The organism is Micromonospora sp. NPDC049203 (assembly GCF_043197215.1).
GTDB lineage: Bacteria > Actinomycetota > Actinomycetes > Mycobacteriales > Micromonosporaceae > Micromonospora.
Map to the genome: position 1 here is coordinate 1 of NZ_JBICSV010000008.1, position 113,773 is coordinate 113,773.

At 72.6% G+C, this 113,773-nt stretch carries 98 protein-coding genes (1 of these 98 cut by a window edge); 38 read left to right on the top strand and 60 right to left on the bottom strand.

The genetic code is table 11. From position 1 onward, the window contains the following. Window positions 1-170: 170 nt before the first annotated feature. Together ACGFIA_RS21340 and ACGFIA_RS21345 are read left to right on the top strand one after the other, a co-directional pair. Window positions 171-1,241 (top strand): LacI family DNA-binding transcriptional regulator, encoded by a 1,071-nt coding sequence (locus tag ACGFIA_RS21340; RefSeq protein ID WP_357386187.1) that lies wholly within the window; start codon window positions 171-173, stop codon window positions 1,239-1,241. Between the two features lie 41 nt (window positions 1,242-1,282). Continuing rightward, entirely contained in the window at window positions 1,283-2,926 is a 1,644-nt protein-coding gene (locus ACGFIA_RS21345) for a glycoside hydrolase family 13 protein (protein WP_357386368.1), read from the top strand. Between the two features lie 45 nt (window positions 2,927-2,971). Here ACGFIA_RS21345 and ACGFIA_RS21350 read toward each other — a convergent pair whose 3' ends face one another. The 3 genes from ACGFIA_RS21350 to xylA form a co-directional block, all read right to left on the bottom strand. Then, complete coding sequence (locus ACGFIA_RS21350; RefSeq protein WP_393261610.1) at window positions 2,972-4,405, bottom strand: MFS transporter; 1,434 nt, start codon at window positions 4,403-4,405, stop codon at window positions 2,972-2,974. Window positions 4,406-4,514: 109 nt separating this feature from the next. Then, on the bottom strand, window positions 4,515-5,951 hold the full coding sequence (gene xylB, locus ACGFIA_RS21355) for a xylulokinase (protein ID WP_393261613.1): 1,437 nt from the start codon (window positions 5,949-5,951) through the stop codon (window positions 4,515-4,517). Window positions 5,952-5,962: 11 nt separating this feature from the next. Next, complete coding sequence (gene xylA, locus ACGFIA_RS21360; protein WP_357473537.1) at window positions 5,963-7,150, bottom strand: xylose isomerase; 1,188 nt, start codon at window positions 7,148-7,150, stop codon at window positions 5,963-5,965. Between the two features lie 53 nt (window positions 7,151-7,203). Here xylA and ACGFIA_RS21365 point away from each other — a divergent pair, with 53 nt between their 5' ends. From ACGFIA_RS21365 to ACGFIA_RS21375, 3 genes are all read left to right on the top strand, one after another. Further along, window positions 7,204-8,463, top strand: a complete 1,260-nt coding sequence (locus ACGFIA_RS21365) for an ROK family protein (RefSeq protein ID WP_357473540.1) — start codon at window positions 7,204-7,206, stop codon at window positions 8,461-8,463. A 78-nt stretch (window positions 8,464-8,541) separates the two neighbouring features. Continuing rightward, a complete protein-coding gene (locus ACGFIA_RS21370) occupies window positions 8,542-10,263 on the top strand; it encodes a PP2C family protein-serine/threonine phosphatase (protein WP_357473543.1) in 1,722 nt (573 codons plus the stop codon). Continuing rightward, the gene (locus ACGFIA_RS21375; RefSeq protein WP_393261618.1) at window positions 10,260-11,267 is read left to right on the top strand and encodes a B12-binding domain-containing protein; all 1,008 of its coding nucleotides are present in this window, start codon (window positions 10,260-10,262) and stop codon (window positions 11,265-11,267) included. Before ACGFIA_RS21370 ends, ACGFIA_RS21375 begins: the two co-directional genes overlap by 4 nt. Before the next feature lies 1 nt (window position 11,268). On the opposite strand, the gene ACGFIA_RS21380 is transcribed toward ACGFIA_RS21375, so the two are convergent. Continuing rightward, on the bottom strand, window positions 11,269-11,784 hold the full coding sequence (locus ACGFIA_RS21380; protein WP_357473549.1) for a MarR family transcriptional regulator: 516 nt from the start codon (window positions 11,782-11,784) through the stop codon (window positions 11,269-11,271). Window positions 11,785-11,879: 95 nt separating this feature from the next. Here ACGFIA_RS21380 and ACGFIA_RS21385 point away from each other — a divergent pair, with 95 nt between their 5' ends. Beyond that, window positions 11,880-13,010, top strand: coding sequence for a PP2C family protein-serine/threonine phosphatase (locus ACGFIA_RS21385; protein WP_357473552.1), 1,131 nt, complete (start codon window positions 11,880-11,882; stop codon window positions 13,008-13,010). A gap of 9 nt (window positions 13,011-13,019) precedes the next feature. Here ACGFIA_RS21385 and ACGFIA_RS21390 read toward each other — a convergent pair whose 3' ends face one another. The 7 genes from ACGFIA_RS21390 to ACGFIA_RS21420 all read right to left on the bottom strand — a co-directional run bounded on the left by ACGFIA_RS21390 (window position 13,020) and on the right by ACGFIA_RS21420 (window position 21,519). Beyond that, window positions 13,020-14,501, bottom strand: coding sequence for a sugar transferase (locus ACGFIA_RS21390; RefSeq protein WP_357473555.1), 1,482 nt, complete (start codon window positions 14,499-14,501; stop codon window positions 13,020-13,022). 213 nt (window positions 14,502-14,714) lie between these two features. Further along, window positions 14,715-16,469 carry a VWA domain-containing protein gene (locus tag ACGFIA_RS21395; protein WP_357386168.1) on the bottom strand — a complete coding sequence of 585 codons (1,755 nt, stop codon included), beginning with the start codon at window positions 16,467-16,469 and terminating at the stop codon, window positions 14,715-14,717. 177 nt (window positions 16,470-16,646) lie between these two features. Further along, window positions 16,647-17,681: a lactonase family protein gene (locus ACGFIA_RS21400; protein WP_357473557.1), complete on the bottom strand. Its 1,035-nt coding sequence runs from the start codon at window positions 17,679-17,681 to the stop codon at window positions 16,647-16,649. A 105-nt stretch (window positions 17,682-17,786) separates the two neighbouring features. After that, complete coding sequence (locus tag ACGFIA_RS21405) at window positions 17,787-18,389, bottom strand: ATP/GTP-binding protein (RefSeq protein ID WP_357386164.1); 603 nt, start codon at window positions 18,387-18,389, stop codon at window positions 17,787-17,789. Then, complete coding sequence (locus tag ACGFIA_RS21410; protein ID WP_357386162.1) at window positions 18,370-18,759, bottom strand: DUF742 domain-containing protein; 390 nt, start codon at window positions 18,757-18,759, stop codon at window positions 18,370-18,372. The genes ACGFIA_RS21405 and ACGFIA_RS21410 overlap by 20 nt, the downstream gene beginning before the upstream one ends. Beyond that, window positions 18,749-19,171, bottom strand: coding sequence for a roadblock/LC7 domain-containing protein (locus tag ACGFIA_RS21415; RefSeq protein WP_354871081.1), 423 nt, complete (start codon window positions 19,169-19,171; stop codon window positions 18,749-18,751). The genes ACGFIA_RS21410 and ACGFIA_RS21415 overlap by 11 nt, the downstream gene beginning before the upstream one ends. Continuing rightward, on the bottom strand, window positions 19,171-21,519 hold the full coding sequence (locus tag ACGFIA_RS21420; RefSeq protein WP_357386158.1) for a nitrate- and nitrite sensing domain-containing protein: 2,349 nt from the start codon (window positions 21,517-21,519) through the stop codon (window positions 19,171-19,173). Before ACGFIA_RS21420 ends, ACGFIA_RS21415 begins: the two co-directional genes overlap by 1 nt. A gap of 305 nt (window positions 21,520-21,824) precedes the next feature. Here ACGFIA_RS21420 and ACGFIA_RS21425 point away from each other — a divergent pair, with 305 nt between their 5' ends. The 5 genes from ACGFIA_RS21425 to ACGFIA_RS21445 all read left to right on the top strand — a co-directional run bounded on the left by ACGFIA_RS21425 (window position 21,825) and on the right by ACGFIA_RS21445 (window position 26,138). Beyond that, window positions 21,825-22,430 carry a hypothetical protein gene (locus tag ACGFIA_RS21425; RefSeq protein WP_393261625.1) on the top strand — a complete coding sequence of 202 codons (606 nt, stop codon included), beginning with the start codon at window positions 21,825-21,827 and terminating at the stop codon, window positions 22,428-22,430. A 12-nt stretch (window positions 22,431-22,442) separates the two neighbouring features. Next, window positions 22,443-23,552, top strand: a complete 1,110-nt coding sequence (locus tag ACGFIA_RS21430; RefSeq protein ID WP_393261628.1) for a hypothetical protein — start codon at window positions 22,443-22,445, stop codon at window positions 23,550-23,552. 127 nt (window positions 23,553-23,679) lie between these two features. Beyond that, window positions 23,680-25,338 (top strand): sodium:solute symporter family protein, encoded by a 1,659-nt coding sequence (locus ACGFIA_RS21435; RefSeq protein ID WP_357386152.1) that lies wholly within the window; start codon window positions 23,680-23,682, stop codon window positions 25,336-25,338. A gap of 16 nt (window positions 25,339-25,354) precedes the next feature. Continuing rightward, the gene (locus ACGFIA_RS21440) at window positions 25,355-25,678 is read left to right on the top strand and encodes a hypothetical protein (protein ID WP_357386150.1); all 324 of its coding nucleotides are present in this window, start codon (window positions 25,355-25,357) and stop codon (window positions 25,676-25,678) included. Between the two features lie 76 nt (window positions 25,679-25,754). Next, complete coding sequence (locus tag ACGFIA_RS21445) at window positions 25,755-26,138, top strand: hypothetical protein (protein ID WP_357386148.1); 384 nt, start codon at window positions 25,755-25,757, stop codon at window positions 26,136-26,138. Window positions 26,139-26,245: 107 nt separating this feature from the next. Here the strand turns inward: ACGFIA_RS21445 and ACGFIA_RS21450 are convergent, their stop codons facing one another. After that, complete coding sequence (locus ACGFIA_RS21450; protein ID WP_357386146.1) at window positions 26,246-28,057, bottom strand: glycoside hydrolase family 6 protein; 1,812 nt, start codon at window positions 28,055-28,057, stop codon at window positions 26,246-26,248. Window positions 28,058-28,621: 564 nt separating this feature from the next. On the opposite strand from ACGFIA_RS21450, the gene ACGFIA_RS21455 reads away from it, so the two are divergent. Together ACGFIA_RS21455 and ACGFIA_RS21460 are read left to right on the top strand one after the other, a co-directional pair. Beyond that, window positions 28,622-29,842 (top strand): hypothetical protein, encoded by a 1,221-nt coding sequence (locus ACGFIA_RS21455; protein WP_393261633.1) that lies wholly within the window; start codon window positions 28,622-28,624, stop codon window positions 29,840-29,842. 79 nt (window positions 29,843-29,921) lie between these two features. Continuing rightward, window positions 29,922-30,740 (top strand): class F sortase, encoded by an 819-nt coding sequence (locus tag ACGFIA_RS21460; RefSeq protein ID WP_357390800.1) that lies wholly within the window; start codon window positions 29,922-29,924, stop codon window positions 30,738-30,740. 64 nt (window positions 30,741-30,804) lie between these two features. On the opposite strand, the gene ACGFIA_RS21465 is transcribed toward ACGFIA_RS21460, so the two are convergent. Beyond that, window positions 30,805-35,871: an NAD-glutamate dehydrogenase gene (locus tag ACGFIA_RS21465; RefSeq protein WP_393261636.1), complete on the bottom strand. Its 5,067-nt coding sequence runs from the start codon at window positions 35,869-35,871 to the stop codon at window positions 30,805-30,807. Window positions 35,872-36,159: 288 nt separating this feature from the next. Between ACGFIA_RS21465 and ACGFIA_RS21470 the strand changes: the two genes are divergently transcribed. Continuing rightward, on the top strand, window positions 36,160-38,124 hold the full coding sequence (locus ACGFIA_RS21470) for a penicillin-binding transpeptidase domain-containing protein (protein ID WP_393261639.1): 1,965 nt from the start codon (window positions 36,160-36,162) through the stop codon (window positions 38,122-38,124). Between the two features lie 61 nt (window positions 38,125-38,185). Beyond that, window positions 38,186-38,614: a hypothetical protein gene (locus ACGFIA_RS21475; protein WP_357390806.1), complete on the top strand. Its 429-nt coding sequence runs from the start codon at window positions 38,186-38,188 to the stop codon at window positions 38,612-38,614. An 87-nt stretch (window positions 38,615-38,701) separates the two neighbouring features. Here the strand turns inward: ACGFIA_RS21475 and ACGFIA_RS21480 are convergent, their stop codons facing one another. The 3 genes from ACGFIA_RS21480 to ACGFIA_RS21490 all read right to left on the bottom strand — a co-directional run bounded on the left by ACGFIA_RS21480 (window position 38,702) and on the right by ACGFIA_RS21490 (window position 42,781). Next, complete coding sequence (locus ACGFIA_RS21480; RefSeq protein ID WP_357390808.1) at window positions 38,702-39,937, bottom strand: arginase family protein; 1,236 nt, start codon at window positions 39,935-39,937, stop codon at window positions 38,702-38,704. Window positions 39,938-39,995: 58 nt separating this feature from the next. Next, window positions 39,996-40,913, bottom strand: a complete 918-nt coding sequence (locus tag ACGFIA_RS21485; RefSeq protein WP_357390810.1) for a tetratricopeptide repeat protein — start codon at window positions 40,911-40,913, stop codon at window positions 39,996-39,998. Between the two features lie 179 nt (window positions 40,914-41,092). Further along, the gene (locus ACGFIA_RS21490) at window positions 41,093-42,781 is read right to left on the bottom strand and encodes a methylmalonyl-CoA mutase family protein (RefSeq protein WP_357390812.1); all 1,689 of its coding nucleotides are present in this window, start codon (window positions 42,779-42,781) and stop codon (window positions 41,093-41,095) included. 317 nt (window positions 42,782-43,098) lie between these two features. Here ACGFIA_RS21490 and ACGFIA_RS21495 point away from each other — a divergent pair, with 317 nt between their 5' ends. Then, window positions 43,099-43,479, top strand: a complete 381-nt coding sequence (locus ACGFIA_RS21495; protein WP_357390814.1) for a hypothetical protein — start codon at window positions 43,099-43,101, stop codon at window positions 43,477-43,479. 4 nt (window positions 43,480-43,483) lie between these two features. Here ACGFIA_RS21495 and ACGFIA_RS21500 read toward each other — a convergent pair whose 3' ends face one another. Next, window positions 43,484-45,127, bottom strand: a complete 1,644-nt coding sequence (locus ACGFIA_RS21500; protein ID WP_357390816.1) for a PucR family transcriptional regulator ligand-binding domain-containing protein — start codon at window positions 45,125-45,127, stop codon at window positions 43,484-43,486. Between the two features lie 107 nt (window positions 45,128-45,234). On the opposite strand from ACGFIA_RS21500, the gene ACGFIA_RS21505 reads away from it, so the two are divergent. From ACGFIA_RS21505 to ACGFIA_RS21525, 5 genes are all read left to right on the top strand, one after another. Further along, window positions 45,235-46,767, top strand: a complete 1,533-nt coding sequence (locus tag ACGFIA_RS21505) for a CoA-acylating methylmalonate-semialdehyde dehydrogenase (protein ID WP_393261644.1) — start codon at window positions 45,235-45,237, stop codon at window positions 46,765-46,767. 21 nt (window positions 46,768-46,788) lie between these two features. Further along, complete coding sequence (locus tag ACGFIA_RS21510) at window positions 46,789-48,120, top strand: aspartate aminotransferase family protein (protein ID WP_357390818.1); 1,332 nt, start codon at window positions 46,789-46,791, stop codon at window positions 48,118-48,120. Window positions 48,121-48,234: 114 nt separating this feature from the next. Beyond that, window positions 48,235-49,365 carry a thiamine pyrophosphate-dependent enzyme gene (locus tag ACGFIA_RS21515; RefSeq protein ID WP_357480516.1) on the top strand — a complete coding sequence of 377 codons (1,131 nt, stop codon included), beginning with the start codon at window positions 48,235-48,237 and terminating at the stop codon, window positions 49,363-49,365. 27 nt (window positions 49,366-49,392) lie between these two features. After that, window positions 49,393-50,361, top strand: a complete 969-nt coding sequence (locus tag ACGFIA_RS21520; RefSeq protein ID WP_357473596.1) for an alpha-ketoacid dehydrogenase subunit beta — start codon at window positions 49,393-49,395, stop codon at window positions 50,359-50,361. A gap of 14 nt (window positions 50,362-50,375) precedes the next feature. Then, entirely contained in the window at window positions 50,376-51,659 is a 1,284-nt protein-coding gene (locus tag ACGFIA_RS21525) for a dihydrolipoamide acetyltransferase family protein (protein ID WP_357390824.1), read from the top strand. A 77-nt stretch (window positions 51,660-51,736) separates the two neighbouring features. On the opposite strand, the gene ACGFIA_RS21530 is transcribed toward ACGFIA_RS21525, so the two are convergent. From ACGFIA_RS21530 to ACGFIA_RS21565, 8 genes are read right to left on the bottom strand one after another with little or no spacing between them, the layout of a single operon-like run. Then, window positions 51,737-52,492: an SDR family oxidoreductase gene (locus ACGFIA_RS21530; RefSeq protein ID WP_357389359.1), complete on the bottom strand. Its 756-nt coding sequence runs from the start codon at window positions 52,490-52,492 to the stop codon at window positions 51,737-51,739. Continuing rightward, window positions 52,489-53,313 carry an ATP-binding cassette domain-containing protein gene (locus ACGFIA_RS21535; RefSeq protein ID WP_357389357.1) on the bottom strand — a complete coding sequence of 275 codons (825 nt, stop codon included), beginning with the start codon at window positions 53,311-53,313 and terminating at the stop codon, window positions 52,489-52,491. Before ACGFIA_RS21535 ends, ACGFIA_RS21530 begins: the two co-directional genes overlap by 4 nt. After that, the gene (locus tag ACGFIA_RS21540; protein ID WP_357389355.1) at window positions 53,310-54,296 is read right to left on the bottom strand and encodes an ABC transporter ATP-binding protein; all 987 of its coding nucleotides are present in this window, start codon (window positions 54,294-54,296) and stop codon (window positions 53,310-53,312) included. Before ACGFIA_RS21540 ends, ACGFIA_RS21535 begins: the two co-directional genes overlap by 4 nt. A gap of 5 nt (window positions 54,297-54,301) precedes the next feature. Beyond that, window positions 54,302-55,186 carry an ABC transporter permease gene (locus ACGFIA_RS21545; protein ID WP_357389353.1) on the bottom strand — a complete coding sequence of 295 codons (885 nt, stop codon included), beginning with the start codon at window positions 55,184-55,186 and terminating at the stop codon, window positions 54,302-54,304. After that, window positions 55,183-56,127: an ABC transporter permease gene (locus ACGFIA_RS21550; RefSeq protein WP_393261651.1), complete on the bottom strand. Its 945-nt coding sequence runs from the start codon at window positions 56,125-56,127 to the stop codon at window positions 55,183-55,185. The genes ACGFIA_RS21545 and ACGFIA_RS21550 overlap by 4 nt, the downstream gene beginning before the upstream one ends. Window positions 56,128-56,149: 22 nt before the next feature. Beyond that, on the bottom strand, window positions 56,150-57,592 hold the full coding sequence (locus tag ACGFIA_RS21555; RefSeq protein WP_357389349.1) for an aldehyde dehydrogenase family protein: 1,443 nt from the start codon (window positions 57,590-57,592) through the stop codon (window positions 56,150-56,152). Further along, window positions 57,589-58,833: a M20 family metallopeptidase gene (locus tag ACGFIA_RS21560; RefSeq protein WP_357389347.1), complete on the bottom strand. Its 1,245-nt coding sequence runs from the start codon at window positions 58,831-58,833 to the stop codon at window positions 57,589-57,591. The genes ACGFIA_RS21555 and ACGFIA_RS21560 overlap by 4 nt, the downstream gene beginning before the upstream one ends. 11 nt (window positions 58,834-58,844) lie before the next feature. Continuing rightward, window positions 58,845-60,371 carry a PLP-dependent aminotransferase family protein gene (locus ACGFIA_RS21565; protein WP_357389345.1) on the bottom strand — a complete coding sequence of 509 codons (1,527 nt, stop codon included), beginning with the start codon at window positions 60,369-60,371 and terminating at the stop codon, window positions 58,845-58,847. A 185-nt stretch (window positions 60,372-60,556) separates the two neighbouring features. On the opposite strand from ACGFIA_RS21565, the gene ACGFIA_RS21570 reads away from it, so the two are divergent. Both ACGFIA_RS21570 and ACGFIA_RS21575 read left to right on the top strand, forming a co-directional pair. Continuing rightward, the gene (locus tag ACGFIA_RS21570; protein ID WP_357473607.1) at window positions 60,557-61,645 is read left to right on the top strand and encodes a 3-isopropylmalate dehydrogenase; all 1,089 of its coding nucleotides are present in this window, start codon (window positions 60,557-60,559) and stop codon (window positions 61,643-61,645) included. Between the two features lie 405 nt (window positions 61,646-62,050). After that, window positions 62,051-63,571 carry an ABC transporter substrate-binding protein gene (locus ACGFIA_RS21575; RefSeq protein ID WP_357389341.1) on the top strand — a complete coding sequence of 507 codons (1,521 nt, stop codon included), beginning with the start codon at window positions 62,051-62,053 and terminating at the stop codon, window positions 63,569-63,571. A 940-nt stretch (window positions 63,572-64,511) separates the two neighbouring features. Here ACGFIA_RS21575 and ACGFIA_RS21580 read toward each other — a convergent pair. The 4 genes from ACGFIA_RS21580 to ACGFIA_RS21595 form a co-directional block, all read right to left on the bottom strand. After that, on the bottom strand, window positions 64,512-65,966 hold the full coding sequence (locus ACGFIA_RS21580; RefSeq protein ID WP_357389340.1) for a P1 family peptidase: 1,455 nt from the start codon (window positions 65,964-65,966) through the stop codon (window positions 64,512-64,514). A gap of 193 nt (window positions 65,967-66,159) precedes the next feature. After that, window positions 66,160-66,912: a FadR/GntR family transcriptional regulator gene (locus tag ACGFIA_RS21585; protein ID WP_357389338.1), complete on the bottom strand. Its 753-nt coding sequence runs from the start codon at window positions 66,910-66,912 to the stop codon at window positions 66,160-66,162. 117 nt (window positions 66,913-67,029) lie between these two features. Continuing rightward, window positions 67,030-67,281: a hypothetical protein gene (locus tag ACGFIA_RS21590; protein ID WP_357389336.1), complete on the bottom strand. Its 252-nt coding sequence runs from the start codon at window positions 67,279-67,281 to the stop codon at window positions 67,030-67,032. Window positions 67,282-67,286: 5 nt separating this feature from the next. Then, window positions 67,287-67,628 carry a DivIVA domain-containing protein gene (locus ACGFIA_RS21595; RefSeq protein WP_393261657.1) on the bottom strand — a complete coding sequence of 114 codons (342 nt, stop codon included), beginning with the start codon at window positions 67,626-67,628 and terminating at the stop codon, window positions 67,287-67,289. A 77-nt stretch (window positions 67,629-67,705) separates the two neighbouring features. On the opposite strand from ACGFIA_RS21595, the gene ACGFIA_RS21600 reads away from it, so the two are divergent. Then, complete coding sequence (locus ACGFIA_RS21600; RefSeq protein WP_030503874.1) at window positions 67,706-68,122, top strand: winged helix-turn-helix domain-containing protein; 417 nt, start codon at window positions 67,706-67,708, stop codon at window positions 68,120-68,122. A 15-nt stretch (window positions 68,123-68,137) separates the two neighbouring features. Here ACGFIA_RS21600 and ACGFIA_RS21605 read toward each other — a convergent pair whose 3' ends face one another. Then, window positions 68,138-68,542 (bottom strand): Asp23/Gls24 family envelope stress response protein, encoded by a 405-nt coding sequence (locus ACGFIA_RS21605; RefSeq protein WP_262014031.1) that lies wholly within the window; start codon window positions 68,540-68,542, stop codon window positions 68,138-68,140. Between the two features lie 92 nt (window positions 68,543-68,634). Further along, the gene (locus ACGFIA_RS21610) at window positions 68,635-70,773 is read right to left on the bottom strand and encodes an ABC transporter permease (RefSeq protein WP_357389332.1); all 2,139 of its coding nucleotides are present in this window, start codon (window positions 70,771-70,773) and stop codon (window positions 68,635-68,637) included. Between the two features lie 143 nt (window positions 70,774-70,916). Here ACGFIA_RS21610 and ACGFIA_RS21615 point away from each other — a divergent pair, with 143 nt between their 5' ends. Continuing rightward, window positions 70,917-71,561, top strand: a complete 645-nt coding sequence (locus tag ACGFIA_RS21615; RefSeq protein WP_357389330.1) for a helix-turn-helix domain-containing protein — start codon at window positions 70,917-70,919, stop codon at window positions 71,559-71,561. A gap of 38 nt (window positions 71,562-71,599) precedes the next feature. Here the strand turns inward: ACGFIA_RS21615 and meaB are convergent, their stop codons facing one another. Both meaB and ACGFIA_RS21625 read right to left on the bottom strand, forming a co-directional pair. Beyond that, window positions 71,600-72,601: a methylmalonyl Co-A mutase-associated GTPase MeaB gene (gene meaB / locus ACGFIA_RS21620; RefSeq protein ID WP_393261662.1), complete on the bottom strand. Its 1,002-nt coding sequence runs from the start codon at window positions 72,599-72,601 to the stop codon at window positions 71,600-71,602. Window positions 72,602-72,666: 65 nt separating this feature from the next. Then, window positions 72,667-73,860 carry an acetyl-CoA C-acetyltransferase gene (locus tag ACGFIA_RS21625; protein ID WP_393261665.1) on the bottom strand — a complete coding sequence of 398 codons (1,194 nt, stop codon included), beginning with the start codon at window positions 73,858-73,860 and terminating at the stop codon, window positions 72,667-72,669. Between the two features lie 62 nt (window positions 73,861-73,922). Between ACGFIA_RS21625 and mce the strand changes: the two genes are divergently transcribed. The 5 genes from mce (at window position 73,923) to ACGFIA_RS21650 (ending at window position 81,264) form a co-directional block, all read left to right on the top strand. Continuing rightward, window positions 73,923-74,387, top strand: a complete 465-nt coding sequence (gene mce / locus ACGFIA_RS21630) for a methylmalonyl-CoA epimerase (RefSeq protein WP_357473615.1) — start codon at window positions 73,923-73,925, stop codon at window positions 74,385-74,387. A 299-nt stretch (window positions 74,388-74,686) separates the two neighbouring features. Beyond that, window positions 74,687-76,042, top strand: coding sequence for a crotonyl-CoA carboxylase/reductase (gene ccrA, locus ACGFIA_RS21635; RefSeq protein WP_393261670.1), 1,356 nt, complete (start codon window positions 74,687-74,689; stop codon window positions 76,040-76,042). Window positions 76,043-76,305: 263 nt separating this feature from the next. Next, complete coding sequence (locus tag ACGFIA_RS21640) at window positions 76,306-77,556, top strand: DivIVA domain-containing protein (RefSeq protein ID WP_357389320.1); 1,251 nt, start codon at window positions 76,306-76,308, stop codon at window positions 77,554-77,556. A gap of 171 nt (window positions 77,557-77,727) precedes the next feature. Next, the gene (locus tag ACGFIA_RS21645; RefSeq protein WP_393261673.1) at window positions 77,728-79,803 is read left to right on the top strand and encodes a hypothetical protein; all 2,076 of its coding nucleotides are present in this window, start codon (window positions 77,728-77,730) and stop codon (window positions 79,801-79,803) included. 357 nt (window positions 79,804-80,160) lie between these two features. Then, entirely contained in the window at window positions 80,161-81,264 is a 1,104-nt protein-coding gene (locus ACGFIA_RS21650; RefSeq protein ID WP_393261875.1) for an AI-2E family transporter, read from the top strand. Between the two features lie 4 nt (window positions 81,265-81,268). Here ACGFIA_RS21650 and ACGFIA_RS21655 read toward each other — a convergent pair whose 3' ends face one another. The 7 genes from ACGFIA_RS21655 to ACGFIA_RS21685 all read right to left on the bottom strand — a co-directional run bounded on the left by ACGFIA_RS21655 (window position 81,269) and on the right by ACGFIA_RS21685 (window position 88,031). Then, complete coding sequence (locus tag ACGFIA_RS21655) at window positions 81,269-82,078, bottom strand: alpha/beta hydrolase (protein ID WP_357389317.1); 810 nt, start codon at window positions 82,076-82,078, stop codon at window positions 81,269-81,271. Window positions 82,079-82,145: 67 nt separating this feature from the next. After that, entirely contained in the window at window positions 82,146-82,478 is a 333-nt protein-coding gene (locus ACGFIA_RS21660; protein ID WP_120573406.1) for a hypothetical protein, read from the bottom strand. Window positions 82,479-82,539: 61 nt separating this feature from the next. Then, window positions 82,540-83,592, bottom strand: coding sequence for a hypothetical protein (locus ACGFIA_RS21665; protein ID WP_393261676.1), 1,053 nt, complete (start codon window positions 83,590-83,592; stop codon window positions 82,540-82,542). Next, on the bottom strand, window positions 83,589-84,083 hold the full coding sequence (locus tag ACGFIA_RS21670; RefSeq protein ID WP_393261679.1) for a SigE family RNA polymerase sigma factor: 495 nt from the start codon (window positions 84,081-84,083) through the stop codon (window positions 83,589-83,591). The genes ACGFIA_RS21665 and ACGFIA_RS21670 overlap by 4 nt, the downstream gene beginning before the upstream one ends. Before the next feature lie 41 nt (window positions 84,084-84,124). Further along, a complete protein-coding gene (locus tag ACGFIA_RS21675) occupies window positions 84,125-85,915 on the bottom strand; it encodes a 3-hydroxyacyl-CoA dehydrogenase family protein (RefSeq protein WP_393261682.1) in 1,791 nt (596 codons plus the stop codon). A 122-nt stretch (window positions 85,916-86,037) separates the two neighbouring features. After that, window positions 86,038-87,102 (bottom strand): alpha/beta fold hydrolase, encoded by a 1,065-nt coding sequence (locus tag ACGFIA_RS21680; protein ID WP_393261686.1) that lies wholly within the window; start codon window positions 87,100-87,102, stop codon window positions 86,038-86,040. A gap of 482 nt (window positions 87,103-87,584) precedes the next feature. Continuing rightward, complete coding sequence (locus ACGFIA_RS21685; protein ID WP_357389307.1) at window positions 87,585-88,031, bottom strand: FHA domain-containing protein; 447 nt, start codon at window positions 88,029-88,031, stop codon at window positions 87,585-87,587. 216 nt (window positions 88,032-88,247) lie between these two features. On the opposite strand from ACGFIA_RS21685, the gene ACGFIA_RS21690 reads away from it, so the two are divergent. Then, window positions 88,248-89,750 carry an aldehyde dehydrogenase family protein gene (locus ACGFIA_RS21690; protein WP_357473637.1) on the top strand — a complete coding sequence of 501 codons (1,503 nt, stop codon included), beginning with the start codon at window positions 88,248-88,250 and terminating at the stop codon, window positions 89,748-89,750. 9 nt (window positions 89,751-89,759) lie between these two features. On the opposite strand, the gene nucS is transcribed toward ACGFIA_RS21690, so the two are convergent. Then, window positions 89,760-90,419 (bottom strand): endonuclease NucS, encoded by a 660-nt coding sequence (nucS, locus tag ACGFIA_RS21695; RefSeq protein WP_030503891.1) that lies wholly within the window; start codon window positions 90,417-90,419, stop codon window positions 89,760-89,762. Between the two features lie 71 nt (window positions 90,420-90,490). On the opposite strand from nucS, the gene ACGFIA_RS21700 reads away from it, so the two are divergent. Beyond that, the gene (locus ACGFIA_RS21700; protein WP_357389303.1) at window positions 90,491-91,108 is read left to right on the top strand and encodes a DUF4126 domain-containing protein; all 618 of its coding nucleotides are present in this window, start codon (window positions 90,491-90,493) and stop codon (window positions 91,106-91,108) included. A gap of 60 nt (window positions 91,109-91,168) precedes the next feature. After that, window positions 91,169-91,465 carry a DUF1540 domain-containing protein gene (locus ACGFIA_RS21705; RefSeq protein ID WP_128137340.1) on the top strand — a complete coding sequence of 99 codons (297 nt, stop codon included), beginning with the start codon at window positions 91,169-91,171 and terminating at the stop codon, window positions 91,463-91,465. Between the two features lie 103 nt (window positions 91,466-91,568). Here ACGFIA_RS21705 and ACGFIA_RS21710 read toward each other — a convergent pair whose 3' ends face one another. The 4 genes from ACGFIA_RS21710 to ACGFIA_RS21725 form a co-directional block, all read right to left on the bottom strand. Further along, window positions 91,569-93,572, bottom strand: a complete 2,004-nt coding sequence (locus tag ACGFIA_RS21710; protein ID WP_357473641.1) for a protein meaA — start codon at window positions 93,570-93,572, stop codon at window positions 91,569-91,571. Between the two features lie 101 nt (window positions 93,573-93,673). Next, entirely contained in the window at window positions 93,674-95,827 is a 2,154-nt protein-coding gene (locus ACGFIA_RS21715; RefSeq protein ID WP_357481380.1) for an FtsX-like permease family protein, read from the bottom strand. Continuing rightward, window positions 95,824-96,504: an ABC transporter ATP-binding protein gene (locus tag ACGFIA_RS21720; RefSeq protein ID WP_357389296.1), complete on the bottom strand. Its 681-nt coding sequence runs from the start codon at window positions 96,502-96,504 to the stop codon at window positions 95,824-95,826. Before ACGFIA_RS21720 ends, ACGFIA_RS21715 begins: the two co-directional genes overlap by 4 nt. Next, entirely contained in the window at window positions 96,501-97,025 is a 525-nt protein-coding gene (locus ACGFIA_RS21725) for a PadR family transcriptional regulator (protein WP_357473647.1), read from the bottom strand. Before ACGFIA_RS21725 ends, ACGFIA_RS21720 begins: the two co-directional genes overlap by 4 nt. Window positions 97,026-97,111: 86 nt before the next feature. On the opposite strand from ACGFIA_RS21725, the gene ACGFIA_RS21730 reads away from it, so the two are divergent. From ACGFIA_RS21730 to ACGFIA_RS21740, 3 genes are all read left to right on the top strand, one after another. Beyond that, entirely contained in the window at window positions 97,112-97,960 is an 849-nt protein-coding gene (locus ACGFIA_RS21730) for an ABC transporter ATP-binding protein (RefSeq protein WP_393261693.1), read from the top strand. Beyond that, window positions 97,957-98,802 carry an ABC transporter permease gene (locus ACGFIA_RS21735; protein WP_357473653.1) on the top strand — a complete coding sequence of 282 codons (846 nt, stop codon included), beginning with the start codon at window positions 97,957-97,959 and terminating at the stop codon, window positions 98,800-98,802. The genes ACGFIA_RS21730 and ACGFIA_RS21735 overlap by 4 nt, the downstream gene beginning before the upstream one ends. A gap of 86 nt (window positions 98,803-98,888) precedes the next feature. Next, the gene (locus ACGFIA_RS21740; RefSeq protein ID WP_357389288.1) at window positions 98,889-99,698 is read left to right on the top strand and encodes an alpha/beta hydrolase-fold protein; all 810 of its coding nucleotides are present in this window, start codon (window positions 98,889-98,891) and stop codon (window positions 99,696-99,698) included. Window positions 99,699-99,755: 57 nt separating this feature from the next. On the opposite strand, the gene ACGFIA_RS21745 is transcribed toward ACGFIA_RS21740, so the two are convergent. Continuing rightward, on the bottom strand, window positions 99,756-100,604 hold the full coding sequence (locus ACGFIA_RS21745; protein WP_135241796.1) for a 3-hydroxyacyl-CoA dehydrogenase family protein: 849 nt from the start codon (window positions 100,602-100,604) through the stop codon (window positions 99,756-99,758). Window positions 100,605-100,673: 69 nt separating this feature from the next. Further along, the gene (gene murA, locus ACGFIA_RS21750) at window positions 100,674-102,101 is read right to left on the bottom strand and encodes a UDP-N-acetylglucosamine 1-carboxyvinyltransferase (protein ID WP_393261698.1); all 1,428 of its coding nucleotides are present in this window, start codon (window positions 102,099-102,101) and stop codon (window positions 100,674-100,676) included. On the opposite strand from murA, the gene ACGFIA_RS21755 reads away from it, so the two are divergent. Further along, window positions 102,100-102,672 (top strand): cob(I)yrinic acid a,c-diamide adenosyltransferase, encoded by a 573-nt coding sequence (locus ACGFIA_RS21755; RefSeq protein WP_013475364.1) that lies wholly within the window; start codon window positions 102,100-102,102, stop codon window positions 102,670-102,672. The two genes, murA and ACGFIA_RS21755, sit on opposite strands and share 2 nt — an antisense overlap. Continuing rightward, window positions 102,648-103,064, top strand: coding sequence for a VOC family protein (locus tag ACGFIA_RS21760; RefSeq protein ID WP_357389282.1), 417 nt, complete (start codon window positions 102,648-102,650; stop codon window positions 103,062-103,064). The genes ACGFIA_RS21755 and ACGFIA_RS21760 overlap by 25 nt, the downstream gene beginning before the upstream one ends. 50 nt (window positions 103,065-103,114) lie before the next feature. On the opposite strand, the gene ACGFIA_RS21765 is transcribed toward ACGFIA_RS21760, so the two are convergent. From ACGFIA_RS21765 to ACGFIA_RS21825, 13 genes are all read right to left on the bottom strand, one after another. Then, complete coding sequence (locus ACGFIA_RS21765) at window positions 103,115-103,693, bottom strand: hypothetical protein (RefSeq protein ID WP_393261701.1); 579 nt, start codon at window positions 103,691-103,693, stop codon at window positions 103,115-103,117. A 725-nt stretch (window positions 103,694-104,418) separates the two neighbouring features. Then, complete coding sequence (locus ACGFIA_RS21770; protein WP_357474677.1) at window positions 104,419-104,874, bottom strand: DUF2550 domain-containing protein; 456 nt, start codon at window positions 104,872-104,874, stop codon at window positions 104,419-104,421. Window positions 104,875-104,886: 12 nt separating this feature from the next. Then, window positions 104,887-105,165, bottom strand: a complete 279-nt coding sequence (locus ACGFIA_RS21775) for a F0F1 ATP synthase subunit epsilon (RefSeq protein ID WP_357383911.1) — start codon at window positions 105,163-105,165, stop codon at window positions 104,887-104,889. Window positions 105,166-105,274: 109 nt separating this feature from the next. Then, window positions 105,275-106,420, bottom strand: coding sequence for an LCP family protein (locus ACGFIA_RS21780; RefSeq protein ID WP_357383932.1), 1,146 nt, complete (start codon window positions 106,418-106,420; stop codon window positions 105,275-105,277). 215 nt (window positions 106,421-106,635) lie between these two features. Then, window positions 106,636-108,081, bottom strand: a complete 1,446-nt coding sequence (gene atpD / locus ACGFIA_RS21785; RefSeq protein ID WP_357474674.1) for a F0F1 ATP synthase subunit beta — start codon at window positions 108,079-108,081, stop codon at window positions 106,636-106,638. Further along, window positions 108,081-109,010 carry a F0F1 ATP synthase subunit gamma gene (locus ACGFIA_RS21790; protein WP_354871302.1) on the bottom strand — a complete coding sequence of 310 codons (930 nt, stop codon included), beginning with the start codon at window positions 109,008-109,010 and terminating at the stop codon, window positions 108,081-108,083. Before ACGFIA_RS21790 ends, atpD begins: the two co-directional genes overlap by 1 nt. Before the next feature lie 4 nt (window positions 109,011-109,014). Further along, a complete protein-coding gene (gene atpA / locus ACGFIA_RS21795; protein ID WP_357383906.1) occupies window positions 109,015-110,664 on the bottom strand; it encodes a F0F1 ATP synthase subunit alpha in 1,650 nt (549 codons plus the stop codon). An 86-nt stretch (window positions 110,665-110,750) separates the two neighbouring features. Further along, on the bottom strand, window positions 110,751-111,572 hold the full coding sequence (locus ACGFIA_RS21800; protein ID WP_357383904.1) for a F0F1 ATP synthase subunit delta: 822 nt from the start codon (window positions 111,570-111,572) through the stop codon (window positions 110,751-110,753). Next, entirely contained in the window at window positions 111,572-112,099 is a 528-nt protein-coding gene (locus ACGFIA_RS21805; protein ID WP_357383902.1) for a F0F1 ATP synthase subunit B, read from the bottom strand. Before ACGFIA_RS21805 ends, ACGFIA_RS21800 begins: the two co-directional genes overlap by 1 nt. 29 nt (window positions 112,100-112,128) lie before the next feature. After that, complete coding sequence (gene atpE / locus ACGFIA_RS21810) at window positions 112,129-112,353, bottom strand: ATP synthase F0 subunit C (RefSeq protein ID WP_018789141.1); 225 nt, start codon at window positions 112,351-112,353, stop codon at window positions 112,129-112,131. 93 nt (window positions 112,354-112,446) lie between these two features. Further along, window positions 112,447-113,226, bottom strand: a complete 780-nt coding sequence (gene atpB / locus ACGFIA_RS21815; RefSeq protein ID WP_043328655.1) for a F0F1 ATP synthase subunit A — start codon at window positions 113,224-113,226, stop codon at window positions 112,447-112,449. Between the two features lie 42 nt (window positions 113,227-113,268). Then, complete coding sequence (locus ACGFIA_RS21820) at window positions 113,269-113,490, bottom strand: hypothetical protein (RefSeq protein ID WP_269704359.1); 222 nt, start codon at window positions 113,488-113,490, stop codon at window positions 113,269-113,271. Window positions 113,491-113,649: 159 nt separating this feature from the next. Then, window positions 113,650-113,773, bottom strand: the 3' portion of a protein-coding gene (locus ACGFIA_RS21825) for a hypothetical protein (protein WP_357474669.1). 314 nt of this gene lie beyond the right edge of the window; only the last 124 of its 438 coding nucleotides appear in the window; its start codon lies off the right edge, out of view — the gene reads right to left on this strand; it ends in the stop codon at window positions 113,650-113,652.

Sequence of the window (113,773 nt, forward strand, 5' to 3'; positions counted from 1 at the left end):
CCCGCCCCCCCCCCCCCCCCCGCGCGCGCCCCCCCCCCGGCCGCGCCGCGCCCCCCCCGGGGCGGGGGCGGGGGGGGGGGGGCCCCCCCCCCCGCCCCGCCCGGCGCCCCCCCCCCCCCCCCCCCCCCCCCCCCCCCCCCCCGGGACCGGGTCAGTGCGGGGAGTCCAGGATGACCAGGATTGACGACGTCGCCCGACTGGCCGGGGTGTCCACGGCCACCGTCTCCCGGGCGCTGCGCGGCCTGCCGACGGTCTCGGCCGCGACCCGCCGCCGGGTGCTCGCCGCCGCCGAACAGCTCCAGTACGCGGTGTCGCCCAGCGCGAGCCGGCTGGCCGGTGGCCGGACCGGCACGGTGGCGGTGGTGGTGCCCCGGATCACCAGATGGTTCTTCGGCACCGTGGTCGAGGCGGTCGAGGAGTTCCTCCAGGACAGCGGCTACGACCTGCTGCTCTACAACCTCGGCGGCCGGGAACGGACCCGCCAGCGGGTGCTGCGCACGGCCAGCCTGCACAAACGCGTGGACGCGATCATCCTGGTCGCCACGCCGCTGCGGGCGGCCGACGTGCACACGCTGACGAAGCTGGGCCTGCCGGGCGTGACGATCAGCTCCGGCGGCCAGGTGCCCGGGTGGCCCTGTGTCCGGATCGACGACGTGGCCGCCGCCCGGACCGCCACCCGCCACCTGCTCGACCTCGGCCACACCAGGATCGCGCACATCTCCGGCGACCCGGACGACGAACTGGCCTTCACCACCCACCTGGACCGGCGGCGCGGCTACCAGGAGGCGCTGCGGGCCGCCGGGCTGCGACCCGACCCGAGCCTCGACGTCGAGTCCCGGTTCACCATCGACGGGGGCGCCCGGGCCACGGCGGAGCTGCTGGCCCGGGGCGAGCCGCCGACTGCCATCTTCGCCGCCTGCGACGAGATGGCGATGGGTGCGATCACCGCGCTGCGCGACGCCGGGCTTCGGGTGCCGCAGGACGTGAGCGTGATGGGCATCGACGACCACGACGTGGCCGGCGTGCTCGGCCTGAGCACCATCGCCCAGCCCGCCGCCGACCAGGGAGTGCTCGCCGCCCGCATCCTGCTCGACCCGCTGGGGGTGCGGGTCACCGAGCCGTACCCCGGCCTGGTGCCCACGCCGCGCGGCGCCGACACGGGCGACGGGACGCCGCCCCCGGTGATCCTGCCCACTCGCCTGGTGGTGCGCGAATCGACGGCGCCGCCCCGGGCACACTGAATAACTCGCTCGTCCCGCACCACCCAGACAGGAGTAAGGCGCTGAACACCGACGCGACGCAGCAGGCCCCGGGCACCGGCTGGTGGACCGAGGCGGTCATCTACCAGGTCTACCCGCGCTCGTTCGCCGACTCCGACGGCGACGGGATCGGCGACCTGCCGGGCATCACGTCCCGGCTCGACCACCTCGCCGAGCTGGGAGTCGACGCGGTCTGGCTGTCCCCGTTCTACCCGTCTCCGCAGGCCGACGCCGGGTACGACGTGTCCGACTACCGCGACGTCGACCCGCTGTTCGGCACGCTCGCCGACGCCGACAAGCTGATCGCCGAGGCGAAGTCCCGCGGGCTGCGGGTGATCGTCGACCTGGTGCCCAACCACACCTCCTCCGCGCACCGCTGGTTCACCGAGGCCGTCGCCGCCGCGCCGGGCAGCCCGGAACGGCAGCGCTACGTGATCCGCGACGGCAAGGGCCCGGACGGCGCCGAGCCGCCGAACGACTGGGTGAGCGTGTTCGGCGGCCCCGCCTGGACGCGGCTGCCCGACGGACAGTGGTACCTGCACCTGTTCGACGCGGGCCAGCCCGACCTCAACTGGGACAACCCGGAGGTGCGCGCCGAGTTCCTCGACGTGCTGCGCTTCTGGCTGGACCGGGGCGTGGACGGCTTCCGGGTGGACGTGGCGCACGGCCTGATCAAGCAGGCCGACCTGGCCGACTGGCAGGAGCCGCAGGAGATCCTCTCCGGCAGCGAGGTGGACAAGCCGCGCCCGCCCATGTGGGACCAGGACGGCGTGCACGAGATCTACCGGGAGTGGCGGCGGGTGCTCGACTCGTACCCCGGTGAGCGGATCCTCGTCGCCGAGGCGTGGGTGGAGCCGGCCGAGCGGCTGGCCCGGTACGTGCGCCCGGACGAGATGCACCAGGCGTTCAACTTCGAGTACCTGATGGCCGCCTGGACCGCACCGGCCCAGTACGCGGTGATCACCCGTTCGCTGGAGGCCACCGACTCGGTCGGCGCTCCCACCACCTGGGTGCTGTCCAACCACGACGTGGTCCGGCACGCCTCCCGGCTCGGCCTCGGCAGCGGCGGCGGCCGGGCCAACGGCGTCGGCGTGGACGACCCGCAGCCGGACGCCGCGCTGGGCCTGCGCCGGGCCCGCGCGGCCAGCCTGCTGATGCTCGCGCTGCCCGGTTCCGCCTACCTCTACCAGGGTGAGGAGCTGGGGCTGCCGGAGCACACCACGCTGCCCGACGAGGCCCGGCAGGACCCGACCTGGAAGCGCAGCGGGCACACCGAGCGCGGCCGGGACGGCTGCCGGGTGCCGATCCCGTGGGAGGCCGACGCCCCGTCGTACGGCTTCGGGCCGACCGACGCGAGCTGGCTGCCCCAGCCGCCCGTGTGGGCCGAGTACGCGCTGGACCGGCAGCGCGGCGTGCCCGGCTCGACGTACGAGCTGTACCGGACCGCGCTGCGGCTGCGCCGCGAGCACGCGCTGGCCCGGGGACCGCTGCGGTTCCTGTCCTCCGGCGACGAGGTGCTCACGTTCACGAACGGCGACGTCACTGTGCTCACCAACTTCGGCGCGGACGCGGCGCCGTTGCCGGCCGGCGCCGAGGTGCTGGTGTCGAGCGCGCCGCTGGACGGCGACGTGGTGCCGACCGACGTGACGGTCTGGTTCCGGGTGTAAGGAAGGGCCCCTTATTAACGCCTGCGGTAGAGGAAGGGCCCCTTGTTAACGAGGGGCCCTTCCTCCTTCCAAGCGTTCGGCGCGGGCGTGCAGCAGGTCGTGCACCTGCGCGATGTCCCGGGGCGAGGTACGCGCGGCCAGCCAGTACATGATCCCGGTCGGGATGAAGAAGAGCTGGAACGCGGCCAGCCCGACGGCGTAGTTCAGCGGCGGCGGGAAGGCCGCCCGCAGCCCGGCGAACGCCACCCCGACCAGCCCGTTGCCGGCCGCCCGGCCGACGCCGTTCACCAGGTTGCCCAGGCTGTAGACGGTGCCCCGGTGCTCGGGCGGGTTGACGTCGGCGATCAACGCGAACCAGTTCGGCGAGTTCGCCGACGTCAGCGCCAGCGCCACCACCGCGGTGAGCAGGCTCAGCCCCACCGACGGCTCGGTCAGCACGCTGGCGAGCACGGCCGTCACCACCGCGCCGGCACCGGCGCCGTCCGGCACGTCGATCCGGATCGGCACGAAGAACAGGACCAGGTAGAACGGCAGCGCCGCGAGGATGCCCACGGCCGCGACCATGGCCCGGCCACTGGGCGTACGCCGTTGCAGCGCGTCGCCCACCAGGCCACCCACGATGGACAGCACGCCGCCGAGCTGGAACAGGGTGGCGAAGACGCTGCCCACCACCACTGCCGTCGCGGGCGAGTAGCCCTGCGCCTCGGCCCGCTGGCTGAACAGCACCGGCAGCCAGACCAGCGAGCCGAACGCGGCCTGCGCGGTCAGCCCCTGCAGGATCAGCCAGCGGTTGGTCCGGCGGCCCAGGATCCGGGGCAGGTCGGCGCGGCTGATCCGGTAGTCGTACTCGTTCCCGGCGTCGATCGCCCCGGCCAGCTCCGGTTCGCTCTGCCCGCGCCGGATGTCGTAGGTGAACAGGTACGCCACCGTGGCGGCCAGGCCCACGCCGGTCAGCAGCAGGAACGGCCGCCGCCAGTCGGTCGCGCCGAGCAGGCCGCCGAGCAGCGTCCCGGCCAGCGTGCCGACGCCCTGAGACAGCCCCCAGAAACTCATCACCAGGCCGCGACGGCGCGGCGAGATCAGGTCGGTGACCACCGAGAAACCGACAGACCCCACCGCGCCCAGGCCGACAGCGCCGACGAACTGCGCGGCCAGGAATGTCGCGTACCCTCCGGCGAGCGCGCTGCCCCCGGTGCCGGCGGCCCAGAGCAGCGTGCCGACCATGAGCAGCGGCTTGCGGTTGGTGCGGTCGCCGACGTACGCCCAGCCCACCGCCGCCACCGCGCTGACCAGGAAGCTGACGGCGGTGACCAGGCCGAGCATCCGCTGGGGCACGTCGAGGGCGGTGGAGATCGGCCCGTACAGCGGGGGCACCAGGCCGATCGCCACGTTGTCCAGCGAGGCGAGCACCACGAAGACCACGACGCTGTAGAACCGGTGTGCCGTGTTCCCGCGCCGGGAGATCCTGGTGCCCTTCATGCAGGGCAGCCAATCAGGTGCGGGCCGGATCCGGGACACCGCCCCCGGCCGGCGCGCGTGTTAAGAAGGGGCCCCTCCTCTACCGCAGGCGTTAAGAAGGGGCCCTTCCTTACCCCCGGGCGTGGGCGTAGCGCTCGCGGATGGCGGGGACCGCCTCACCCGTGTACTCCTCGGTGTCGCCGATCGACCAGGCGGGCGGGGTGTCGCCACCCAGCGCCACCCAGGCGGCCTGCCGGGCCGCGCCGTCCGCCACGTACTCGCCCGGCGGCGGCACCACCACCGGGCGGCCGAAGACCTGCGGCGCGATCCGGCGTACCGCGGCGGACCGGGCGCCGCCGCCGACCAGGATGATCCGGTCGGCGCGGGCACCCTGCGCGATCAGCGCGTCCAGGCCGTCGGCCAGCCCGCAGAGCATGCCTTCGACCGCGGCCCGGGCCAGGTGCGCCGGGGTCGACGTGCGCAGCGTCAGGCCCTTCAGCTCGCCGGTGGCGTGCGGCCGGTCCGGCGTCCGCTCCCCCTCCAGGTACGGCACCAGCACCAGCCCGTCCGCGCCGGGCGGGGCGGACAGGGCCAGCTCGCCGAGCGTGTCGAGGTCGACGCCGAGCAGGGTCGCGGTGGCGTCCAGCACCCGGGCCGCGTTGAGCGTGCACACCAGCGGCAGGAACCGGCCGGTGGCGTCGGCGAACCCGGCCACCGCGCCGCTGGAGTCGGCGGCCGGGGTGTCGGCCACCGCGAAGACGGTGCCGGAGGTGCCGATCGAGACGACCACGTCGCCCGGTCCGGCGCCGGCGCCGAGCGCCGCGGCGGCGTTGTCCCCGGTGCCGGGGCCGAGGAGCACCGGGCCGCCGCCTCCGGACGGACCGGCCGCGCCGTCGCCGAGCACCGCCGGGTCCAGGTGCCCGGCCACCTCGGCCGGGCCGAGCACGACCGGCACCTCCGGGCGGCGGCCGAACGCCCGTTCCAGCAGGTCCAGCCGGTACTCGCCGGTGCGCGGCGACCAGTAGCCGGTGCCGCTGGCGTCGCCCCGGTCGGTGCGCAGCGCGTCCAGGCCCTGAGCGCCGGCGAGCCGCCAGGTGAGCCAGTCGTGCGGCAGGCAGACGGCGGCGACCCGGTCGGCGTTGTCCGGCTCGTGCCGGGCCAGCCAGCGCAGCTTCGTCGCGGTGAAGCTGGCCACCGGCACCGCGCCGGTCGCCTCGGCCCAGAACCGGCGGCCGGTCTCCCCGCCGCCGGCCTCCTCGACCAGGTCCCGGGCCGCGTCGGCGGACCGGGTGTCGTTCCACAGCAGCGCAGGTCGGACCACCTCACCGGAGGTGTCCAGGCAGACCATGCCGTGCTGCTGGCCGCCGACCGAGACGGCTGCCACGTCGGCCAGGCCGCCGGCCTCGGCCACCGCCGCCCGCAGGGCCTCCCACCAGGCGTACGGGTCGACCTCGGTGCCGGGCGGGTGCGGCGCGCGGCCCTGCCGGACCAGCGCGCCGGTCTCCGCGTCCCGGACGACCACCTTGCAGGACTGGGTCGACGAGTCGACCCCCGCGACGAGCGGCATGGCGGCCCGCCTCAGCGCGCGCCGAGCACGTGCTCGACGGCGAGCTGGTTGAGCCGGACGAAGCCGAAGCCCTTCGCCCCGGTGGCCTCCGGGTCGAACTCCTCGAACGCGGTCCGGTCGGCCAGCAGCTCGCGGTAGCCCTCGCCGGGGTTGAGCGTCGGGGTGGCCAGCTCGGCCACCCGGGCGGTGGCGAGCGCCTCGATCACCTCCGGGTCGGCGCGGAAGGCCGCGGCCCGCTCCTTGAGCAGCAGGTACGTGCGCATGTTCGCCTCGGCGGAGGCCCACACGCCGGTCATGTCCTCGGTGCGGGACGGCTTGTAGTCGAAGTGACGCGGGCCGTCGTAGGCCGGGCCGCCGTTCGGGCCGCCGTGCTCCAGCAGGTCGACCAGGGCGAACGCGTTGAGCAGGTCGCCGTGGCCGAAGACGAGGTCCTGGTCGTACTTGATGCCGCGCTGGCCGTTGAGGTCGATGTGGAACAGCTTGCCCTGCCAGAGCGCCTGGGCGATGCCGTGGGCGAAGTTCAGCCCGGCCATCTGCTCGTGGCCGACCTCCGGGTTGAGCCCGACCATCTCCGGGCGGGCCAGGGTGGAGATGAAGCCGAGCGCGTGGCCGACGGTGGGCAGCAGGATGTCGCCACGCGGCTCGTTCGGCTTGGGCTCCAGGGCGAAGCGCAGGTCGTAGCCGTTGTCGACGACGTACTCGCAGAGCAGGTCGACGGCCTCGCGGTAGCGGTCCAGCGCGGCCTGGACGTCCTTCGCGACGTCGTACTCGGCGCCCTCCCGGCCGCCCCACATGACGAAGGTCTTCGCGCCCATCTCGGCGGCCAGGTCGATGTTGCGCAGCACCTTGCGCAGCGCGTACCGGCGTACGTCGCGGTCGTTGCTGGTGAAGCCGCCGTCCTTGAACACCGGGTGGTTGAACAGGTTGGTGGTGACCATCGGCACGACCAGGCCGGTCTCGTCGAGCGCCTTGCGGAAGCGGCTCAGCCGGGCGTCGCGGGTGGCCGCGTCCGCGCCGAACGGGACCAGGTCGTCGTCGTGGAAGGTGATGCCGTACGCGCCCAGCTCGGCGAGCCGGTGCACCGCCTCGACGGCGTCCAGCTCGGGCCGGGTGGCGTCGCCGAACGGGTCACGGGCGGGCCAGCCCACCGTCCAGAGGCCGAAGGAGAACTTGTCCGCGGGGGTGGGGCGGGGTGCCATGGCAGACCTCCAGGTGGTGGCGTCTTCCGCGATTTGTTCAGCGGTTGAATTAAATGGCGGCGATGTGGCAGTGTCAAGAGGTGACAAGCACCAGCACCGCCGGGGCGGTCCGGCAGGGCAGCCTGCGCGAGTTGAACCTCGCGGTGGTGCTCCGGCGGATCGCCGCCGCCGATCGACCGCCCTCGCGCGCCGGGATCGCCGCCGACACCGGCCTGACCCGGGCGACCGTCTCCGCAGTCGTGGACGACCTCATCGCGGGCCGGCTGGTCGCCGAGGCGGAGCCGGAGCCGCGTACCGGGGCGGGCCGCCCGGCCCGGGGCCTGGTGCTCGCCTCCGACGGCCCGGCCGGGCTCGGCCTGGAGGTGAACGTCGACTACCTGGCGGCCTGCGTCGTCGACCTGACCGGCGCCGTCCGGCACCACCTGGTCCGCCGCGCCGACCTGCGCCCGGTCTCCCCCGCTGACGCGCTCGCCCGGCTCGCCGCGCTGGCCGCCGAGGCGCGCGCCGCCGCCGTACGCGACGGGTTGACCCTGGCCGGCGCGGCGCTCGCCGTGCCGGGCCTGGTGGGCGACGGCGGCCTGGTCCGGCTCGCGCCGAACCTGGGCTGGCGGGACGTGGACGTGCCGGCGCTGCTCGCCGGGCACCCGCTGGCCGAGCCGGTCGACGGCGTGCCGCCGCTGGTGGTCGACAACGAGGCCAACCTGGCGGCGCTCGGCGAGCTGTATGCCGGCCCGGCCGGCCCGCGCAGCTTCCTGCACGTCACCGGCGAGATCGGCATCGGCGCCGGCATCGTGCTCGACGGCTCGCTCTACCGGGGCGCACGCGGCTGGAGCGGAGAGATCGGTCACTTCCCGGTGCAGCCGCAGGGGCGCCCGTGCCGCTGCGGTGGCCAGGGTTGCCTGGAGCGGTACGCGGGCCAGGAGGCGATCCTGGCCGCCGCCGGGCTGCCCGGCGCGGAACTGCCTGCCGACACCGCCGCCGCCCGGCTCGCCGACCTGGCCGGGGCCGGCGACGCGGCCACGCTGACCGCCCTGACCGACGCCGGCGCCGCCCTCGGAATCGCGGTGGCGGGCGTGGTGAACCTGCTGGATCTGGACACCGTGGTGCTCGGGGGCGGATATGCCCGGCTCGCGCCCTGGCTGCGGCCGCCGGTGGAGGCGGAGGTCTCCCGGCGGGTGCTCACCGCCGCCTGGGCGCCGGTGACGGTACGCCCGGCCGTGCTCGGGGCGCAGTCGGCGGCGGTCGGCGGGGCCGGCTCGGTGGTGCGCCGGATCGTCGACCGGCCGGTGGGATGGCTGGCACGGGCCGCCTGACCTCGGATGATCCTGGACGGGCATTCCGTGCCCGCGCTCGGTACGCTTGCCGCCAGGCAACGTGTCCACGAGCGAGGGGTGCACCGACAGCATGCGCAGGGGTCGACCGACCGAAGCGCCCGGCCACCGGAGGTGACCGCCGCGCGCCGGGGCGGTGTCGCGGGGCCGGTCAGCGGCGGCGGACACACCCCGCGGAGACGGCCCCGGCGGCTTGCCGAGGCCGCGCTCCCGGCTGACGGCCGTCTGGCCCGGGAGCTGCTGGACGGGCTCGCCGAGGCGGTCGTGACTATCGACCACGCCGGCGTGGTCACGCTCGTCAACGCGATGGCCACCGACCTGCTCCCCGAGGTGACGCCCGGCGTCGACCTGGCCGCGTGCCGGGTGCCGGCCCTGGCCGACGCGGCGGTCGCCGGGTCGGACGCGTTCGAGACCGAACACCACGGCCGGCGGCTGCGCGGCCTGCGGCGCCCCCTGGCCGACGACCGCAACGCCTGGTACGTCCGCGACGTCACCGAGGAACACGCGCGCACCGACGCGCTGCTCGCCGAACGGTCCCGCACCGCGTTCCTCGCCGAGGCGGGCAGCCGGCTCGGGCTGTCCCTGCACCGGGAGCAGACGCTGCGTACCGCGGTGACGCTGCCGGTGCCCTACCTGGCCGACGCCGCCGTGGTGGTGCACCGCCCGCCGCCGCCCGCCGAGGACCAACCCCACTGGATCCGGTACGCCACCGGCGACCCCGGCCCGGTCACCGGCCTGGCCGGCTGGCCCACCGTGGAGTCCGTGCCCGGCCTGGTCGAGGCGCTCGAAGGCGACCTCACCGAACCGAGTCCCTGGCTGGACGCCGAACTGGCCGACCTGGCCGAGGTGCTGCCCGCCGGGTTCGGCCGCCCCGGCACCGTGCTGATCAGCCCGATGCCCAGCGCCGGTGGTCCGGCCGGCGCGCTGGTGCTGGCCCGCCGCCCGGAGCGGGCCGGTTTCGACAAGCGTGAGATCGCCCTGGCCCGGGAGTTCGCCGGCCGGGCCGGCGCCGCGCTGGCCGCCGCCGAGCTGTACGGCGAGCAGGCCCACCTGGCCCGGGTGCTGCAGAACAGCCTGCTCCCGCCGGAGCTGCCCCGCCTGCCCGGGATGACGCTCGCCGGTGGTTATCGCGCCGCCGGTGACAGCCTGCGCATCGGCGGCGACTTCTACGACCTGTTCCCCACCGGCGAGGGCGGCCTGTTCGCGCTCGGCGACGTCTGCGGCAAGGGCGTCGGCGCGGCGGTGCTGACCGGACGGGTGCGGCAGTCGTTGCAGACCCTGCGCCTGGTCGAGCAGCGCCCCCGGGAGCTGCTGGAGCTGCTCAACCGGGCGCTGCTGGACGCCCCCGACGCGGCCCGCCGGGCCCAGTTCACCACGCTCCTGCTCGGCGCGCTGCGCCGCGAACCCGACGGCGGGCTGCTGGTCCGGCTCGCAGGTGGCGGGCACCCCTCACCGCTCGTCGTCCGTGTCGGCGGCGAGGTCGAGACGGTCCGGGTGGGCGGCATGCCGGTGGGCGCGCTCACCGATGCCCGGTTCGCCGGCACCGAGGTACGGCTGGCGCCGGGCGACCTGCTGCTGGCGTACACCGACGGGGTGACCGAGGCCCGTGGCGGCCCGACCGAGCCGGCCATGTTCGGCGACGCCCGGTTGCGGCAGGCCCTCGCCACCGGTGCCGGGCTTCCGCCCGCCGCGCTCGTCGAGCGAGTGCTCCAGCTCGTCGACGAGTGGCTGGACGGGCAACCGCACGACGACATCGCCATGCTGGCCGTGGCGGCCGGGTGAGCGCCGAGCGCCGGATCGGGCCGGAGGCGCTCACCGCGTACCTCGATCATCTGGACGCCGCCGACCGGGCCGGTGCGGTGGCACTGGCGCGCGGCCTGCTGGCCGACGGCTTCTCGGTCGCGGACGTCCTGGTCGACCTGGTCGCGGTGGCGCAGCGGGAGATCGGCCGGCGCTGGCTGGCCGGGTCGTGGAGCGTCGCCCAGGAACACGCCGCCACCCACGTCAGCGAGCAGGTGGTGGACGCGGTGAGCGCGACGATCGGCGCACCGCGACGCGGGCACGTCGTGATGGCCTGCGTCGAGGGCGAGTGGCACGCGCTGGCCGCCCGCATCGTCGCCGAGGTGGTCCGGGCGGCTGGCTGGCGGGTGACGTTCCTCGGTGCCAGCGTGCCGGCCCGGCACCTGGTCACCTACCTGCACCAGACCGGCCCGGACGCGGTGCTGCTGAGCTGCGTGCAGCCGAACCGGCTGGTCCGGGCGGCACGGATGGTGGAGGCCAGCCGCGCGGCCGGGGTGCCGGTGCTCGCCGGTGGCCCCGGCTTCGGTCCGGAGGGCCGCTGGGCCACCACGATCGGCGCGGCGGCCTGGGGCGCCAGCGCGCGGGACGCGGTCACGCTGCTGGACCGGCCACGCTCGGCCGCGGACACCGGTGCGCCGCCGCCCCCGCCCGACGACTCGTACGTGGCGGTGCTGCACCGGCGGCGTAAGCTGGTCCGGCTCGCCCTGTCCACTGTGAACCCACCACAGGAGACCGCCGAGGACGTCGCCGCCGGCATCGCGCACCTGGTGGACGCGCTGATCGCGGCGGTACGGGTGGACGACGACCGGCTGCTGCGCGACTTCGTCGGGTGGCAGGAGGAGGCGCTCACGTCCCGGGGCGGCGGGGCGCTGCTGGACGAGGTGCTCGACACGCTGGAACGGGCGCTGACCGAGCATCCCCGGGTGGCGGCGCGGTTGCGGGCCGCCCGCGAGGGCACGCCGGGCGGTTCCGCCCGCGCCGGCTGAGTCAGGCGGTACGGGCGACGGGTGGCTCGCCGGACGGCCGGCCCGGGTCGCCGATCCGTTCCCCGGAGGGTTGCAGCATCGGCCAGCCGTCCGCCACCGTGGCCTCCCCGCGCCGGCCCACCTCGTCGAACTCGCGCATGCCGCGCACCAGCGCGAGCCGGCCCTCCGGGCTCATCCCCGCCAGGATCCGCTCCAGCCGGTGCCGCCGGTCGGCGCGCAGCTCGGCGAGGAGCCGGATGGCGGCGGGCGTGAGGTGCAGGGAGATCTCCCGCCGGTCGTAGCGGCCCGGCTCGCGTTCCAGCATCCCGGCCGCGACCAGCCGGTCGCACAGCCGGCTGGCGGAGGAGAGCAACATGTCGGTGAGCGTGGCGAGCCGGCGGAGGTTGATGCCGTCATACTGCTCGACGACCATGATCGCGCGTAGTTGGGCACTCGACAGCCGGCTGGTGGTGCGTTCCCGGGCCGCCTCCCAGACGGCGAGCAAGGTGCCTGCCGCCTCGTCCAGGGCGGCGGACATACTCGTTTCAGGTCCCCGGGGACCGCGCTCTTCGGTCATGGTGGGCCCGAGACTACTCCCCGGACCTGCCCGGCGACCTGTGCAAAGGAGCAAAGATGAGCGGAGCGGAGGGCCACGCGCGCCGGGCCCTGACCGAGGCACCGACGGATCTCATCGTGGACCGCCTCGCCGCCGAGCTGGCGCGTACGTACGGCGTCACCCGCACCGCGCTCTACCAAGTCGACTACCGGCTCGCCGAGCTGCTGCCGCTGGACGACGGACCGTCGCTCACCGGGCCGGGTCACCCGGCCTGGCGGGCCTTCGACCACCAGGAGCCGGTGTTCGCCGACGGCGTCGGCTGGTTCCCGGTGGGCATGCGCGGCGAACGCCGGGGCGTGCTCCAGGTGTCGCCGGTGCCCGCCGACCCGCACGCCCGCCGGGAGCTGGGCACCATCGCCACGGTGCTCGGCCACGAGCTGAGCGCGGTCATGGCGACGACCGACATCTACCGCACGGCCCGGCGCAGCCGGCGTCTGACACTGGCCGCCGAGATGCAGTGGGAGCTGCTGCCCGGGCGCAGCCGGATCCGGCCGTCGTTCAGCCTGGCCGGGCAGTTGGAGCCGGCGTACGCGGTGCGCGGGGACAGCTTCGACTGGTCCGACGACGGTCACCGGCTCTGGCTGGCGGTGCTGAACGGCTACGGCGAGGGGGTGGCCGCCGCACTGCTCGCCTCGCTGGCCACGTACGCGTTGCGCAACGCGCGCCGGGCCGGGCTGGACCTGGCCGACCAGGCCGCGCTGGCCGACCAGGCCATCTACGCCCAGCACCGGGGTGAACAGCACGTCTCCGTGCTCCTGGTGGAGCTGGACCTGGCCACCGGCGAGATGACTGTGGTCGACGCCGGTTCGCCCCGGCTGCTGCGCCTGCGGGGCGGCGAGGTGACCGAGCAGGAGCTGGACAACCAGTTCCCGCTCGGCATGTTCGAGGGCACCGACTACCGGCCGCAGCGCTTCCGGCTGGAGCGCGGCGACCGGCTCTTCGTGGTCAGTGACGGCGTCATCGACGCCACCACCGAGCAGGTGCGCTACGGCGAGGCGGCGCTGGACCGGTTCCTGCGCCGGACCGGGCCGATGGAGCCGCTGGACGCGGTCCGGTCGCTGATCGGCGACCTGCGGGCCTTCGTCGCCGGTGACCTGGTGGACGACGCGGTGGTGGTCTGCCTGGACTGGCTGGGGCCGCAGCCCTGACCGGCCCTCTCAGTACGCGCCGCGGCTGTTGAGCACCGCGCCGAACGTCTTCCAGAGGATGGTCAGGTCGGCGGCCAGCGACCAGTTCTCCACGTAGTACAGGTCGAGCCGGATGCCGTCCTCCCAGCTCAGGTCCGACCGGCCGCTGACCTGCCAGAGGCCGGTCATGCCGGGCTTGACCAGCAGCCGGCGTGCCACGTCACCGTCGTAGCGGGCCACCTCGGAGGGCAGCGGCGGGCGCGGACCGACAAGGCTCATCTGGCCGAGCAGCACGTTTGCGAGCTGGGGCAGCTCGTCCAGCGACCACTTGCGTAGCAGCCGGCCGACCCGGGTGACGCGCGGGTCGTCGCGCATCTTGAACATCAGGCCGTCGGTCTCGTTGCGCGCGGCCAGCTCGGCGAGCAGGGCGTCGGCGTTCACCACCATGGTGCGGAACTTGAAGACGCCGAACTCCTCGCCGCCCTGGCCGACGCGGGTCTGGCGGAACAGCACCGGGCCACGGCTGTCGATCTTGATGGCGAGCGCTATCACCACCAGCAGCGGCGCCAGGATGAGCAGGGCGATCAGCGAGATCGACCGGTCGACGAAGCCCTTGACGAGCTTGCGGGTGCCGCGGAACTCCGGCGCCTCGACGTGGATCAGCGGCAGGCCGGCGACCGGACGGGTGTGGATGCGGGGACCGGCCACGTCGGTGAGCGCCGGCGCCACCACCAGGTCGACGCCGGTGCCCTCCAGTTGCCAGCCCAGGCGGCGCAGCCGGGTCGCGGTCAGCTCGCCGGAGGCGGTGACCGCGACGGTGTCGGCGCCGATCGCGGTGGCCGCCTCCGGGATGCCCCGGAAGCTGCCGACCACCGGCACGTCGCCCAGCCGCTGCGGCACCGGGGCGAGCAGCGCGTCCGGGATGCACGCGCCGACCACCTGGTAGCCGGCGTACGGTTCCCGGCGCAGCGTGTGCACCAGCTCCAGCACGTGCGCGGTGTCGCCCACCACGAGCACCTTGCGGGACCAGCCGGCGCCCCGGTCGCGGGCCCGGTGCAGCCGCTTGCGGGCCGCGAACCGGGCCACCTCCAGGCCGACCGTGCCGACCGCGAAGGAGATGGCCAGGAAGCCCCGGGAGACGCCGACGTCGGCGATGTAGCCGGCGATGGCGATGCCGCCGGCGAGTCGCATGCTGGCCGCGCTGACCCGGCGGTACTCGTCGGCGCCGTAGCCGAGCACCTGGTCGTCGTAGCACCGCATCGCCTTGAGCGAGACGAGCCACACCAGCAGGAGCACCGGGGCGACCACCACGTACGGGATCTCGGACCCGGTCGGCTCCTCGTCGCCGAACCGGGCCAGGTAGCCCACCAGGATGGCCACGGCGAGCACGGCGGTGTCCAGCACCACCAGGACCCGGATGTAGGCCCGCTCCGCAGCCCGCGTCGTCTTGCCCGGGCGTTCACCACCGGGTCGCGACGACGTGGCAGGGGTCAACAGCGTCGCCGAGGTCACCGGCCCTCCCCACTTCGCTCAGGACCGCCTCGTCCCCGCCCGGCTCCGATGTGGAGCCCGCGCGGTCGAGGCACCCGGTCATCATGCCTGGACAATTATGGTTACCGATTGATTCGGACGCATTACCGTCAGTTCTCATCCCGGGTCTTGACCGGGAAGTCTTCCGCCGTACCGGAAATCCGGTACGGCGGAAGACTAGCGCTGAGCTTCAGGTCAGCGGGGGGCGGGCGGGCGGAGCGCGATCGCCCGGAGGAAGATCTCGCCGATCTTGCTGGGGTCGGTGGTGACGAAGGCGCCGCCGCCGGTGACCTTGGTGATCGACTCCAGCTCGGCCCGGTTCACCTCGGTGCCGATGCCGATGATGATGACCTGCACCGGCTGCTCGTCGTCCTGCAGCTTGGTCAACTGGTCCAGCAGCGCCTTCTGCGAGATGCCGTTGTCGTCCTCGTTCTTGCCGTCGGTGAACAGCACGATCGAGTTGACCTTGCCCGGCTCCCAGTCCTGCTGCACCTTCTTGTACGCCGCGAGCATGGTGTCGTACAGGCCGGTGTTGCCGTTGGAGGGCTTGATCGAGGCCAGGCCACGCTGCAACGCCCCCCGGTTGCTGGACAACGGCTTTATCCCGACCAGCTCGCTCCAGTCCTGCGAGCCCTCCAGGTTGGTGGAGAACGTCCAGAGGCCGATCGACCAGGAATCGTCGAACAAGCCGAGTCCCTGGCTCGCGGCGGCCACCGTGACCTGCTCCCGGCTGGCGCCGTTCGCGGTCGCGACCGGCTTCTTCATCGAACCGGAGACGTCGATGACGCAGAGCATCCGGCCCGACTGGGTGGCCACCGACCAGGTCGTGGTGGCGGTCGAGATGGCGCCGGGGTCGAGGTCGGCCGCGCCGCCCTGACCCGACGGCGGCACCTGGCGCGCGCCGCCGTTGGCCGGGCTCGGCGCGCCGGTCGGCGCCTGGAAACCCCGCCCCCAGTTGCCGTCCGGCGCGCGCAGCGCCTGGGAGGCCAGCCGGTCCTTGAACCCCGGGGTACGCAGCACCTCGAACAGCACCTTGGCGGCGGACGCCTTGGTCGGCTCGATGCCGGGCAGCACCGCGAACGGGTAGTCCAGCGAGATCGGCGGCGGCTCCAGGTACAGCGCGGCCAGCCGGATCGGCGGCTTGGTGCTGTTGTAGGCGATCACGTCCTCCTCGGACAACGCCGCCGCGCCGAGGGCGTTGGCGATCGCCGTCGGGTCCGACGAGCGCGGGAACCGTGCGAGGAGGTCCTGCCGCAGCGAGGAACGGTTGGTGGCCAGCGCCCGCAGCGCGCCGACCATCGCCTCCTGCGCCTTCGGCGAGCCGGACTCGCCGGTGGAGCTGGCCGCCGCGGTCAGCGACAGCAGACCGGACAGGCCGGCCGCGTCCTGGGTCGGCTCGACGATCCCGGCGCGCAGCGGCTTGCTGGCGGTGACCTGGGTCAGCAGGTCGGACCAGCGGAGCTGCTTGTCCGGCCACCCTATGCGCGAGGCCACCGGCTCGGGCAGCGCCACCACGACCGGGCTGCGCGCGATCGAGGCGCCGTTCATCGGCGCGAACGCGCTGGCCCCGCCACTCTTGAGCCGCACCAGCCAGGTCGAGGAGTCCGGCACCCAGACGTCAGGGGTGACGGCGGTGCCGCTGGCCTGCCCGACACCGGCGAGCGTGGCGCCGTGCTTGCTCGCCACGGCGGCGGCCACCTCGACCGACTCGGCGGAGGAGACGTTCACCGCGATGCAGGTGCCGCCCACCGCCGCGCCGTCGGAGACCCACTGGTCGGCGGCGGCACGCACCGCGGGGGCGATCTCCGGGGCGGTCGCCACCGACAGCTCGATCCGGCCCGAACAGTTCGGGCCGGCCAGCTGCTGGTAGCCGAACCAGGAGCCGGCTACGACGGCGACCAGGGCGGCCGCCACGGCGGCGGCACCTGCTCCGCGGAGGTGAGAACGCATGCGATGGCGGCCAGACACGGTGACCATCTTGCGTACCTCGTGGGGTTACCACCACAACCGTTCGGACGAAAGTTACGCAGCAGAAACAGTTGATCAGCTAACTCATACGGTAAGTTACTGGTCAGTTATTTAAGGTGAAGTCAGTCCACTTCGGACCACCTTTGCGTGACCGTCCGGTCACGGCAGGACGCATGTCGGGCTGGCCACCGGCACCGGCTCCCCCACCGGCTCGGGCACCCCGCCGTCCGGATCGACACGGAAGATCCTGATCATGTCGGCCCGCTCGTCGGCCACGTACAGGTGCTCCCCGGCGAACGCGAAGTGCCGGGGCCACTCGCCGCCGGTGTCCACCTCGGCCACCAGCTCCGGCGCGGCGCCGTCGAGCGCGAAGACCGCGACGGTGCCCACACCTCGGTTGCCCACGTAGAGGAAACGCCCGCCCGGCCCGACGGCCACCTCGGAGGGCTGCACGTGCCCGGTCCGGCCGCTGGCGTCGACCCGGGTGCGCTGCCGCGGCCCGTCCGGCGTCAGCTCGTACGCGGTGACAGTGGCGTCCAGCTCACCGACCAGCCAGCAGCGCCGCCCGTCCGGGTGCCGGGCCAGGTGCCGGGGCCCGGTGCCGGGCGCCGTCCGCACCCGGGGCTCCCGCTCGGCCAGCCGGCCGGTGGCGGCGTCGAGGTCGTACCGGTAGACGGAGTCGGTGCCCAGGTCGACGGCGAGCAGGCCGTCGCCGGCCGGGTCCGGCGAGACCATGTGGCAGTGCGCCTGCTCCTGCCGCTGCGGGTCGGCGCCGTGGCCGGAGTGCCGGACCAGATCGGTGCGCTCCCCGGGCACGCCGTCGGCGTCCAGGCCGAACACCGCGACGCTGCCGCCGCCGTAGTTCGCCACGAACAGGTGCCGCCCGTCCGGGGCGACCGCCAGGTGGCACGGCTCCGCGCCACCCGTCTCGCGTACGCCCAGCGGCGTGAGGTCGCCGTCCGGGGCCACCCGGAACGCGCTCACCAGCCCGTCCGGCAGCTCGTTGCACCCGTACAGCACCGGCAGCGCCGGATGCCGCACCAGGAACGACGGCGACGGGGTGACAGCCACGACACCCAGCGGGGTCAGTTCCCCGGTCGCCCGGTCCCGCCGGGCCGCCACGACGCCCTCGGCCCGCCCGCCCGTCTGCGCCGTGTAGCCGCCGATGTGGACGATCTCGTCCTGCCCGGTCACCGCTCCCACCTTCCGTCGGTCCTGTCTCCGCAGATCCAACCAGAGGCTTCCCGTTCCGGCGGCCGATCAGTCCCGTGACCGCCGGCGGGATTCGCGGCGGGCCGCTCAGCCCACCGGCACCGGCTCGCCGCGCTGCCGCGCCACGTGCTCGACGAGCGAGATCAGCACCAGCTTGCCGGACTGCCGGTCCCGGGCGTCGCAGAGCACCAGCGGGACGTCCGGGTCCAGGTCCAGGGCGTCGCGGACCGCCTCCAGCCCGAACCGGCGGGAACCCTCGAAGCAGTTGACGCCCACCACGAACGGGATGCCCCGCTGCTCGAAGTAGTCGATCGAGGGGAAGCAGTCGGCCAGCCGACGGGTGTCGGCGAGCACCACCGCGCCGAGCGCGCCGAACGCCAGCTCGTCCCAGAGGAACCAGAACCGGTCCTGCCCCGGGGTGCCGAACAGATAGACCTGGAGGTCGTCGTTGATGGTGATCCGGCCGAAGTCCATCGCCACGGTCGTGGTCGACTTCTGCTCGACCCCGGACACGTCGTCGGTGCCGAGCCCCGCCCCGGTCAGGACCTCCTCGGTCTGCAACGGCCGGACCTCACTCAACGCGCTCACCAGCGTCGTCTTACCGGCGCCGAAGCCACCGGCGATGAGGATCTTCAAAGCCAGCGGCACTCGCGGCGCCTCCGGCTCCCGGTCAAAGCGCACGGAGTCCACTGACCACCGCCTTGAGGATGTTGTCGTCGGGCAGGTACGCGGTGGCCGGTGGCCGGTGCACCGCGACGAGCCCCTGGGCGAGAAGGTCGCCGAGCAGCACCCGGACCACACCCACGGCGAGGTCCAGGTCGGCGGCGAGGTCGGCCACGGCCTTCGGCCGCCGGGCCAGCTCGGTCAGGCGGCGGTGCTCCGGCTGGAGACCGGGCCGCCCGGCCGGGTCCGCGCCGGGGGTGGCGAGCACGAACGCCAACAGGTCGAAGCCGTCGACCGGCGGGCGCACACGCCCCCCGGTGAGCGTGTACGGGCGCACCACCGGGCCGGCGTCGGAGTCCAGCCACTCGTGCTGCGGCCCGGGCGACTCAGCGCGCATCGGCCCGCTCCCCCGCCGCCCGGCTCGGCGCGGCCAGGTTCTCCCCGACCCGGATGACGAGCATCGCCATCTCGTACGCCACCAGGCCGATGTCGGCGTCGGCGTCGCTGGCCACCGCCAGGCAGGCACCCTGCCCGGCGGCGGTCACGAACAGGTAGGCCGACTCCATCTCCACCACTGTCTGACGGACCGCGCCGCCGCCCAGGTGCCGGGTGGCGCCCTTGGCCAGGCCGGAGAAGCCGGACGCCAGCGCGCACAGGTGTTCCGCGTCGGTGCGGTCCTGGTCGGTGGAGGCGCCGAGCAGGAGCCCGTCCGCCGAGAGCACCACCGCCTGGCGGGCGGCGGGGACACGCTCCACCAGGTCGTCGAGCAGCCAGTCGAGATCGGCGTTCTGCCGCGTCGTGTGCACCACTAGGCGTCCCTCTCAGTCGCGGTTCGTTGGTCCGGCGCCGGCGGGGCGGGCTCCACAGGCGGCCCCACGGTGGTGGACGGCGTACCGGTGTCGCGCGTCTCGGTGCTGGGGGTGGCCGGGCTGGTCCCGGCGCCGCGCGAGCCGTCCCGGCGTCCGCGCGCGGTGCCGGCCTGCAACGCGGACATGGCCCGGCGGGCCTCCTCCGGGGTGCGGTGGGCCGGGGTGTCGGCGACCGCGGCGCGGGGCCGCGCCGTCGCGCCGCGCCGCCGGATCCGGCGGGGCAGGCCGTCGTCGTCGGCGGGTGGCTCCACCGTCGAGGCGCGCGCCGACTGCAACGACACCACTGTGCTCTCCGACCGGTCCCGGCCGGAACGGCCCGGACGGCCCGGCCGGGGCACAGTGGTCAGCCGGGTCACCTTGGCCAGGCGCCGCCGTTCCGGCCCGGCGGAGGCGTCCGCGCCCACCGGCGGCTCGTCGGTGATCAGTGCCGACGGTACGAACACCGCGGCGACGATCCCGGCCGGGCGGGACGGCCGCAGCTCCACCCGTACGCCGTGCCTGGCGGCCAGGCGTGCCACCACGAACAGCCCCAGCCGGGCGCTGCCGGACGGGTCGAACTCCGGCGGCTCGGCCAGCTTGCGGTTGGCCTCGGCCAGGGCCGGGGCGGACATGCCCAGTCCCCGGTCGGTGATCTCGATGGTGTAGCCGCCCGGGACGCTCCGGCCGGTGACGTCCACCCGGGTGCCGGGCGGGGAGAACGCGGTGGCGTTCTCGATCAGCTCGGCGAGCAGGTGGATCACGTCGCCGACGGCCCGGCCCAGCACCCCGGCCGTCGCCACCTCACCCACGTCGACCCGGTCGTACGCCTCGACCTCGGAGATCGCGCCGCGCATCACGTCGACAGCGGCGACCGGCCGCCGCCAGCCTCGTCCGGGCGCGGCCCCGGCCAGGATGACCAGGTCCTCGGCGTGCCGCCGCAGCCGCGTCGCCAGGTGGTCGACCTGGAACAGCCCGGCCAGCTCGTCCGGGTCCTCGGTACGCCGTTCCAGCCGGTCCAGCAGCGCCAGCTGCCGGTGCACCAGTCCCTGGCTGCGCCGGGCGAGGTTGAGGATCACCTCGTTGAAGCCGCGGCGCAGCGTCACCTCGTCGACGGCGGCGCGGACAGCGGTCCGGCGCACCTCGTTGAACGCGCGTGCCACCTGGCCGATCTCGTCGCCGCCGTGGTCCAGCTCGGGCGCCTCCCGGGCCACGTCGACCTCCTCGCCCCGGCGCAGCCGCGCCACGACGTCGGGCAGCCGGCGTTCGGCCACCTCGGTCGCGGCGGCGCGTACGCCGGTCAGCCGCTGTGCCAGCGACCGGCCGACCCGCCACGCCACCAGCACGCACACCACGATCGCGATCAGGCCCAGCACCCCGGCGAGGGCGAGCTGGACGAGGATCCGGGTGGCCATCGGCACCGAGCGTTCGGCGAGCCCGTCCGCGCCACCCAGCTCGAAGTCGCGCAGGCTCTGCCACACCTCGGCGTGACTGGTGTCCCACGCCCGCATGTCGAACCGGGCGGGCAGCGCCGGCGAGCGGATCAGGCTGTCCTGGAGCGCGCGCAGCCTGCCGAACCCGGCGCCCTCGATCATCCGCTGGTACGCGGCCCGCTCCCCGGACGGCAGCTCGGCCACCGCGATCTCGGCCAGGAAGCGCTGGTTCTCGATCGTACGCACCAGTTGCTCGTGCTCGCCGTCGCCGTACCGTCCGGCGGTGACGGCGCCGGCCAGCAGCGCGTCGGCCTGTCCGAGCAGCTCCCGGGAACGGCCCAGCGAGGTGAGCGCCGTGGCCTCCCGGTTGAGCTGCGCGTCGGGCAGCGCCGCCATCGCGCCGAACGCCTGGAACGCCGAGCCGATCATCCCGCTGTAGAGGCCGACGGCGCCGGCCCGGTCCACCGTCCGGTCGTCGATGAACGAGCGCCCCGCGGGCAGCGCGTCGAGCGCCGAGACCAGGTGGTCGAGCCGGTTGTCGAGCTGGGCGTCGGCGACGTCGCGCAGGTCCTCGCCGTCGACCTTGCGGCGCAGCTCGACGATCGCGTCGTCGGTGCGTACCCGCTGTTCGACCAGCTCGGGGAGGGCGCTGTCACCGGCGAGCTGGACCACCGACAGCCGCCGTTCCCGTTGCAGCTCCGCCACCACGGTCTCGCCCGGACGGCCCAGGTCGTAGAGGAGGGTACGCGCGGAGAGCAGGTCGAGCGCGGGCCCGAAGGTGAGCGTGGTGGCGAAGATCCACAAGGCCAGCAGCCCGGTCACCGGGCCGATGACCAGCGCGGTCAGCTTGGCGCGGATCGGCCAGTCACGGGTGTTCAATCAGACCTCGCCCGGGAAGGTGTCGCTCGGTGGCGCCGGCAGCGGCCGTCACGTTCGCCGGCCACGACGCCGGGCCCCGGCCCGGACGCCTTGGGCAGGATACGTAATCCGGGGCGGATGCACTACCGGCCGTCTCGGCTCTCACTACGGTCCGAGACGGGCACGACGGGCGCAGTCGGACACCGGCCCGGCACCGGACGGGCGGTCGCGACACCGCACCTTTTTCCGGCCCGGGGCGGAAAGTGCCGCACAACGGGATTGGCGATCACCCGCACGAGGGAATACCAGCGTGCGAAGGAGGAGCCATGTCGTCCACCCAGGTAGTCGTCATAGTCATCGTCATCGCCGTCATCGCCGCGCTCGTCGCGGTCGCCGTGGTCGCCAGCCGCCGCCGGGCGCTCCGGGAGCGCTTCGGCCCCGAGTACGACCGGGCCGTCGCCGAGCAGGACAGCCGCAGCGCCGCCGAGCGCGAGCTGCGGGAACGGGAGCGCCGGCACGCCGAGCTGGAGCTGACCCCACTGAGCCCGGAGTCCCGGGCCCGTTACGCCGCTGCCTGGGAGGAACTCCAGGTGCGCTTCGTCGACTCCCCCGCGGAGACCGTCGGCGAGGCCGACGAGCTGGTCAGCCGTCTGATCGCCGAGCGCGGATACCCCACCGGGGACTTCTCGGACCAGATCGCCCACCTCTCCGTCGAGCACGCCCGCACCCTCACCCACTACCGCGACGCCCACGAGATCCGGCAGCGCAACGAGCGCGGTGAGGCAGGCACCGAGGACCTCCGGCAGGCGCTGGTGCACTACCGGGCCCTCTTCGCCGACCTGCTCGGCGAGGACCCGGTGCCCACCTCCACGCAGCAGCCGGAGCAGCGCCACCCCGACCACGACCACGACCACGACGTCCCGAGCCGCTGAGGAGGCCGCCCCATGCGCCAGGAGGAACAGCAGGTCACGCAGGACCACCCCGAGGCCGTCCGGTCCGCACCGGTGCCGGTCCCGCAGCCGGGCGAGCACGCCCACGCCGACGCCGACCGCCGCGACACCGACCGGGCCGACGTGCCCGAGGACGCGCTGGACGACCGGGGCACCTTCGACGACCCGGCGGTCGCCACCGAGCGGAGCGACACGGACGTCGACGAGCGGCACGACGCCGAGGTCGACGAGACCCGCGCCTACGACGCCGGGGAGCTGCGCGACGCGGCCGACCGGACCGACGACGGGCGCGCCCCGTACCACGACCCGGCGCCGCTGCCGACGGCGTTCGGCGCGGCGACCGTGGGCGACGCGGTCGCCGCCTCGGCCCTGGCCGGCGGTCGTCCGCAGGACGAGCGCGACGCGCGCGACGAGGACACGGCAGCACCGGGCGACGGCGCACCCGGTCAGACCGACCCGCTGGACGACGAGCGGGCCGACCCGACCGCCGGGGACCGCCTGCACGACCGCGACCGCTGGGACGCCGAGCACTCCGGCGCCACCGACCACGACGTGGACGGCGACGGCCGGGAGGACCGCACCGGGGACCACGCGGTCCGGGACGACCGCACGGTGGACGGCGTCGTCCGGGACGACGCGGTCGCCGACGGCGCGGTCGGGTACGGCAGCGCCGAGCCGGGCCTGGTCGACCCGGACGCCGAGCCCGTGCCCGCCGGATCCGGCGACGCCGACCGGCAGCACGACCGGGTGGACACCACCACCGCGGCAGCGGCCGGTGCCGCCGGCGCGGCCCTGGGCGGCGCGGAGCGGCCCACGCCCGGCGCGGTACCGGCCGACGCGGCGACGCTGTTCGCCCCGGAGGCCGCCCAGGGCTTCCGGGACCGCTGGCGCGACGTGCAACTGCGCTTCGTGGACGACCCGCGCGCGGCGGTCGGCGAGGCGGAGTCACTCGTCGAGGAGGCGATCGAGGCGCTCTCCACGGCCCTGCGTGAGCAGCGCACCCGGCTCGGCACCTGGCAGGAGTCCGGCTCGACGGACACCGAGCAGCTCCGGATGGCCGTGCGTGGCTACCGCGACTTCCTGGACCGCGTGCTGGGCCGCTGACCCATCACCGCGAAGCCCCGGCCGGTGACCCGGCCGGGGCTTCGCGCATGTCCGGACCGAACAGCGGGTATGAAACCTCGCAATCGGGGTACGTGCGGGCAGCGGTGCGCACGAGGGGAGCACGGGCATGGGCGGCGGCGGCCTGCGGTTGAACATGAACGCGCTGGACTATCTGATCCTGGCGCTCTATTTCGTCACGGTGCTCGGCGTCGGTTTCGCCGCCCGGCGCGCGATCCGCACCAGCGTGGACTTCTTCCTCTCCGGCCGCTCGCTGCCCGCCTGGGTCACCGGGCTGGCGTTCGTCTCGGCGAACCTGGGCGCGCTGGAGATCATCGGCATGGCCGCCAACGGCGCCCAGTACGGCATCATGACAGTGCACTACTACTGGATCGGCGCCGTGCCGGCGATGGTCTTCCTCGGCATCGTGATGATGCCGTTCTACTACGGCTCGAAGGTCCGCAGCGTCCCCGAGTACCTGCGGCTGCGCTTCAACCGCCCCACCCACCTGCTCAACGCGATCAGCTTCGCGGTCGCGCAGGTGCTCATCGCGGGCGTGAACCTCTACGCGCTGGCCCTGATCATGCAGGCGCTGCTCGGCTGGCCGCTCTGGTTCGCGATCATCGTCGGCGCGGTGATCGTGCTGGCGTACATCACCATCGGCGGGCTCTCCGGCGCGATCTACAACGAGGTGCTCCAGTTCTTCGTGATCGTCGCCGGCCTGGTGCCGATCACGGTGATCGGCCTGGTCAAGGTCGGCGGCGTCAGCGGCCTGATGGACGCGGTCCGCGACTCCCGGCTCGGCGAGGCCGGGCTGCACGCCTGGGAGGGCACCGGCAGCACCGCCAACCCGCTCGGCGCGCACTGGCTGGGCATCGTGTTCGGCCTCGGCTTCGTGCTCTCCTTCGGCTACTGGACCACCAACTTCGCCGAGGTGCAGCGCGCCCTGTCCGCCCGGAACATGAGCGCCGCCCGGCGTACGCCGATCATCGCCGCGTACCCGAAGCTGCTCATCCCGGCCGTCACCGTGATCCCCGGCCTGATCGCCCTGGTCACTGTCAAGGGGCTGGGTGCCGACGAGGGCGACCTGGTCTACAACAACGCGATCCCGCTGCTCATGCGCGACCTGCTGCCCAACGGCGTGCTCGGCATCGCGGTCACCGGCCTGGTCGCCTCGTTCATGGCCGGCATGGCCGCGAACGTCAGCGGGTTCAACACCGTCTTCACGTACGACATCTGGCAGGCGTACTTCCGGCGGGACGAGCCGGACGAGCACTACGTGAAGGTGGGCCGCCTCGCCACCGTCGGCGCGGTCGTGATCGGCATCGGCACCGCCTTCATCGCGGCCGGGTTCAGCAACATCATGAACTACATCCAGGCGCTGTTCTCGGTCTTCAACGCCCCGCTGTTCGGCACGTTCATCATCGGCATGTTCTGGCGGCGGATGACGCCGCTGGCCGGCTTCTGGTCGCTGCTGTCCGGCACCGTCGTCGCCACCGCCACGTACCTGCTCTACAAGGGCGGCGTGATCAGCTTCAACTCCGACCTGGAGGAGAGCTTCTGGGGCGCGGGCCTGGCCTTCGCCACCGTCGCGGTGGTGGCCGCGATCGTCACGCCGCTGACCCGGCCGAAGGCCGACCAGGAGCTGACCGGGCTCGTGTACGGCCTCAGCGACACCACGCTCGCCGACGACTCGCTGGCCGGCGACGCCGCCTGGTACCGCTCCCCGGTGCTGCTCGGCGTCGTCGCCGTGATCCTCGCCGCCCTGTTCTACATCCCGGTCTTCTAAGGAGGGGACGCACGCCATGGCAGACGACGCGGACCGCCACTACCAGGGCGGCGAGGCGCACGACCCGCTGGTCGACGAGACCGAGGACGCGCGGGAGGCGCGCTCGGCCGCGGCCCGGCTGTTCGACATCCGCCGCGTGATCGGCGGCCTGTTCGTGGTGTACGGGCTGATCGTCGGGCTGATGGGGCTGTTCGACACCTCCGCCGAGATCGAGAAGGCGCAGGGTCTACGGATCAACCTCTGGGCCGGCGCGGCGATGCTCGTGTTCGGCCTGCTGATGCTGCTGTGGCAGCGGCTGAGCCCCACCGAGACGCCGGAGCCGCACCGCGACGAGTCCTGACCCCCGCCGCCCGCATGGCGCGGCCCGCACCGGGTACGCCACGGGGATCAGGCGGAAGGGACAGGAGGGCAGCAGCATGACCGATCGTGACCGCGGTGGCGAGCGGCCGCTGGAGGAGACCCCCGAGGTGGCCGCGGCGGTGGACGACGACAGCACGGTGCCCCAGTTGCGCAGCGGCGGCACCGACCCGGACAACCCCGTGTTCACCGAGCCCGACGGCGCGGTACCCGACACCGGCTCGCCGAACCTCATCGGTGACCCGTACGCGGCCGGGACCGGCGCGACCGGCACCGGCACCGGCGCCGCCCCGGACGGCATCCGCACCGGCGCCGAACAGCCCTGGGATCCGGAGGACCTGGTGCGGGCCCGGGGTCAGGACGTGACGCCGGAGAACCTGGAGCGGGCCCGCCGCGACCTGGCCGAACTGGGCCGGGCGGCGATCGAGCGCACCGTGCCCTGACCCGGGACGGCCGAGGGCCCCTGGCCGACGTGGGCGTCGACCAGGGGCCCGGGGAACCCGCGCGGCGGTGCCTCACTCCCGCCGCCGCGGGTGGCCCTCACCGCGGCTCAGGAGAGCGGCGGGTACGCGTTCTGCATGAGCTGCTGGAACTGGGCCGCGAACCACGCGCCGGAGATCGGCGCGTCCGGCAGGGCGCCGGACATGTTGTTGCCGTTGCGGGCGTTACCGGTGTAGGTCGGGTCGCACATCCGGTCGAAGCCCTTGCCCTCGTTGTTCGGGATCTCCTTGCTGGAGCCGTCCGACTCACCCGGGGGCTTCACCCAGACGTAGGCGTCGATGCCGGGCTCCGGGTTGGCCTTCGGCCGCTCGCCGAGACCCGCGCCGGCCTGGTTGCACCAGTTGCCGGTGTGGAAGCGGCGGTCGACCCGGCCGCCGTCGACGTACGCGTCGATGCTGGTCGACGGGCCGGGGCCGGTCGGCCGGGCGGCGCCGCCCCAACCGTTGCGGGAGGTGTCGATCAGCATGCCGATGTTGCTGTCGAAGCCGACCGAGACCAGCTTCTGCCGGAACGCCTGGGCGAACGACAGCTCGTCGACGTACTGGTTCCAGTCGATCCACTTGGACTGCCGTACGGTCTGGCCGTTCACCGAGTCGGTGACCTTGACGTACGGCTCCTTCAGCGCGGAGTAGTTCGCCGTGTTGACGATGAAGCCCTGCACGTTGGCGACGGTGCTGCCGGACGCCACGGCGGCGGCCTTGAGCTGGTCGGCGACCGGGCCGAAGTTGCTGTCCCAGCCGATCCAGCCGTGGTGGGCGGCGTCGATGTAGTTGTAGACGTTGCCGATCGCGCCCAGCTTCGCCAGGGCGTAGCCGACACCGTTCACGTACGCGCCGTTGGCCTTGACCGTGTCACACATGACGGTGCCGCCCGCGTTGCCCGAGGTGTTGGTCACCAGGTTGGGCAGCGAGTCGATCTCGATGATGTTGACGATGCGCAGGTTCCGGTACTTCGCGTCGCTCTGGATCGCGGCGATCGGGTCGATGTACTCGGCCTTGTAGCGGGGCAGCTCGTCCGGGCCCAGCTCGCCGTTGGAGGCGAGCGCCGAGCAGTCACGGCCGGGCAGGTTGTAGATGACGAACTGGATGTAGCCGGCGCCCTGGGCGAGCGCGGCGTCCAGGTGCTGACGGACGCCCATCGCGCCGTTGGAGCTGCTGTCCGGCGTGCCGTTGATGGCGGCGATCCGGTCGAGCCAGACCGCGGTCGGGTTGTTCGACACCCGGCTGCCGCCGGAGACCGACTCGGCCTTGGCCTTCCACTCGGGGTTCACGTACCCCTTCACACCGGCGTACGGGTTGTCGACCCGCTGCCCGGGCGGCGGCGGGGTGGTCGTCGGCGGCGTCGAGGTCGGCGGGGTCGACGTCGGCGGCGTGCTCGTGGGCGGCGTGCTGGTCGGCGGCGTGCTCGTCGGCGGGGTGCTGGTGGACGGCGTGCCGCCGTTGCACACAGTGCCGTTGAGCGTGAACTGGGTCGGCTTGGGGTTGCTGCCGCTCCAGGAGCCGTTGAAGCCGATGGTGGTGCTGGCGCCGCTGGCGAGCGACCCGTTGTACGACTCGTTCTGCGCGGTGACGTTCTGCCCGCTCTGGGACCACCTCGCGGACCAGCCGTTCACCACCCGCTGCGAGCTGTTCGGGAAGGTGAAGCCGAGGTTCCACGAGCTGAGCGCGTCACCGATGTTCTTGATGGTCACGTTACCGGTGAATCCACCGGGCCAGTCGCTGGTCGTGTAGGTCACGCTGCACTGGGTGGCGGCCTGCGCCGCGGTGACCGGGAGGGTCACCAGTCCACCGGCTACCAGGACGCCGGCGCTGGTGAGCGCAAGCGTCCGGTTCCGGCCGGACAGCCTTCTCCACAGATTCATGCCACTGATCTCCTTGGGCGAGACCGGATCCGCGTACGGCCCGGCGCAAATGGCGGCTGCGGTCGCCCTGCGGGAACGACCGTGCGCGCCACGGGTTACTTCGGGGGACGCCCGACCCGGACGGGCGTTGGGGGTGGTGGTGCCGACCGGTCCGCAGGACCGGCCGATGGAGACGGACGTCGGCCGGTGGTGCCGGCTGCCCTCGACGTCTGAGCTCGCGGTGTGGCTCCCCGAACCGCGTGCAGCGATTCTTGCATGGGAGCGCTTCCATGGCAATGCCTCGATACGCCACCGCCCACCCTACCGCCGCCCGGGGCCACCCTCGGCCCGACGCCCGGCCCTCGTTCCGCCGCCACCACCGCAGCCCTGCGCCGGGCGGAACGCCATGGGTGCCAAACAGCCCGGAGACACCCATGGCGTTCCACTCGCGCGTACAGGTCGGGCAGCACGCGCACGGGACGCATCACTGGCAAATCCCTAAAAGCGAATCTTTCCCCGGATAAGTCGTGAAACGGTCTAACGTCAGCCTTAGCTCGACTGACGTCGGGCTCAGGACGAACAGGGATGGAGACGCTGGTCATGGCTAAGAAGATGCTCGGGAAGGTGATCGCGGGCGCCGCTCTCGGCGGAGCGGGCCTTCTCGCGTTCACCCCGGGAATGGCCTACGCGGGCGGACATGACGAAGGCAAGGTCATCGCCAAGCCGCACGTGGTGAAGGCCGGGGACACCGTCGAACTGCTCGCGATCTGCTCCGAGCCGCAGAAGCACGCCACCGTCTGGTCGGAGGTGACCGGCAAGGTCGACCTGCACCCGGCCCGGGACGGCGAGCACGGCGACTGGGCCGACGGCGGCGACTGGGGCGGCGGCCAGGACTGGGGCTGGGACGCCGACCAGGGCCCGGACGGCAAGAACGACCACGGGAAGGGCCCGGACGGCAAGGACGACCACGGCAAGGGTCCCGACGGGAAGGGCGAGCCGGGCGAAGACGGCCATGGTCCCGGCGGCAACGGCCCTGGCGGACCGGGCGGCAACGGTCCGGGCGGACCGGGCGGCAACGGGCCGGGCGGGCCGGGGAACGGCATGCCGCAGCCTCCGGCGGACCAGCCGCAGCCGGGCGGCCAGCCCGGAGGACAGCCGCAGCCGGGCGGCGCCGGTGCCGGTATGGCTGCCGACACCGGCGCCTGGCAGGGGCACGACGAGTACGGCCAGGACGCCGAGCCGGGCTGGGACAAGGAGAAGGGGGGCGCGCCCGACTGGACCAGGGACGAGCACGGCCCCGACGGCAAGGACCAGCACGGCAAGGACGCCAAGGACCAGCGTGGCGGCCGTCCGGACGGCAGGGACGAGCACGGCAAGGACGGCAAGGACGAGCACGGCGCCTGGTCGGACGGCAAGGACGACTGGCAGGCGAGCGGAGGCGCCTGGCAGGACGACAAGGACAGCTACGGCAGGGACGAGCACGGCGGCTGGCCGGGTGAGAAGGACGGCAAGGGCGGCGACTACGGCAAGGACGACGCGGGCTGGGAGCACGGGAAGGACTTCGTCTACTACGGCGAGGCCACCGTCTCGCACGACGCCCGGCCGGGCCGGTACGAACTGCGCGGCTCCTGCGGTGAGGGCGAGCTGGTGGTCCTGCCGCGCGGTGGGGTCGACGGCGGCGACGGTGGCATGACGACCACCGGCGTGGACCGCAACCTCGCCACCGGTGGCGCGGGCATGATCGGCGCCGCGGCGCTGGGCGGCCTGGTGCTGCTGCGCCGGCGGCGGGCCGGTGGCTCGGTCTGACCGGACGACGACCCGGGCCGGCGGCCGTCACGGAAGTCCGTGGCGTGCCGCCGGCACGGCCGTCGTCGTCCTGCTCGCCATGGCCGGGGCCGGTCTGGTCGGCGCGTCCGTCCGGACCGACCCACCGCCCACCCCGCCACAGCCGATCGCGCAGGCGGGCCCGGTCACCACCGGCCCGTCCGACGATCCGGGCACCTACGCCGATCCGGACATCGCTGGGGAACCGGCACCGAACGCCACCGGCCGGCCGGTACCCGGCAGCGGGCAACCGACCACGGGAGGCGCCGGCCAGGCGACACCAGGCCCGCCCACCATCGGACCCGGCACCCCGAACCCAGTCGCCGCCGGCACCCCGGGCGCGGGCACCCCGGGCGCCGCGAGCACCCCGCCGGCCGTGGCGGGCGCTCCGGCGGCGACCCGCGCCACCGGCCCGGCTCCGCTGCCCCGGTCGGCGCCGGTCAGCATCTCGATCCCCCGCATCGGGGTACGGGCCCCGATCATGTCGCTCGGCACGAACCCGGACGGCACGGTCCAGGTGCCCCCGCTGGACCAGGCCATGAAGGCCGGCTGGTACTCCCCCGGCGCCAGCCCCGGTGAGTCCGGCAACGCGGTGATCGTGGGTCACGTCGACTCCGCCCAGCTCGGCCCGGCGGTGTTCTTCAACCTCGGCGCGCTGGTGGCCGGCGACACCATAGTGGTCGGCCGGCAGGACGGCTCGACCGCCACGTTCACCGTGCACGCGGTCGGGTCGTACCCGAAGACCGCCTTTCCCGCCGCGCAGGTCTACGGTCCGTCGGCCGCGCCCGCCCTGCGCGTGGTGACCTGCGGCGGGGTGTTCGACAAGACGGCCGGCAGCTACCTGAACAACATCGTCGTCTACGCCACGATGACCGGCTGAGGCCGGGAACGGCGGTGGCCCGGTGGTCGGGGAACCGACCACCGGGCCACGCGCGCGTCAACGGTCAGGCCGCCGCCGAGGTCCGGACCAGGGTACGGATCTGGCGCAGCAGCACCGACAGCGCGGACAGGTCGGCGCGGGACTCGTCGAACTCCCCCATCGCCCGGTGCGCCCGGTGGATCGAGGTGGCGTTCGCCTGCTCCCACTCCTGCACCCGCTCCACCGGCGGCACGTCCTCGGGCGTGGACCCGAGCACCTCGGCGGTGAGTGCGGCCAGCGCGGCGTACAGGTCGTAGCGCAGCGCCATCCGGGCCAGCGTCTGCCACCTGTCCTCGCGCGGCAGCAGGGAGATCTTCGACAGCAGCGCGTCCACCCGGAACCGGTCGGAGAGCACGAAGTAGACCGCGGCCACCTCGTCCACGTCCCGCCCGGTCGCCTGCGCCGTCTCGACGATGTCCAGCAGGCCGAAGCTGTACATCAGGCGGGTCGCCTGCTCGGCCAGGTCACGCGGCAGCCCGCGCTCGACGAGCGACTCGATGTGCTCCGCGATGGCCTCCCGCTCGGTGCCCCAGAACCGGTGCTCCAGGTCCGGCAGGAGCCGGGCCACGCCGTCGCGCAGCCGGGCGATCTCCGCCGGAACGTCGATCGGCGACCGCCGGTTGGTGACCAGCCAGCGCACCGCGCGGTCGAGCAGCCGCCGGGTGTCCAGGTAGACGGCGGTCTGCAACTCGGGCGAGACCTTGTTGTCCAGCGCCTCGACCGCGTCCCACAGGTCACGCAGCCCGAACACCTCGCGGACCACCACGTACGCCCGGAGCACGTCCGCCGCGGACGCGGCCGTCTCCTCGACCACCCGGAAGACGAACGAGATGCCACCCCGGTTGATCGCCTCGTTCACCAGGACCGTGGTGACGATGTCCCGGCGCAGCCGGTGCCGGCCCATCCGTTCGGCGAAGCGCTGCCGCAGCGGGGTCGGGAAGTAGTTGACCAGGATGTCGGTCGTCCACTCCTCGTCCGCCAGGCCCTCGCCGACGATCTCGCGCTCCAGCACGATCTTGACGTACGCGAGCAGCACCGCGAACTCCGGCGCGGTCAGGCCGCTCTCGGTGCGGACCGCCAGTTCCTCGTCCGACGGCAGCGCCTCCAGCGCCCGGTCGAGCGCGCCGGACCGCTCCAGGTCGTTGATCATCCGCCGGTGCACCGGGAGCAGCGAGGCGGCCTGGGCCTGGGCGTTGTTGAGCGCCCGTGCCTGGTCGTAGTTGTCCCGCAGCACCAGCTCGGCGACCTCGTCGGTCATCTGGGCCAGCAGCTCGTCGCGTTCCGGCCGGTCCAGCTCGTCGTCGGCCACCGCCGTGTTGAGCAGGATCTTGATGTTGACCTCGTGGTCGGAACAGTCCACACCGGCCGCGTTGTCGATGAAGTCGGTGTAGATGCGGCCGCCGGTCGCCGCGTACTCGATCCGGCCCTGCTGGGTGAAGCCCAGGTTGCCGCCCTCGCCGACCACCCGGCAGCGCAGGCTCTTGCCGTCCACCCGGATGGCGTCGTTGGACTTGTCCCCCACGTCGGCGCTGGTCTGGCTGGACGCCTTGACGTAGGTGCCGATGCCACCGTTCCAGAACAGGTCGACCGGCGCGGTGAGGATCGCCTTCATCAGCTCCTGCGGGCTGAGCTGCGTGACGTCCTCGTCGAGGCCGAGCACCGCGCGGACCTGCGGCGAGATCGGCACCGACTTCGCCGTACGCGAGTGGACGCCCCCGCCTTCGGAGATCAGCTCGCGGTCGTAGTCCTCCCACGACGAGCGCGGCATGTCGAACAGCCGCTTGCGTTCCTCCCAGGACCGGGCCGAGTCCGGATCCGGGTCCAGGAAGATGTGCCGGTGGTCGAACGCGGCCACCAGCCGGATGTGCTTCGACAACAGCATCCCGTTGCCGAACACGTCGCCGGACATGTCGCCGACGCCGACCACTGTGAAGTCCTGCGTCTGGGTGTCGTGCCCCAGCTCCCGGAAGTGCCGCTTCACCGACTCCCAGGCGCCCCGGGCGGTGATGCCCATCTTCTTGTGGTCGTAGCCGGCCGAGCCGCCGGAGGCGAACGCGTCACCCAGCCAGAAGTTGTGCGCCTCGGAGATCTCGTTGGCGATGTCGGAGAACGTCGCGGTGCCCTTGTCGGCGGCCACCACCAGGTACGGGTCGTCGCCGTCGTGCCGGACCACGTCCTCGGGCGGCACGATGTCGCCGCTGACGATGTTGTCGGTGACGTCGAGCAGCGCGGAGATGAACTCCTTGTAGCAGGTCACCGCCTCGTCCCGGTCGCCCGGCTTCTGCTTGAGCACGAAGCCGCCCTTGGCGCCGACCGGCACGATCACCGCGTTCTTCACCATCTGCGCCTTGACCAGGCCGAGCACCTCGGTCCGGAAGTCCTCGCGCCGGTCGGACCAGCGCAGGCCGCCGCGGGCCACCGGCCCGTAGCGCAGGTGCACGCCCTCGAAGCGGGGCGAGTACACGAAGATCTCGAACTTGGGTCGCGGCGCCGGAAGATCCGGGATGGCCTGCGGGTCCAGCTTGAACGCCACGTACGCCTTGGGCCGCCCGCGCACCGGCTTCTGGTAGAAGCTGGTGCGCAGGGTGGCCTGGATCAGCGTCAGGTAGGCCCGCAGGATGCGGTCCTGGTCGAGGCTGGCCACCTCGTCCAGCGACTCGCCGATCGCGTCGACCAGCTCGCCGCTGCGCTGCCGGCGCTCGTCGAGCGTGGTCGCGCCCGGGGCGAACCGGGTCTCGAACAGCTTCACCAGCAGGTCGGCGATGCGCGGGTACGCGATGAACGTCTGCTCCATGTACTCCTGGGAGAACACGGTGCCGGCCTGGCGCAGGTACTTCGCGTACGCGCGCAGCACGACGACCTGCCGCCAGGTGAGCCCGGCGCGCAGCACCAGCTCGTTGAAGCCGTCCACCTCGGCCTCGCCCCGCCAGGCGGCGGCGAAGGCGTTCTCCACGTGCGGACGCACCTCGGCCAGGTCCTGGTGCCGCTCGGGCAGCTCCAGACCGAAGTCGTAGAGCCAGATCCGGCCGTCGACGCGCTCCACCTCGTACGGGTGCTCGTCGACCACCTTCACGCCGAGCGAGTGCAGCACCGGCAGCACCGCGGAGAGCATCATCGGCTCGCCGTACCGGTAGACCTTGAACCGCACGTCCATCGCCTCGTCGGCGTCGGCGGCGCGGCCCGCGTACGGGCGCGGCGGCGCCTGCTTGCGGAACAGGTGCATCTCCAGCTGGCCGGGCTCCTCCAGCAGCTCCAGCTTCGCCAGGTCCTTCATCGCCTCGTACGGCGTGTGCCCGTCCTTGTAGCCCTCCGGGAACGCGTCGGCGTACCTGGTGAACAGGTGCTTGGCCTGCTCGTCGCCGAGCTTGCGTTCCAGCACCAGCCGGTAGTCGTCGTCCCAGAGCCGGGTGGCGTCGGCCAGCTCCTCGGCGAGCAGGTCGGCGTCGATCTCACCGGGCGGGTTGTTCGGGTCGGTACGCACGATGAAGTGCACCCGGGCCAGCATCGACTCGGTCACCCGGGTGGTGTAGTCGACGCCCACGCCGTTCAGCTCGCGCAGCAGGATGTCCTGCATGCGCAGCCGGTTCTGCGTGGTGAACCGGTCCCGCGGCAGGTAGATCAGGCAGGAGATGAACCGCCCGTACGCGTCGCGGCGCAGGAAGACCCGCAGTTGCCGGCGGCCCGCCATCCGCAGCACGCCGATCACCGCGTGGTAGAGGTCGTCGGTCTTGATCTGGAACAGCTCGTCGCGCGGGTAGGTCTCCAGGATCTGCAGCAGGTCCTTGCCGGAGTGGCTGCGCAGGCTCAGGCCGGAGCGGTCCAGCACCTCGGCGACCTTGCGCCGGACCACCGGCAGCTCCTGCACGCTGGTCCGGTACGCCGCGGTGGAGAACAGCCCCAGGAAGCGCCGCTCCCCGACCACCTCGCCGGCCTCGTTGAAGATCTTGAAGCCGATGTAGTCGAGGTACGCCGAGCGGTGCACTGTGGCACGCGAGTTGGCCTTGGTGATGATGAGCAGGCGCTTCTCCAGCACCTTCTCGTGCGCCTCGGGCGTCATCGAGTTCAGCGACCGGGCCTCCGGCGAGTCGGAGCGCAGGATGCCCAGTCCGGTGCCGAGCACCGCCTCCAGGGCCTGCCCGGTGCGCGCGCCGTCGGTGTGGACCAGGCGGTATTCCCGGTAGCCGAGGAACGTGAAGTGGTCGTGCGCCAGCCAGCGCAGCAGCTCCACCGAGTCCGTGATGTCCTTCTCCGGCACCGGCGGGCGGTTGTCCGACGTCCGGGCGGCGGCCAGCTCGTCGGCGAGCGCCAGGGCCCGCTGCCGCATCTTCGGCCAGTCCTCGACCGCCTCGCGCACGTCGGTGAGCACCCGCTGCAACTCACGGCGCAGCGTCTCCCGCTCGGCCGGGTCGCGGACCGGGTCGATCTCGATCCGCATCCAGCTCTCGACCAGGTCACCGGCGATCGCGTCGTCCGGTTCCACGTCGGCCGAGACCTCGGTCAGCCGGCCCAGCGGCTCGCGCCGCACCACGACCAGCGGGTGCACCAGCAGGTGCACGTCCAGGTGGCGGGAGTTCAGCAGGGCGGTCACCGAGTCGACCAGGAACGGCATGTCGTCGGTGACGATCTCGACGACGGTGTGGTGCTGCTCGGCGTCCGGCTCGTGGATGCGCAGCTTCAGCTCGCCCGGTACCCGCTGCTGGGCCAGGTCCCGGTGGGCCCGGGCCGCCTCGAGCATCTCCTCGGCGGTGAAGCCGATCAGCTCCTCGTCCGGCGCGAACCGCCAGAAGCGGTCCACGAGTGTGGCCGCGTCGTGATCGTCGCCGGCCAGGGCGACCGCCTGGGCGACCAGCCGTTCCGCGTTGGGAACGGGCTCGTCCAGCTCGGCGTCCTCCGACTCGCCGGCCAGTGCCTGCGCGGGCAGGCCCAGGTCGTAGAGGGTGTCGATGCTGGAACCGGTCATCCCGGTCACGCCTGTGTCGAGACGGCTGAAACCGTCTCCGTCGGTCGCCGAATCGAAGCTGTCGTCGTCGTCCCGGCCGGTGTCAGCCTGCCGGAGGTCGGGTCCCGGTTTGATCGCCGGACGCCGGTCCATCGGTGCCACTCCCCTCGACCCACCGCGTTGTGGGTCACTCTGCCGCCCAGCCTAGGCCCTACCGCGTGGTACCTCCCGCGGTGGATCATCGGCCGGACGTCCGGATCGGGACTTCGTCCTTTCACCCGTTGCGGGTCTGTGGTCGGCCGTTCGCGGAGTACCCCGACTGGCGATGTTCATCACACTGCCACACGCTGCTTGTCGCGCTGCCAGAGGCCGTGGCGGGGCGGTGGCGAGCGGCGGGCCGTACTAGCGTGCAGGGCAGTTACGCACCGGAGGGACTGCTTCATGCCGTTGTCGTACCCCGTCCGCCCCCGCCGTCACACCCGTCACCGCCTCCTCGCGACGCTGGCCGCCGTCCTGGTCACGGCCGGCGCGCTCACCGGATGCTCCGGGGACGACGGCCCGGACGCGGCCGTCGAGGAGTTCCTCGGCGGCTGGCGCTCCGGCGACCTGCACGCGGTCGGCTTCGTCGAGCCGACCGGCGGACGGCTGCCCGCAGCCGAGGTGACGAAGCAGATCCAGGCGCTCGCCGGCGCGCTCTCGTCCGGCCCGCCGGAGCTGGCGCGCACCGGCGAGATCACCACCCAGGGGGACATCGCCACCGCCCGGGTCAAGGTGAGCTGGGCGCTGCCGGGCGGCGGCCGCTGGGACTACGAGAACCCGGTACGCCTCAAGCGCGGCGACGACGACCGGTGGCAGGTGATCTGGGAGCCGTCGGTGGTGCACGAGAAGCTGGAGAGCGGTGACCGGATCGCGCTGCGGCGGGAGCCGGCGCAGCGGGCGGGTGTGCTGGACGCCGCCGGCCGGCCGATCGTCGCGCCGCGCCCGGTGGTCCGCGTGCAGCTCGTCCCCGGCGAGATCGACGACGTCCCGGGCATGATCCGGAAGCTGGACGCCGCGTTCAAGGCGATCCGGCCCGCGCTCACGCCGCCGGTCGACCTGGGCGACCTGCCCAAGCGCCTCAAGGAGGCGAAGCCGGACGCGCGCGTCGAGGTGGTGACGTTGCGCGACGAGGCGTACCGGCAGATCAAGCCACGCGTCTACGACCTGCCCGGCACCCGGTTCGCCGCCGAGCAGCTCATGCTGGCGCCGACCCGCGAGTTCGCCCGGGCGCTGCTCGGCTCGGTCGACCAGGCCACCGCCGACGACCTCCAGGCCCACCCCGACAAGTACGCGCGCGGCGACCTGGTCGGCCACGGCGGCCTCCAGGGCCGGTACGACGAACGGCTGCGGGGCGTCCCCGGCGTCACCGTGATCACCGAGCGGACCACGCCGGACGGCAAGGTGGAGCCGACCGGCACGGAGCTGTTCCGCAGCGACCCGAAGCCCGGGCAGCCGGTGCGGACCACCATCGACGCGGCCACCCAGAACGCGGCCGACGCCGCGTTGCGCGGGCAGACCCGCCGGTCCGCCCTGGTCGCCGTGCGGATCAGCGACGGCGCGGTGCTGGCCGCCGCGAACGGCCCGGGCGCGGCGGGCGACAACCTCGCCTTCACCGCCCAGGTGCCGCCCGGCTCGACGTTCAAGATGGTCAGCGCACTCGGCCTGCTCGACCGGGGCGCGGTGACCCCACAGACGGTCGTGGACTGCCCGAAGACGGCGACTGTCGAGGGCCGCAACTTCAAGAACTCGGACGGCTTCGAGCTGGGCCGGGTGCCGTTCGCCACGGACTTCGCCAAGTCGTGCAACACCGCCTTCGTCGCGCTGGCACCGAAGCTCGGCCCGGACGGGCTGGCCCAGGCCGGCCGTACGCTCGGCCTGGAGGGCGCGTGGGATCTCGGCACCGAGGCGTTCACCGGCAAGATCTCCGCCAACGGTCCGTCGCCCGAGCAGGCCGCCGCCGCGATCGGCCAGGGCACCACGCTGGTGAGCCCGCTGGCGATGGCGAGCGCCACCGCGGCCGTGGCCCGGGGGAAGTTCGAGCAGCCCAAACTTCTGCTCGACCCGGCGCCGGCCAAGCCCGCGCCGTCCGGCGAGGCGCTCAAGCCGGAGTCGGTGGCGGCGCTGAAGTCGTTGATGCGCGGGGTCGTCACTTCGGGTAGCGGCAGCGCGCTGGCGGACGTGCCGGGCGAGCCGGTGCACGGCAAGACCGGCACCGCGGAGTACGACAACAACCCGGCGCACACGCACGCCTGGTTCGTCGGCTGGCAGGGCGACGTGGCCTTCGCCGTCTTCGTCGAGCAGGGCGGGGCGGGCTCGAAGGTGGCGGCGCCGATCGCCGAGAAGTTCCTGCGCGGCCTGGCCGGCTGACTCTGTTCACCAGGTCGTGCGATCCTCGTCGATGTCGAACCGCACAGTGGGGAGGGTCTCGGTGTCTTCTGACCTTTACGCGACAGCCGCCCAGGTGCTCCCCGTTGTGCTCCTCGCGCTGATCTGGGAGTCGCGCTTCCTGGAGCGCCTGCGCGGGCAGAACCGCCGGCTGCGGCGCGACGATCCGGGCGGCGTCCTGTTCTGGACCCGGCCCCGCGTGCGCGCGTACTCGCTGTTCATCGTGACGGTCATCGTGACCGGGACGGCACTGGCCGTACTGGCGCTGGCCGAGGTGCTGCCGCACGGTCCCGTGCTGCGTGCCGGCGTGACGATCTGCGTGCTCCTGGCGCTGGCCACGCTGCTCACCCGCGTCGTGCTGGAGGTGCTGGCCGCGACCTCCGCCGAGCCGGGCTCCGGGGAAGCCGCACCGCCCGCGCCCCGATCCCCGTCGCCCGCACCGACGGCGCCCAGTGCTCCTACCGAACCGTGATCGACACGGCCGACGTGCCCTTCGCCGACGGCCGGTGGTCCTCACGGCGGGGATGACGTCGCGGCGTCACTTCCCGGGAAGCGGGGATCACGCCCGGTCGTGCTCGGCGGATGCCGGCGACGTCTCCTCGGCCGGCGGGACGTCCACCTCGGGCACCGCCACGCGGCGGAGCAGCCCCGGGCCGGCGGGCGGTAGCCGATCCTCCGCGTCGGGCCACGACGGCGGCTCCTCGGCGTCGGCCGGCGCGTACTCGTCGAGCCCGGCGGGCGCGGCCGGCGGGCCGATCGGGTCCGTTGCCACGGCGGGCACCGGCACCGTCACCGCCGCCCGCTGCGCGCGGTGATTGCCGGCGGTGCGGGGCGCCGGTGCGACAGGCGCGGCCGGCAGCAGCCGGGGCGGCACCGCACCGGGCGCGACGACCGGGGCGAGCCCGGCCACCACCGTGTTCACGATCTCGGCCGCGTACGCGCCGTCCGGGTCGTAGTCGGGGTCGAAGACGGTCAGCTCGACGCCGAGGCAGTGCGGGGTGTCGACCAGACCGGCGAGCAGGATCTCCAGCTCGGCGAAGGCGATGCCGCCCGGGTCGGGCGCGTCCACTGCGGGCATCACCGCCGGGTCGAGCACGTCCACGTCGATGTGCACCCAGTAGCCGGCGCAGTCGACGAGCTGCTCGTGCGCCCACTGGGCGGTACGGGCGGCGCCCTCGGCGCGCAGCGCGGGCACCGGCCGGGTGGTGATGCCGGCGGCCTGGAGGTCGAGGCGGTACTCGTCCTGCGCGCGGATGCCGAGCACCACCACGTCGATGTCCCGGAAGTACGGCCGCCGGCCCTCGATGGCGGCCAGGTCGGGCTGCCCCCGGCCGGTGACCAGGGCCAGGTCCTCCCCCGCCGCCGCGCCGACGTAGGAGGCGTTGCCCGGGTGCCGGAAGTCGGAGTGGCCGTCGACGAAGACCAGCCCGATCCGCCCGCCTACCGCCTCGCCGAGGCGGTGCATGGCCAACGCCGAGCCGAGCAGCACCGAGCAGTCGCCGCCGAGCACAAGCGGGAACTCGCCCCGGTCGATGATCGCGCCGATCCGGTCGGCGAGCGCCACCGAGTACGCGGAGATCTCCGGCGCGTGGCAGACGCCGTCGCCGGGTCGCCAGTCGCCCGGGTCGTACCGCGGCGGGGTGAGGCAGCCGGCGTCGCGGGCCCGCAGCCGGGCGAGCAGGCCGTGGTCGCGCAGCGCGCCCGGCGCCTTGGCGCAGCCGGGCACGGAGCTGGCGGTGGGCGGGCGCAGCCCGAGGTTCGTCGGCGCGTCGAGGACGGCGATCCGGCGCATCATGGGCTCCCGTCCTCGGCGGTCGGGCGGGCCGGCGGTGCGCCGGCCCGCGCGGGTTGACTCAGAACAGCGCGCTGGCCAGGGCGCGTCGGGCGGAGGCCACGGCGGGATCGTCCGGGCCGGCGATGGTGAACAGGCCGAGCAGGTGCTGGCGTGCCCGGTCCCGGTCGTCCCCGGCGGTGCGCCGGACCAGGCCGACCAGCCGCTTGTACGCCTGGTCGGCGAGGCCGCTGAGCACCTCGATGTCGGCGGCGAGCAGTTGGGCGTCCACGTCGTCGGGGGCGGCGGCAGCGGCGTCCAGCGCGCCCTGCGGGTCCGCACCGGCCACCCGGCGGGCCAGCCCGACCTGCGCCAGGCCCGCCTCCGCCGCCGCGTCCGCGGGCGACTCGGCCAGGATCTTCCGGTACGCCGCCTCGGCGGCGTCGAGGTCGCCGCTCATCAGCGCGTCGTCGGCGGCGTCGAGGCGCGGGTCCTCCGGCTCGGCCACGGTGACGCCACCGGCCTTGAGCACGGCCTGGAGCCACTGTCGCAACTGCGACTCCGGCACCGGGCCGGGGAAGGCGTCGATCGGGCGGCCGCCGACGATGGCGTACGTGGTGGGCAGCGTCTGGAGCTGGAACATCTGCGCGAGCCGCGGCTGCTGCTGCACGTCGACCCGGGCCAGCAGCCATGCGCCGCCGCCCTCGGCGGCGAGCCGCTCCAGCGCCGGGGCGAACTGGTCGCTCTCCGGGTAGCCGGCGGCACCGAAGAAGACCACTACCGGTGTGGTGAGCGAGCGTTCGAGCACCTCGGACTGGATGTTCGCCTCGGTCACGTCGATCACGGCGGCGGAGCCGGCGGGGCTGCCCGGCAGCCCGGTCGGCCCAGCGCCCTGGGACGGTGTGGCGGAGGAGGTGTCGGCCGGTGCGGGGGTGCGCAGCGCGCTGAGGTCGACCGCGCCGCGGGTGAAGATCGACGAGGTGATCCGTGGGTCGCTCATGGTTGTCTAGTCTCGCACGTACGCCACGGATCTCCGACCAGCCGCGACGGCGACAGTCACCACTCTCCCCCAGCTCAGCCCGTTCGCAAGGAAGGGCCCCCTGTTAACGCCTCCGGTAGAGGAAGGGCCCCTTGTTAACAGCGGGTGTTAACAAGGGGCCCTTCCTTGCGGGGCGGGGGTCAGAAGCGGGCGGGCTCTCGGTAGACGCCCCACTCGGCGCGGAGGGCGTCGCAGATCTCGCCGAGGGTGGCCTCGGCGCGAACCGCGTCGAGCATGGCGGGGATCATGTTCTCGCCGGTCCGGGAGACCTCGACCATCCGCGCGACGGCGGCGGTGACGGCGGCGTCGTCGCGGGCCGACTTGCGCTCGGTCAGCACCCGGCGCTGCTCCAGCTCCACCTCGTGCGAGATGCGCAGGATCTCCAGGTCCTTGGCCACCGTGCCGGTGTGGCAGTTGACGCCGACGATCTTCTTGTCGCCCTTCTCCAGCGCCTGCTGGTAGACGAACGCCGACTCGGCGATGTGGCCGGTGAACCAGCCGTCCTCGATGCCGCGCAGGATGCCGGAGGTCATCGGGCCGATGGTGTGCGGGCCCTCGCCGCCGAGCTGCCTGATCCGGGCGAAGATCTCCTCCGCCTCGGCCTCGATCCGGTCGGTGAGCGCCTCGACGTACCAGGAGCCGCCGAGCGGGTCGGCCACGTTCGTCACCCCGGTCTCCTCCATCAGCACCTGCTGGGTCCGCAGGGCGATCTCGGCCGACTCGTCGGTGGGCAGGGCGAGCGTCTCGTCGAGGGCGTTCGTGTGCAGCGAGTTGGTGCCGCCGAGCACCGCGGCCAGCGCCTCCACGGCGGTGCGTACCACGTTGTTGACCGGCTGCTGGGCGGTCAGCGACACCCCGGCGGTCTGCGTGTGGAACCGCAGCCACTGGGCCTTCTCGCTGGTCGCGCCGTACACGTCACGCAGCCAGCGGGCCCAGATCCGGCGGGCGGCGCGGAACTTGGCGATCTCCTCGAAGAAGTCCACGTGGGAGTCGAAGAAGAAGCTCAGGCCGGGGGCGAACGTGTTCACGTCCAGCCCGCGCGACAGGCCCAGCTCGACGTAGCCGAACCCGTCGGCGAGCGTGTACGCCAGCTCCTGCGCGGCGGTCGAGCCGGCCTCGCGGATGTGGTAGCCGGAGACGGACAGCGGCTTGTACCGGGGGATCTCCCGCGCGCAGTACTCCATCAGGTCGCCGATGAGGCGCAGGTGCGGCTCGGGGTCGAACAGCCACTCCTTCTGCGCGATGTACTCCTTGAAAATGTCGGTCTGGAGCGTTCCGTCCAGCGTGGACAGGTCGGCGCCCTGCCGTTCGGCGGCGACCAGGTACATGCAGAAGACCGGCACGGCCGGGCCGGAGATGGTCATCGAGGTGGTCACGCCGGCCAGGTCGATCCCGTCGAACAGCACCTCCATGTCGGCCGCCGAGTCCACTGCGACACCACAGTGGCCGACCTCGCCGAGCGACTGCGGGTCGTCCGAGTCGCGGCCCATCAGCGTCGGCATGTCGAAGGCGACGGAGAGACCGCCGCCGCCCGCGCCGAGGATCATCTTGTAGCGCTCGTTCGTCTGCCGGGCGTTGCCGAAGCCGGCGAACTGCCTGATGGTCCAGGTCCGCCCGCGGTAGCCGGTCGGGTACAGACCCCTGGTGTACGGGAACTCGCCCGGCCAGCCGATCCGCTCGAACCCGGGGTACGCGGCGTCCTCCGGCGGGCCGTACACCGGCTCGACCGGCATTCCGGACAGCGTGGTGAAGTCCGCGTCGCGCTTGCGGGCGGCGTCGTAGCGGGCCTGCCAGCGGGCCCGACCGGCGGCGATCTCGTCAGCGTCCATGCGCGGAGCTCCTTCTCAAGTCGTCGTCCCGCTTCCGAGTGTAGAGCGAGATCCTGAACGATCCTTAAGGGCTCGCGTACCGGCCGGTAACCCGGCGGGCCGCCCGCCATCCCGACGCATGGACGTCGATCCGCAGGTCAGGGCGCTGTCTCACGTGGCGGACGGCTGCCCGGCGCAGCCTCCCCGCGAGCGGGTTCCCGTGCCACACTCCCGCCGTGGGCAATCGAATCGCGACCCGGCTGATTACCTAGGCGGCGTACGCCTCCGCGTGCGTCGCCGGCCAAGCCATCCTGTCGGCTCGTCCTAGTGAGGCCCCCGTGAGCGTGTCCGCATCCACCCCCGCAACCGTCGGCCATCCCCGGCCCGCCCCCGGCCGCCCGCACGCCGATCCGGCCGGTGAGCACGGCTCGCCGAGCACGATGGTGATCCACCTCGGCGTGGGGCACTCCACGACCGGGCTGCTCAAGGTGCTGTCCGTGCTGCACTCGCGCCGGGTCGCCGTCTCGCACGTCCAGTACGTGCAGTGCCCCGACCGGTCCGCGGTGATGATCGTGGAGTGCTCCCCCGGCACGGCGCCGATGGAGACGGTGCGCAAGAGCGTCGCGAACGCCGTACCGGTCGTCAGCGTCAGCGTGCACAGCGCGCCGAGCCGCGAGAGCGTACGGCGACTGCGGTCGGGCCGCGGCACCCACAGGTGACGGGTCAGCCGGCGGGCTCCGGACCGGCGGCGCGCATGACGTCGCGGGCGGTGAGCGCCACGTGCAGCGACAGGCGCCGCTCGCTCGAGTCCAGGTCGACGCCGAGCACCCGCTCGATCAGCTCCAGCCGCTGGTAGAGCGCCGACCGCGACAGCGACATCGCGTCCGCCGCGCGCCGCTTGTTGCGCCCCTCCACCAGGTACGTCTCCAGCAGCGCGACGTGGTTCGTGCCGTGCCGCTGGTCGTAGGAGAGCAGCGGGCCCAGCTCGCGCTCGACGAACGTCTGCAGGCGCACGTCGTCGCGCAGCAGGTACAGCAGGCCCCGGAGGCGGACGTCGTGCAGCCGGTAGAACGCGCGGGGCTCGGCGGTGTGCACCGTCGCGTCGGCCACCTGCGCCGCCTCGACCAGTGAGCGCCGGGCCAGGTCGAGCGTGCGGACCACCGATCCGGCGGCGACCACCACGTCCGAGCCGGCCCGGTGACCGGCCCGGGTGAGCGCTGTGGACAGGCCGTGCAGCGCGGCCTCGTCCGAGCCGGTCTCGTCGAGGGCGACGAGGAGGGTGACGCCGGTGCCGCCCGCCGCCTCGTCCACGTCGCCGGCGAGCGCGGCGAGCCCGCACTCGCGTACCGCCGTCTCCACCGCGTCCAGCAGCTCCCGTCGGCGCGCGTTCGGGTCGGCGCCGCCGGCCGGGGCCGCCCGCCGCCGACGGACCACGACCCCGAGCAGCGGTCGCTGTTCCAGGACGACACCGAGCCCGCGCGCCCGCAGCGCCACGTCCCGGGTGGGCGCCGAGTGGTTGACGATGCTCAGCAGCAGGCTGCTGCGCGCCTGCCGCTCGACCGACGAGGAGTCCCGGGCGACGAGCTGGTTCAACGCGATGGTGGACGCGGCCCGCTCCAGCAGCACCCGGGTCCGGGCCGGCGGCTCCTGGTCGCACAGCAGCACGAGCCGCCCCCACCTGTTGCCGCGCGCCTCGACGCTCGTCACCAGCCAGCCGGAGCGCGGCTCGTAGCCGGTGCCGGACGGGACCTCGACCGCACGCGAGCGGGTCTCCCACCGGTCCAGCAGCTCCTCCGCGGTCAGCGGGCCGGTCTCGTACGCGAGCACGTGGTGGGCGAGGTTCTCCAGCACCGCGGGACGCCGGGACAGGCGGGTGACCTCGCGGAGCACCTGCCGGGGCTCGGCGCCCTCCACCGACAGTTCGGTGAAGATGCGGTGGATCTCGTCCTTGGCGAGCAGTTCGGCGGTCTGCTCCTCGACGATCACGGAGTGGACGACCTCGGTCACCGCCACGAACCGCATCTCGCGCCGCAACGCGATGAGGGGCAGGTTCCGGCTGCGGGCGTGCTCGACCAGCCCGGCCGGCAGGGTGCCACCGAACCGGCGGCCCAGCTCGACCACCACGCCCGCCACCCCGACGGCCGCCAGGCCGTCGATCCAGCGGCGCAGCCCGTCGTCGTCGGGGGGCAGGCCGATGCCGGTGGTCAGCACCAGCTCACCGCCGCGCAGCAGGTCGGCGATCTCGGGGATCTCGGCGACGTGCACCCAGCGCACCGGCGCGTCCAGCCGGTCCCGGCCGGCCAGGACACGCGGCCCGGCCTGCTGCAACGCCGGCAGTTCGAGCACGTCACGAACCGTCATCGGCATCGGCGGCGTCTCCCCCTTCCCCTCGGCGCACAGTATGTGCGCATCCCGGGTACGGGAACGACACAGTGCCCATTGCCCGGACCTGGGGAAGCGCAGATGATCCGGGCATGACCCAGACAGCACCCGGCACCGTGCCCGCTCCCGTCCCGCTGGAGCGGGTGACCCACTGGATCGACGGCAAGCCGTTCGCCGGCGTCACCGAGCGTACGGCCCCAGTCTACGATCCGGCGCTGGGCGCGGTCCGCACGGAGGTGCCGCTGGCCTCGGTCGACGAGGTGGACCAGGCCGTCGCCTCCGCCGCCGCCGCGTTCACCTCCTGGCGGAACTCGTCGCTGACCAAGCGCACCCAGGTGCTGTTCGCGTTCCGGGAGCTGGTCAACCAGCACAAGCAGGAGCTGGCCGAGCTGATCACGGCCGAGCACGGCAAGGTCGTCTCGGACGCCCTCGGCGAGGTCACCCGCGGGCTGGAGGTCGTCGAGTTCGCGTGCGGGATCCCGCACCTGCTCAAGGGCGGCTACTCCGAGGGCGTCTCCACGAACGTGGACGTCTACTCGATCCGCCAGCCGGTCGGCGTCTGCGCCGTCATCTCGCCGTTCAACTTCCCGGTGATGGTCCCGATGTGGTTCGTGCCCATCGCCATCGCGGCGGGGAACACCGTCGTGCTCAAGCCCAGCGAGAAGGACCCGTCGGCGTCGCTGCTCGTGGCCCGGCTCTGGGAGCGGGCCGGCCTGCCCGCCGGCGTGTTCAACGTCGTGCACGGCGACAAGGTGGCGGTGGACCGGCTGCTGGAGCACCCCGAGGTCAAGGCGGTGTCGTTCGTCGGCTCCACGCCGATCGCCCGGTACGTCTACGAGACCGGCACCCGCAACGGCAAGCGCGTCCAGGCCCTCGGCGGCGCGAAGAACCACATGGTGGTGCTCCCGGACGCCGACCTCGACCTGGCCGCCGACGCGGCGGTGAACGCCGGTTTCGGCTCGGCCGGCGAGCGGTGCATGGCGATCTCCGCCCTGGTGGTCGTCGAGCCCGTCGCCGACGACCTGGTGGCCCGGATCCGCGAGCGCATCGCCACCCTGAAGGTCGGTGACGGGCGGCGCTCCTGCGACATGGGCCCGCTGGTCACCCGGGAGCACCGCGACCGCGTCGCGTCGTACCTCGACGCGGGCGTCGAGGCCGGCGCCGAGCTGGTGGTGGACGGCCGTGAGGTGCGGGTCGACGGCGACGAGTCCGGGTTCTGGCTCGGACCGAGCCTGCTGGACCGGGTGCAGCCGGAGATGAGCGTCTACACCGACGAGATCTTCGGGCCGGTGCTGTCGGTGGTGCGCGTCGGCAGCTACGACGAGGCGCTCGCGCTGGTGAACGCCAACCGGTACGGCAACGGCACGGCCATCTTCACGAACGACGGCGGCGCGGCCCGCCGCTACCAGAACGAGGTCGAGGTCGGCATGGTCGGCGTCAACGTGCCGATCCCGGTGCCGATGGCCTACTACTCCTTCGGCGGCTGGAAGGACAGCCTCTTCGGCGACTCGCACGCCCACGGCGCCGAGGGCGTGCACTTCTTCACCCGCGGCAAGGTCGTCACCTCCCGGTGGCTCGACCCCAGCCACGGCGGCATCAACCTCGGCTTTCCCGAGAACGTCTGAGCAGCGGAAGAGAGAACGCCGATGAGCACCAGCGCACGCCGCACCTACGAGCTGGACCGCGCGCACGTCTTCCACTCCTGGTCCGCCCAGTCGCAGCTCGACCCGATGGTGGTCGAGCGCGCCGAGGGGTCGTACTTCTGGGACGGTGACGGGAACCGCTACCTGGACTTCTCGTCGCAGCTCGTCAACACCAACATCGGCCACCAGCACCCGGTGGTGGTCGCGGCGATCCAGGAGCAGGCGGCCCACCTGTGCACGATCGCGCCGTCCTACGCCAACGACGTCCGCGGCGAGGCGGCCCGGCTGATCACCGAGCTGACCCCGGCCGGCCTGGACAAGGTCTTCTTCACAAACGGCGGCGCGGACGCGATCGAACACGCCGTCCGGATGGCCCGGCTGCACACCGGCCGGCCGAAGGTGCTGTCGCAGTACCGCAGCTACCACGGCGGCACCCAGACCGCGGTGAACCTCACCGGCGACCCGCGCCGCTGGCCCAGCGACAACGGCACCGCCGGGGTGGTGCACTTCTTCGGCCCGTTCCGGTACCGGTCGGAGTTCGGCGCCACCACCGAGGAGGAGGAGTGCACGCTCGCGCTGCGCCACCTCGAACGCGTCGTGGAGATGGAGGGCCCGTCCACCATCGCCGCGATCGTGCTGGAGACGGTGCCGGGCACGGCCGGCATCATGCCGCCGCCGCCGGGCTTCCTCGCGGGCGTACGGGAACTGTGCGACAGGCACGGCATCCTCTACATCGCCGACGAGGTGATGGCGGGCTTCGGGCGTACCGGCGCCTGGTTCGCGCTGGACCACTACGGCGTGACGCCCGACCTGATCACCTTCGCCAAGGGCGTGAACTCCGGTTACGTCCCGCTCGGCGGTGTGGTGATCGCCGAGCACGTCGCCGAGACGTTCGCCGACCGCGCCTACCCGGGCGGCCTGACCTACTCCGGTCACCCGCTGGCCACCGCCGCCGCCGTCGCGACCATCAACGTGATGCGGGACGAGCGGATCGTCGAGAACGCCGCCACGATCGGCGCCGACGTGCTGGGCCCGGGGCTGCGCGACCTCGCCGACCGGCACCCGAGCGTCGGTGACGTACGCGGGCTCGGCGTGTTCTGGGCGCTGGAACTGGTGCGCGACCGCGAGACGAAGGAGCCGCTGGCGCCGTACGGGTCGTCGTCGCCGGAGATGAACGAGGTGCTGGCCGCGTGCAAGCGGGGCGGCCTGGTCGCGTTCGCGAACTTCAACCGGATCCACGTGGTGCCGCCGTGCACCGTGTCGGAGACGGAGGCCAAGGCGGGCCTGGCGATCCTCGACGAGGCGCTGACACTCGCCGACCGCCACACGGTCTGAGGCAACGCCCACACCGCCCGCCGGGTCCACCCCGGCGGGCGGTCCCGTATCCGAGATCCGCGAGACGGCCGGCGACCCCGGTGACGCGGAGACCCCGCACCCAGAAGGTGACGAATGACTACCGTAGATCTCGCCGACCCACCGGTCACCAACCCCTTCGCCGGCACCACCGGCCTTCCGCGTACGTCCGAGGGCTGGACCCAGCTCGTCACCCCGGACGGGCGCCTGCACCCGGACGTGGACGCCGACCACGACGCCCTCGGCCGGCTCACCCGTGACCTGTACCGGGGGATGCGGCTCGCGCGCCGCCTCGACGACGAGGCGTTCGCGTTGCAGCGACAGGGCGAGCTGGGCCTGTGGTTGCAGTGCCGCGGCCAGGAGGCCGCCCAGGTCGGCTCCGTCGCGGCGGTACGCGCCGACGACTACGTCTTCCCGAGCTACCGGGAGCACGCCGCGGCGCTGTGGCGCGGCATCGGCCCGGCCGACCTGCTGCGCCAGTGGCGCGGTGTCGCGCACAGCGGCTGGGATCCGGAGCCGTACTCGTTCCACATCTACACGCTGGTCCTGGCCGCTCAGCTGCTGCACGCCACCGGGTACGCGCTCGGCGTGCAGCGCGACGGCAGCGACACGGTGGTCGTGACGTACTTCGGTGACGGCGCCGCGAGCGAGGGCGACGCGAGCGAGGCGATGAACATCGCCGCCGTCAACGACGCCCCGATGGTGTTCTTCTGCCAGAACAACCAGTGGGCCATCTCCACTCCCACGTCGTCGCAGACCCGTACGCCGATCCACCGGCGCGGCGCCGGGTTCGGCCTGCGCGGCGAGTGGGTCGACGGCAACGACGTGCTGGCGGTGTACGCGGTGACGTCCGCGGTCACCGAGCACGCCCGGTCCGGCAACGGCCCCGCGATCGTCGAGGCCACCACGTACCGGATGGGCGGGCACAGCACGTCGGACGACCCGACCCGGTACCGCACCGACGACGAGCTGGAGACCTGGCGGGCGCGGGATCCGCTGGCCCGGGTCGAGGCGCTGATGCGCGCCGAGGGCTGGAGCGACGAGGCGTTCCTCGGCGAGGTCCAGGCCGAGGCGGACGAGATCGCCGACCGTACCCGCCGGGAGTGCCTGGCGCTGGCGGCGCCGGACCTCGCGGACGCCTTCGCCACGGTGCTGGCTGACGTGCCCCAGCTGCTGCGGGAGGAGCGCGACGCGTTCGTCGCCTACCGCGCCTCCTTCCTCGACTGACGCCCGCCCGATCGGAGAACACGTTTCATGCTCACCCTCTCTCAGGCACTGAACTCAGGCCTGCGCCGCGCCATGGAGGACGACGACAAGGTCCTCCTGATGGGCGAGGACGTCGGCCGGCTCGGCGGCGTCTTCCGGGTCACCGACGGCCTCCAGAAGGACTTCGGTGAAGCCCGGGTGGTGGACACCACGCTCGCCGAGTCCGGGATCATCGGCACCGCCATCGGTTTGGCGCTGCGCGGGTACCGCCCGGTCTGCGAGATCCAGTTCGACGGCTTCGTCTACCCGGCGTTCAACCAGATCGTCTCCCAGCTCGCCAAGATGCGCGCCCGCACCGGCGGCCGTACCGCCCTGCCGGTGGTGGTGCGGATCCCGGTCGGCGGCGGCATCGGCGCGGTGGAGCACCACAGCGAGTCGAACGAGGCGTACTTCGCGCACACCGCCGGGCTGCGGGTCGTCTACTGCGCCAGCCCGGACGACGCGCACTGGATGATCCGCCAGGCCCTCGCCGGTGACGACCCGGTCATCTTCTACGAACCGAAGCGCCGCTACTGGGTCAAGGGCGAGGTGACAACCGCCGGGCCGCCGCTGCCGCTGGACCGCGCCCGGACCGTGCGGCCGGGCACCGACGTGACGCTGCTGACGTACGGGGGCACCGTCGCCACCTGCGTCGCCGCCGCCGAGGCGGCCGCACCGGAGGGCCGCGACATCGAGGTGATCGACCTGCGGTCCATCTCCCCGCTGGACGTGGCGACCATCGAGGAGTCGGTCCGCCGTACCGGCCGGGCGGTGGTGGTCCACGAGGCCCCCACGTTCGCCGGGTTCGGTGCCGAGGTCGTCGCGCAGGTGACCAGCCGGTGCTTCTACTCGCTGGAGGCGCCGGTCGAGCGGGTCGGCGGCTTCAACCTGCCGTACCCGCCCGCGAAGGTCGAGGAGGAGTACCTGCCCGACCTGGACCGGATCCTCGACGCCGTCGACCGCGTCCTGGCCGCGTGAAGGGAGAAGGAGCAGTGACCGTTCAGCAGTTCCGCCTGCCCGACGTCGGCGAAGGGCTCACCGAGGCCGAGATCGTCACCTGGCGGGTCGCGCCGGGCCACCCGGTACGCCTCAACGACGTCATCGTGGACATCGAGACCGCCAAGGCGGTGGTCGAGCTGCCCAGCCCGTACGCCGGTGTGGTGGACCGCCTTTTCGCCGAGGAGGGGCAGACAGTCGAGGTCGGCTCGCCGATCATCGCGATCCGGGTGGCGGGCGACGGCCCGGCCGCCGACGAGCCCGCCGCCGCGCCGCCCGCCGACGAAACGTCCGCCGACGAGCCGCCCGCGGAGCGCACCGCGGTGCTCGTGGGCTACGGGGTGTCCGCGCAGGCCCGGACACGCCGGCCACGTCGCACCCCGTCCGTCCGTCCGGCCGACACCTCCCGCCCGGCGCACACGTCCCGGCCGCCGGTGCTCACCAAGCCGCCGCTGCGCAAGCTCGCCAGGGACCTCGGTGTGGAGCTGGCGGACGTGCGCGGCAGCGGCCCCGACGGCCGGATCACCCGCCAGGACCTGCTCGACCACACCACCGGCCCGGCACTGGCGGCCGACCACCGCCGGGACGAGCGCCTGCCCGTGCGCGGGGTCCGCAAGGCGACCGCCGCCGCCATGGTCGCCAGCGCGTTCACCGCGCCGCACGTCACCGAGTTCCTCACCGTCGACATGACCGGCACCGTGGAGTTCGTGGACCGGCTGAAGCAGGACCCGGCGTTCCAGGGGGTGAAGGTCAGCCCGCTGCTCGTGGCGTCCCTGGCCCTGCTGGACGCGATCCGCCGGCACCCGGACGTCAACGCCCGGTGGGACGAGGAGAACCAGGAGATCGTCCGGTTCGCCGACGTCAACCTGGGTATCGCCGCCGCGACGCCGCGCGGCCTGCTGGTGCCGAACATCAAGGCCGCGCAGAACCTTCCGGTACGGGACCTCGCGGTCGCCCTGAACGAGCTGGCGGCCACCGCGCGGGAGGGCCGCACCCGTCCCGCCGACCTGGCCGGCGGCACCGTCACCATCACCAACATCGGTGTGTTCGGGGTGGACGCCGGCACCCCGATCCTCAACCCCGGTGAGGCGGCCATCCTCTGCCTCGGCGCGCTGCGCCGGATGCCGTGGGTGGTCGACGAGCAGGTCGTCCCCCGCTGGACCGCGCAGTTGTCGCTGTCGTTCGACCACCGGCTGGTGGACGGGGAACTGGGCAGCCGGGTACTCGCCCACGTCGGGCGGTTCCTGGAGGATCCGCTGTGGGGCCTGGCCCTGCGCTGAGGCCGGCAGACGAACGGCGCGTGGACGGGACCCGGGTCCGTCCACGCGCCGTCGTCGTACGAGCGGCCGCGTACGCGTCAGCCGGCCGTGGTGCCGCCGTCGAGGACGAGCGTGTGGCCGGTGACCATCCGCGCCTCGTCGCTGGCGAGGAACACCACCGCGTCGGCGGAGTCGCGCGGCGTCGCCATGCGGCCCAGCGGGATCGACGCCCGGAAGTTCTCCCGCGCGCTGTCCGGCACGTCGCCCATCCCGCCCAGGAACGCCGAGAGCATCGGCGTCTCGGTCGCCGCCGGGGCGATCGCGTTGACCCGGATGCCATGCGGCGCGAGTTCCAGCGCCAGCGCCTTCATCAGGCCGATGACGCCGTGCTTGGCTGCGGTGTACGGCGCGTACCGGGGACGGGCGATGACGGCCTGGAGGGACGCGGTGAACACGATCGCGCCGCCACCGGCGGCGATCAGCGCGGGCACGGCGGCCTGCGCGGTCCAGAACGCCCCCTTGAGGTTGACGTCGATGACGCGGTCCAACGTCGCCTGGTCGACCTCGTCGACCGGGCCGGTGAACGGCGTACCGGCGTTGGCGTGCATGAGGTCGAGCCGGCCGAACCGCTCGACGGCGGTCTCCACGGCGGCGCGGCAGTCCTCGGCGCGGGTGACGTCGCAGGCCACGCCGGTCACGGCGGAGCCGAACTCGGCGGCTGCCTTCGCGGCGCGGTCGCCGTCGAGGTCGGCGATGACGACGCGCGCGCCCTCCTCGACGAGCCGGCCGACTGTGGCCAGCCCGATGCCGCTGGCGCCTCCGGTGACGACGGCGACGCGGTCAACCAACCTCATGTGCTGCTCCTGTTGAATCGGTCCAGGAGGTCGCCGCTCAGGGTGGGCACCGCGGACAGCAGCCTCTGGGTGTAGGGGTGCTGAGGGTCGGAGTAGATCGATTCGGTGTCACCCGTCTCGACGATCCGGCCCTGGTTCATCACCGCGATCCGGTCGCACAGGTACCGGACGACGGACAGGTCGTGGGAGACCAGGATCAGGGTCAGCTTGAACTGCTCGGCCAGGTCGGTGAGCAGGTTGAGGATCTGCGCGCGCACCGACACGTCGAGCGCGCTGACCGGCTCGTCGCCCACGATGACCTTCGGCCCGGCCGCGAGGGCGCGGGCGATCGCGATGCGCTGGCGCTGGCCGCCGGAGAACTGGTGCGGGTAGCGGGTCACCGCCTCCTCGGGCAGGCCCACCGAGTGCATCAGCTCGGCCACGCGGGCCCGGTGGTCACCGGGCAGGCGCAACGCGCGCATCGGCTCCGCGACGATGTCCGCGACGCGCATGCGCGGGTTCAGCGACGACATCGGGTCCTGCAACACCATCTGCACGTCGCGGCGCAGGAACCCGAGCCGCCGCTCCGGCAGGCCGCTGATCCGCTGCCCCTGGTAGAACGCGGCGCCGGAGGTCGGCTGGTCGAGGGCCATGAGGATGCGCGACAGGGTGGACTTGCCGGAGCCGCTCTCCCCCACGATGCCGAACGCCTCGCCCTCGTGGACCTGCACGCTCACGCCGTCGAGCGCGCGGATCGGCTGTCCCGGCGTACGCAGCGACCGCCGCGGGGCGCGGTACTCGCGTACCACGTCGACGGCTTCCAGCAACGGGGTGGTGGTCATGCGCTGGCCTTCCCGCTTCCTAGGGGCTGGTCGCTCTCGATCGGGTGGTGGCAGGCCGCCCGCTGGGTGCTGCCGGGCGGCGCGGTCAGCAGCGGCACGGTCCGGCAGACGTCGTCGGCGCGCGGGCAGCGGTTGCGGTACACGCACCCGGTGGGGAACGACCCGAGCGACGGAACCCGGCCCGGGATGGTCGACAGCCGGCCGCTGCCGTCGGTGCTCTCCAGCACCGTCGACGCCCGCAGGCCCGCCGTGTACGGGTGCCGGGGCGAGTCGAACACGGTGGCCACGTCGCCGTGCTCGACGATCGAGCCGCCGTACATGACGAGCAGTTCCTGGCAGATGCTGGCGACGACGGGCAGGTCGTGCGTGATGAGCAGCAGCGACGCGCCCTCCTCTCGCACCAGCGTGTCCATCAGCCGCAGCATCTCCGCCTGCACGGTGACGTCCAGCGCGGTGGTGGGCTCGTCAGCGATCAGCACGGCGGGGTCGCAGGCCAGCGCGATCGCCAGGACGACGCGCTGGCGCTGACCGCCGGAGAGCTGGTGGGGGTACTTGCGCGCGGTGCGGTCCGGTTCGGGCAGCTGGACCCGGTCGAGCAGCTCGACGGCGCGGGCGGCGGCCGCCCCGCGGCTCATCCCCTTGTGCAGCCGCAGCGACTCGGCGACCTGGTTGCCGACCCGCATCAGCGGGTTCAGCGCCGTCATCGGCTCCTGGAACACCATGGCGATGTCGTTGCCACGGACCGCGCACATCTGCTTGTCGGACAGGTCGAGCAGGTTACGGCCGTTCAGCAGCACCCGCCCGGACGCCGTCACGCCGTGCGGCAGCAGGCCCATCAGCGCGAGCGCGGTCAGCGACTTGCCGCAGCCGGACTCGCCGATGAGCCCCATCCGGCGGCCCCGCCCGATCTCGAACGAGACACCCTTGACGGCCTGGATGTCGTGGACACTGACGACGAGGTCCTCCACCACGAGCCCACTCATCCCGGTCACCGTCCTCTCAGCCGCGGGTCGAGGGCGTCGCGCAGCCCGTCGCCCATGAGGTTGAAACCGAGCACCGACAGGGCGATGGCCAGACCGGGCCAGACCGCGAGCATCGGCTGTACGACGAAGTAGTTCTGCGCCTCCTGGAGCATCCGGCCCCAGGTGGGGGTCGGCGGCGGGGTGCCGTACCCGAGGTAGGACAGCGCCGCCTCGGCGAGCACCGCGTGCGCGAACGACACCGACGCCTGCACGATGAGCAGGGCCGCGATGTTCGGCAGCACGTACCGCACCATGAGCACCACGCCCCGGCGGCCGTAGCTGCGCGCCGCCAGCACGAAGTCGCTCTGCAGCACCTGCATCGCGCCGGCCCGGGTGAGGCGGCCGAACACCGGGACGTTGGCGACGCCGATGGCGATCATGCCGGTGAGCGTGGAGGCGCCGAAGCCGGCCGCCAGGATGATCGCCAGCAGGATGGCCGGGAAGGCGAAGACGATGTCCAGCCCCCGCATCACCGGTTCGCTGAGCCAGCGCCCACCGCCGGCGGCGAGCAGACCCAGCGGTACGCCGATCGCCGCGGCGATCGCGACGGCGACGACACCGACGAACAGGGTGGTCCGCGCGCCGACGAGCAGCTGGCTGACGATGTCCCGCCCGAAGTGGTCGGTGCCGAGCCAGTAGTCGCCGCCCGGGGCCAGCAGGGTGTTGGCCGGGTCGACCCGGGTCGGGTCGTACGGCGTCCAGACGAACGACACCAGCGCGGTGAGGACGACCAGTCCCACCAGGGCGGCGCCGATCACCAGCGTGAGGTTCCAGCGACGGCGCGGCTTGCCGGGGCCGGACGCGACGACGTCGGCGGTGGCGTCCGGTGGGGCGTCGGCGACTGATGTCATGCCTTGCTCCTCAGCCTGGGGTCGACCGCGTGGTACACCACGTCGACCAGGAAGTTGATCAGAAGCACCGCCGCCGTGAGCACCATGACCGTGCCCTGCACCTTCAGCAGGTCGCGGTTGCCGACGTCCTGCAACAGCATCCGGCCGAGGCCGGGCAGGCCGAAGACGTTCTCGATCACGACGGTGCCGATGAGCAGCGTCGCGAGTTGCAGGCCGAGGACGGTGATGACCGGGATGGCGGCGTTGCGCAGCGCGTGCCGGGTCAGCGCCTGCGAGCGGCTGAGTCCCTTGGCCCGCGCGGTCTGGATGAAGTCCTCCTGCATGACCTCGACCACCGCGGAGCGGACGTAGCGCATCAGGATCGCGCCCTGGGCCACGCCGAGGGCCAGGGCCGGCATCAGCAGGGCCTGGACGGCGTCGCCGACGTCGTCCCAGCCGGTGAACCCGCCGGCGGGCAGCCACTGGAGTTTCACCGCGAACACGGTGATGAGCAGGATGCCCAGCCAGAACGAGGGGACCGCGATGCCGACCTGGCTGAACGCCGACAACGCCGTACCGATGGCGGTGCGGCTCTTCACCGCCGCCAGGATGCCCAGCGGCACTGCGATGAGCAGCGCCAGCGTCATCCCGGCGAGGATGAGCGGCACGGTGACGCCGAGCTTGTCGGCGATCTCCGAGCCCACCGACACGCCGCTGAGCGGCGAGACGCCGAAGTCACCGCGGATCAGGCCGCCGGCCCAGTCGAGGTACCGCTCGGTGAACGGCCGGTTCGTCCCGAACTGCTCCCGCAGCGCCTCCAGCGCCTCCAGCGTGGCGTTCACGCCGAGCATCGCCTGCGCCTGGTCGCCCGGCAGCAGCGCCAGCATCGTGAAGACGAGGACGGACGCGGCGAACAGCGAGACCGCGAGGATGGCCAGCCGCCGGACGAAGTAGATCACCATGCGTGTGTGCTCCCACTCCGAGTCATGGCCTGATCATCACCATCTTGGTCACGGTCAGCTCCTCCATGGCGAAGCGCGGTCCCTCCCGGCCGATGCCGGAGTCCTTGACGCCGCCGTACGGCATGTTGTCGGCGCGGAAGCCGGGCACCTCGTTCACCAGCACCCCGCCCACGTCGAGGCGGCGCACGACGTCGAGGGCGACCGCCAGGTCACGGGTGAAGACAGCGGCCTGGAGCCCGTAACGCGACCTGTTGACCAGCTCGACCGCCGCGTCCATGTCCGGCACCGACCGGACGCAGACCACCGGGCCGAAGATCTCCTCCGCCCAGCACTCGGCGTCCTCGGGGACGTCGACGAGCACTGTCGGTTGCAGCACCCGGCCCTGCGCCGTACCGCCGGACAGGCAGCGCGCCCCGGCGGCGACCGCGCGGTCCACCCACGAGTGGACCCGCTCGGTGGACGCCTCGTCCACCAGCGCGGACACCCGGGTGTCGGCGGACCGGGGGTCGCCGGTGGTGACAGTGGCCAGCAGCGGCCGGAGGCGTTCCAGCAGCGCCTCGCGGACCGGCTCCTCGACGATCACCCGCTGCACGCTGATGCACGCCTGGCCGGAGGCGTAGAACCCGCCCCGTACGACGGCCTCGGCGGCCCGGTCGAGGTCGGCGTCGCGGCCGACGACGAGCGCCGCGTTGGACCCGAGTTCCAGCAGCACCTTGCGCGGGGCCGCGGCGCGGGCGATCTGGTGGCCGACGTGCGCCGAGCCGGTGAACGACACGGCGGCGACGCCGGGGTGCGTGGTCAGGAGCTTGCCGACCTCGACACCACCTGTGACGAGCTGGACCCCGGCGGCCGGGCAGCCGGCCCGGCGGAACAGGTCGACGAGCACCAGGGTGGCCAGCGGCGTGTTCGGCGCCGGCTTGACGATCACCGGACAGCCCGCCGCCACCGACGGGGCGACCTTGTGGGCGGCCAGCAGCAGCGGGTAGTTGAACCCGGTGATGCCGACGACGACACCGACCGGGCGGCGTACCCAGAAGCCGAGCATGCCCTCGCCGGACGGCTGCATGTCCAGCGCCACCGTCTCGCCGGTCAGGTGCCCGACCTCCTCGGCGGCCGTCTCCAGCGTGACGAGCGTGCGGGCCACCTCGACCCGGCAGTCGACAAGCGGCTTGCCGGTCTCCAGGACCAGCAGCTCGGCGAGGTCGTCGGCGCGGGCGCGCACCTCGGCGGCGACTGTCGTCAGGATCGCGCGCCGCCGGTGGCCGGGCAGGGCGGCCATCTCCGCGGCGACCCCGAGCGCCGCCTCGACCGCCTTCTCCGCGTCGGTGGGGTCACCCCAGGGCGCCTGGATCACAGTGCTGCCGTCGTACGGGAACCGCACCGGGGCGGTCTGCGCGGTGGTGGTCCAGTCCGCGCCGATCGGCAGCCCGGCGGGCAGCGCGGTCAGCAGCTCCCGCGCGGTCACGACGCCGCTCCCGCCCGGGCGCCGGTGGTGCCGGTGAGGAAGGCGAGCGCCGCGTCGGCGTACACCTTCGTCTTGCGGACGATGTCGTCGACCTCGACGTACTCGTCGGGCTGGTGGGCGATCCACTTCGGACCCGGGCCGTACACCACGTTCGGGATGCCGCTGTCACGCCACAGGATCGTGCCGTCGGTCGCGCCGGGCACGCCGCCGAAGACCGGCTCGGCGCCGGTGACGGCGCGGTGCGCGCCGGCCACGGCGAGCGAGATCGGGTGGTCCTCCGGGGTGACCGCGCACGGCCTGTCGTCGACGACCTCGACGGCGAAGGTGACGCCGTGCCGGGCGCCGATGGCGTCGGCGTCGGAGCGGACGCGCGCGGCCAGGGCGGCGTGGTCGACACCGGGTACGGTCCGGCAGTCCACGCCGAGCACGGCGCGGCCGGGGATGACGTTGAGCTGGTCGGCGGAACCGGCGTCCAGGACCGTGGGGGTCAGGTACGTCGGGCCGAGGTGCTCGTGCTCACCCGGGTCCGCCTGCAGCTCCTGCTGGAACCGGCCGAGCGCGGCGACCAGCTCGGCGACCGCGGGCACGGGGTTGCGGCCGTGCTGCGGCATCGCGCCGTGCGCCATCTTGCCGGTACAGGTGACGAGCAGCCGGACCGCGCCCTTGGCGACCGCGCAGATCTCCTCCGCCTCCGGCTCACAGATGATCGCGGCGTCCACCTCGCGGGCCAGCGCGGTCGTGGTGAAGTGCTTCGCGCCGAGCATCTGGCCCTCCTCGTCCACCAGGGCCGCCACCACGATCCGGCCCGGGAACGGCCCGGCCAGCTCGACGGCCCGGGTCGCGTGGATCATCGCGGCGACACCGGCCTTCATGTCGGCGGAGCCGCGACCGTACAGCCGCCCGTCGACGATGTCGCCGCCGAACGGGTCGACCGTCCATTCCTCGACAGAGCCCTCGGTGACGACGTCGGTGTGCCCCTCGAACATCAGCGTCGGGCCGGGCAGACCACCGTCCACCACCGCGACGACGTTGGGGCGCCCGGGAACGACCTCGGTGACCTCCGGCCGCCACCCGAAGCCCCGCATGACCTCCGCGACGAGTTCCGCCACGGGCTGCTCACTGCGCCCGCGCTCCGCGTCCCAGGTCGAGGGGATGCGGACCAGGTCCTGGGTGAGCGACACGACGGCTTGCTCGTCGACGAGATGGCCGGCGCGGAGTGAGGCATGGGTGTCCGACGTCATGGCGTCGGAGGTTACGAACTCCGACCCCGAAGGGGAACGTCCAGTTTCCGGGCCGGCGGGGGTACCAGCCCTGGCCGGACCTGGTCTTCTACGGCCGCGGCGACCCGCCGCACCCCCTCGTCGATGCGGTCCAGCGGCATCACCTGGTACCCCAGCCGCAGGTGGTGACGCGGCGCGGGCCGGGCGGCCCAGTACGGCGCCCCGGGGTCGAGCAGGACACCCTGCCGGCGCAGCTCGCGGGCGAGTTCCCCGGCGTCCAGCCCGGGCGGGCCGGTCAGCCACCGGGCCAGCCCGCCACGCGGCACCGGCTGCGGGCCCCAGCGCACGTGCCGCTCGACCGCCCGCACCATCTCCTCGTACAGGCCCTGATAGTGCGCGCGGACGCGGCGTACGTGACGGGCCAGGTCCCGGCTGGCGATCATCTGCGCGAGGGCCCGTTGCATCGGGCCGGGCGGGTGCCGCAGCACGTAGCGGGAGCGGGCCCGCATGGCGTCCACCAGCGCCGGGGACGCCACCACGTAGCCGAGCCGCAGCCCGGGCGCCAGCAGCTTGCTGAAGCTGCCGAGGTAGACGACGCGGTCCTCGTCGTCCAGCGCCCGCACCGCCACCGCGGGCATCCCCCGGAACGTCATCTCCGGGTCGTAGTCGTCCTCGATCACCACCGCGTCCGCCGCGCCGGCCCGGCGCAGCAGCTCCTCCCGCCGGGACGCCGACATGGTCGCGCCGGTCGGATACTGGTGGCTCGGCGTGACGTACACCAGCTGGGCGCCGTGCAGGTCGGCCGGCAGGTCCTCGACGACCAGGCCGTCCTCGTCGACCCGGCCGGGCACCACGTCGGCGCCGGCCATCTGCATGATCGTCCGCGCGTCGGGGTAGCCCGGGTCCTCGACCAGCACCACGCTGCCCGGCCGGACCAGGACGCTCGCCAGCAGGTGCAGCGCGTGCGTCGAACCCAGCGTGATCATCACCTGGTCGGGGTGCGCGGAGATGCCGCGCGCGGGCAGCACGTGCTCGCAGAGCTGACGCACCAGCTCCGGGTCGTCGGCCTGGCCGGCGTCCCCGATGACCCGGGACAGCCCGTCCTGCCGCAGCGCCTCACGCTGCGCCCGTTCCCACGCGCCGATCGGGAACATGCTGGGGTCGGGCTGGCCGACCACGAACGGGAACGGCGCCCGCGCCCAGGCCGGATCCCGGTGCACAGGCGTGGGGGGCGGTTCCGGCAGCCGCGACTCCCAGTCGATCGGCCGCATCGGCGAGCGGGCGGTCCGCCGCGCGGCCCGCATCCGCACCACCGCGTCGGAGGAGACGTAGAGACCGCGCCGCGGGACCGTCACGATGAGGCCCTGCTCCATGAGCCGGTCGTACGCGGTCAGCACCGTGTTCCGGGAGACGCCGAGCGACTCGGCCAGGCGGCGCGTGCTCGGCAGCGGGCCGTCGTCGTACTGCCCGGCGAGGATCGCGTCCTCGAGCCCGGTGATGATCTGCTCGTAGAGCGGAACCGTGCTCTGCGGGTTGACCGGCAGCAGGAAGTCCGCCACCTCGACCTCCCACTCCCGCGGGGGTCTCGCCCAGTCCCGTCGTCGCACGCCTCGCACACGCCATCCGCGTCCCGCTGGTACTAGCCTAGCCGGAGACCTGGACCTGTTGCGGAGGGCCCGTTCCCGCCACGCTTGGCCGGGCGATGGCAGGTGACGGTCTCCTGCACGCGGACAGGGGTGGACTAATGAGCGCCCAGCGAATCGCGCTGGTGCCCGGCGACGGCATCGGACCGGAGGTCACCGCGCAGGCGGTCAAGGCGTGCGACGCCGCCGCCCGACGGTTCGGGCTCGACCTGGTGTGGGAAGACTACGAACTCGGCGCGGACTACTGGCGGATAACCGGCCAGGTCGTGCCGCCGGACGTGGAACAGGAACTGGCCAAGGCGGACGCCATTCTCTTCGGCGCCGTCGGCGACCCGTCGGTGCCACCCGGCGTGCTCGAACGCGGCCTGGTCATCCACCTGCGGACCGCATTCGACCAGTACGTCAACCTGCGGCCGGTGAAGCTGCTGCCAGGCGTGCCCTCGCCCATCGGCGGGCTGCGTCCCGAGCAGTGCGACCTGGTGATCCTGCGGGAGAACACCGAGGGCGCCTACGTCGGCGCCGGCGGCTTCATCCACCGGGGCGGGCCGGACGAGATCGCCACCCAGGAGTCGGTGAACACCCGCAAGGGTGTCGAACGCCTCATCCGGCACGGTTTCCGGCAGGCCCTGGGCCGCCGGAAGCACGTCACGCTGGTGCACAAGGCGAACATCCTGACGTACGCCGGCGACCTGTGGCAGCGGACCTTCGAGGAGGTCGCCGCGGAGTACCCGGACATCGAGGTGGACTACGTGCACGTCGACGCGATGTGCCTCTACCTGGTCACCCAGCCGGAGCGGTTCGACGTGGTGGTCACCGACAACCTGTTCGGCGACATCATCACCGACCTGGGCGCGGCCGTGCAGGGCGGTCTCGGCCTGGCGGCCAGCGGCAACCTCAACCCGACCGGGTCGGCGCCGAGCATGTTCGAGCCGGTGCACGGCTCCGCGCCGGACATCGCCGGCCGGGGCTGGGCCAATCCCGCCGGCTCGATCCTCAGCGCCGCGCTCATGCTGGAGCACCTGGGCCACCCGGACGCGGCGCGCAGCCTGGAGGACGGCGTGAAGGCGGTCCTGCCGCGCCTGGGCGCCATGCGCGGGCCGGAGATGGGCATGTCGACCGAGGACTTCGGCGACGCCGTCGCCGCCGCCATCGCCGACGGCGCGTACCAGGCGGAGGCGCTGCCGGCGTAGCGCGTCATCGGCTGATCGAGGTGGCGGCGGGGTGGACCCCGCCGCCACCTTTTTCGCCTGGCACCCCGGCTGGACGGGGTCGGGCGTACGGGGACGTGGGCAGCGCCGAACGGCCACCTCCCGTACGACGTCGCGGGCAACGTTCGGGGACCTCACGGACGGACCTGGCGTGCCCGCCGAAAACCGCATCTCACCTGCTGAGAGCCGTTCGTGGCGGTGTCACCGCGTGTTCCCGCGCCCGTTGCCGCCCGGCCGCCCGAAACCGGGCCACCGCTGGCTCCCCGGGCGACGATTGGTACCTGCCCACCCCGCTGAACTGGCCCTTTTGCATCGGGTACCACGCTCCTAGTGTCCCGGCTCACAGGCTACGAGCGCCCTTGGCGTTCTTCGCGATGGGACACACGAATGAATCGGCTGAAGATAACGCTGCCCGCCGTGCTGCTCGCCACGGCGCTGGCTCTGACCGCGTGCAGTAGCGATGGCGACGACTCGGAGACCACCACCGGGGGTGGCTCCGGCAACGGCACCGTCACCCTCGGCGCCTACCTGGAGCCGGTGAGCCTCGACCTGACCGCCGAGGCCGGCGCCGCGATCCCGCAGGTCCTGCTCTACAACGTGTACGAGGGCCTGGTGCGCCAGAACGCGGACACCGGTGAGGTGGAGCCGCTGCTGGCCAGCGAGTGGAAGGTGTCCGACGACGGCACCAAGTACTCGTTCAAGCTCCGCGACAACGTCACCTTCCACGACGGTCAGAAGCTCACCGCGCAGGACGTGGTGTGGAGCTTCAAGCGGGTGACCGCGGAAGGCTCGACGAACCCGTTCAAGTCGCAGATGACCGTCGTGAAGACCGTCGAGGCGCCGGACGCCACCACCGTGGACGTCACGCTGTCCCGCCCGAGCCAGAGCTGGCTGTTCGACGTCGCCGGCCGCGTCGGCGTGGTGCTCAAGGAGAACGCCACCGACCTCGGCACGAAGCCGAACGGCACCGGCCCGTTCAAGTTCGACAAGTGGAACCGCGGCGACAGCATCACGCTGGCCCGCCACGACGGCTACTGGGGCGAGAAGGCGAAGGTCGCCTCCGCCGTCTTCCGCTACATCACCGACGCCAACGCGCTGAACAACGCGATGCTCTCCGGTCAGCTCGACATCGTGGCGAACATCCAGGCGCCGCAGCTGCTCGAGGTGTTCAAGGGCAACAAGCAGTTCGAGGTGGTCGAGGGCAAGACGACAGGTGAGGTCGTCCTGGCCATGAACAACGGCAAGGGCCCGCTGGCCGACGCCCGCGTCCGCCAGGCCATCCGCCACGCGATCGACCACGACGCGCTCATCAAGACCGTCTGGTCCGGGTACGGCACGAAGATCGGCAGCATGGTGCCGCCGAGCGACCCGTGGTACGAGGACCGCACCGGCGACTTCCCGCACGACCCCGCCAAGGCCAAGCAGCTGCTGGCCGAGGCCGGCCACGCGAACGGGCTCACCCTGACCATGGACGTCCCGCCGCCGGGTTACGCCCGCGCGTCGGCGCAGTTCGTCGCCTCGCAGCTGAACGAGGTCGGCATCAAGGTGACCCAGAACAACGTCGAGATGCCGCAGTGGCTCGACAAGGTGTTCGGCAAGGCCAACTACGACCTGTCGATCATCGCCCACGTCGAGCCGCGTGACCTGGTCCGCTACGGCGAGCCGGGCTACTACCACCGCTACAAGAACCCGGCCGTCACCCAGCTCATGCAGGAGGCCGACACGGCCCTGGACGCGGCGACCCGGGACAAGAAGTTCGCCGAGGCCGCGAAGGTCATCTCGCAGGAGGCCGCCAGCGACTGGCTGTTCCTGCTGCCGAACCTCGCGGTGATCCGGGACGGCGTCGAGGGTTACCCGAAGGACGCGGTGACCCAGTCGTTCGACGTCACCAAGGTGTCGAAGAAGTAACCTGCTCCACCCACAGAAGGACCTGGTAGGGCTCCCCAGCCCACCAGGTCCTTCTCGCATTCCCACCCCACCCGCCCCGCCCTCCGCCCTCCGCCCTCCGCCCTCCGCCCTCCGCCCTCCGCCCTCCGCCCTCCGCCCTCCGCCCTCCGCCCTCCGCCCTCCGCCCTCCGCCCTCGGCGATCTTGCAGTTTCGGCCCTCGGCGCGCGAGGTTCACCCCTTTTGCCGGGGCACAAAGTGCAAGATCGACGACTTCGTCCGGTGACCCACGCCCCGGCGCACCCGTGCTCTGACGCGCGTCCGTCGATCATGGAGTTGTGGCGCCTGGAGTGTCCCGTAAGCGAGATATACGAGGTGCCACAACTCCAAGGTCGACGAAGCTCGCCCGAGATCGCGCGCAGATGCGTCCTGCGGAATCAGTAAGGCCCGCGATTCGCGGTCGGGCAGGCACGCCTGGAATGAGGCGACGCGCACCAATGACTGTGCACAGAGCCCGTCGTACGGGCGAGCCCGCTGTCGGCGCGAGGCCCGCCCGAGATCGCGGACAGACACGGCCGCCTCGGCTCAGGACGGGGCCGGGGACTCGCCGCCAGGCGGGGAAGCCGCGGCTGAACGGTGGACGCGGTCCCGATGCCCGTCGGCCTCGAAGCGCTGCCACCTGCCGGCCGAGGTGTCCCGCACCCACTCCCGCCGCCGCTCCCTATGCGCCCGAGCGCGCCCCACCGTCGTCGATCATGGAGTTGTGACGCCCGGAGTGCCCCGTGAGCGAGGTATGTGAGGTGCCACAACTCCAAGGTCGACGAGGCGCACCCGCAATCGGGGACGACGTCTCCGTCGGGCGGGCGCGCCGGGAACGACGCGAGGCGGGCCCCGTCCGTGTGGACGAAGCCCGCCTCGATCGTCAGGCGCCTACAGTCGCGGCGCCGGGTGGGACAGCGTGTGTCAGCTCAGCCGGGCGGTGGTTGCCCGTCGGCGACCCCGCAGGTGCATGCCCAGCAGGCCGACGCCGAGGATGCCCGCGGCCAGCAGGCCCGTGGTCACACCCGTGGAGAGCGTGGGGCCACCGGTGTTGCCGGAGGCGAGAACCATGCCGTTCTGCGACTCCTGCTCCGTGGTGTTGCCCGCCGGAGCGGCCTTCGGCTTCGGCTTGGGCTTGTCCTTGCCGTTGTCGGCAGCGGCCGGCGCGGGGACCGGCGTCTGCTGCAGCGCCTGGGTGGCCTGAGCGAAGGTCTCCGGCGTCACGTCGGGGGCGTTGCCCTGCGTACGCCACTGCTTGAGCTGCTTCATGCCCTTGCAGGCCGAGGGGTAGCGGTCACAGTAGCTGGTGGTGTTGCCGATGCTCTCGGACGAGAGGACGGCCTTGGCAATGGCGCGGGCCAGCGTGCTGGCACCGGCGTTGAAGATGGCGTTCAGCTGACGGGTGTCGGCCGGGTCGTTGATCTGCAGCGCCTCGCCCTTGCCGGTGGAGACGGCGAAGACGGTGTCACCGTCGCCCAGGGTGTGGATCGGGCTGATCGCGCGGGCCATGCCGTCGTGCGCGTTGCCGGACATGCGCTGCGCGGCGGCCTTCTCCAGCGGAGCGTTCGTGGCGACCACGGCGATCGTGGTGTTGGCCGGCTGCTGGGCGGCGGTGCTCGGCGGGTTGCACTCCTGCTTCTTGGGCGCCTTGTACCCGGCGAACTCGTTGCCGATGCCGAACTTGACGCCGTACAGGGTGCAGTCCGCCGGGTCGACCGGGGAGCCGGCCGGGTTGACGATCACCATCGCGCCGACGTAGATGCCGTCGCCGAGGTGGACACTGGCGGTGCCGACGCCGCCACGCAGGCCGCCACCGCGGGCACCGGTGCCGCCACCGACGCCGCCCTGGCGGACCGGACCGTCCGAGGTGGCCTGCGCCGCGAGGTAACCCCACTCGGCGGAGGTGCGCGCCTTCGGGTCACCGCCGCGGCCGAGGTCGAAGATGTCCGCGGCCGGCACGATCGGGGCCACGCCGCCGGCGCCGACGCGTACGCCCTCGCCCCGGTCCTCCAGCCAGCGGATGATGCCGTTGGTGGCCGACAGCCCGTACATGCTGCTGCCGCCGAGCTGGATCGCGTTGACGCCCGGGTTCGAGTTGAGCGGGCTGAGCAGGTCGGTCTCCTTGGTGGCGGGGGCGCCACCGCGCTGGTCCACACTGGCCACCGACATCTGCGGCATGTAGACGACCGAGGTGCCGGTCAGGTACGGAGCGGTGTCGGACTGCACCTGGCCGACCTGGATGCCGGGAACGTCGGTGATGGCGTTGTGGGCGCCCGGGGCGCCGGCGGCGGGGTTGGCCGACGCGGGCGACGCGACGAGCGCGAGTCCCGGGACGACCAGGGCTGCCGCGGCGATCGCAGCGAATCTGGACGACTTCATGCAGCTTCTCCTATGCGAAGCGGTGCGACCGCCACCCCGATTCGGGGCGGTCGATGCATTGGTCAACTGGTGGTCCCCCGTGGTACACGACGAGCGATGTGGGGGAGGCTACTGGTCAGACCAGTTGAAGGGAAGACCTGGCCCAGCTAATGGCCCACTCGGGTAATCCCAGGTCAGGCCACATCAGGCGGTATCAGAGCAATACGTCCACCATCGAACGCCGCTCCTCCGGCACGTACTCGGCGTAGTAGTGGTGCAGCTCCTGGCGGGTCAGCCGGGCCACCTCGTCCGCCTCGCCCGCCCGCATCGCGTCGATGACCCGGCGATGGTGGGCCAGGGTGCGCTCCATCAGGGCCTGCGGGTCCGGCGCCTGCGCCAGCTTGGTCGAGATGAGGTCCAGCACCATGCTCCGGACCGCGTCGAGGCAGAGCACGAGCAACTCGTTCCCCGACAGCCGCGCGACGTGCTCGTGGAAGCGGACGTCCGCCGCGCTGAACGCCTCGTAGCCATCGGCCACCGCGTCCCGCATGCCCGCCAGCGCCTGCTCCAGCTCGTCCAACTCGGACGGTGACGCCATCCGGGCAGCGACCGATCCGGCCGCCGACTCGATGATCATCCGGAACTGGAGCAGCTCCGCCACGCCGAGCCGCCGGCTGTCCACGACCCGGGCGAACAGCTTGCGCATCGCCGAGGCGGTCGAGGCGATCACCTGCGGCCCCAGGGGGTCCCCGGGGCGCGAGCGGACCAGGCCGCTGCTCTCCAGCACACGCAGCGCCTCGCGCACAGTGGACCTGCTGACGTCGAACTGCGTCGTCAGCTCGCGCTCGCTCGGCAGCCGGTCCCCCGGCCGCAGATCCCCGGCGGCGATCCGCTCCTCGACCTGCCGGACGATCCCCTCGTACGCCCGCACGGTCCGCACTGGAGCGAACGAGACAGCCTTCGGCATGGCGAAACCTCCCGACGCACGGCGGCCTCGCGCCGCTGCGAACAACGGTACGGTGCATCGACCCGCCCGGTGGTCAGCCCCCGCCCGCCACGACGAGTGCGCAGGCCGGGCGGCAGGTCACCGGAGGAGGCGGCGGTCGCACGGGCCGTCGTGGTCGGCCCGCAGCAGGCAGCGCCGGCCGCCGACCATCCGCAGATCGCAGAAGACCCGATGGCGTACGCCCTGCTCGTCCTCGGCCGAGACGGTGGTCTCGCCCGGGTCTGCCTGGGCGAGCACGCCCGACCAGCGGGCCACGACCCGGGCCAGGCGTACGGCGCCGGCCAGGTCACCGGCGACCACCGGCAGGTGGATGACGAACCGTTCGCTCATCGGCCCTACACTCCCGTGTTCATCCGCTTCTGCGCCTGCTCGGACTGCCAGCGCCGCAGCGCGTCCCGGACCCGCGCGGTCTCCTCCCGGCTGACGCCGAGCGCCCGGTAGACGTCGGCCAGGTCGAGCGCCACCCGGTCGAGGAACTCCTGCACCTCGGCCGGGTCGAGCCCGCGCCGGCCCAGCCGCGTCGTCCGGAACCGCCGTTCCCGTACCTGCCAGGGACGCAACGGCGTGTAGTTGGCTGCCCGGTAGCAGCCCGGCTGGGTGGTGCCGCGACCGGCTCGCGCGCACTCGAAGGAGTCATGTCCGCCGGTTACCGCGCGAACACGCTCCGACCATAGCAAGAATACAACATGGCCACAATCCATCATTGCCATAAAGCCTTGATGGATCAGATCTACCGGGGCACAAGGCTTACGTCATGACCATCGATCCGCGCTCGCACACGCCGGTCTACGTCCAGCTCGCCGACCTGATCCGAGAGCAGATCGAATCGGGCGCGCTGCCGCCCGGGGCGAGCGTCGGCAGCGAGTCGCGGCTCAGCCAGGAGCATCAGATCGGCCGCGACGCGGTCCGGATGGCGATTTCGCTGCTGCGGTCGGAAGGGCTCGTCACCACAAGCCGTCCGCTCGGCACGCGGGTCCGGGAGACGCCGCAACGCAGGCAGGTGGAGCTGGCCGCGGGCGCGAGAGTCGTCGCGCGGATGCCTACCGGCGCCGAGCGCCGGAACATGCTGCTGGACGAGGGCGTGCCGGTGCTCGAGATCCACGGCCCGGAGGGCGACGTGGAGTTGCTGCCGGGTGACGAGGTCGAGCTGACCCGCCCGGCACACGACTGAGCCGGGCGGCGCGCGTCAGGCGGTGGGCGTACCCATCGCCACGTCGTCGACCTTGATGTTGATCTCGTCGACCCGCAGGCCGTACGCCTCGACGGCGGACGCGACAGCGATCCGCACCTCGTCAGTCACCTGCGGAACCGGGTGGCCCGCCTCGATCACGAGGACCAGGTTGATCACGGCCGCGCCGTCGGTGACGTGGGCCGTGCAGCCCCGCCGGGCGTCGCCGACCTGGTCGAGCCCGACCCGGTCGAGCACCGCGTTGAAGAACCGGGCCACGTCACCGCCCAGCTCGGCCACGCCGGGCACCCCCCGGGCGGCGGCCACCGCGATCTTCTCCACCACCTCGTCGGAGACGTGCGTGGTCCCGGCCGCCACCGCGTCCGGCGTCACCTGAAGTTCCTGGGTCGCCTCGTCAGCCATGCTCTCCCACCCGTCGCACCGCCCCGCGCCGACGGCGTGGGGCGGTGCGAGCGTACTAGGCGGAGGCGGTCCGCAGTGGACGGCCGCCCGGTTCAGCGTGCCCCGGCCGGCGCCGGCTCGCCGATCCCGTCCAGCCCGCCGGAGGTGCCCGGCACCGGGTGCGGCCCGGCGCCGCCCGCTGCCTGCTCGCGACGCCGGAGCCAGCGGTCGACACCGAGGTTGAGCAGCAGGCCGACCGCCGCCCAGACCGCCACGACGGCCAGGTTCCGTCCGACGCCGACCCCGCCGAAGTAGACGAGCGACCGGGCCGTGTCCACCGCTGCGGGCAGCGGCAGGACGCCCTGGAGCGTCCGGAAGAACTCCGGCACCATGTAGACCGACAGGCCGCCCCCGGACGCGGGCACGCCGGCCATCATCAGGACCACCATCATCGGGATGATCGCGGCGAGGCCGAAGGTACGGGTGAACACGGCGGTCACCAGCGACACGGCGAAGATGGTGAGCGCGCCGAAGCCGATCATCTCCAGGGCGTGCCCGTTGACCGCGCCGATGATCACGTCGAACAGCAGCCACAGCCAGGCGGACATGCCGATCGCCCAGCCACCGAGGATCGGCAGGAACTGCCGCAGCCGCCGGATGTGCGGTGCCCCGCCCCGGAGCACCGCGAGCATCAGGAAGCCGGACATGATCCAGGACATGCCGACGTACAGGCTGTTGCTGCCCATCGTGTCGGTCTCGCTCAGCGGCGACACGTCGGTGACCGCCAGTGGCATCTGCTGCCCGGCCGCGACCTGCTGGAACATGGTCTGGACCATGGTGTGCTGGCTGGACCCGGCGGCCGAGGACGAGTACAGCGTGGCCTCGCCACCGGGCGTGGACGGCAGCACGTACGCGGCGACCAGGTCACGCGCGAGGATGCGCTCGCGGGCCTCGTCCACCGATGCGGCCACGGAGATGTCGACGACGCCGTTCAGGCCCGCCCGCAGCCCGGCGGCGGCCCGCTCGGCCTGCTCCGGGACGGCGGCGACCACCGCGACCGGGATGTCGTGGGGCTCCGGCTTGTGCATGGAGAAGCTCATCAGGCCCACCACGACGACAAGGATGCTCAGCGGGAACGCCGCGACCGTCGCGTACCGGAATCGCTTGGACCGCGGCGGCCCGCCGGCCAGCGCGGGCAGCGGCGTGTCCGGGCCGTCGACCTGCGGTGCCTGCGGGATGGGTGCCCCACCGCGCTCCTTGAGCAGGCAGAGCGCCACGGCGGCGACGATCCACGCGGCGAGCGTCAGCAGGTGGACGCCGATGCCCCGGCCGTCGAAGTAGAGCGCCGACCGCAGCGCCTCGCCGGCCGCCGGCAGGGGCAGTACGCCGTGCAGGAACTGGAAGAACCCGGGCATCGTGTGGACCGGCAGCGCCAGGTTCGACGCGGGCATGCCGAACACGACGAAGAGCAGCATCCCGAGCAGGACCGCCAGCGGCCCCATCAGCTTGGTGAACAGAAGCTGGGCGAGACCGACGGCGGCGGTGGCGAGCATGCCGACGCCGAGGAACGTGAGGTAGTGGCCGTCCACCGCGCCGACGACCGGGCCGAGGATCAGCCAGACGATCGTGCTGGTCAGCGCGGACCAGCCGGCGACCAGCGGGACGAACCGCCGCAGGCGCAGCAGGTGGGGGGTGGCCATCAGGAGCAGGCTCAGCGGCACGTACCCGGCGAGCATCATGCCCATCGCGGCGAACAGCACGGCGATGCCGGCCCGGTCCTCGTCGGGCAGCGCCGCGACCTCCTCGACCGTTGACGTCCACTGCTGCTGCACCGCGACCGGGGCGAGAAGCTGCTGGGCGGTGGCGGAGGCGGAGGCCCCGGCCGCCGAGGCCGTGAAGATCGTCGCCTGGTCCGACCCGGCGGCCGGGAGTTGCAGCGCGCCGCTGATCTGCCGGTCCCGCAGCAGCTCGACCGCGGCGTCCCGGGACGTCACCAGGCGGGCCTCGACCGGCTCGCCGGGGGTGGCGTTGAGCGCGTCGACGACGCCCTGCGCCTGGGCGCCGCTGCCGACCACCGCCACCGGCATCTGCCGGGGGTGTGGGGAGTGCATCGTCGCCACGTAGGTCGCGAACATCATCGTGACCATGAGGAACGGCATGACGAAGAGGGCGACCGAGCGGATGATCCGTTCCTTGCGGTCGGCGGCGTTCGGCTCGGCGGTCGCCGGGTCGGTGGTGGACGGCACAGGCATGCTCCGGACTGGGTTCGCGGCCGCGTCGGGCCAGAATGTAAGTCAGCTGACTTACGTAGTGTAGGTGACGCCGGCACCGGACCACGAAACGACTAGGTTTGGCCTGCGCCACAGTCGCGCGGTCCACGAGGAGGGGTGCGGTCATGGCACGGTCGGAGGCAGCCCGCGTCGCGCTGCTCGACGCGGCCGAACGCCTGTTCGCCGAGGAGGGGATCGCCCAGGTCTCCGACCGCCGGGTGGCCGAGGTGGCCGGCAACACCAACCACTCGGCGGTGCGCTACTACTTCGGCGGCCGGGAGGGCCTGCTCCGGGCACTGGTCGCCCGGCACATGGACGCCCTCGCCGGACCTCGCCGGGCGATGCCCGAGCAGCCCGACTCGGTCCTCGGCGACGTGCGCAGTCTCGTACAGCCGTCCATGGCGGTGCTCGCGAGCCTGCCCCGGCCGAGTTGGCGGGCCCGCTTCCTCGCCCAGGCCCTGCACGACCCGACGCTGCGGGTGCTGATGCGCGAGGCGTTCGAGTCGGCCTTCGTCGACCTGCCGGCCCGCGCGTCGCTGGCGTCGCGCCTGGCGCACCTCGACCGGGGAGTGGTGGCCGGCCGGTCGGCGCTGATCGCCCGCATCGTCATGACCGCCACCGCCGAGGTCGAGGCCCGGGCCGAGCAGGAGGGGCAGGACCCGCGCTGGCTGGACGTCGGCGACTTCCTCGCCGACGCCATCGCCGGCATGCTGGCGGCTCCGGTCAGCCGGCCCGGAGCCGCCAACCCGCTCACCGACGCGGAACTCTGAGCCCGGAGGCGGGCCGGCCGAACCCGGCGGCCGCGCCTTCAGGAACCGAGCTGGGCCAGCAGCTCGTCGGCCGCCGCGTACGGGTCGAGGGCGCCCTCGGCCACCTTGGCCGCGAGCGTCGGGAGCTGCGTACCGTCGCGCAGTGAGCCGATCCGGGCGCGCAGCACGCCCAGCGCGATCGCCTCGATCTCGGCGGCGGCCCGCGCCTCCCGGCGGCGGCGCAGCTCGCCGTGGCGCTCCAGCCACTCGCGGTGCTTGTCGATGGCGGCGGCGATGTCGTCGATGCCCTCGGCACGGGCGGCGATCGAGCGGACCACCTGCGGACGCCACTCCCCCGGCCCGCGCTCGCCGAGCGCGATCATGCCCTGGATGTCGCGGACCGTCGCGTCCGCGCCGTCCCGGTCGGCCTTGTTGACCACGAAGACGTCGGCGATCTCCAGGATGCCGGCCTTGACCGCCTGGATCGCGTCGCCCATTCCCGGCGCGAGCAGCACGAGCGTGGTGTCGGCAAGCGACGCCACCTCCACCTCGGCCTGCCCGACGCCGACGGTCTCGACGAGCACCACGTCGCAGCCCGCGCCCTCCAGCACCCGCACCGCCTGCGGCGTCGCGGCGGAGAGCCCGCCCAGGTGACCCCGGCTGGACATCGAGCGGATGTAGACGCCCGGGTCGGTCGCGTGGTCCTGCATCCGGACCCGGTCACCGAGGATGGCGCCGCCGGTGAACGGGCTGGACGGGTCGATGGCCAGCACGCCGACCCGGTGGCCGCGCGCTCGCAGCGCCCGTACCAGCTCGTTCGTGGTGGTCGACTTGCCCACCCCCGGCGAACCGGTCAGGCCGACCACCTGGGCGTGCCCGGAGTACGGCGCGAGCGCCGCCGCGACCTGCGGCAGCACCTCGTCGCCGGACTCGACCAGGGTGATCAGCCGGGCCACCGCGCGGGGGTCGCCCGCGCGGGCCCGTTCCACCAGCATGGGTACGTCCCGGCTGCGGCGCACCGGGCCGGTGGCCGCCGCCGGGGCGTTACTTGCGTCGTTCACAGTGCCGCCTTCGTTCGCGACTGCGGGGCTCGCAAACCCGGCTCACTCCTCGCACTCACAGATAATCAGCTCTCGGCGCCGTTCGGGACGTGGATGATCAACGCGTCGCCCTGCCCGCCACCGCCGCAGAGCGCCGCCGCGCCGGTGCCGCCGCCGCGCCGCTTCAGCTCCATCGCGAGCGTGAGTACGAGGCGGGCGCCGGACATGCCGATCGGGTGGCCGAGCGCGATCGCGCCGCCGTTGACGTTCACCTTGTCGGGGCTGATGCCGAGGTCACGGGTGGACTGGATGCCCACCGCAGCGAACGCCTCGTTGATCTCGATGAGGTCGAGGTCCTCGATGCTCAGGCCGCCCTTCTTCAGGGCGTGGTTGATCGCGTTCGACGGCTGCGAGTGCAGGGAGTTGTCCGGGCCGGCCACGTTGCCGTGCGCGCCGATCTCGGCCAGCCAGGTCAGGCCCAGCTCCTTGGCCTTGGCCTTGCTCATCACGACCACTGCGGCGGCGCCGTCGGAGATCGGCGAGGAGCTGCCGGCGGTGATGGTGCCGTCCTTGGTGAAGGCGGGACGCAGCCGGCCCAGCGACTCGGCGGTGGTGTCCGGGCGGATGCCCTCGTCCTCGCTGATCACCAGCGGGTCGCCCTTGCGCTGCGGGATGATCACCGGGGTGGTCTCCTCGCCGAAGTGGCCGTTCTTCTGCGCGGCGGCGGCGCGCTGGTGGCTGGCCGCGGCGAACGCGTCCTGCTCCTCGCGGGTGATGCCGTGCTTCGCGCCGTGCCGCTCGGTGGACTCGCCCATCGAGCAGCAGTCCCAGGCGTCGGTGAGGCCGTCGAGGGCCATGTGGTCCTTGACCGTCACGTCGCCGTACTTGTAGCCGGAGCGCTGCCCGAGCAGCAGGTGCGGGGCGTTCGTCATGGACTCCATGCCGCCGGCCACCACGACGTCGAACTCACCGGCCCGGATGAGCTGGTCGGCGAGCGCGATCGCGTCCAGCCCGGAGAGGCAGACCTTGTTGATGGTCAGCGCCGGGGTGGACATCGGGATGCCGGCCTCGACGGCCGCCTGCCGGGCCGGGATCTGCCCGGCGCCGGCCTGGAGCACCTGGCCCATGATCACGTATTGGACCTGCTCGGGCGCGACGCCGGCGCGCTCCAGGGCCGCCTTGATCGCGATGCCACCGAGCCGGGTCGCGGGGAGGTCCTTGAGGTTGCCTAGCAGGCGCCCCATCGGGGTCCGCGCGCCGCTGACGATCACCGAAGCCATTGCCTGCCTCCGAGGGGGTGCCGACCTGTACGCCTTAACGATTGTTCGGTCAGACTAGCGTCATGGCTGAGAACTCCCCCGTCGAGCCCGCTGCCGAGTTTGTCACAGACATCGGCCTGCGCCGCATCGACCACGTCGGGATCGCCGTGGCCGACCTGGACGCCGCGATCGACTTCTACCAGCGCACCTTCGGGATGCGCTGCGTGCACACCGAGACCAACGACGAGCAGGGCGTACGCGAGGCGATGCTCGCGGTCGGGCCGGACGCCTCCGGCGGCATGGTGCAGCTGCTCGCCCCGCTCTCCCCGGACACCACGATCGGCAAGTTCCTGAACAAGCGCGGGCCGGGCATCCAGCAGGTCGCGTACACGGTGGCGGACATCGACGTGGCGTGCGCGGCGCTGCGCGAGCGCGGCGTACGGCTGCTCTACGACACGCCCCGGCGCGGCACCTCGGACTCCCGGGTCAACTTCGTGCACCCGAAGGACGCCGGCGGCGTGCTGATCGAGCTGGTCCAGCCCGCCTGAGCCGCAAGGAAGGGCCCCTTCTTAACAGACGTCTGTTAAGAAGGGGCCCTTCCTAACAAGTGGGAACGCGCGCGGCCGTGCGCGCTTGCGCGTTCCCACGGACAGCTCCACTCATCGGTGGATGCAGTTTTTCACAGAGGGCTTCCCGCTTTAGCTACCGTTCAGTAACGTCCGCCGGACAGGAGCGCGACCGGTGCCGGAATGTGTCGATTGCCGACATGGCGGTCCCGTCGCACCGGCGCCGACGATGGCAGCACCCCTGCCCGCGTTGTGCGGGTGCGGACTAACGGGAGGTCACCGTGCAGGACATCCTCGAAGCGATCATGGCGGCGGAGGGTTCGTCGCAGCCGGAGCGGGAGCTCGCCGGCCTCGCCGGCCTGCCCGTGCCGGAGAGCTACCGGGGCGTGGTGGTGCGTGCCGAGGACACCCGCATGTTCGAGGGCATGGCCACCCGCGACAAGGACCCGCGCAAGGCCCTGCACGTGCAGGAGGTGCCGGTCCCGGAGCTGGGCCCGGGTGAGGCGCTGGTCGCGGTGATGGCCAGCGCGATCAATTACAACACGGTGTGGACGAGCATCTTCGAGCCGCTGCCCACGTTCAAGTTCCTCCAGCGCTACGGCCGGCTCTCCGAGCTGACCCGCCGCCACGACCTGCCGTACCACGTGGTCGGGTCGGACGCCGCGGGCGTGGTGCTGCGTACCGGGCCGGGCGTGACCAAGTGGAAGGCCGGCGACGAGGTTGTCGCGCACTGCCTGTCGGTCGAGCTGGAGGACTCCGCCGGTCACGACGACACGATGCTCGACCCGCAGCAGCGGATCTGGGGCTTCGAGACCAACTTCGGCGGCCTGGCCGAGCTGGCGATCGTCAAGGCCAACCAGCTCATGCCGAAGCCGCGCCACCTGACCTGGGAGGAGGCGGCCAGCCCGGGGCTGGTCAACTCCACCGCGTACCGGCAGCTCGTCTCGCACCACGGCGCGAACATGAAGCAGGGCGACGTGGTGCTGATCTGGGGCGCCTCCGGCGGCCTCGGCGGGTACGCCACCCAGATGGCCCTCAACGGCGGCGCGATCCCGGTCTGCGTGGTCTCCTCGCCGGAGAAGGCCGAGCTGTGCCGCAAGATGGGCGCCGAGCTGGTCATCGACCGGACCGCCGAGGGCTTCAAGTTCTGGAAGGACGACGAGACCCAGGACCAGGACGAGTGGCGGCGCTTCGGTGAGCGCATCCGCGAGCTGACCGGCGGCGAGGACCCGGACATCGTCTTCGAGCACCCGGGCCGGGAGACGTTCGGCGCCAGCGTCTACGTCGCCAAGAAGGGCGGCACGATCGTCACCTGCGCCTCCACCAGCGGCTACAACCACCAGTACGACAACCGCTACCTGTGGATGCACCTCAAGCGCATCGTCGGCAGCCACTTCGCCAACTACCACGAGGCGTGGCAGGCCAACCGGCTGGTCGCGCTCGGCAAGGTGCACCCGACCGTGTCGAAGACCTACGCGCTGGAGCAGACCGGCCAGGCCGCGTACGAGGTGCACCGCAACGCGCACCAGGGCAAGGTCGGCGTCCGGTGCCTCGCCCCCACCGACGGGCTCGGCGTCCGCGACACCGAGATGCGTTCGCGCCACGAAAGCGCCATCAACCGGTTCCGCGGTCACTGACCGTACGGTCGTCAGGGATTGCCTTTCCGGCCGACCGGGGCACCATTCGACCGGCGTACGCACAAAGGGCCGCGGGTACCGACCCGCGGCCCTTTTCGCGCCGCCTTCCGCGTAGAAGCCCGACCCGCCCCACCCGCCCGGGAGCTGCCAAGATCGCCAGTTGGTCCGTTGTCACCGGCCGACCGAGTTGACCATGTAAACAGGACGCGAAAGGTGCCGACCGCTCTTGCGAACCACCCTGGGGCGTCTGCCAGTATGTCCCAATGCCCCAGCAGCAGTCCTCCCCTCTCGCGTTCTTCGATAACGCGAACTCACAGCCCGATTTCACCGTTGGCCTGCGTGGTTACAACACCAACCAGGTCGACGACTTCATCGGCCGCCTCACCGCCGCCCTGAGCCAGTCCGAGCAGGCCCGGGCCGAGGCCGAGCAGCGGATGAACGACGCGCAGCGCCGCCTGCGGCAGGCCGAGCAGCGCCAGAACGCCCTGGAGCAGAAGCTCACCGAGACCAACAAGCAGCTCGAGGAGAACAGCCGGCCGACCCTGTCCGGCCTGGGCACCCGCGTCGAGCAGATCCTGCGGCTGGCCGAGGAGCAGGCCAACGACCACCGCAACGAGGCCAAGCGCGAGTCGGAGGGCATCCTCTCCGCCGCCCGCCTCGAGGCGCGTGAGATCACCGACAAGGCGCGCGCCGAGGCCGCCGCCATGAAGGCGACCGCCGAGCGCGAGGCCGGCAGCGTCCGTACCGCGGCCGAGCGGGAGGCCGCCGAGGTTCGCGTGCAGGCCCGCCGCGAGGCCGACACGCTCCGCGCCGACGCCGACCGGGAGACCAAGCAGCTCCGTACGGTCACCGCGCACGAGGTCGCCGAGCTGAAGTCGACTGTCGAGCGCGAGGTCGCCACGCTGCGCGCCACCGCCGAGCGGGAGATCACCCAGCAGCGGGCCAAGGCCGCCCGGGAGGCCGAGGAGAAGCGGGCCGAGGCGACCAAGCTGCTCACCGACGCACGCGACAAGCGCGACAAGGACCTCCAGGCCCTGGAGCTCCAGCTCGCCGAGCGGCGGGAGAAGGCCGAGCGCGAGGAGTCGGAGCGGCACGCCGCCCAGGTCGCGCAGACCCAGAAGCTGGTGAACGAGGCCGAGCAGCGGGCACGTGCCGCGCAGGAGCGGGCCAAGGAGATCGAGCAGCGGGCCGAGTCCCGGCGGGTCGAGTCCGAGCGCACCGCCAACGAGACAGTCGACAAGGCCAAGGCGCTCGCCGACAAGACGCTCAACGAGGCGCGCGCCGAGGCGCAGCGGGTGCTCAACGAGGCCCGCACCGAGGCCGAGCTGACCACCCAGGCGGCCCGCCGCGAGGTCGAGGACCTCACCCGGCAGAAGGACGCCGTCACCTCGCAGCTCGGGCAGATGCTCTCCGGCCTGGCCGGCATCGTGCCGGGCGTGCCGGCCGGCGGCAAGACCGAGACGCCGAAGGCCGACGCCTCCGCGCAGAAGGTGACGGCCGAGTCGGCCGGCTGACCGAACACCCGCTGTCGGGGGCATGAGCCACGGCGCGGGGTGACACCGGGTGACCGGTGTCGCCCCGCGCCGTCATGCTTGTGCGGACCGTTTCGCCAGGAGGGTGAAGTAGCTCCCAGAAGGGGCGTCCGTATCGCCCCAGCAGAGCCGGTTGCGTGTGAGGATGGGGGCATGTCGCACGGCGAGGAACTGTTCGCGCTCGGCGGGGACGTGACGACGGAGCCCAGCTTCGAGTCCGCCCTTCGGGGGTACGAGAAACGGCAGGTCGACCGCTACGTCGCTCGCGCGGAGCACGAGATCGCGGCGTTGACCACCGAGCGGGAACAGGCGTACACCCAGATCCACAAGCTGGCCGGTCAGGTCGAGGTGCTGCAGCGCGACCTGGCCCAGGTGCGCAAGCAGGTGGGGGTGGTGGACCGGGCCTCGTTCCGGCACCTGGGTCCGCGCGTCGAGCAGATCCTCACCATGGCGGAGGAACAGGCCGACGAGATCCTGAGCGCCGCCAACGAGGAGATCGAGGCCCGCCGCGCCGCCGCCGAGCACATCGTCGAGGAGGCGCGGGAGCAGGCCGCCCAGGCGCTGAAGGACTTCGAGATCGCGCTGGCCGCCCGCCGGGCCGAGGAGGAGCGGCACACCGCCGCCCGCAAGGCTGAGGCCGAGGCCACGCTCAAGGCCGCCAAGGACGAGTCGGCGCAGCTGCGCAAGGCCGCGCAGGACGAGTCGGCGAAGCTGCGTACGGCCGCGCGGGACGAGGCCGAGAAGCTGCGCCGCACCGCCCAGGACGCGCTGGCGAAGGCCCAGCAGGAGGCCACCCAGCTCCGCGACACCGCCAAGGAGATCCACTCCCGGGCCCAGCAGGAGGCCGCCCGGCTGCGCGAGGCGGCCAAGGAGGTGCTGGCCAAGGCCCAGCAGGAGGCGAACCAGCTCCGCGAGGCGGCCAAGGAGGTGCACGCCAAGGGGCAGCAGGAGGCCAAGCGGCTCACCGACGCCGCCGCCGAGGCCGGCCGGGCCACGCACGCCAAGGCGCTGGCCGAGGCCAAGAAGATCGTGGACGACGCGGAGGAGGCGGCCAAGGCCACCCGTGGCCGGGCCCGCGCCGAGGCCAGCCGGCTCACCACCGAGGCCACCGAGGCCGGCAAGCGCAACCGCGCCGAGGTTGAGGCGTACGTGCAGCGCATGCGCACCGAGACCGAGGCGTACGTGCAGCAGTCCCGCGCCCAGACCCAGCAGGAGCTGGGCGCGTGGCGGGCCGGGGTGGAGAAGGAGGTCACCGAGCGGCGGGACAGCGCGGAGAAGGAGCTGGCCCAGCGCCGGGCCGCCGCCGAGCAGGAGTTCGCCAAGCGCCGGGACGAGCTGGACAAGCAGCACGCCAAGCGGCAGGAGGAGCTAGAGCAGGCGTACACCACGCGGCGCGACGAGATCGAGCGCACCGCCGCCGACGTCCGGCAGGCCGCCGAGGCGGACGCGCTCAGCATGCGGCAGCAGGCCGAGCTGGAGGCCGCCGAGCTGCTGCGCCGTGCCGAGGCGGACGCCGGCGCGCAGCGCCGCAAGGCCGACGAGCACGTCGCGGCCTCGCGCCGCCAGTTCGAGGAGTACGCGGCCACGACCCAGCAGCACCTGGCCACCACGCAGCAGCACCTGGCCGCCACCCAGCAGGAGGTGGCCGCCGGCCGGCAGCAGCTCGCCGGGGTGATGCTGGAGATCGCCAAGGCGCAGCAGGAGCTGGCCGACCTGCGTACCGAGACCTGGAAGTCGCGGCAGGAGTCCGACGACCTGCAACGCCGCCTCGGCGACCTGCGGCGTGACGCCGACTCGGCCGGGATCGCGGCCACTCCGGTCGACCCGGACGAGCTCGCCACTGCCGCGTCCGCCGGCCGCTCGACCGGCGACGGCGAGCCGGCGGGCGGCGACGCCCCGGCTGATGTCCCGGTCGGTGGCGGTGCGCCGGTGGCCGCGAAGGCCGACACGAAGGCCGACACGAAGGGCGCCACGCCGGCCAAGGGCGACGGCGAGCCGGCCGAGGCGGGCAAGGCCAAGCCGGTCGGTGAGCCGGTGACCACGATGGACTCCCCCGCCGGGGCGGGCGTCGACGGGGAACCGACTGTCGCCGCCGTGCCGGGCGAGGGTGGCCGGGGCGCCACCCCGACGAAGATCACCAGCACCGGCGAGAACGGCAAGCGCCCCACCAAGCCGACCACCGACGAGCGCAGCGCCAAGCCCAGCGCCGTCACCGTCGACAAGGACTGATCCGACTGCCTCGGATGCCGCTACTTCGGTCGAAGTGGCGGCATCCGGCCCGCCCGGATCACGCGACTTCCCTGAACCGCCGGCCGGCGAGCGCGGCGGCAGTGGTGGTGGGATGGCCGGCGCGGGGTGGCGGCGACTACCCTGCGGGCAGAGGGTCGCGCGTCGGCCGGGGACGTCACCGGCGGGCCGCCGGGCAGCGGGGAGAGCCGGGAGGCACGGGTGTCGCAGGAGGGCTCCGCCGCCCACGAGGACGAGGCCGCGGACGTGCACATCGCCGGCCCGGTGAAGCCCGCGAGCGAGACCACACGCGCCGCCGCGAGCGACACCACGGGTGCCGCGAGGAGCCCGCGAACCGGCATCGAGGCGAGCAGCGAGCGGCCCGCCGACGTCGAGCCGGGTGAGTTCGAGCCGAGCGGGCGCTTCGGTGTGCCGGGGCGGCCACTGCGGCGCAGCGCCTTCCTGATCGGCTTCACCGGCGCGCTCGGCGTGCTGCTGGCGTACGCGCTGTTCCTGGGCCTGCGCAACGCCGCCGGCATCCTGGTGCTCGTGGTGATCGCGCTGTTCCTCGCGGTCGGCCTGCACCCGGCGGTGGTCCGGCTGCGCAGGTGGGGCGTGCCGCGCGGGCTGGCGGTGGCGGTGGTGACGCTCACCCTGCTCGCGCTGATCGTCGCCGGCCTGCTGGCGCTGGTGCCGCCGGTGGTGACCCAGTCCGGCCAGTTCGTGCAGCAGCTACCCGGCTACGTCGAGGAACTGCGCCGCAATCCCACAGTGAACGACCTGGTGATCCGGTACGACGTGATGGAGCGGGTCCAGGCGGCGGCGAACGCGGACACGATCGGGCGGGCGCTCGGCGGCGTGCTCGGCGGGGCGCAACTGATCTTCGGGACGATCTTCCGCCTGCTCACCGTGCTGGTGCTGACGATCTACTTCCTGGCGTACTTCGACAAGCTGCGCGAACTCGGGTACGCGCTGGCACCGCGCTCGCGCCGGGAGCGGGTCCGGCTGATCGGCGACGAGATCCTGACCCGGGTCGGCGCGTACATGGTCGGCGCGCTCGCCATCGCGGTGCTGGCCGGCGTGACCACGTTCGTGTTCGCGCTGGCGGTCGGGCTGCCGTACCCTTTCGCGCTGGCGGTGGTGGTCGCGGTGACCGACCTGATCCCGCAGATCGGCGCGACGCTGGGCGCGGTGGTGGTGACGCTCGTCGGGCTCGCCACCGATCTGCCGGTGGGCATCGCGTGCCTGGTGTTCTTCATCCTCTACCAGCAGGTGGAGAACTACCTGCTCTATCCGAAGATCATGCGCCGGGCGGTGTCGGTGAACGAGGTGGCGGCGTTGCTCGCCGCGCTGCTCGGGGTGGCACTGCTGGGCGTGGTGGGCGCGCTCATCGCGATACCCACGGTCGCCGCGTTGCAGTTGATCCTGCGCGAGGTGGTGCTGCCCCGCCAGGACGCGCGCTGACCCGTTACTCGGCGCGTCGCTGGGCCGGACCGGGCACCGGGGTGTCGGCGAACGCGGCTACCGTACGGTCGGCGTACGCGCTGACGTCGCCGGTCTCCATCGGGCCGTCCCAGGTGGTCGGCAGCGGCAGCGGCACGCCGGGGGCGACCCGCCGGACGATCTCGTCCAGCACCTTCTCCGCGTCGCCGACCCAGAGGTGCTTGGCGCCGTCCACGCCCACCACCTCGGCCTGCGGCACAGCGGCGAAGCGCTGCCGGGCCTCCTCCGGGCGCAGGTAGTCGTCGAACTCGGGGACCAGCGCGGTGAGCGGCTTGCCGGAATCGGCCCAGACCGCCAGGTCCTCCGGGGCGGAGAAGCGCAGCGGCGGGGAGAGCAGGATCGCGCCGGCCACCGCCGGGTCGCAGCCGTACTTCAGCGCCAGGTCGGTGCCGAACGACCACCCGACCAGCCAGATGTTCGGCAGCTCGTGGAACTCGGCGTACTCGATCGCGGCGGCCACGTCGAACTTCTCGCCGACGGCGCCGTCGAAGGCGCCCTCGCTGGTGCCGCGGACGCTGCTGGTGCCCCGGGTGTTGAACCGGAGCACGGCCAGGCCGGCCAGCGCGGGCAGCCGCCAGGCGGCCTTGCGGAACACGTGGCTGTCCATCATCCCGCCGTGGGTGGGCAGCGGGTGCAGGCAGACCAGCGTGGCGGCCGGTTCGCGGTCCAACGGCCGGGCCAGTTCGCCGACGAGCGTCAGCCCGTCGGCGGTGTGCAGCTCGATGTCCTCCCGGCGGCCGGGCAGGATCGACGACGCGCGAATCGGAGTGCTCACGCCTGCCAGTCTCCCGTGTCGGCGGCCCCGCCGCCCACCGGGACGCGAACCGGGTGATCCAGATCGCTCAGCCGTAGCGCGGGGCGCCCCGGCCGCGCTGGAGGTTGGGCCCACGCCGGTCCCGGGCCCGCCAGCAGCCGGAGTGCCAGTGCCGGCGGTCGGTCAGGTCGCCCCGGTCGTCGGCCGGCCAGGCCACCAGGTGCGCCACGCCGGGGCGGATCTCCTGGTCGCAGCCGGGACAGCGGTACGTCTTCACCGACGCGCCGCCGCTGATCGCGCGTATCTGCCAGTCGCCGTCGCGCCACTGCTGCACTGTCGGCACGCCGTGGCGGGCACGCTCGGCGTCCAGGCCGGGGCCTTCTTCCCGGCGAGGGCGGTTGCGACGGGGGCTCACGGTCACCAAGCGTACGGTCCGCCGGCCGGACCGGCCCGAGTCGGGCGGCCGGCCGACGGACGAGCGCTCAGTCCCAGGTCTCCGGGCGGGTCGGGTCCGGCGCAACCCGGACGCCGCCCAGCACGAGCGCCGCGTCGAGTTTGTCGAACCCCTGCTCCGGCCAGCCGTAATCGGCGAGCAGGCGCGACTTCGGCACGCCCAGCAGCTCGATCCGGTCCTGTGCGGAGTAGAGGTGGGCGGGACGCCCGCCGATCGTCATGTTGCGGTCCACGGTTTGTGGCGAGATCTCGGCCGCGTACTGGTAGGAGACGCTCATCTGGTGGTTGTCGGCACGGGCGATGCCGAACCGGGCGGTCACCAACCGCGGGAAGCCGGTCACGTTGACCCGGCAGCTGGCGACCCGGGCGCCGTCCGGCACGGTCGTGACGCGGGCCGGAGCACCACAGCGGCGCGCCTCGGTCAGCCGCAACGCCTCGGCCGCGACGGTCAGCGCCGTGTCCTGTTGCGCCGATACGCTGGCCCGCGCGTACAACCCGGGCACCGGTCGCCACTGCCGGACCTGGATCGGCATCCCGTCGACGGTCAGCGTGCTGGTCCGGCCGTCGAACGCCGCCTCCTCGGCGAGCGCAGCGACCTCGAACGGCACCCCCTCGGCGCTGGCATCCCGCAGCGTCTGCGACGAGCGCGCCAGCTCGACGGTGACCTTACGCCCGTCGCCGACGTCCAGCCCGACGGTCTCCCGGCCCGGCGACGCCTCCCAGCTCAGGTAGCGGACCCGGGTGGTGTCGACGCCGAAGTGCAGCACCCCGGCGTCTGTGCCGACGACCTCCGGCGCGGCCGCCGCTCCCGGCGCGGCCCGCATCAGCGGTGGCGCTGCACCGGCCGACGCGGCCGGGCCGGCCGGGCCGGTGAACGGCCGGTCCACGCCCGGCAGGCCCGGGACGACGGCCAGGCCACCGAGCAGCGCGACCAGGGCGAGACCTCCACCGAGCACGGCCCGCCGACGGCGTAGCCGACGACGGCCACCCGTCACGGCCCCGGCGGTCAGCCGGTCGATGTCCACGGCACCCTCGGCGTGCTCCCGCAGCGCCGAGGCGATCCGTTCGTCGAGGTCGGTCACGGCCGGCTCCCCTTGGTCATCGGGACGCCGCAGCGCTCCCGGAGGTGGGCGAGCGCCCGCATCGCGTGGGTGCGGACGGTGACCGGGGAGCAGTCGAGGATCTGGGCGATCGTGGCGTCGTCCAGGTCCTCGTAGTAGCGCAGCACCAGCACGGCGCGCTGGCGGTCCGGGAGGGCGCGGATCAGCCCCCACATCTCGTCCCGGTCGGCCGCCTCGCCGCCCAGGTCGCCGCGTCCGGGCCGGTCGGCGAACGTGTCCACCGCCAGCTCACGGCTGGACCGCCGCCGCCACCAGGACGTGTTCGCGTTGACGAGCATCCGGCGCACGTACACGTCGGGCCGGTCGGCCCGGGCGATCTTCCGCCAGTGCACGTACGCGCGCGCCAGCACGTCCTGCGTCAGGTCCTCGGCGCGGTGCGCGTCGCCGGTCAGCAGCCGGGCCAGACGCAACAGAGCCGGGCCACGGCTGCCGACGTACTCCTCGAAGGTCACACCTCGAAGACGCCGTCACCGGGCCCGGCTGTTGACAGCGGTCAGCGCCGGGTGTGGTCGCGGAACCCGCGGCCGGACTTGCGGCCCAGGTAGCCGGCCGTGACCAGGTGTTCCAGCAGCGGCGCCGGGGCGAAGCCGGGCTCACGCAGCTCCAGGTACAGCTCCTGCTGGATGGCCAGCGAGACGTCCAGGCCCACCACGTCGAGCAGCTCGAACGGGCCCATCGGGTAGCCGCAGCCGAGCTTCATCGCGTAGTCGATGTCGTCGGCGGTCGAGTAGCTGGCCTCCAGCATCTTCACCGCGTCGTTCAGGTACGGGAACAGCAGCGCGTTGACGATGAAGCCGGACCGGTCGCCGCAGACCACGCCGGTCTTGCCGAGCCTCGCGGTGACCGCGCGGGCGGTGGCCGACGTCTCGGCGGAGGTGCGGATGGTCTGCACGATCTCCACCAGCGGCATGATCGGCGCCGGGTTGAAGAAGTGCAGGCCGATCACGTCGGCCGGGCGCTGGGTCGCCATCGCCACGTCGATCACCGGCAGCGACGAGGTGGTGGTGGCCAGCACGACGCCCGGCTTGCAGATCTCGTCCAGGCTGGCGAACAGCGCCTTCTTGACGCTCAGCTCCTCGATCACGGCCTCGACCACCAGGTCGACGTCGGCCAGGTGCTCAAGCGTGGCGGACCAGGTGATCCGGCCGAGCGCGTCGTCCCGGTCGCTCTCGCTGAGCTTGCCCCGCACCACGCCCTTGTTCAGCGAGGTCTTTACCGCCTCGCAGACCTTCGCGGACTTCTCCGCGCCCCGCGTCACCGAGATGATCTCGTACCCGGCCTTGGCGAACACCTCGATGATGCCGGTGGCCATGGTGCCGGAGCCGACCACGCCGACCTTCGCGATGGCGCGGGCGCCGTCGGCGAGCGCGGCGTCCGCGACCAGCGGCGTGAACTCGTCGGGTACGACCTTCGGCGAGCCCGGCCGCTCGTAGGTGTAGAAGCCGCGACCGGACTTGCGGCCCAGCAGCCCGGCGGTGACCATCTGCTTGAGCAGCGGGGCCGGCGCGTGCCGGCGGTCCCGGCCGCCGCGCCGGTACATGGTGTCGAGGATCTCGTACGCGGTGTCCAGGCCGATCAGGTCCATCAGCGCCAGCGGGCCCATCGGCAGGCCGCAGCCGAGCTTCATGGCGGCGTCGATGTCCTCGCGGGTGGCGTACCGGGCCTCGAACATGCCGACCGCGTGGTTCAGGTAGCCGAACAGCAGCGCGTTGGCGATGAAGCCGGCCCGGTCGCTGATCGTCACGTCGACCTTGCCGAGCCGCTCGCAGAGCGCCTCCACGTCGGCGACCACGTCGGCGGAGGTGACGACCGTGCGGACCACCTCGACCAGCTTCATCACCGGCGCCGGGTTGAAGAAGTGGATGCCGATGACCTGGTTGGGCCGGGTGGTGGCGACGGAGATCTCGGTGACGCTCAGCGAGGACGTGTTTGTGGCCAGGATCGCCTCGGGCTTGCAGACCCGGTCCAACTCGGCGAAGATCCGCTGCTTGAGGTCGAGATGCTCGGGTACCGCCTCGATCACCAGGTCCACGTCGTGCAGCGCGTCCAGCCCGACCCGGAAGTCGACCCGCGCGAGCAGCGCGTCCCGCTCGGCCTCGGCGAGCTTGCCCTTCGCCACGGCCCGGTCGGTGGAGCCGGTGAGCGTGGCCCGGCCGCGCTCCAGCGCCCCGTCGGAGATCTCGACGGCTGTCACGTCGATGCCGTTGCGGGCGAACACCTCCACGATGCCGGCACCCATGGTGCCCAGACCCACCACGCCCACCCTGGTGAACTCCCGCGCCACGACCGGCCTCCCCTGCTCGACTCCGCCGTCCGCGACATGAACGGCCGCTAAGGTTATGCGCCGGAGTCTGCCACGTGACGCTGCGTTGTCGAGACGCCGTGGGATATTTCACGCACCGTGCCTCACGCGGTGGCGTTCTCCCCGGCCAGCGCCAGCAGTTCGGCGACGAACTCCGCCGGCCGCTCCAGGTGCGGGCTGTGCCCGCAGCCGGGCAGCACCACCTCCCGGTACGTCCCGCCGGCCGCCGCGTACCGGTCCAGCACCGCGCGGGTCTGCCCCACCATCGGCTGCGGCGGGCACGCCACCTCACCGGGCCAGCCGGGCACCACGCCGAGCTGACCGAGGTACGCCAGGTCGAACAGCGAGGTGTCCGAGACGATCACGTCGGCGTCGCCGCGTACCCAGGTCACCGGCGGCTTGACCGGCGCGGCGACCAGCTCGTCGGCGAGCCGGAAGTGGGCCGGGGCCAGCGCGTTGAGCACGCCGCGCGGCCCGGCGGCCGTCCCCGGCCAGTGCGGCGAGGCGACAGCCGTGCCCGGGTAGTTGTCGTCCCCGGCGGCGGTGGTCAGCATGCTCTCCAGCAGCAGGTCCTCGTCGTCGCCGAGCGAGGCCGGGTCGGCCACGTACGCGGCACGGAGCACAGCGCGCGGGCTGGTCGGGCCGTCCGCGCTCCGGTCACCGGCGGCGAGCCGGGCCACGAAGTCCGGGTTCGCGCCGCCGGCGCCGGTGCCGGCGAAGTCGGGCGTGGTGGGGGTGCCGTCGAGGTCCCGGGTGCCGCCGAAGCCGTACGGGGACACCGGCGCCTCCAGCAGCAGGCCGGCGATCCGTTCCGGGCGGTCGACGAGCAGCCGCATCGCCACACCGCCGCCCAGCGAGTGCCCGGCCACCACCGGCCGGGCGCCGGGCCGGAACAGCTCCGGGGCGTCGAGCAGCGCGGCCACGTCGTCGGCGAAGTCGGCGAGCCCTCGGGTGGCGTCGACCGGCGCGGTGTCTGTCCCGCCGTAGCCGCGCAGGTCGGGCGCCACCACCCGCAGCGCCTCCGGCAGCCGGGACAGCAGCGGTTCCCAGAAGGCGGAGGAGGAGACGTTGCCGTGCACCAGCAGGACCGGTACGCCGTCCGGTGGACCGGCCACGCGGACCGCCTGGGTGATGCCGTTGGCCTGGACGGTGAGCCGTGCGCTGCGCATCCGCGCATGCTGGCACGGACGGCCGACCCCGGTCCATGTGCCCCACCGACACACCACCCCGCCAAGGCGTGGGCGCCGGCCCACCCCACACCCCGGGAGCGCCAACCCGCCCAGCCCACCCTCCTCCGCCGCCCCTCCGCCGACCGCCCGCCGACCCCTCCCTGGCGGTGATCAAGGAGTTTGCGTCAGCGCGGGAGTCATTTCCGTACCCAAACTCCTTGATCAATCGCGCGAGGGCGGACCGGGGAGGGCGGCGGTGGGCTCAGCGAACGAGGCTCGGCGCGCGGGTCGGGCGCGCGGGCTCGCCGCGCGGGCCGGGCGACGCCGGGGCAGCGCGGGCGTAGGGTCAGCGGGCGCCGGAAGCAGCGACCTTGGGGCCGAGCACGGCCTCGATGCCCGGCGGGTGCCGACGGTCAGCAGCCTTGGGGTCCAGCGAGTGCGGGCACTCACCGGCCCGGAGGGCCCAGCGGATGCCCGGCGGTCTAGCTGACGTCGGCCGGCTGTGCCTCGCGCGCCTCGATCGGCTGGCGCGGCCCGGGGACGGGCAGCGGCAGAGTGGGGCGCTGGTCGCGGCGCATCGCGCCGAAGCTCATCCCGACCGGGTCGGTCCGGGCCACGCCCGGGTCGTAGAGACGCAGGTCGGTGCGGCCCAGCCGGACCACGTCGCCGTCGGAGATCGCCACACTGCCGGTCACCCGGGTGTCGTTGAGCCAGGTGCCGTTCGTCGAGCCCAGATCGGTGAGCATCACCCCCTCCGGGGTGGCCCGGACGGTGGCGTGACGCCGGCTCAGGTGCGGATCGGCGAGCACGATGTCGGCGGTCGGCGCCCGGCCGATCACCTGCGCGTCCTGGCCGACCCGGAACGTGAGCCCGCGCATCGCCCCGCCGGACACCGTCAGCAACGGCATCAGCTCAGGATGCTCCTCCATGGACAGTCCTCCACCCCACATCGCCCCGCGGCGTCAGCCTGCCACCTCACCGTAGTGGCTTGCACCACCGCGCGGTCACCCCCGCGACCCCGGGCGGTCATCTCCCGTTCGCCGTTTCGGACGGCACTTCCGTCGATACGACGGGCTGATCATCGGCGCAGCGTACGGCCGGTTCGACACCTACCGACGAGTAATCCTCGGGTCTAGACTTCGGCCATGACCGCTGTGCATGTGCCGGGCGCCCCGCTCATCTCCGACGGTCGGCTGGTGTCGACCAGCCCGGCCACTGGCGCCGAGGCAGGCAGTTTCCCGCTGGCCACCGAGGCGGACGTGCGCGCCGCCGTCGAGCGCGCCCGGGCGGCCGGCGACTGGTGGGCCGGGCTCGGCTTCGCCGGCCGGCGGGACCGCCTCCAGCGCTGGCGCGGCGTGCTCGCCCGGCGGATCGAGGAACTGGCCGACCTGATGCACACCGAGGGCGGCAAGCCGGTCGGTGACGCCGTGGTGGAGATCCTCACCGCGCTGGAGCACATCGACTGGGCGGCCCGCAACGCCCAGCGGGTGCTCGGTCCGCGCCGCGTCCGCTCCCGCCTGGTCCTCGCCGAGTTCAGCGGTCACCTGGAATACCAGCCGTTCGGCGTGATCGGTGTCATCGGCCCGTGGAACTACCCGGTCTTCACCCCGATCGGCTCCGCCGCGTACGCGCTCGCGGCCGGCAACGCCGTGGTGTTCAAGCCGAGCGAGTACACGCCGGCGGTCGGCCAGTGGCTGGTCGACAGGTTCGCCGAGGTGGTGCCGGAGCAGCCGGTGTTCCAGGTGGTGCACGGCTTCGGCGCGGTCGGCGCGGCGCTGTGCCGCTCCGGGGTCGGCAAGGTCGCCTTCACCGGCTCGACCGCCACCGCGAAGCGGGTGATGGCCGCCTGCGCGGAGACGCTCACGCCGGTGCTGCTGGAGGCCGGCGGCAAGGACGCGATGATCGTGGACAGCGACGCCGACCTGGACGCCGCCGCCGACGCCTGCGTGTGGGGCGGGATGACGAACGCCGGCCAGACGTGCATCGGCATCGAGCGGGTCTACGCGGTCGACCAGGTCTTCGACACCTTCGTGGAGAAGGTCGTGGCCAAGGCCGGGCGGCTCACGGTGGGCGCCGACGGGACCGACCTCGGCCCGATCACCATGCCGTCGCAGATCGACATCATCCGCCGCCACATCGACGACGCGCTCAGCCGGGGCGGCCGGGCGGTGCTCGGCGGCCCGGAGGCGGTCCAGCCGCCGTACGTGCACCCGACGGTGCTCGTCGACGTGCCGGAGGACTCGGCCGCCGTGCGGGAGGAGACGTTCGGCCCGACGCTCGTGGTCAACCGCGTCCGGGACGTGGACGAGGCGGTCGAGCGGGCCAACGCGCTGCCGTACGGGCTCGGGGGTTCGGTCTTCGGCCGGGCGCGGGCGGTGGCTGTGGCGCGGCGCCTGCGCTCCGGGATGGCCTCGGTCAACTCGGCGCTGACCTTCGCCGGCATGTCGACGCTGCCGTTCGGCGGCACCGGCGAGTCCGGCATCGGCCGCATCCACGGCGAGGAGGGGCTGCGCGAGTTCGGCCGGCCCAAGTCGGTCACCCGCCGCCGGGCCCGGTCGCTGCTGCCGGCGATGACGTTCGAGCGCACCCCGGCCGACATCGCCCGCATCGTCAAGATCGCCAAGCTGATGTACGGCCGGAGCCGCTGAGGCCGCGCCTCAGAACAGCGTCAGCTCGTCGCGCTCGATGCCGCGCAGCTTGTCGTAGTCGACCACCACGCAGCGGATGCCGCGATCCGTGGCGAGCACCCGCGCCTGCGGCTTGATCTCCTGCGCGGCGAACACGCCGGCCACCGGCGCGAGCAGCGGGTCGCGGTTCATCAGCTCCAGGTAGCGGGTGAGCTGCTCCACGCCGTCGATCTCGCCGCGCCGCTTCACCTCGACCGCCACCGCACCGCCGACCGCGTCCCGGCAGAGCAGGTCGACCGGCCCGATCGCGGTCATGTACTCGCGCCGGACCAGCGTGAAGCCCTCCCCCAGCGTCTCCGGGTTCGCGGCGAGCAGCTCCTGCAGGTGCGCCTCGACGCCGTCCTTGCGCAGGCCCGGGTCCACGCCCAGCTCGTACGAGGTGTCCTGGAAGATCTCCTCCAGGGTGATGCGCAGTTCCTCGCCGGCCTTGTTCACCACCCGCCAGACGCCCGGCGCCTCCTCCAGCCGGCACGGCGGGCTCATCCAGTTCAACGGCTTGTAGGCCCGGTCGTCGGCGTGGATCGACACCGACCCGTCCGCCTTCACCATGAGCAACCGGGTCGCCGGGGGGAGGTGGGCCGAGAGCCGTCCGACGTAGTCCACCGAGCACTTCGCAATGACCAACCGCACCCGCCGAGGGTAGCGGAGGCCCCGGTGGACGCCGACGAGCGCCACTGGCACGGCGGTGCCATATTGAGATCGTGCTCGAAGTCCTCACCGGTTCCGGCCTGGCCGCCTCGGCGGGTCTGAACGCATACATCCCGCTGTTGCTGATGGGGCTGCTGTCCCGCTACACCGACCTGGTCGAGCTGCCGAGCGGCTGGCAGTGGCTCGGCAACGGCTGGGTGGTGCTGATCCTCGCCGTCCTGCTCGCGGTCGAGGTGGTGGCCGACAAGGTGCCAGTGGTCGACCACGTCAACGACGTGGTGCAGACGGTGGTCCGGCCGACCGCCGGTGGCCTGGCGTTCGGTGCGGGCGCCGGCTCGGAGACGGTCACCGTGAGCGACCCGGACACGTTCTTCTCCACCCACCAGTGGGTGCCGGTGGTGGTCGGCGTGGCCATCGCGCTCGGCGTGCACCTGCTCAAGGCCGCCGCCCGGCCGGTCATCAACGCGACCACCGCCGGCGTGGGCGCGCCGGTGGCCAGCACCGCCGAGGACGCGACGAGCGTGATCATGTCGGTGGTGGCGCTGCTGCTGCCGGTGCTTGTACTGGTGTTCCTGGTCGCTCTGGTGATCTTCGTACCCTGGCTGTTCCGCCGTCGCCGGGAGCGGCGCCGGGAACGCGCCGCGGCCCGCGCGGCCGGCTTCCGCGTCTGAGCCGCAGCGACTCCCGAAACCTCTAAAATCGGGGCAAGACACCCAAGGAGGTACGGGAAGATGACCGCGTCATTGGAGATGCCCCGGGTCCAGGAGTGCGCCGTCCGGTCCTGCGCCTACAACCACACGAACGACTGCCACGCGTTCGCCATCACGATCGGCAGCAGCGACCACGCCCACTGCCACACGTTCGTGGAGATGCCGGTGCGCGGCGGCATCGACCAGTTGGTCGCCCAGGTCGGCGCGTGCTCGCGCGCCGACTGCCGGCACAACGCCGACCTGGAGTGTCACGCCCCGGCCATCACGGTCGGCCCCGACATGGACATGGCCGACTGCATGACCTACGAGAGCCGCTGACCCACCCGCGCTGACGCGGCGCCCGCGTGCGGGCGCCGCGTCAGCGCGGGTGTCAAGAAGGGGCCCCTTCTCTACCGGAGGCGTTAACAAGGGGCCCTTCCTTTCACCCCAGTGCGTTGGCCTCGCGGATCACTGTCACCAGTTCGTCGATGATGCCGGTGAGCGCGAAGTCCTTCGGCGTGAACACCCGGGCCACGCCGGCCGCCCGCAGCGTCTCGGCGTCGGCGGCCGGGATGATCCCGCCCACCACCACCGGCAGGTCGCCCCGCCCGGCGGCACGCAGCCCGTCCAGCACCGCCGGCACGGCGGCCAGGTGCGAGCCGGAGAGCACGGAGAGGCCGACCAGGTCGACGTCCTCCTCCACGGCGGCCGCCACGATCTGCCCGGCGGTCAGCCGGATGCCCTGGTAGACCACCTCGAAGCCGGCGTCGCGGGCGCGTACCGCAATCTGCTCCGCGCCGTTGGAGTGCCCGTCCAGCCCCGGCTTGCCGACGAGCAGCCGCAGCCGGCCGCTGCCCAGCTCCCGGGCGGTAGCGGCGACCCGCTCCCGCACCCCGGCGAGGGTCGCGTCACCGGCCGTGCCGACCGCCCCGGCCAGCCCGGTCGGCGCGCGGTACTCGCCGTACACCTGGCGCAGCGCGCCCGCCCACTCGCCGGTGGTGACGCCGGCACGCACGCAGTCGAGCGTCGCCGGCATCAGGTTCGCCGTGGTGGCAGCGTCCGCGCGCAGCTTCGCCAGCGCCTCCTCCACCGCCGCCGCGTCCCGGCCGGCCCGCCATTCGCGTACGCCCGCGGTGGCCGCCTCCTCGACGGCCGGGTCCACCTGCTCGATCGCCTCGGCCCCCGCAGCGGTGAGCGGGGACGGCTCGGTCTCGGTGAACCGGTTGACGCCGACCACCACGTCCGAGCCGGACTCCATCCGCCGCCGCCGGTCGGCGAGCGAGGCCACCAGCGCGCTCTTGAGGTAGCCGGTCTCGACGGCGGTGACCACGCCGCCCATCTCCAGCACCTTCTCCAGCTCGACCCGGGCGCCGGAGACGATGTCGTCGACCAGCGCGGTCATCACGTGCGAGCCGGCGAACAGGTCCGGGTACTCCAGCAGGTCCGACTCGTACGCCAGCACCTGCTGCATGCGCAGCGACCACTGCTGGTCCCACGGCCGGGGCAGGCCGAGCGCCTCGTTCCAGGCGGGTAGCTGCACGGCGCGGGCGCGGGCGTCGCGGGACAGCGTGACGCCGAGCATCTCCAGCACGATGCGCTGGATGTTGTTCTCCGGCTGCGCCTCGGTCAGGCCCAGCGAGTTGACCTGGACGCCGTAGCGGAACCGGCGCTGCTTCGGGTTCTCCACGCCGTACCGGTCGCGGGTGATCTCGTCCCAGAGCGCGCCGAACGCGCGCATCTTGGCGATCTCCTCGACGAAGCGCACCCCGGCGTTGACGAAGAACGAGATCCGCTGGACCACGTCACCCATCCGCTCGGGCGGCACCTGGCCGGAGTCGCGCACGGTGTCCAGCACGGCGACGGCGGTGGCCAGCGCGAAGCCGACCTCCTGCACCGGCGTGGCGCCGGCCTCCTGGAGGTGGTACGAGCAGATGTTCACCGGGTTCCACCGGGGCATCTCGCGCAGCGTGTACGCGATCACGTCGGCGGTCAGCCGCAGCGAGGCGGCCGGCGGGAAGATGTACGTCCCCCGGGACAGGTACTCCTTGATGATGTCGTTCTGCGTGGTGCCGGCACAGCGGCTCAGCTCCGCGCCCTGCTCGGCGGCGACGGTGCCGTAGAGGCCGAGCAGCCACATCGCCGGGGCGTTGATGGTCATCGAGGTGTTCATCTCGGCGAGCGGGATGCCCTCGAACAGGGCCCGCATGTCGCCCAGGTGCGCCACCGGCACGCCGACCCGGCCCACCTCACCGGAGGCCAGCTCGTGGTCCGGGTCGTACCCGGTCTGGGTGGGCAGGTCGAAGGCGACCGACAGGCCGGTCTGCCCCTTCGCCAGGTTGCGGCGGAAGAGCGCGTTGGTGGCCGCGGCGGAGGAGTGCCCGGCGTACGTGCGCATCACCCACGGGCGGTCCCGCTCGGGCAGCCGTCCCGGCATCGCGTCGTCCATGGCCGGAGTTTAAGTTACCGTTCAGTAAAAGAGAGTGTGGAAAACCACACAACCCGACGCCCGTGCCGGTGGGCCGGTCTGCGACCGGCCCACCGTACGGCTCATTCGCTGCGGGCGGTCTCCGGACCGGTGATCCGCTCCAGCAGCGGCAGGGTGGCGGCGACGACCGCGAGGCAGCCCAGTACGCCGAGAGCCACCACCGCCGCGAAGCCGGCTCCCGGCACGCGCAGGTCGTAGTCCATCTGCGCGCGCAGGAAGAGGTGCGCGGCGACCAGCCCCATCCCGACCGCCACCACGGCGACTGTCAGCAGCGGCACCATGCTCTCCAGGGCCACCACCCGGCGCAGCAGCCGTACCGGTGCGCCGCTGAGCCGGAGCAAACTGAACGGCCGTTTCCGTTCGTTGAGGCCGGCCGCCACGGCCACGGTCAGGCTGCACCCGGCGAGCACGAGACCGGCCACCACGACGATGTCGGCCAGCCGCTGCCAGCCCCGCATCGTGTCGGCGAAGTCGGCCTCGAAGTCGCCGGGCACGTTCGGCGCCACGTAGAAGGTGGGGAAGGTGGCTTCGAGGACCGTCCGGGCCCGCTCGACAGCGGCCGGGTCCGCCGCCTCGACCGCCACCGAAGCGGCGGGCAGCCCGGGCAGCGCGACCGGGTCCACCGGGGACGCCGGCCAGATCCGGTCGGCCGAGGCGGACTCCCGCCAGGGGATCAGGTCCGGCGGCACCTCGGCGACGCTCGCCCCGGCGGCGCACCGTCCGTACGCGGGCGGGATGTCCGCGCAGGCGATCACGCCGGGGTCGCGGCCGTTCTCCCGGACCGGGTTCTCCCGGACGAGCACCGGGTTGCGGACCCCGGGGATCGCCGCGAGGTCGGCCAGCAGCGTGCCGGGCGCCGGGGCGTCGTCCGTCAGCACCATCGACAGCCGGCCGGCCTCCAGGGAACCCCGGGGCGCGGGACCGCGCTCGTACGTGATCGTCCCCATCACGCCGACCGCCACCGTCGTGACGAACAGCGCGAGCATCACCCCGCCCACCGCGCGGAACCCGGCGGCCGGGTTGTCGGCGAGCCGGCGCGCGGCGATGAGCGCGGCGGGCCGGCTGGCGCGAGCGGCCATCGCCCGGGCGCCGACCATGGTCAGCCACGGGCCGCCCGCGACCAGGCCGACCATGATCAGCAGCAGCGCGGGCAGGAACAGCGCGGTCTGACCGTCCGAGGTGGGGGGCCGGTACACCAGGGCGAAGCCGAGCCCGGCCAGGCCGAGCGCGAGCGGGATCAGCCGGTACGCCCGGGGCGGCCGGGGCGTGACCCGGCGGGTGACGCCGAGCGGGGAGATCCGGACCCGGCGCAGCGCGAGCCAGGCCGCAGCCGCCGCGCCCGCCGGCACGCCGAGGGCCACCACCAGGGCTTCCGGCGCGCCGAGGACCATGTCGTCCGGGAAGAACGGCATGCCGGTGAACGGGATGCCGGCGAGCTGCCCACGGAACGCGAAGAACAACGCGAAACCCACCGCCGCGCCGGCCGCCGCCGCGAGCGCGGCCTCGACTGCCGCGACCGCCGAGATCTGCCGGGGCGTGGCCCCGACCAGCCGCATGGCCGCGAACCGTTGCTCCCGGCGAGCCGCGCCGAGCCGCGTCGCCGTACCGATGAAGACGAGTACGGGGAACAGCAGGCCGCCCGCGACCACGCCGAGGATGAGGTCGACCGCCGCCCCCGGCAGCGGAGCGCTGTTGCCGTCGAGCCGGGTGACCTTCCGGACCTGGTCCAGCTTCCCCACCTGCTCCGGGGTGCCGCCGACCAGGACGAGCAGCGTGTCCGGCGAGGTGAGCGCCGCCGGCCCGACCTCGCCGAGGTCGCGGCCCGGGTAGCGGTCGGCGAGCTGGTCGGCGGGGGCGGTCGCCAGCAGCTTCCGCAGCGCCGGGGAGGCGTAGAACTCGCCCGGCCCCGGTACGCGGGGAACGCCGACCGGCGTCGGCGCGTCGGGGCCGGTCGCGGCGACGTCGACGCGGATGATCTGATCGCCCCGGAAGTAGTCGGTCCGGGTGGACCACAGCAGCGGGTCGGCGGACCCGTCGGCCGTCTCCTGCGGGTACATCGACGCGTACCGGGTGAGCTGGGCGTCGGCGGCGTGCACACCGGCGAGCGTGGTGAGCAGCAGCCCGGAGCCGACAGCGACGGCGGCGGCGATGGCGACCAGCCGGAGCAGCGCCTCCTTGCCACCGGCGACGGCGAGCCGGAGCGCCAGCCCGATCACGAGACGACCCCGGCGGGCGCGTTGACCCGGCCGTCGCGGACCATGACCTCCCGGTCGGCGTACGCGGCGATGCGCGCCTCGTGCGTGACCAGGACGACTGTGGTGCCGCGCTCGCGGGCGGCGTCGATCAGCAGCGTCATCACCTCCTCGCCGGTGAGCGAGTCGAGCGCGCCGGTGGGCTCGTCGGCGAACAGCACACGCGGCTCGGCGACCAGGCCGCGAGCCAGCGCGACCCGCTGGGCCTGCCCGCCGGACAGCTCGCCCGAGCGGCGGTGCTCCAGGCCGGCCAGGCCGAGCCGCTCGAACCAGCCCCGCGCGGCGCGCAGCGCCGGGGTGCGGCGGACGCCGCGCAGCAGCAGCGGCAACGCCACGTTCTCGGCCGCGGTGAGTTCCGGCACGAGCTGGCCGAACTGGAAGACGAAGCCGAAGCTGTCGCGGCGCAGCGTGCTCCGGTCGGTCTCGCCGAGCGTGTCGATCCGGGCGCCGTCGAACCGGACCTCGCCGGAGTCGGGGCGCAGGATGCCGGCCAGGCAGTGCAGCAACGTCGACTTTCCGGAGCCGCTCGGTCCCATCACGGCGACGACCTCACCGGCCGCCACGGCGAGGCTCGCGCCGCGCAGGGCGGGTGTCTCGCCGAACGCGTACGTGACGTCCCGCGCCTCGATCATCGGGCTCATCGTCGGACCTTCTTTCTCAGGGCGTCCAGTCGGGCGCCTGTCGTCTCGATCCACCGCAGGTCCGCCTCCAGGTGGTAGAGGCCGTGGTCGGCGAGCATCACGTCGACGAGTTCGCCGTTGCGTTTGATCTCGGTGAGTTCGCGCATCCGGCGCAGGTGGGCGGCGCGCTGGGTGTCCAGGTACTCCTCGGCCGGGCGGTCGAGCATCAGCGCGAGCACGACCTTGGTGAACAGCAGGGTCTGCAGGTGCGGTTCCGGTTCGACCGGCTCGGTCAGCCAGTGCTCCACCTCGGTGGCGCCCAGGTCGGTGATGACGTAGCGCTTGCGGTCCGGCCCCGCCCCGGGAGCGACGTCGCCGACCACCACCTTGCCGTCGCGGGCCAGCCGGCTCAGCGTCGAGTAGACCTGCCCGTACGGCAGCGGCTTGCCGCGCCCGAAGAAGGCGTCGTAGTCGCGCTTGAGGTCGTAGCCGTGGCTCGGCTCGCGTTCGAGCAGCCCGAGCAGGGTCAGGGGAACCGTCACGACCTGAGACTACACCGAGTGTATACCTCGCGTATATAGCTGACCCGGGAGTCGAACGGGCGACCGCACGACGCACACTTGACGGCATGGAGAACGAGCTCGCGATTTCCGTGCGAGGGCTGCGCAAGGCGTACGGCGGCAACGTCGCCGTGGCCGGGGTGGACCTGGACGTCCACCGGGGCGAGGTGTTCGCCCTGCTCGGCCCGAACGGCGCCGGCAAGACCACAACTGTCGAGATCCTTGAGGGCTACCGGCAGCGCGACGCCGGCGAGGTACGCGTGCTCGGCGCCGACCCCGCCCACCCCGACGCCGGGTGGCGCTCCCGGGTCGGCATCGTGCTCCAGGGCACCGGCGAGTTCGACGAGCTCAGCGTCATCGAGGTGGTCCGGCACTTCTCCGGCTTCTACCCGGGCGCCGACGACCCGGACAAGGTGGTCGAGCGGGTCGGGCTGGGCGCCAAGGCCAAGGCGCGTACGCACACCCTCTCCGGCGGGCAGAAGCGCCGCCTCGACGTCGCGCTGGGCATCATCGGCCGCCCCGAGCTGCTCTTCCTCGACGAGCCGACCACCGGCTTCGACCCGGAGGCCCGGCGCGAGTTCTGGGACCTGATCCGCGACCTGTCCGCAGCCGGCACCACGATCGTGCTCACCACCCACTACCTGGACGAGGCCGAGGCGCTCGCCGACCGCGTCGGCGTGATCGCCGCCGGGCGGGTGATCGAGGTCGCGCCGCCGAGCGCGCTGGGCAACCGGCAGGAGTCACTGGCGACCGTCTCCTGGCGTACCCCCGACGGGACGCCGGCCTCGGCGGAGACCGCGACGCCGACGGCGCTGGTGGCCGACCTGGCCGCGCGCTTCGGCGGCGAGGTACCCGGCCTCACCGTGACCCGGCCGACCCTGGAAGACGTCTACCTGCGGATGATCGGACACTCATGAGCACCACGACGAAGCAGGCGGCCCCGGTCGCCGCCCCCTCCGCCCGGCGGTCCGGGGCGGGCGCGCTGGCGCTGCGTCAGGGACGGCTGGAGATCACCCAGTTCCTGCGCAGCCGGGAGTCCGTCGTGTTCACGATGGGCTTCCCGATCATCATGATCCTGATCTTCGCGGCGATCTTCAGTGACGAGATCGCGCCGGGGGTCAGCTACACGCAGTACTTCATCACCGGCATGATCGCGACCGGCCTGATGACAGTCAGCTTCCAGAACCTCGGCATCTGGATCCCGATCGAGCGGGACCGGGGCGTGCTCAAGCGCTACCGGGGCACGCCGATGCCGAAGTGGGTCTGGTTCGCCGGCAAGGTGATCATGGTGGTGGTCATCGGCATCGCCGAGACCGTGCTGCTGCTCGCCGTCTCGGTGGCGATGTTCGACCTGGACCTGCCGCAGACCACCACCAAGTGGCTGACGTTCGCCTGGGTCTCCATCCTCGGCATCACCGCCTGCACGCTCTGCGGCATCGCCATCTCGTCGCTGGCCCGCACCGCCCGCAGCGGCTCGGCGGTGGTCACCCCGGTCGCGCTGGTCCTCCAGTTCATCTCCGGCGTGTTCTTCGTCTTCACCAGCCTGCCCACCTGGATGCAGCAGGTGGCGGCGATCTTCCCGCTCAAGTGGATGTGCCAGGGACTGCGCTCGGTCTTCCTGCCGGACAGCTTCGGCGCCCGGGAGCCGGGCGGGTCGTTCGAGCTGGGCACCGTCGCGCTGGTCCTCGGTGCGTGGTGCGTCATCGGCCTGGTGCTCTGCCTGACCACGTTCCGCTGGACCACCAAGCGCGACGGCTGAGGTGTAAGGAAGGGCCCCCTCTTAACGCCTCCGGTAGAGAAAGGGCCCCTTCTTAACGCACGCCTGGCGGTGGCACACTCGCCGGCATGGCACCCACGCTGTCCCGGCGTACCCTGCTCGGCACCGCCGCCGGCGTGGCCGGCGCCGCGGTGGTCGGCGGCCTGGCCGCCCGGCAACTCTCCGGCCCCCGCCCGGGACCGGCACCGGCTCTGCCGGACGCCCCGGCCGGCGACGAACGGCTGATCCGCATCGCGTCCGGCGCACGCGGCCGCGAGGTGGACTTCTGGACGGCCGTGCCGGACGGGTACGGCGACGGCCGCGGCCTGCCCGTCTGCCTGGTGCTGCACGGCGCGTCGGCCACCCCGCGCGACTACGGCCGGTTCGGGCTGGCCCGCTTCCTCACCGACGCGGTACGCCGGGGCGCCCCGCCGTTCGCGCTCGCGGGCGCCGCCGGAGGGCGGCTGTCCTGGCGCGCCTCGGGCGACGACGACCCGCAGCGGATGGTGCGCGAGGAGGTGCCCACCTGGTGCGCCCGGCGCGGGTTCGACAGCAGCCGGCTGGCCGTGTGGGGCTGGTCGATGGGGGGCTTCGGCGCGCTGCTGCTGGCCGAGACGTACCCGGAGTGGCTGCGGATGGCGGCGGCCTTCTCCCCCGCGGTGAGCCCCGGCGACGCGGTCTTCACCGGAGCGGAAAAGCTGCGCGGCACCCCCGTCGGGCTCTGGTGCGGGCGGCAGGACAACTTCCTCAAGGACGTACGCGCGCTGGCCGGGGTGCTGCCCGAGGAGCCGGTCCGCGCCGCCTGGGCCGACGGGCGGCACAACTTCGGCTACTGGGGCACGGTCATCCCGGACGCGTTCGCGCTGATCGGCGCCGCGCTCAGCCCGCCCCGGCCGTGAACCGGCCCCGGACGTGAACCGCCCCCGGCCGCGCGGGCCGGGGGCGGGACCTGCCGGTCAGTACGAGTAGAAGCCCTGGCCGGTCTTGCGGCCCAGGTCGCCGGCGGTGGCCATGCGCTGCAGCAGCTCCGGCGGGAAGAACTTCTCGTCTGCGGTGTCGGTGTAGATGTTGCGGGTGGCGTTGAGCAGCACGTCCACGCCGGTCAGGTCGACAGTGGCGAGCGGGCCCATGGCGTGGCCGAAGCCCAGCTTGCAGGCGGTGTCCAGGTCCTCGGCGGAGATCACGCCGGACTCGACGAGCTTGACCGCCTCCATCGCCAGCGCGCAGATCAGCCGGGTGGTGACGAAACCGGCGATGTCCCGGTTGACCACCACCACGGTCTTGCCGATCCCCTCGGCGAACGACTTCACCGTGTCCATCGTCGCGTCGCTGGTCTTGTAGCCGCGTACCAGCTCGCAGAGCTTCATCATCGGCACCGGCGAGAAGAAGTGCGTGCCGACGACCGACTCCGGGCGCTCGGTAGCGGTGGCGATCTGGGTCACCGGGATGGCGGAGGTGTTCGTGGCGAGCACCGCGTCCGCCTTGCAGATCTTGTCCAGCGCGCGGAACACCTCGTGCTTGATCTCGATCTTCTCGAAGACCGCCTCGACCACGATGTCCGCGTCGGCGGCGGCCTCCAGATCGGTGGTCGGCGTGATCCGGCCCAGCGTCGCCTCGACGTCGGACGCCTCGATCTTGCCCTTCTCGGCGAACTTCGTCAGCGACTTCCGGATACCGTCCACGCCGCGCTTCGTGGCCGCGTCGTCGATGTCGCGCAGCGTCACCTGCCAGCCCGCCTGCGCCGCCACCTGGGCGATGCCCGAGCCCATCAGCCCGGCACCGACGACCGCGAGTCGACCCGCCATCTGCTTCTCCCTCGCCGTGTTCTGCAACGTCTGCCAGAACCCTACTTAACGACGGATAAGCCCCGGCCGTCAGATGGCCAGGTCCGGCTCCTCCGGCGCGGTGCCGCGTTCCACCTCCACGCCGAGCGCCCGCAGGTCCGCCACGAAGTCCGGGTAGCCCCGGTCGACGTGGTGCACGTGCGAGACCTCGGTGAGGCCGTCGGCGCAGAGCCCGGCGATGATCAGGCCGGCGCCGGCCCGGATGTCTGTCGCGCGTACCGGAGCGCCGGACAGCCGTTCCCGGCCGCACACCAGGGCGTGGTGACCGTCGGTACGGATCTCCGCGCCCAGCCGCATCATCTCGTTGGCGAACATGAACCGGCCGTCGAAGATGTTCTCGGTGATGAGCGAGCCGCCGTCGCTGACCGCCGCCAGCCCGATCGCCATCGGCAGCAGATCGGTGGCAAAGCCCGGGTAGGGCAGCGTGACCACGTCGACCGCCCGAGGGCGGTCGTCCATTCGTACCCGGAAGGCGTCGCCCCGCGTCTCGACCAGGCCGCCGGCCGCGACCAGCTTGTCCAGCGCGACCTCCAGGTACGCCGGGTCCAGCCCGGTCACCGTCACGTCGCCGCGGGTCATCGCGGCGGCGAACGCCCAGGTCCCGGCCACGATCCGGTCCCCCACCGTGGCGTGCCGGACCGGGCGCAGCTCGGGTACGCCGACGATGTGCAGCGTGGACGTGCCGGCCCCTTCGATCCGGGCGCCCATGGTGGTCAGCATCGTGCAGATGTCGACGATCTCCGGCTCCCGGGCCGCGTTGTCGATCGTCGTTGCGCCCCGGGCCAGCACCGCCGCCATGACCAGGTTCTCGGTCGCGCCCACGCTCGGGAAGTCCAGCACGATGTCGGCGCCGTGCAGCCCGTCCGGCGCCTCGGCGATGACGAAGCCGTGCTCACCGGAGATCTCCGCGCCCATCCGGGCCAGCCCGGCGATGTGCATGTCCAGGCCACGCGAGCCGATGGCGTCGCCGCCGGGGTGGGCCACCCGGACGTACCCCCGGCGGGCCAGCAGCGGGCCGAGCACGCAGATCGACGCGCGCAGCCGCCGCACCAGGTCGTAGTCGGCCTCCGTGCCCGGCCGCTCCGGCACGTCGATGATCACCGAGCGGGACCGCGCCACACCGCCGCGGGCCACCATCGGGTCGACCGGGTCGTCCGGGCCGAAGCGTACGCCGCAGCCGAGCCGCCGCAGCACCTCGCCCATGATCGCGATGTCGGTGATCCGGGGCACGTTGGTGATCACGCTGCGGCCGGGTGTGAGCAGCGCGGCGGCCATCAGCTTCAACGCGGAGTTCTTCGCACCCACCACGTGCACGGTGCCGGCGAGCCGGGCGTCACCGCGTACCCGGATGACGTCGACGTCGTTGAGCGCCGGATCTCCCGCGTCCCCCGGCCCCACCGGGCTCGGGCTCGGGCGGGCCGGGATCGTCAGGTCCGGTATCCGTAGGCTGTGCGTCATGGCCGTCCACCTCACGCGCATCTACACCAAGGCCGGCGACGCCGGCATGACCAGGCTGAGCAACAACGAGCAGGTGCCGAAGACCGATCCGCGCATCGCCGCGTACGCGGACGTGGACGAGTGCAACGCCTCGATCGGCGTCGCGCTCGCCCTGGGGCAGCTCTCGGACGAGCTGCGGGCCGTGCTGGAATCCGTGCAGAACGACATGTTCGACGTCGGCGCCGACCTGGCGACGCCGGTGGAGCCGGACCCGAAGTACCCGCCGCTGCGGGTGACCGAGGAGTACGTCGAGCGCCTTGAGGGCTGGTGCGACGAGTACAACGCGCGCCTGAGCAAGCTCGACTCCTTCATCCTCCCCGGCGGCACCGCTGGCGCGGCACTGCTGCACGTGGCACGGACGACCGCCCGGCGCGCCGAGCGTGCGGCTTGGGCGCTGGTCGCACACGACCCCGACCGGACCAGCCCTCTCCCGGCAAAGTATCTCAACCGGCTCTCCGATTTGCTCTTTATCCTGTCAAGAACGGCGAATCCGGACGGCGACGTGCTATGGGTGCCGGGCGGGAAGCGCTGACCATCGGCGGCCTCCATCACGTGGAGGTGTGGATACCCGACCTGGCGGCGGCCAGTCGTTCCTGGGGCTGGCTTCTCGGCGAGCTGGGCTGGACGCCGTACCAGGACTGGCCCGCCGGCCGCTCCTGGCGGCTCGGCGCGACGTACATCGTGCTGGAGGAGTCACCCGCGCTCACCGGCCGCGCCCACGACAGGCGCGCGCCCGGCCTGAACCACCTGGCCTTCCACGCCGGCCCGCCGGCCGCCGTCGAGCGCCTGGTCACCGCCGCCTCCGAGTACGGCTGGACGCTGCTGTTCCCGGACCGGCACCCGTACGCGGGCGGCCCGGACAGCTACGCCGCCTATCTGGCCGACGGGCAGGGGTACGAGGTCGAGCTGGTCGCGGACGCGTAAAGGCCGGCACCCCTCGTTTCGGGGTGCCGGCCTCTCGCTGTTTGTTCGTCTTACTTGTTCCAGTGCTCGGCGACCAGGTCGGCGGCCTGCTGCTCCCACTGGGCGTAGTGGTCCGGGTAGGCGGAGACCTGGACGGTCTGGGCGGCCTTGGTCAGTGGCATGTCCTTCCAGCCGTCGACCTGCTTGAGGCCCTTCAGGAACGCGGTCGTGGAGTACTCGGGGTCGGTGATCTGCTCCACCGTGCCCCACCCGCTGGAGGGACGCTGCTGGAACAGGCCCTGCGAGTCGTGGTCGTTACGGTCACCGAGGTGGCCGAGGTTCTCCAGCTTCGACTCCTGCAACGCCGTCGCGATCGACACGACAGCGGCACGCTCGTCCATACCGGCCTTCTTCGTCGCCGCGATGATCGCCTTCACATTCTTCGTCTGCTCGTCGTTCAGGTCGATACGCGACTGGTTGCCCTGCACACCGTGCGGGACCAGCTTGTCGCCCTGCTGCACGGTGGCCGAGACCGGCTTGGCCGCGTGGGTGGTGTCCGCCGCGTGGGCCGCGACCGGGCCGGCGAACACGCCACCGGTGAAAGCCAGACCAGCGATACCGAGAATGCTCTTCCGCAGGATCGTGTTCATGATGGGGGCTCCATTCGGGGGTCGACCGCACCCGGGTGGGCACGTGGCACCGTCAGGCGCTCAAAAAGTCTCGGGGGGAACCGGCCACTCGCGGGGCAGGGGTGCCACGTCGCGGCGCCGGAACCATGCACAACGACCGGCGGCCCGGGATGATTCCCGGACCTTCACGGATACCGCCCCGCCTGGGGCGAGCCCTTACTCGGTCGTTCACCCGGCTACAACGCCACCCACCCGCCGACGATTCCACCCCCAGAGTGCCACCCACCACCCCCGAACCAGACACCCACCCCAAACCCCCAAGCCCGCCCCCAGCACCGCGCCCCGCCACCCGTGATCAAGGACTTCGCGGCAGCCTTCTGCGTCAACGAGGACACAAACTCCTTGATCACCGGCGAAATCCCCCCGGGCACCCGCCGAGTGCGGTCGATCATGAGGTTGACGGCAGCTGGTGTCCGGTTTGTCGCCGCCAACCTCATGATCGACCGGGCTGGAGGCGGTCTCCGAGGACTGGGCGGCAGGGACGAGAAGCCGGCGAGGAAGAACGGGGGACGGGAGCCGACCCCGGGAGGTCCTCCGCGCGATCTTGCAGTTTCGGCCTCTGGAATGCCCTGTTTGCGAGGTTTGGGGGGTACGCAAGTGCAAGATCGCGCGGGGCTTGGAGGAGGCGGCTGGCGGTGACGGGCGGGTGGGGCTCGGCGGCGCTGTTGGTTGTGCGCGCGGGACGGTCAGGCGGCGGGCCAGTCCTGGGAGGCCAGACGCGGCGAGACCGCCCCGGGCGGGGCGGCCTCGAGCCAGGACAGGAATCCGGTGACAGTGGATCGCGCCATGGCGATCTCGATCGGGGCGTGGTGGCTGGTACAGCGCAGGATCACCCACTCGGCGGGCATCGACATGCACTCCTGCCCCTCGGGCAGCCGGCGGCGCTCGACCGCCAGCCCCTTGCGCGAGAGCACCCGCTTGGGGCGCAGCGCGAAGCTGAACATGCGATACCAGCGGAGCTCGTCGCCCACGAAGCGACCGAACCCGGGTGACCAGCCACGACCGTCGAGGATCGTGTTGACCCGGACGCTCAGCCGGATGATGCCACCGCTACGGGTGAACAGGGCCCGCCGGATGAAGAGGATCAGAAGCGCGACGACGATGATCGCGAAGCCGATTCCGATCCCTTCGACGATCTCCATCGGCGGGTCGGCTCAGCGGGCCGGGGTGGCGGGGGTTGCGCTCTCGGCGAGGACTGTGACGCCCTCACCGGTCACCGACAGGAAGCCGCCGTCCACGTCGAACGCGATCTGCTGGCCACCGGCCTGCTTGATGCGTACCTGGCTGGGTTCGGCGAGCTGGCCGAGCAGCGGTGCGTGCCCTGGCAGCACACCGAGCTCACCCTCGGTCGTCCGCGCGACGACCATCTCGGCCTCGCCGGTCCAGACCTTCTCCTCGACGGCTACGAGCTCGACGTGAAGCTGCTGTGCCACGCTGTCTCCTTGCTGCGGCGGCGGATTGCCGAAAGTCTAGTCGCGCCCCCGCAGCCCACCCAACGCGGGTGGTGAGAGCCCTGCCACCACGGCCCCGCACCCGCTCAGGCTACTTGGTCTTCTGGATGAAGTCGGGGTGCTCCAGCAGGAACGCGTCGAGCTGTTCGGTGCGCAGCGCGGTGAAGAAGTCCTCCGCCGGTTCGAGCAGTTCCTCGCCCCGGTAGTTGCCGCCGGTGCCGATCGAGCCGCCCGGCAGCTTGATCGTCTCGATCGCGTCGGGGCGGATGTCCTTCAGGGCCAGCCCGAAGTCCACCACGCTGTTGCCCCGGCCGTTGAACACCAGTGACTTCCCGGCGGCGCGCAGCACCCGGTCCAGCTTGACCGGGTTGGTCACCACGTCGGCGCTGAACGCCTGGCTCGCCATCGCCTTGACGAACTGCTGCTGGTGCCGCTGCCGGCCGTAGTCGCCGTCCGGCACGCCGTTCTTGGGGTAGCGCTGCCGGACGTAGTCCAGCGCCTGCCAGCCCTTGAGGTGGGCGTTGCCCTTCTTGTACACCGCCTGCGGTCCGAGGTAGCCCCCGCCGCCGGGCCTGAGCTGGCGCGGCGTGCCGTCCGGCTGGAGGTGCTCGGAGCGCACCTCCCGCTCGATGTACATGTCGACACCGCCCATGGCGTCGACGATCTTCTTGAAACCGCTGAAGTTGATGATCGCCCCGGCGTCGAAGCGCTTGATGCCGGTGACCCCCTGCACGGTCTTGGCGAGCAACTCGAAGCCCTGAACGGTGCTGGGGTTCTGGCCCGGCACGTTGCTGCCGTGCGACATGGCCGCGTTGAGCCGGTCGTTGGCGCCGGCGTACTCGGCCTTGGGGAACGCCGGAATGTCCACCCGCAGGTCGCGTGGGAGCGAGAAGAGATAGCCGCGGTCCATGCTGGCGGGCACGTGCAGCACCATGATCGAGTCGGCCAGTGGCCGGGCGGTGGACGTCCGCGGGTCCACGCCGACGAGCAGGATGTTGAGTGGCCCCTTGATGTCGCTCTTCTTCTCGTTGGCGCCGGCGGCCTGGTCGCCGAAGAGGTCGGCCTTGCCCACCGATCCCTCGTAGCGGGCGACCAGGGCACGTGAGCCGATCAGCACGGAGCCGCTGAGCACCACCATGACGATGCCGAGGATGGTGCAGACGCGGGCCCACCGGGGCACGCCGCGCCACATGGACCGCTTGCCGCGATCCGTGCCGCCCTTACCGCCCACGAGCATCTCCAATCGTCGCGCCCTCGGGTAGGAAGACGGGCACGGGGGGCCGTTTGGTTGCAGAGATCAACGGCCGGGATGTGAAGTCGTGTCAGAAACGGTAGCGCGTGATCCGGCGAACCGCTTGCCGGAGAAGCGGGCATCTGATAAAGCGCTGCGCCGAACAGGCGAAGGCCGCCCCGGCTTTCGCCGGGACGGCCCTCGTGGGTGTGAGCGGGCTCTCAGCCCTCCTCGCCCATCAGCTCCTTGGCCTTGGCCCGGAGGTCGTCCAGGCCGCCGCACATGAAGAACGCCTGCTCCGGGAAGTGGTCGAACTCCCCCTCGCTGATCCGGCGGAAGGCGTCGATGGTCTCGGAGATCGGGACCGTCGAGCCGGGCACGCCGGTGAACTGCTCCGCCGCGTACGTGTTCTGCGAGAGGAACCGCTCGATCCGGCGGGCGCGCCCGACGGTGAGCTTGTCCTCCTCGGAGAGCTCCTCGATACCGAGGATGGCGATGATGTCCTGCAGGTCCTTGTAGCGCTGCAGGATCCGCTTCACCTCGGTGGCGACGGCGAAGTGCTCCTCGCCGACGAACTCCGGGGCGAGGATCCGGGACGAGGACGCCAGCGGGTCCACGGCCGGGTAGATGCCCTTGTCGGAGATCGACCGCTCCAGGTTGGTGGTCGCGTCGAGGTGGGCGAACGTGGTGGCCGGCGCCGGGTCGGTGTAGTCGTCGGCGGGCACGTAGATCGCCTGCATCGAGGTGATGGCCTGGCCCCGGACGGAGGTGATCCGCTCCTGGAGCTGGCCCATCTCGTCGGCCAGGGTCGGCTGGTAACCCACGGCGCTCGGCATGCGGCCGAGCAGCGTGGAGACCTCGGAACCGGCCTGGGTGAAGCGGAAGATGTTGTCGATGAAGAGCAGCACCTCCTGCTTCTTCACGTCACGGAAGTACTCCGCCATGGTGAGCGCGGACAGCGCGACCCGCAGCCGGGTGCCCGGCGGCTCGTCCATCTGGCCGTACACCAGGGCGGTCTTGTCGATGACGCCCGACTCGGTCATCTCGGCGATGAGGTCGTTGCCCTCGCGGGTGCGCTCACCCACGCCGGCGAAGACAGAGGTACCACCGAAGTTCCGGGCCACACGGGTGATCATCTCCTGGATGAGCACCGTCTTGCCCACGCCGGCACCGCCGAACAGGCCGATCTTGCCGCCCTTGACGTACGGGGCGAGCAGGTCGATGACCTTGATGCCGGTCTCCAGCATCTCGGTCTTCGGCTCCAGGTCCGCGAAGGCCGGGGCCTTGCGGTGGATGCCCCACCGGTCGTCGGCCTCGATGGTCTCGCCCTCGGTGAGGTTGAGGCACTCGCCGATCGCGTTGAAGACGTGGCCCTTGACCGCGTCACCCACCGGCACGCTGATCGGCGCCCCGGTGTCGCGCACGTCGGTGCCGCGGACCAGACCGTCGGTCGGCTGCATCGAGATGGCGCGGACCAGGTTGTCACCCAGGTGCTGGGCGACCTCCAGGGTCAGCGTCTTCTCACCGCCGGAGAGGGTCACGTCGACGTGCAGGGCGTTGAACAGCTCCGGCATGGCGTCGCGCGGGAACTCGGCGTCGACGACCGGGCCGATGACCCGGACCACGCGACCCGTGGCCGTCTTGGTCTCAACTGCGGATACAGTCATCACACTTCACTTCCCGACGCGGCCAGCGCGTTCGCGCCGCCGACGATCTCACTGATCTCCTGGGTGATCCCGGCCTGACGGGCCGAGTTCATCTCACGCGTGTACTTCTCGATCATCTCTTCGGCGTTGTCGGTGGCGCTCTTCATCGCCCGCCGGCGGGCGGCCGACTCGCTGGCCGCCGACTCCAGCAACGCCGCGAAGATCCGCGTGTTGATGTACTTCGGCAGCAGGGCGTCGAGCAGCGACTCCGGCTCCGGCTCGAACTCGTACGCCGGCAGCGCGCCCTCGGACCGCGGCCGGTCCTCGACCTGCATCGGACCGATGATCCGGGTCACCGGGTTCTGCGTCATCAGGGACTTGAACTCGGTGTAGACGATGTGCAGTTCGTCCACGCCGAGGATCCCGTCGGCACCGGCGTCCCCGTCCGTGTCGTCCGCGCCGGCGGTGAACGCCTTGATCAGCGTGTCACCGACCTCGCGGGCGTCGGCGAACGTCGGCTGCTCCGAGAAGCCGGTCCAGCTTCCCGCGATCTCCCGGCTGCGGAACCGGTAGTACGCCACGCCCTTGCGGCCGATGACGTAGAGCACCGGCTCCTTGCCGTCGGCGCGCAGCCGGGCGATGAGCGACTCGGCGGTCCGGATCGCGTTCGAGCTGTAGCCACCGGCCAGACCCCGGTCGGCCGTGACCAGCAGGACGCCCGCCCGCCGCACCCGCTCGCGCGAGGTGAGCAGCGGGTGGTCGATCCGCGCGTTCGAGGCCAGCGCCGTCAGCACGCCGGTGATCGCCTCGGCGTACGGCAGCGAGGCCGCCACCTTGGCCTGGGCCTTGGCGATGCGGCTCGTCGCGACGAGCTCCATCGCCTTGGTGATCTTCTTCATCCCCTTGGCGGATCGGATCCGCTGCCGGAGAACGCGTACCTGGGCGGCCATCGGATCAGCTCTCGGCCGGGCGGTCGGCGCCGTCGCGCAGGCGGGTCACCGTCTCGCGGGACTGCTCACCCTCCAGCGGCTTGGCCGGCGCCTCGTTGATCCGGACCTCCTCCTCCTTGCCCAGGAAGAGCTGCTTGAACTCGGTGATCGCCGAGTCGAGCGAGGAGATGATGTCGTCGCCCCACTTGTGGTCCGCGATCGAGGCCAGGACACCCTCGTGCTTGTGCCGGAGGTACTGCAGGAACTCCGACTCGAAGCGGCGCACCTCGCCGACCGGGACGTCGTCCAGCTTGCCCTCGGTGCCGGCCCAGACGGAGACGACCTGCTCCTGCACCGGGTACGGCGAGTAGTTCGGCTGCTTGAGCAGCTCGACCAGCCGGGAACCGCGGTCCAGCTGAGCCCGGGAGGCCCGGTCCAGGTCGGAGGCGAAGGCGGCGAACGCCTCCAGCTCGCGGTACTGGGCCAGGTTCAGCCGCAGCGAGCCGGCGACCTTCTTCATCGGCTTCACCTGCGCGGCGCCACCGACCCGGGAGACCGAGGTGCCGACGTTGATGGCCGGCCGGACGCCCTGGTTGAACAGATCGGTCTCCAGGAAGATCTGGCCGTCGGTGATGGAGATGACGTTGGTCGGGATGAACGCCGAGATGTCGTTCGCCTTGGTCTCGATGATCGGCAGACCGGTCATCGAGCCGCCACCCAGCTCGTCGGAGAGCTTGGCGCAGCGCTCCAGCAGACGCGAGTGCAGGTAGAAGACGTCACCCGGGTAGGCCTCACGACCCGGCGGGCGGCGCAGCAGCAGCGACACGGCACGGTACGCCTCGGCCTGCTTGCTCAGGTCGTCGAAGACGATCAGGACGTGCTTGCCGCCGTACATCCAGTGCTGCCCGATGGACGAGCCGGTGTAGGGCGCGAGGTACTTGAAGCCGGCCGGGTCGGAGGCCGGGGAGGCGACGATGGTGGTGTACTCCATCGCGCCCGCCTCCTCCAGCGTCCCCTTGATGGAGGCGATGGTGGAGGCCTTCTGGCCGATCGCGACGTAGATGCAGCGGACCTGCTTCTTCGGGTCGCCGGAGCGCCAGTTCTCGCGCTGGTTGAGGATGGTGTCCAGGGCGACGGTGGTCTTGCCCGTCTTCCGGTCACCGATGATCAGCTGACGCTGGCCGCGGCCGATCGGGGTCATCGCGTCGATGGCCTTGATGCCGGTCTGCAGCGGCTCGTCGACCGACTTGCGGGACATCACGTTCGGGGCCTGGAGCTCCAGCTCACGGTAGCCCTCGTTGGCGATGTCACCGAGGCCGTCGATGGGCTCGCCGAGCGCGTTCACCACGCGGCCGAGGAACGCGTCACCGATCGGCACCGAGAGCACCCGGCCGGTGCGCTTGACGCGCTGACCCTCTTCGATCCCGCCGAAGTCACCGAGGACGACGACACCGATCTCCCGGACGTCGAGGTTCAGCGCCACACCGAGCGTGCCGTCCTCGAACTCCAGGAGCTCGTTGGTCATGGTCGAGGGGAGGCCCTCGACGTGGGCGATGCCGTCACCGGCGTCGGCGACGGTGCCGACCTCCTCGCGGGAGACGTCGGCCGTGTAGGAAGAGACGTAGCGCTCCAGGGCGCCGCGGATCTCCTCCGTCGAGATGGTCAGCTCGGCCATCCTCTGCTTCCTTAAGTATCTCAGGGCCCGGGATACCTAGTACCGACCGGTCCGATGGCATCGAATCAGGGCTGCTAAGACGCTGGTCAGCGCTTCGCGAGCGCGTTGCGGGTCTCGTTGAGGCGACGCAGGACGGTGCCGTCGTACAGGTCGGAGCCGACCTGTACGCGCGCCCCGCCGAGCACGTCGGGGTCGACCGTCTGCTTGACGGAGACCTCCCGACCGTACATCTCCGAGAGGCGGGCACCGAGGCGTCGCTCCTCCTCCTCGGTCAGCGGAGCCGCCACGGTCACGTACGCGACCTGACGGTCCCGCCGGTCGGCGGCGAGCTCGACCAGCCGGGTGAGCGCACCGGTGAAGGAGCGTCCCCCGAAGCCGGCGAGCGCGGCCTCGACGAGGCTGACGGTCACCGGCTGGGCCTTGCCGGCGAGCAGCTGCCGGGCCAGTTCGGCCCGCCGCTCGACCGCGGCCATCGGGTCGGAGAGCGTGTTCGACAGCTCGGCGGAACCGGCGACGACCTGCCCGAAGCGGAACAGCTCGTCCTCGACCTCGCCCAGCTCGCCGGCCAGGTCGGCGCTGGCCAGCAGTGCCTCCACGCCCAGGCGCTCGACACCGTCGAGCAGCTCGGTCGGGGCCGACCAGCGGCCGGACACCATCGACGTGAGCAGGTCGAGCGCCTCCGCGCCGATCCGGCCGCGCAGCATGTCGCCGAGCAGACCGGAGCGGTCGGCGCCGGCCCGGGCCGGGTCGGAGAGCGCCCGGCGCAGCCGCGGCTCGCGCCGCAGCAGGGCGGCGACGGAGAGGATGTCGTCGGCGGTGGCAGCCACCGCCGACGGCTCCGCGCCGCGGACGTACGTGTCGAGGCGCTCGGCCCCGGCCCGGTACGACTCCCGGCTGGCGGCCTGCATCAGCGGGCCCCCGTGCTCTCGAGATTGCTCAGGAACCGGTCGACGGTGCCCTTGCGACGCGCCTCGTCGGCAAGCGACTCGCCGACGATCTTGCTGGCCAGGTCCACCGCGATGGTGCCCACCTCGGTGCGCAGCTCGCGCACGATGGTGGCCCGCTCCGCGGCGAGCTGCTCCTTGCCGGCGGCGATGATCCGGTCGGACTCCTCACGCGCCTTGGCGAGGATGTCCTGCCGGATGCCGTCGGCGTCGGCCCGCGCGTCGTCGCGGATCTTGGCGGCGTCGGTACGCGCCTCCGCGAGCTGGGCCCGGTACTGCTCGAGCAGCTGGTTCGCCTCGGCCTGAGCCGCCTCGGCGCGCTTGATGCCGCCCTCGATCGCGTCGACCCGCGCCTGGTACATCGCCTCCATGCGGGGCATGACGAACTTCAGCAGGACGAAGACGAGCAGGGCGAAGGAGATCGTTCCGACGACCATCTCCTGCCAGATCGGCAAGATCGGATTGTGCGCGCCTTCGGCGGCGAGATACATGTCAGACCTCCGGATCGGGGGAGCTCGCGTCAGCTAACGGCGAAGGCGAGCACCAGGCCGAACAGCGCCAGCGCCTCGACCAGGGCGAAGCCCAGCACCAGCCAGGTGCGGTTGTAGCCGGCCGACTCGGGCTGGCGGGCGCTCGACTGGATGTAGGCCGCGAATACCAGGGCCACACCGATACCGGGGCCGATGGCGGCGAGGCCGTAGCCGATGGTGTTGACGTTGCCACCGATCTCGGCAAGAACGTTCATTGCGGGTATTCCTCCTAGTTCACACGTGAGGGCTCACGTGTACGCGGTCGGTACCAGATGCTTGGCCGGGCCGGGTGCCCGCCGAGCCGGATCTCAGTGCTCGTCGGCCAGCGACGTGCCGATGTAGTTGGCGCTCAGCGTGACGAAGACGTATGCCTGCAGCACCGCCACCAGCGCCTCGAAGAAGGCCATCACGATCGCCATCGCGAAGGAGAAGACCGAGGTCGCCTGGACGAAGACGCTGCTCGACCCGAGCATCACGAAGCCGCCGACGGTGAAGACCAGCAGGAGCAGGTGGCCGGCGAACATGTTGGCGAAGAGCCGCAGTGCCAGGGTGACCGGCCGGACGACGAAGTTCTGCAGGAACTCGATCGGAATCAGCAGGAAGTGCATCGGCCACGGCACGCCGGGCAGGATGAGGCTCTGCTTGAGGTACTTGCCGAGGCCGTGCTTGCGGACGCCGACGTAGTTGTACATGACGTACGAGATGGCGGCGAGCACGATCGGGAACGCGATGTGCGAGTTCGGCGAGATCTGCAGGCCGGGCACGATGCTGAAGATGTTTGTCAGCAGGATGAAGCTGAACAGCACGGTGAGGTAGGGCGCGAAGCGGATGCCCGCGTTACCCATCTGCTCCCGGGCGATGTTGTCCCGGACGAGCCCGTAGACCGCCTCCGCCGCCCACTGGCCCTTGCCCGGCACCAGCTTCGGCTTCCGGTACGCGGCCACGAAGAAGATGATCAGCAGCGCGACGGCGATCCAGATCATGATGCTGAACTTGGTGACCCAGGGGCCGGCCACGTCCGGCGGGTAGAAATCCCCGACGCTGGGGGGCCAGGGAAGGTCCTGGGCGACGACCAGCTGTCCGCTCACCGTGTCATCCTCCGCACTCAACAGACCCGCGTGTGCCGGAACTCAGGCACTGAGCCTCTTCATGATCAGGTAGATCGCCCCGGCCGCGCCGAGCATCATGCCGACGGCGACCCCGATGCCGGCTGGCAGACCGAAGAACCGTTCCGCCAACCAGCCGAGGCCACCCCACACCAGAATGCCGGCGAGCAGGTAACCCACGACGGCGCCTGCCACACCCTCCGACGAGTGCTCGTCGGACTTGTGGGAGTGGGGGTCATCGGCCATGACGTGGCGAACAATATCAGCAGGGGCGCGCGGGGATGTGCGGCACCCCCCACACTGCGGGCAGCGTGCGGGCCGTACTGCGGGCGCGTCAACCTCGCGCCACGTTACTCCTGTCGCGCCCGTCAGGGCACCCGCCGTACCGGACACGATTCCGCAAAGTCACTCGTCGTCGTCACGCGGCTTGAAGGTGGGCAGCGGAGACCTCATCGCCCAGGTCAGGTGCGCTCCGGTCCACACCACCACCGCCGCGATGATGGCCACGCCCATGGCCGGCAGGCCGGGC

What these genes read in the sequence shown, in the direction of transcription:
- ACGFIA_RS21510 (WP_357390818.1), top strand. Translation starts at nt 46,789, where the DNA reads ATGAGCACCAGCGCACGCCGCACCTACGAGCTGGACCGCGCGCACGTC.
- xylB (WP_393261613.1), bottom strand. Translation starts at nt 5,951, where the DNA reads ATGCCGCTCGTCGCGGGGGTCGACTCGTCGACCCAGTCCTGCAAGGTG.
- ACGFIA_RS21570 (WP_357473607.1), top strand. Translation starts at nt 60,557, where the DNA reads ATGAGCGCCCAGCGAATCGCGCTGGTGCCCGGCGACGGCATCGGACCG.
- ACGFIA_RS21820 (WP_269704359.1), bottom strand. Translation starts at nt 113,490, where the DNA reads ATGGCCGATGACCCCCACTCCCACAAGTCCGACGAGCACTCGTCGGAG.
- ACGFIA_RS21380 (WP_357473549.1), bottom strand. Translation starts at nt 11,784, where the DNA reads ATGTCCGCCGCCCTGGACGAGGCGGCAGGCACCTTGCTCGCCGTCTGG.
- ACGFIA_RS21745 (WP_135241796.1), bottom strand. Translation starts at nt 100,604, where the DNA reads ATGGCGGGTCGACTCGCGGTCGTCGGTGCCGGGCTGATGGGCTCGGGC.
- ACGFIA_RS21470 (WP_393261639.1), top strand. Translation starts at nt 36,160, where the DNA reads ATGCCGTTGTCGTACCCCGTCCGCCCCCGCCGTCACACCCGTCACCGC.
- atpD (WP_357474674.1), bottom strand. Translation starts at nt 108,081, where the DNA reads ATGACTGTATCCGCAGTTGAGACCAAGACGGCCACGGGTCGCGTGGTC.
- atpE (WP_018789141.1), bottom strand. Translation starts at nt 112,353, where the DNA reads ATGAACGTTCTTGCCGAGATCGGTGGCAACGTCAACACCATCGGCTAC.
- ACGFIA_RS21450 (WP_357386146.1), bottom strand. Translation starts at nt 28,057, where the DNA reads ATGAATCTGTGGAGAAGGCTGTCCGGCCGGAACCGGACGCTTGCGCTC.
- ACGFIA_RS21435 (WP_357386152.1), top strand. Translation starts at nt 23,680, where the DNA reads ATGGGCGGCGGCGGCCTGCGGTTGAACATGAACGCGCTGGACTATCTG.
- ACGFIA_RS21500 (WP_357390816.1), bottom strand. Translation starts at nt 45,127, where the DNA reads ATGCCGATGACGGTTCGTGACGTGCTCGAACTGCCGGCGTTGCAGCAG.
- ACGFIA_RS21575 (WP_357389341.1), top strand. Translation starts at nt 62,051, where the DNA reads ATGAATCGGCTGAAGATAACGCTGCCCGCCGTGCTGCTCGCCACGGCG.
- ACGFIA_RS21455 (WP_393261633.1), top strand. Translation starts at nt 28,622, where the DNA reads ATGGAGACGCTGGTCATGGCTAAGAAGATGCTCGGGAAGGTGATCGCG.
- atpA (WP_357383906.1), bottom strand. Translation starts at nt 110,664, where the DNA reads ATGGCCGAGCTGACCATCTCGACGGAGGAGATCCGCGGCGCCCTGGAG.
- ACGFIA_RS21720 (WP_357389296.1), bottom strand. Translation starts at nt 96,504, where the DNA reads ATGAGCCCGATGATCGAGGCGCGGGACGTCACGTACGCGTTCGGCGAG.
- ACGFIA_RS21505 (WP_393261644.1), top strand. Translation starts at nt 45,235, where the DNA reads ATGACCCAGACAGCACCCGGCACCGTGCCCGCTCCCGTCCCGCTGGAG.
- ACGFIA_RS21585 (WP_357389338.1), bottom strand. Translation starts at nt 66,912, where the DNA reads ATGCCGAAGGCTGTCTCGTTCGCTCCAGTGCGGACCGTGCGGGCGTAC.
- ACGFIA_RS21685 (WP_357389307.1), bottom strand. Translation starts at nt 88,031, where the DNA reads ATGGAGGAGCATCCTGAGCTGATGCCGTTGCTGACGGTGTCCGGCGGG.
- ACGFIA_RS21490 (WP_357390812.1), bottom strand. Translation starts at nt 42,781, where the DNA reads ATGGACGCTGACGAGATCGCCGCCGGTCGGGCCCGCTGGCAGGCCCGC.
- ACGFIA_RS21385 (WP_357473552.1), top strand. Translation starts at nt 11,880, where the DNA reads ATGAGCGGAGCGGAGGGCCACGCGCGCCGGGCCCTGACCGAGGCACCG.
- ACGFIA_RS21440 (WP_357386150.1), top strand. Translation starts at nt 25,355, where the DNA reads ATGGCAGACGACGCGGACCGCCACTACCAGGGCGGCGAGGCGCACGAC.
- ACGFIA_RS21800 (WP_357383904.1), bottom strand. Translation starts at nt 111,572, where the DNA reads ATGCAGGCCGCCAGCCGGGAGTCGTACCGGGCCGGGGCCGAGCGCCTC.
- ACGFIA_RS21485 (WP_357390810.1), bottom strand. Translation starts at nt 40,913, where the DNA reads ATGAGCGACCCACGGATCACCTCGTCGATCTTCACCCGCGGCGCGGTC.
- ACGFIA_RS21340 (WP_357386187.1), top strand. Translation starts at nt 171, where the DNA reads ATGACCAGGATTGACGACGTCGCCCGACTGGCCGGGGTGTCCACGGCC.
- ACGFIA_RS21680 (WP_393261686.1), bottom strand. Translation starts at nt 87,102, where the DNA reads ATGCGCAGCGCACGGCTCACCGTCCAGGCCAACGGCATCACCCAGGCG.
- ACGFIA_RS21615 (WP_357389330.1), top strand. Translation starts at nt 70,917, where the DNA reads ATGGCACGGTCGGAGGCAGCCCGCGTCGCGCTGCTCGACGCGGCCGAA.
- ACGFIA_RS21350 (WP_393261610.1), bottom strand. Translation starts at nt 4,405, where the DNA reads ATGAAGGGCACCAGGATCTCCCGGCGCGGGAACACGGCACACCGGTTC.
- ACGFIA_RS21765 (WP_393261701.1), bottom strand. Translation starts at nt 103,693, where the DNA reads ATGAACACGATCCTGCGGAAGAGCATTCTCGGTATCGCTGGTCTGGCT.
- murA (WP_393261698.1), bottom strand. Translation starts at nt 102,101, where the DNA reads ATGACGCACAGCCTACGGATACCGGACCTGACGATCCCGGCCCGCCCG.
- ACGFIA_RS21740 (WP_357389288.1), top strand. Translation starts at nt 98,889, where the DNA reads ATGGCACCCACGCTGTCCCGGCGTACCCTGCTCGGCACCGCCGCCGGC.
- ACGFIA_RS21755 (WP_013475364.1), top strand. Translation starts at nt 102,100, where the DNA reads ATGGCCGTCCACCTCACGCGCATCTACACCAAGGCCGGCGACGCCGGC.
- ACGFIA_RS21465 (WP_393261636.1), bottom strand. Translation starts at nt 35,871, where the DNA reads ATGGACCGGCGTCCGGCGATCAAACCGGGACCCGACCTCCGGCAGGCT.
- ACGFIA_RS21540 (WP_357389355.1), bottom strand. Translation starts at nt 54,296, where the DNA reads ATGAGTGGGCTCGTGGTGGAGGACCTCGTCGTCAGTGTCCACGACATC.
- ACGFIA_RS21780 (WP_357383932.1), bottom strand. Translation starts at nt 106,420, where the DNA reads ATGCTCGTGGGCGGTAAGGGCGGCACGGATCGCGGCAAGCGGTCCATG.
- ACGFIA_RS21730 (WP_393261693.1), top strand. Translation starts at nt 97,112, where the DNA reads ATGGAGAACGAGCTCGCGATTTCCGTGCGAGGGCTGCGCAAGGCGTAC.
- ACGFIA_RS21625 (WP_393261665.1), bottom strand. Translation starts at nt 73,860, where the DNA reads ATGGCTTCGGTGATCGTCAGCGGCGCGCGGACCCCGATGGGGCGCCTG.
- ACGFIA_RS21395 (WP_357386168.1), bottom strand. Translation starts at nt 16,469, where the DNA reads ATGCGTTCTCACCTCCGCGGAGCAGGTGCCGCCGCCGTGGCGGCCGCC.
- ACGFIA_RS21550 (WP_393261651.1), bottom strand. Translation starts at nt 56,127, where the DNA reads ATGGTGATCTACTTCGTCCGGCGGCTGGCCATCCTCGCGGTCTCGCTG.
- mce (WP_357473615.1), top strand. Translation starts at nt 73,923, where the DNA reads ATGGCTGAGAACTCCCCCGTCGAGCCCGCTGCCGAGTTTGTCACAGAC.
- ACGFIA_RS21640 (WP_357389320.1), top strand. Translation starts at nt 76,306, where the DNA reads ATGCCCCAGCAGCAGTCCTCCCCTCTCGCGTTCTTCGATAACGCGAAC.
- ACGFIA_RS21580 (WP_357389340.1), bottom strand. Translation starts at nt 65,966, where the DNA reads ATGAAGTCGTCCAGATTCGCTGCGATCGCCGCGGCAGCCCTGGTCGTC.
- ACGFIA_RS21520 (WP_357473596.1), top strand. Translation starts at nt 49,393, where the DNA reads ATGCTCACCCTCTCTCAGGCACTGAACTCAGGCCTGCGCCGCGCCATG.
- ACGFIA_RS21705 (WP_128137340.1), top strand. Translation starts at nt 91,169, where the DNA reads ATGACCGCGTCATTGGAGATGCCCCGGGTCCAGGAGTGCGCCGTCCGG.
- ACGFIA_RS21445 (WP_357386148.1), top strand. Translation starts at nt 25,755, where the DNA reads ATGACCGATCGTGACCGCGGTGGCGAGCGGCCGCTGGAGGAGACCCCC.
- ACGFIA_RS21480 (WP_357390808.1), bottom strand. Translation starts at nt 39,937, where the DNA reads ATGATGCGCCGGATCGCCGTCCTCGACGCGCCGACGAACCTCGGGCTG.
- ACGFIA_RS21790 (WP_354871302.1), bottom strand. Translation starts at nt 109,010, where the DNA reads ATGGCCGCCCAGGTACGCGTTCTCCGGCAGCGGATCCGATCCGCCAAG.
- ACGFIA_RS21560 (WP_357389347.1), bottom strand. Translation starts at nt 58,833, where the DNA reads ATGACGTCGGACACCCATGCCTCACTCCGCGCCGGCCATCTCGTCGAC.
- ACGFIA_RS21605 (WP_262014031.1), bottom strand. Translation starts at nt 68,542, where the DNA reads ATGGCTGACGAGGCGACCCAGGAACTTCAGGTGACGCCGGACGCGGTG.
- ACGFIA_RS21645 (WP_393261673.1), top strand. Translation starts at nt 77,728, where the DNA reads ATGTCGCACGGCGAGGAACTGTTCGCGCTCGGCGGGGACGTGACGACG.
- ACGFIA_RS21365 (WP_357473540.1), top strand. Translation starts at nt 7,204, where the DNA reads ATGGCGGCGATGTGGCAGTGTCAAGAGGTGACAAGCACCAGCACCGCC.
- ACGFIA_RS21530 (WP_357389359.1), bottom strand. Translation starts at nt 52,492, where the DNA reads ATGAGGTTGGTTGACCGCGTCGCCGTCGTCACCGGAGGCGCCAGCGGC.
- ACGFIA_RS21770 (WP_357474677.1), bottom strand. Translation starts at nt 104,874, where the DNA reads ATGGAGATCGTCGAAGGGATCGGAATCGGCTTCGCGATCATCGTCGTC.
- ACGFIA_RS21410 (WP_357386162.1), bottom strand. Translation starts at nt 18,759, where the DNA reads ATGCGCGCTGAGTCGCCCGGGCCGCAGCACGAGTGGCTGGACTCCGAC.
- ACGFIA_RS21805 (WP_357383902.1), bottom strand. Translation starts at nt 112,099, where the DNA reads ATGTATCTCGCCGCCGAAGGCGCGCACAATCCGATCTTGCCGATCTGG.
- ACGFIA_RS21425 (WP_393261625.1), top strand. Translation starts at nt 21,825, where the DNA reads ATGTCGTCCACCCAGGTAGTCGTCATAGTCATCGTCATCGCCGTCATC.
- ACGFIA_RS21535 (WP_357389357.1), bottom strand. Translation starts at nt 53,313, where the DNA reads ATGACCACCACCCCGTTGCTGGAAGCCGTCGACGTGGTACGCGAGTAC.
- ACGFIA_RS21710 (WP_357473641.1), bottom strand. Translation starts at nt 93,572, where the DNA reads ATGGACGACGCGATGCCGGGACGGCTGCCCGAGCGGGACCGCCCGTGG.
- xylA (WP_357473537.1), bottom strand. Translation starts at nt 7,150, where the DNA reads ATGGCACCCCGCCCCACCCCCGCGGACAAGTTCTCCTTCGGCCTCTGG.
- ACGFIA_RS21760 (WP_357389282.1), top strand. Translation starts at nt 102,648, where the DNA reads ATGGGTGCCGGGCGGGAAGCGCTGACCATCGGCGGCCTCCATCACGTG.
- ACGFIA_RS21460 (WP_357390800.1), top strand. Translation starts at nt 29,922, where the DNA reads ATGGCCGGGGCCGGTCTGGTCGGCGCGTCCGTCCGGACCGACCCACCG.
- ACGFIA_RS21735 (WP_357473653.1), top strand. Translation starts at nt 97,957, where the DNA reads ATGAGCACCACGACGAAGCAGGCGGCCCCGGTCGCCGCCCCCTCCGCC.
- ACGFIA_RS21610 (WP_357389332.1), bottom strand. Translation starts at nt 70,773, where the DNA reads ATGCCTGTGCCGTCCACCACCGACCCGGCGACCGCCGAGCCGAACGCC.
- ACGFIA_RS21515 (WP_357480516.1), top strand. Translation starts at nt 48,235, where the DNA reads ATGACTACCGTAGATCTCGCCGACCCACCGGTCACCAACCCCTTCGCC.
- ACGFIA_RS21430 (WP_393261628.1), top strand. Translation starts at nt 22,443, where the DNA reads ATGCGCCAGGAGGAACAGCAGGTCACGCAGGACCACCCCGAGGCCGTC.
- ACGFIA_RS21590 (WP_357389336.1), bottom strand. Translation starts at nt 67,281, where the DNA reads ATGAGCGAACGGTTCGTCATCCACCTGCCGGTGGTCGCCGGTGACCTG.
- ACGFIA_RS21545 (WP_357389353.1), bottom strand. Translation starts at nt 55,186, where the DNA reads ATGACATCAGTCGCCGACGCCCCACCGGACGCCACCGCCGACGTCGTC.
- ACGFIA_RS21600 (WP_030503874.1), top strand. Translation starts at nt 67,706, where the DNA reads ATGACCATCGATCCGCGCTCGCACACGCCGGTCTACGTCCAGCTCGCC.
- ACGFIA_RS21690 (WP_357473637.1), top strand. Translation starts at nt 88,248, where the DNA reads ATGACCGCTGTGCATGTGCCGGGCGCCCCGCTCATCTCCGACGGTCGG.